This window comes from Agrobacterium sp. LMR679 (assembly GCF_027157905.1).
Classification (GTDB): Bacteria; Pseudomonadota; Alphaproteobacteria; order Rhizobiales; family Rhizobiaceae; genus Agrobacterium; species Agrobacterium leguminum.
Map to the genome: position 1 here is coordinate 2,799,275 of NZ_JAPVOJ010000002.1, position 114,822 is coordinate 2,914,096.

Below are 114,822 nucleotides of genomic sequence, written 5' to 3' on the forward strand. Positions count from 1 at the left end.
GTGCCGCGCGAGGTCTGCACGCCGCGGATTTCCTCGATTTCGGCGCGTGTCACCGGTTGATGATATGCGATAATCGCCAGAACTTCCAGCGCCGCGCGCGACAGCTTCTTCGGCTCCTTTTCCTCGGCGCGGATGACGAAGGAAAGATCGCCGGCGGTGCGGAAGGCCCATTGCCCGCCCACCTGCACGAGATTGACGCCCCGCTCCGCATAAAGAACCTTGAGATGCTGCAGAATGGCGACGACATCCATGCCGCGCGGCAGGCGCTCGGCGATGAAAGCCACGGAAACCGGCTCGGACGAGGCAAAGACCAGGGCCTCGGCGATCCGCTCGGCCTCCCTCAGCTGGCGCTCGGAAAATACCGTGGTTTCGGGCTCTGCCCCTTCGGCCGCGATGGTGGCCTCGGCGGTCTCATCGTCATTCATCATTGTCAGTCCTTTCGGCATTCACCGCACGGTCGTCTCGTCCACCCTTACGCATATAAATGGGCTGGAAAGCGCCCTCCTGCCGGATTTGCAGCGAGCCCTCGCGCACCAGCTCCAGCGAAGCGGCAAAGGCGCTGGCTATCGCCGTCACCCGCATGGCGGGATCTGGCACATATTGCAGCAGATATTGATCGAGCACGGTCCATTCCCCGACATCGCCGAGGAGATGGGTCAGAAGCTCACGCGCCTCGACAAGCGACCAGACCTGCCGTTTTTCAATCGTGACCTGGGTAATCGCCTGCCGCTGCCGCAGATTGGCATAGGCGCTCAGGAGATCGTAGAGATTGGCCTCATAGGCCGAGCGGTTGATATGGGGAATATGCTCCGGCGCGCCACGGGCAAAAACATCGCGGCCGAGCTGGGCGCGGTTGACGAGCCGTTCCGCCGCCTCGCGCATCGCCTCCAGGCGTTTCAGCCGGAACGCCAGCGTCGCGGCCATTTCCTCGCCCGAGGGACCGTCATCCTTCGATTGCTGCGGAATGAGGAGCTTGGATTTGAGGAAGGCGAGCCACGCCGCCATGACGAGATAATCGGCAGCAAGCTCAATGCGCACGCGGCGCGCGCTTTCCACGAATTGCAGATATTGTTCGGCAAGCGCCAGCACCGAAATGCGCGACAGATCGACCTTCTGCGTGCGGGCAAGATGCAGCAGCAGATCGAGCGGGCCTTCGAAACCCGCGACATCGATGACCAGCCCGGCCTCGCCCGTCAGCCGCTCCGGCGTCACATCCTGCCAGAGCTTGTCCATCGGTGTCGAATTGCGAGACTTGTCTGCGGCCATTGTTCCATCCGCCGGGCGTCCGGCCTGTCGTCCCGAGTAACGGGCCGCCGCCCGACTGTCAGGAAACGGCCCACATGGCGTTGAATTCGGCTCTCAGCTCCGCTTCGTCGGAAGGGTCCGCAGCGGGGAAACCCGCTTCCACGGCCCGCACCCGCTCCAGCGAACGGCCGGAAAGAACGGGAACCTCCTTCACGACCTCAAGCATTTCACCCATCACACCGTTGCAATGCAAGACTATATCGCAGCCGCCCGCAACAATATTCGCAGCTCTTTCACCGAGCGTGCCCTTCAGCGCATTCATGGAACTGTCGTCGGACATCAGCAGGCCGTCAAAGCCGATCCGGCCGCGAATGATGTCCTCGATCACCTTCGGCGAGGTCGTCGCCGGCCGTTCGCGGTCGACGGCGTTGAACACCAGATGCGCGCTCATCGCCATCAATTCGCGGTTCAGTGCCCGGAACGGCACGAAATCATGGGCGTCCAGCTCATCGAGCGGTACATCGACGACCGGCAGTTCATGGTGCAGATCCACCATGCCGCGGCCATGGCCTGGCATATGTTTCATGACAGGCAGCATGCCGCCCGCCTTCAGGCCGTCGGCCGCCGCCTGCCCCATCTCGGCCACCATTGTCGGCGTGTAGCCATAAGCGCGATTGCCGATGACATTGCTGGCGCCTTCCACCGGCACATCGAGCACCGGCAGGCAATCGACATTGATGCCGAATTTCATGAGGTCGAAAGCATGCAGGCGCGACATCAACCAGGCGGCGCGCAGACCCGCCCCCCGGTCGCGCTCATAGATTTCGCCGAGAATGCGGGCGTTCGGATAGGCCTGCAGGATCGGCGGCTTGATACGCTGCACACGCCCGCCCTCCTGATCGATCAGCACCGGCGCATCTGGCCGCCCGACGGCATCGCGCATGGCGGCGACGAGATCGGTGATCTGCTGCGGCTCGCCAATGTTGCGCCCGAACAGGATGAAGCCCCAGGGTTGCTCATCGCGGTAAAGGGCAATCTCGTCGGCAGTCAGCGAAAGCCCGCTGCATCCGAGGATCATAGCTTTGCAATCGGTCATGGTGTCACGCTCGCAGGAAATGGAATGGGAAATGGCCTTGTACCGAAAGGCGTGGGGAGGAGTGTCAAACTCTCCGCCGTCATGCTCGGGCCTGTCCCGAGCATCTGCAACCGACCGGCTGGCGAAACGTTGCAGATCCTCGGCACAAGGCCGAGGATGACGTCGCGTGTGGGGAAAAACCCTTCCCCACCCAAAGAAGGGTTGCCTTAGACGGCAACCCCAATCTTGCGAGCCGTATTGGCCTCTATCACCGCGCCACGAGGCAGCTACCGCCGGCCGAGCGGAACTTTTCGCACAGCGCCACGGCTTCGTTCTTGTCACCCGCCGGGATGCGGACGCGGTAGAACGTGCCCTTGCCGGCGATTTCGGCGGCCTTGATGTCGACGCCGCGTCCACCGATGACCGAGCCGAACTTGGCCGACATGTTCTGGTAGGACTTCTGGGCTTCCGCCTGGCTCGGCAGCGAGGCGATCTGGATGTAGTAACCACCGGCGGAGGGCGTGCTGGTGGCCGCAGGCGTTGCGGCTGCCGTCTGCTGCTGCGCGGCCTGCGGCTGCGCCGGAGCGGTGGCGGGGCGGACATTGCCCTGGTTGGTCACCGTTGCCACCACATTGGCGGGCTGCGAGGAGGGACGCGCCGCAGGAAGCGGTGCTGCCGACTGCGCTGCCGGCTTGGCAGCGGCGGCAGGCGTATTTGCCTGCGGCTGAGCCTGTTCCGGCGCGACCGGAACCCGCGATGCGGCGATGACGGCGGGAGCGCCCTCACCGGGCTTGGCGGTCTGCGGTGCTGCAAGCTCTTCGACCTTGTCGGCCTTCGGCGGCTGGGCTGCCGGCACCTCGACTTCCTGGGCAACCAGCGTGCCGTCAGGCTTGACGATCATGGTGCGGACCTTGCGCGGCGAAACGCCGGTTGCAGCTGAACCTTCGGTCTGTGCGGCCTTTTCTTCCGGCGAAAGCAGGCGCGGATCCTCGGTCTCGCCAACCGGCGTGCCGGCGGCTTCCACATCCGCGTCGTTTTCGCCTTCCAGCGGCAACTGTTCGGGGATCAGCGTGCGCTGAACCACATCCACCGGCTGCTCGTTGCTGGAAATCAGCGCCGGCTGCTTCGGATCGGCAGCGCTGCCGCCGGCCACGCGGTCATAAACCGCCTTGTCCTGGTTCGGCACAACGCGACCACCCGGATTTTCCGGAACGACCTTCATCGGATCGTTATCGGCGGAGATGATGACCGGCGCGCCATTGGAACCGGTGCTGGACGAACCGCCGGAGACCAGCGCGTAAACGCCGCCACCGATCAGCACCAGACCGATTGCGGCGGCAACCGGCATGATCCAGCGGCGACCGCCGCGTTCATCTTCCTCACGATAGGCCGCCTGATGGTCGACATAGGTGTTTTCGGCATCGCGCGGGGCGCTGCCGCGGGAGGCCGCAGCCTCCTGCATGGAGCGGCGGAAATCCTCTTCCAGCGCCCGTTCGAATTCGTCGGCCTCTTCCGGAGCCTGCGCGGGACGCGCCTGGGCGGCGCCACGGTTTTCCGCGTGCTTATGACGGTCGAGACCGCCGGCAACCGCAGGCGCAAACAGCGTCGCAAGCTCGGTATCGATATCGAGATCTTCCTCGTGACGGCGCGCGGCCGGCTTGGGTTCAAAAACCCCGACCGGCAGTTCCGGCACGTCCATCTCAACGATGTTTTCCGGATGTTCTTCCGTCTCGCCGATCTGCGAAGGATCGAAAGGCAGGCTTTCCAGCGTCTGCGGCGCGGCCGGCTGCGGTGCTGCGGCGGCCGGACGCGGCTGAACCGCAGCAGCGGCCACGGGTGGCGGCAACGGCAACGGCGGCCGGGCGCGGCTGAGGTGCCGGCTGTTCCCTCACCGGCTGCGGCGCAACGGCAGCAGCGGCAACCGGAGCGGCCGGCGGCTGGCGAACGGGCTGCGGTGCGGGCGCAGGCGCAACTTCCGCCTCGGCGATTTCAGACAGGTCCAGATCAAGATCGAGATCGTCGAGCGCAAGCTCGAAATCATCGTCGTTGAAGCCGGCGAAATCCGTGAAATCAAGTTCTTCAACAGGTGCTGCGGGCGCAGCAGCGACAATCGGCGCTGCCTTCACCGGCGCGGCGACAACCACGGGCGGCTCCACCTTCGCAGCCTGCGCAGCGGGAACGTCCTGCACCAGCGGTGTTTCGCCGCGACCGGGAATGGAATATTTCGCGACGTCGTAGATCAACTCGTCCATCGGCGAGAGATGTTTCGCTGCCGGCTTCTCGGCAACCTCGAACGCCAGAGGCTCTGCGGCAGGCGCAAAGGTCTCGGCGACCGGAGGCGTAAAGGACGGCGCGGTCTCTTCCGCCCGCACGACGGCAGGCGCGGGAGCGGGCTCCACCTGCGGCTCGATACGGGCTGCGGCAGGCTGCTGTTCTGAACGCGGCTCGACCCGCTTCGGATCGGCGGCTGAAACATCCCGGCGCGCGCCGAAATTGGCGAGCGGCAGCCGCAGGCTGGAAAATTCCAGCGAGGAACGGCCGCCATGCGACGGCGGACGCACGGAAACCGGTGCGGGCGCTTCCTCGGCGACAGCTATTTCCACCTCATCGGCGAGATCGAAAGCCTGCGGCTCCGGCGCATAGGAATGACCATCGGCGTGAATGTTGCTCGAAACATCGGCCGGAAGTTCCGGCATCGTGTGCCATTCTGGCTCGACGGGTTCTGCGGCCTGCGGTTCTTCCCATGCCACCTGCTGGGCGGCGGGTTGGTAAACCATCGGCTCGGCGGGACGCGACTGGCGCGAATGCACATCGAAAACTTCCGCCACCGCGGAGGCATCGTCGCGGAAATCCGCACGAATATCCTGCGTGGTCGTTTCGACGTAGTTGTGAATATAGGCCTCATCGACTTCCGGAAGCGGCTCTTCCCTCACCTCCGGTGCGGATGCGGCCACGGGCGCGGGTTCGTCCGCCGGCGCAAGCTCAGGCTCGCGGCGGGCGAAAACCGATTCGACACGCTGCATGAAATCGTTGGGGTGGATGCCTGCACGAACATCGTTTGCCGGGTCAAGAACGACCGGATCGGCGTGCGGCGCATCGTAAACCTCGAACTCCCTCAGAAGCTCATCTTCGAGGTTGAATTCCGGTTCGCGGCGGGTCACCGGCGAAGCGGCGCGCGGCGCAGCCTCGGAACCCGCATGCGAAGGACGATCTTCGAAGCCGACGATACGCGCCAGTTCTGCCAGAGGATCGTTGTCAGCGAACCCTTCGGACCGGGCGTCCCGGTTATACGCGACATTTTTTTCGACCATTACGTGTTCCACCATCTACGCATTGCAGCTCTTGCCAGCGTATTGTGAGCAAATAATGGTGATATGTTATCGCATTTCAGCAGGTGCGTCCGCTCCTAAAAGCGTAAGGCCGGACCTCAAAACATTTGCGACAGCATTCACCAGCCCAAGTCTGGCAATGCTCAATTCTCGGTTTTTATCGTTAATAAAACGTAATTCCGGCTGGTCTTTACCCTTGTTCCAGTGTCCATGGAAGGAACTGGCGAGATCGTAGAGGTAAAAAGCAAGCCGGTGCGGCTCGTGCGAAAGGGCCGCAGATTCGATCAGGCGCGGATATTCCGCAAGCTTTGCAACCAGCTGCAACTCATTGATATCGCTGATCAAAGCAACAGAGTCCGCCATCTCCTCAGCCGAAGAAGAAAGCCCCGGAAACGCTTCCTGCGCCTGCCGGAAGATCGACATCGAGCGGGCATGCGCATATTGCACGTAAAAAACCGGATTATCCTTCGATTGTTCGGTCACTTTCGCGAAATCGAAGTCCAGCGGCTCGGAATTCTTCCGATAAAGCATCATGAATCGCACCGGATCGCGACCCACTTCGTCGACAACATCGCGCAGCGTGACGAAGTCGCCGGAGCGCTTCGACATCTTCACCGGCTCGCCGTCACGGAACAGCTTGACGAGCTGGCACAGAAGCACCGTCAGTTTCGACTTGCCTTCGGAGACGGCGCGCGCAACCGCTTCCAGCCGCTTCACGTAACCGCCATGGTCAGCCCCGAGCACATAGATCATCTCGGAAAAACCACGGTCGAACTTGTTCTTGAAATAAGCGACGTCGGCGGCGAAATAGGTGTAGGAACCGTCCGACTTCATCAGCGCGCGGTCCATGTCGTCGCCCACTTCCGTCGAGCGGAACAGCGTCTGTTCGCGGTCTTCCCAGTCTTCCGGCAATTCGCCCTTCGGCGGCGGCAGGGTGCCCTTGTAGACATGGCCCTTGAAAGTCAGATCATTGATGGCCGAGAGGATCGGGCCGCCATTGCCCTCATGCAGCGTGCGCTCCGAGAAGAACACGTCGTGCCGGACGTTGAGCAGCGCCAGATCCTCGCGGATCATCGCCATCATCGCATCGATCGCCTTGTCCTTGACGATCGGCATCCACTTTTCCTCGGGCATGGCGCGCAGCTTGATGCCATATTCATCCGCCAGCGCCTGGCCAACGGGAACGAGATAGTCGCCGGGATAAAGGCCGGACGGAATGGTGCCGATATCTTCGCCGAGCGCCTCGCGGTAACGCAGGAACACCGAACGGGCCAGCACATCGATCTGCGAGCCGGCATCGTTGATGTAATATTCCTTGGTGACGCCATAACCCGCAAAGGCAAGCAGGTTCGCGAGCGTGTCGCCCACAACGGCGCCACGGCAATGACCGACATGCATCGGGCCTGTCGGATTGGCGGAAACATATTCGACGTTAATTTTCTGGCCCGCACCGATGGTGGAGCGGCCGAAATCGACGCCCTGCGCGATCATGTCGGCGAGAAGACGCTGCCAGTAACCGACCGAAACCTTGAGATTGATGAAGCCCGGACCCGCGACATTGACGCTGTCCACATCGCCATCGGCCTGAAGAGCCGGCACGATGAGTTCGGCCAGCGCGCGCGGATTGGTGCCGAGCGGCTTCGCCAGCACCATGGCGGCATTGGTTGCGACATCGCCGTGGCTCAGATCGCGCGGGGATTCGACGGTAATTCGACTGAAATCGACCTTTTCGCGGTTCTCTTTCACGAGATCGAGGGTCTCGAGCGCGTTTTTGATCCTGGTATCGAAATCGGCAAAAATGTTCATCGTTCCAACCTGCGCGAAGGGCTTCTGTTTATATCCGGCCTTTTAACCGGGTCGGCTTCGCGATCGCCCGCTGCCCTATCTCAAATCGGGGGTGTGGTCAAACAGCCGCTGGTGGGCGCGCAGTGCATAACTGTCGGTCATGCCGGCCAGATAGTCGCCTACATGCCGGGCTTTTGCGGCCACGCTCATGCCGGAAATGCTATCCACCCAGTAGTGGCTCTGCATTTCCGCCGGCGTTTCCATATAACGGTGGAAAAGATCGGTGACGATCTGTGTCGCGCCGGCGCGGATGCGCATGATTTCCGGATGCCGGTAGATATGGCCGAACAGCAGTTTCTTGATCTGCCGGTCGGTCTCGGCCATTTCCGGCGAGAAGGTCGCGACAGTGAAATCGGCAGCGCGGATATCCGCCGCACTCTTCGGCTTGAGACGGGCGAGATTCTGCTGCGCAACGCCGATCACATCTTCCACCATATGGGTGATCTGCCGACGCATGATCTCATTGGCGAAACGCTCCTTGTCGAGCACGGGATATTTCGCCCGCACCTCGGCCATCAGGCCGCCGAGGAACGGCACCTCCTCCAGCATCTCGAAGGTGAGATAACCGGCGCGCAACCCGTCATCGATGTCGTGGGTATTATAGGCGATGTCATCGGCAATCGCCGCCACCTGCGCCTCGAGGCTGGCATAGCTGCCGATTTCCAGATCCTGCAGCTCGCAATATTCGAGGATGGGCAGCGGAACCGGTCCCTTGATCCCCTCGCCCTTCGCATTCACCAGCGGGCCATTGTGCTTGACCAGCCCTTCGAGCGTTTCCCAGGTCAGGTTGATGCCGTCATATTCGGCGTAACGGCGCTCAAGCTTGGTGACGATACGCAGCGACTGGGCGTTATGATCAAAGCCGCCATAGGGCAGCAGCACCGCATCCAGCGCATCCTCGCCGGTATGCCCGAAAGGCGTGTGGCCGAAATCATGCACCAGCGCCACGCCTTCAGCCAGATCCTCGTCGAGCTTCAGCGCGCGGGCGAGCGCCCGGGCGATCTGCGCCACCTCGATGGTGTGGGTGAGACGCGTACGATAGTGGTCGCCGTCAGGGCTGATGAACACCTGCGTCTTGTGCTTCAGGCGGCGAAAGGCCGTCGTGTGGACGATGCGGTCACGATCGCGCTGGAATTCCGAGCGCGTCAGACTTCCGGTTTCGGGAAAAAGACGCCCGCGCGTGGTCCATGGATCCGAGGCGAAAACCGCCCTCTCGCCGCTTCCGAAACCCAATGCGCGCTGGTCTATGATCATGCATCCACCTGTTGTCTTCTCCAGCCGGGACTTCCTTTTGGTCTCGGCCATTGACCTTTTCATTCACCCTTCATACCTATCGCAGAGGTCAGCGCAAAGCATCATCGCCGCGCTGACCGCCTTCACACAGGCTATAGACCGTTAATTTGACCGGTTTATAATGGTGACAACGAGATTATTGCTCTCCGGTTCTTGACCCCGGCAGGAGAAACGACATGGAAAACAGCGACATTACCCTTTCTGAAGCTGCGGCGAAGCGAATCGCCCAGATCGTCGCGGCCGAAGCCGGCAAACAGGCGCTGCGCGTCTCGGTGGAAGGCGGCGGCTGCTCGGGCTTCTCCTACAAGTTCGATCTGGCCGAAGACAAAGCCGATGACGACATCGTGATTGCCCGCGGCGACGCGAAAGTGCTGATCGACAGCCTCTCGGTCGTCTATATGGCCGGCTCCGAAATCGACTTCGTCGACAATCTGCTCGGCCAGTCCTTCCAGATCAAGAACCCGAATGCGGTGGCAAGCTGCGGCTGTGGCACCAGCTTCTCGATCTGACATCATCTTTCCACCACATCCACAGGGCCGTTTTCCAAAAACGGTGGCAATCGCTTTTGCATCGGGTAAAAGTACCCTCGCAAAAGGGAAACTCCGATGAAGATTGCCACCTGGAACATCAACGGCGTCAAGGCGCGTATCGAAAACCTCTGCCAGTGGCTGAAGGATTCATCGCCCGATATCGTCTGCCTTCAGGAAATCAAATCGGTTGACGAAGGTTTTCCCCGGCTGGAGCTGGAGGCGCTCGGCTATCATGTCGAGACCCATGGCCAGAAGGGCTTCAACGGTGTCGCCCTGCTCTCGAAGGTCAAGCCCGACGAGGTCAATCGCGGCCTGCCGGGTGACGATGCCGATGAACAGGCGCGTTTCATCGAAGGCGTGTTTTCCGTCGATGGCGGCGCGATCCGCGTCTGCTCGCTTTACCTGCCGAACGGCAATCCGCCGGACGATCCGGTGAAATATCCCTACAAGCTTGCCTGGATGGAACGGCTGCGGCGCTTTGCCGAAGATCGCCTCGCGCTCGAGGAGCCGCTGATCCTTGCGGGCGACTATAACGTCATTCCGGAGCCGTTCGATTGCCACGACCCACGCGTGTGGGAAGGCGACGCATTGTTCCTGCCGAAAACACGTGCGGCCTTCCGCAAGCTGGAGAATCTGGGTTTCACCGATGCCGCGCGTGCGACGACGGATGAAGCAGGACTTTATTCCTTCTGGGATTATCAGGCCGGGGCATGGCCGAAAAACAATGGCATCCGCATCGATCATCTGATGCTGTCAGCGGAAGCGGCCGACAGGCTGCAATCCGTCAGTATCGAAAAACATGTGCGAGCCTGGGAAAAACCGTCCGACCATGTGCCGGTCTGCGGTTATTTCGATTTCAGTCCGATCGGCTGAGCCACTCCTGGCGGGTGGATAAAACCACCCCTATCAGCACCCTCAATCCGGATCGTTGAACTGCATGTTCTGCGCCATGGCGATGGCGGCGCGGCGATCGTTCTCACCGGCGAGCGAAAAAGCCTGCTCCTGCAGGTTCTGTATCCAGGTGCAGTCCGCTGCCGTGCACTTGTCGAGCGCCGCCGTCATGAAGGCCAGCCCCTGCGTCGTCTGGCCTTCCTGGAAGATCAGGTTGCCGAAAATCGACATGGCGCCGGCATGGCCGTGCTTGCGGGCCTGGTTGAGCCACTTTTTGGCCTGCTGCACATCGGCGCGGCCGCCCTCGCCGGCGAGAATCATCTCCGCCAGACGGAACTGCGCCTCAGCGACGCCAAAGGTGGAAGCAACCTGGAAATAAAGCTGGCGGGCCTGCGACAGGTCCATCTTCACCGGGCTGCCGGGAATGCCGTGACGGTAATAATCCGCAAGGGAAAGCAGCGCATTGACGAAAAAGCCGGTATCTTCCGAACCCGGCTCCACGCCCTGATTGGCGATTTCGCTGTAGATCTTGAAAGCTTCGAAGTCGTTCTTGGCGACGCCATCGCCATAGGCATACATATTGGCAAGCGCCCAGCGCGAGCCGGTATGGCCCTTTTCAGCCGCGTAGCGATAGGCCTCGACGGCTTCGCCCTTGTTGCCGTTCTTGTAGGCCTTGAAGCCGAACTTGAACAGGTCGAAGGGGCCGGATTCCTTGGTCACGCCCGCATTAATGTCAAAAGCCGCAGCAGGCATTGCGAGCGACGCAAGCAACATGCCCATGAGGAGCGGCTTTAAAACGTTGGCTTCACATTTCAGCATTTCAGCGAACTTCTCTCACTCTTCCCGGCATATAGCCAATACTTGCGGAATACTGCAAAGCCGAACCCCGCCGGGTCGCGATTTTTCGAACACACTGCGTCTTTCCGGCAGCACTTTCCAGCGCACCACCGGTGGTCTCATGCGGCAATTGCCCTAATTTTCCAGTGAGACAGATATAGGCATAATTTCCGGCAACATAACGGCATTCCGTCATCCACCGGTCAGCGCCAGACAAGAAAGCCGGGCGAAATTCCCGTATTACTTGCTTAAACGCTGAATCCAAACCCGTTTTCACTTTTCTGCAACTCCGCAGGCCCACATCAAACGCCTGCATGTTCTTTCATTCCCGCGCCCTTAAACATAAGCCAAGCACCCTGTTTGTGGCGGGAAATGGACAGATATGCTCACATTCCAACGCGCCCACACGCTTGCAGAAAAGTGTTGCCAAATCGTCACAAAACTTTCGGGCTAGAAAATTTTATCGAGCAGGAATCATAGTCGCGCATGAAAAAAGGCCCGGTTGGTAAACCGGACCTTTATTTTAGCATCTACGGAAGGATGATGTCAGAACTTGACCTTCACACCGGTCGAGATGGCTGCGACGAGGTCGTTGCCGAAGTCGTAGCCCGCCTCGTTGCCGCAGGTGAAGCCTGCACCGCACGGTCCGCCATTGATGGACGAGCTACCGGAGGTCAGGAGGCCGAGAGCGCCGGCAATCTTGAACTCGATGTTCTTGTTCGGGGAGTAGACGATCTGCGTGCCCAGTGTCCAGGTGTCGGTCTGGGTGCCGATGACAGTCGACGTACCGCGATCCCAGGTCAGGCTCACAGCACCGCTCCACTGTTCGTTGAACTTGTGACCGACGCCACCCGAAATCGTCCAGCCGTCGCGATAAAACAGGTCGAGCGTGTTGAGCGTGTCAGCTCCGCTCGGAACGCACGGCGACGTGCCGACCGCGCAGAAAGGAATAACCTGAATCTGGCTCCAGTCCGTCCACTTCACCGAACCGAAAGCAAGCCAGTCCGGCGCGATACCGGATTGCACCTTGAGTTCGATACTATCAGGCATGGAAACAGAGCCATAGATCGGCACGAGCTTGCCACCATATTTCGCAAGCGTCGGAGAAATGGACGGCGGCGTCTGCGGGATCGCCCTGACGTCGGCGAAACCGGTCAGGTCGTGATCGACGGCGCTGTTGTAAACGAGGCTCGCACGGAAGGCGATCTCGGGAATCTCATAGGCCATGCCGGCGCGCCAGCCCCAGCCGTCACCTTCCATCTCAAGTTTGCCAACGCCGCTGAAGCTGGACCAGGCCGGATTGAGGCCCAGAACGGCCGGCCCGAGAACCTGACGGTATTTATAACCGCTGAGTTCCTGATAGAAACCACCGCCTATAATCGAGAAGTCGCCTTTGCCAAGATCGAACTTCACCCGGCAGGTAGTGGCGTAATTGTGGGACTTGACCTTGGTTTCGATATTGTAGCTCGATCCCTGCCAGATGCCGGGATTGAGATGCGCGCCCCAGGGCTGCGAATAGTCGAACATGCAGTCGCCGAAGTCACCGATTGCCGCTTTGGCGCCGATCCGGGTCGACCAGAAGTTTTCAGAGTCATCTGCGCTCCTTGACCAGGCCGCAGGCAGCGGGCCGCTCTTCAGCGGATTGTCCCGGGCATTTTCCACCTTGCGCTGCGGCGCGACGAAGGTTGCAGAACTGTCGAGAACATAATCGGACGGATCGAACAGCAGGTCGATATTGTAACCGCCGCGCTCAAGGCCGCCAGCCAATGAGGGCGTTACCGCCGCGATGCTGACTGCGAAACATACCGCGCCGCGAAAAATTGCAGTTTTTGCCATCTCTCTCCCCAATCAAGGCAATGTGATCATCAAAAGAGTGAAGCGCTTCGCAGCAAATGACAATCTGCCGCACTCTGGCACAGTTCTGCGACACTTCTCCATTTTTTACGTAAGAATTTCATGTCGATCCCCTTGCATAATCATTTTAGGTTATTTTTCTAATCCCATTGAAGCAATCAGACATAAAATGAAACAAATTCCCACTTGAGGCAGGAATTGTCGCCAAATAACCACACTCACGGGTTTCCCGAGGAAACGCGCTTATCAGGCCGTTTTTGTTGGATTTTTTGGCTGTTTCAGAGGTTTTTGGCCGGGCAAGGCGTGAAATAATCGCTCTTTCGGGTGCCCATGATTCGCCGTTGCAGTGCAGCAATCAATGGATACGAATTGTTACATAGAAACAAAAACGCCCCGTTCCGAACGGGGCGTTTTGTTTTCATGAAAAAGCCAGAGGCAGCTATTACCCCGCTTCGCTGACCCGCGTGAGCGCCGTTCTCAGGCTTGCAAGCTGCACTTCCAGCTCCGCCTTGCGCTCGCGCTCGGCGGCGACCACTTCCGGATCGGCATTGGCCACGAATTTTTCATTCGACAGCTTCTTGTCGATGCGTTCCATTTCCGCATCCACCTTGCCGATCGCCTTTTCGAGACGGGCTTCCTCGGCGGCCAGATCGATGAGCTTGCCGAGCGGCAGGCAGACCGTGGCCTCACCGACGATGATCTGCGCGGAGCCCTTCGGTGCGACATCGGCGGCGCGGATTTCATCCGCCCGCGCCAGGCGCCGGATGGCGGCGGCGTGGCGGTCGAGCCGCGCTTCGGTAGAGGTATTGGCGCCGACAACCACCAGCGAGGCGGTAGCGCCCGGCGGCACGTTCATCTCGGCGCGCGCGGAGCGAATGCCGGAGACGAGATCGATCAGCCAGTTGATTTCGGCCGCCGCGGCATCGTCGCGGAATTCCGGCACCGGCCAGTCGGTCAGGCAAAGCAGATTATCCCGCTCCTCGCCCTCGCCCGCCGTATGCGCCCACAGCTCTTCCGTCATGAAGGGCATGAAGGGATGCAGGAGCTTGTAGATCTCGTCCAGAACATAGGCCGCGCAGGCCTGCGATTCCCTCTTGGCCTTTTCGTCTTCGCCGCTGAAGACAGGCTTCAGCAGTTCCAGATACCAGTCGCAGAACTGGTTCCAGACGAAACGGTAAAGAATGCCGGAGGCGTCGTTGAAACGGAAGTTCTCAAGCGCCGCCGTCACGTCGCGCGCCGTATTGGCAAGCTCGGTCAGAATCCAGCGGTTGATGGTCAGCGACGCGGTTTCGGCAAGGAAATGCGGGTCGCGCTTCACGCCGTTCATCTCTGCAAAACGCGTCGCATTCCAGAGCTTCGTGCCGAAGTTGCGATAACCGGCAATACGCGCCGGATCGAGCTTCACGTCGCGCCCCTGCGCCGCCATGATGGCAAGCGTGAAACGCAGCGCATCCGCACCATATTCGTCGATCAGTTCCAGCGGATCGATGACATTGCCCTTGGACTTCGACATCTTCTGGCCGTTCTTGTCGCGAACCAGCGCGTGGATATAGACCGTGCTGAAAGGCTCGACCGGGTTGCCGGCATCGTCCTTCATGAAATGCAGGCCCATCTGCATCATCCGCACCACCCAGAACGGGATGATGTCGAAACCGGTCACCAGCACGTTGGTCGGATAATAGCGCGCCAGTTCCGGTGTCTGCTCGGGCCAGCCGAGCGTGGAGAACGGCCAAAGCGCCGACGAGAACCAGGTGTCGAGCACGTCTTCGTCGCGGGTCAGGATTTCACCCGGCTTGAAGTTCTCAAGCTTCTCCTCGACCCAGGCCTTCCACGGACCTTCATGGGCGATGTAGTGCTGGATGGCCGCCTGAAGCGCCTCTTCTTCGGTCTTCTCAACGAAGACCTGTCCGTCCGGGCCATACCATGCGGGAATCTGGTGTCCCCACCACAATTGCCGCGAGATACACCAGGGCTGGATGTTCTCCATCCACTGGAAGTAGGTGTTTTCCCAGTTCTTCGGCACGAAATTGGTGCGGCCTTCGCGAACGGAAGCAATCGCCGGCTGGGCGAGCGTCTTGTTGTCTACCCACCACTGGTCGGTCAGTCGCGGCTCAATCGGCACACCGCCACGGTCGCCATGCGGCACCACGTGCTTGTGCGGCTCGATCTTGTCGAGCAGGCCGGCTTCCTCGAAGATTTCGACGATGATCTTGCGGGCGGTAAAGCGGTCCTGCCCTTCCAGACGATCCCATGCGCCATGCAGCGCCGCGGGATGGCTGAGACCCTCGAGGAAATCCTCGTTTTCCTTGATGGAGATCGTGCCGTCGATATTCATGATGTTGATGGCGCGCAGGCCGCAGCGCTTGCCGACTTCGAAATCGTTGAAGTCATGCGCAGGCGTGATCTTAACCGCGCCCGTGCCGGCTGTCGGGTCAGCATAGTCATCGGCGACGATCGGGATTTTGCGGCCGACGATCGGCAGGATGACATGCTTGCCGATGATGCCCTTGTACCGTTCATCCTTCGGGTTCACCGCAACGCCGGTATCGCCGAGCATGGTTTCGGGCCGCGTCGTGGCGACGACGATATAGTCGCGCGTTTCGAACTCGGTGGGCTTGCCCTCCTCGTCGAAAGCGACCGGGTATTGATAGGTGACACCCTTTTCCAGCGGATAACGGAAGTGCCAAAGGTTGCCCTTCACCTCGATCTGTTCGACTTCCATGTCGGAAATCGCAGTCTGCAGCTTCGGGTCCCAGTTGACGAGGCGCTTGTCCTTGTAAATCAGGTTCTGCTTGTAAAGGGTGACGAAGACCTCGAGAACGGCCTCGGAAAGACCCTCATCCATGGTGAAGCGCTCACGCGACCAGTCGCAGGAGGCGCCGAGACGTTTCAGCTGGTTGAAGATCAGGCCGCCGGATTCGGCCTTCCATTCCCAGACCTTCTCCACGAAGGCCTCGCGGCCCATCTCGCGACGGCCCGGAAGCTGCTGCTCCATCAGCTTGCGCTCGACGACCATCTGCGTGGCGATGCCGGCATGGTCCATGCCCGGCTGCCACAGCACGTCCTTGCCGCGCATGCGCTCGAAGCGGACCAGAATATCCTGCAGCGTGTTGTTGAGCGCGTGGCCCATATGCAGGGAGCCGGTCACATTCGGCGGCGGGATGACGATGGTGAAGGTTTCCGCGCCCGGCTTGGCGTTGGCGCCGGCACGAAAAGCGTTAGCCTCGTCCCAGGCTTTGGCGATCTTCGGTTCGACGGATGCGGAATCGTAGGTCTTTTCGAGCATTTCCTGACCTGAATTTTAGAGTTCTTGTGTGGATTTTTTTAAATAAGGATGGACGGGAGAGAGTCAACAGAAACCCGCCCGCGAGCCAACCATTGAGCGGACCCGTAGGTGACTATGCCCCCATAACATCTTCATCTTCAACAAAAAAGCCGCCCCGATGCCGGAGCGGCCCCTGTTTCGTCGCATCCGCCGCAATCGCACATGCGGCCGGAGCAGACCTTAGCGGCGCGAACCGCGCGCCACGCGCTCGATTTCCTCGCGCACCAGACGCTCGACGAGCGTCGGCAGATTGTCTTCCAGCCAGTCCTGCAGCATCGGGCGCAGCATTTCTGCGGCCATATCCTCGATCGAGCGCCGCTCGACGCCGTCGAAAACCTCTGCAAGCTCGCTGAACGAACGGGCGATCTGCGCACCGGCAGCGGCGGAAAGAAGATTGAGCGACAGACCGCCCTCACCATCCACCTCGTCTTTTGCCTGTGGCTCGGCCAGATCGAATGCCGGTTTCTCAACGGCAGGTTCCAGCACCGCTATGTCGAAACGCTCGACTGTCAGCGGCGTTTCGAGGGCGCCGCGCAGCGAAAGCTGATCGAAGCGGTTTTCGGCCGAAGGCGCGCTTTCGATGGCGGCAGCAGCGGCGCGATCCTCAGCGGCAAAAGATACCGGCTGCTCGCTCACGCTGGACGCCGGCTGCTCGCTCACGCTCGCGGCGGCCGCAGCCGCCATCAGCGGCCGAACATCTGTCGGGCGCTGCGGTGCGGCGCGTTCGGAAGACGGCGCGGACGAAGGCTGCGATACAGTCGGCGCAGCAGCCTGCGGCGCGGTCTCGGCCGCGCCACGCTGGGCCTGCGCGGCGAAAGCCTGCGGCCCCATGGCTGCGTTACGGTCTGCGGCGGCACGCACACGGGCGGCAACATCGGCAAGGGACATGGTCTTCTCGGCGAAGCTTTCCTGCCGTTCGGCCACCGACCCCTCAGAAACCGGCGAAAAATCCGGTGCAGGCCGTGCGCCAAAAGCCTGGTTTGCGGCGGGGGGAACGCGCGCCGGCGGGCTGATCGGCTCCGCCACGAAGGCCGCTTCGCTCGCAGCCTCGTCTTCATCGTCATAGACCGGCGGCAACTGCCCGGAAAACGCACCGGCAGGTCCGGTCTCGTTGCTTTCGATGATCCGGCGGATCGACGCCAGAATCTCTTCCATGGACGGTTCACGCGCTACGCTTGGCTGAGCCATATCAATCCCCGGTTTCCACTCTTCGAGCGCCCTTGCCGCATCCCTCGGACACCGGATGAGCGCTCCTTGACCTGTTCAATTTTCACATCGCGTTTTCGACAACCGAAATCGATCGTCACACCGATGCTCTGAAACATGGCCGGCCAAGCGCCTGAGCATTTCGCCGTCCCTGTCGCAGGATCATGCGGGGCAGAAATACGCACACCCCGAATCACCCTTAGTTTAGGTCAGCATAGCGAGGAACTAAATCACTGATTCGACAAGTTTCGTGATGATGCACAGCTTTGTGAGAACGGCCCGAAAGGACGCACTCCGCCGGCAAACCGAACATAAAAACGCCGGGGCGGAAACTCCACCCCGGCGTCAAAAAGAAGATGATCGTTTGCCGATCAGAAAACGAATTCGGCCGCCTTGGCAAAGCCCGGCAGCGGCTTGACCGAAGCATTGAAGAAAGTGGCGGCCGATGTGCTGTTGCCATCGCGGCGATAGACGGTGGCCTTCGCGGCGCCGCCATATCCGACGACGACAACCAGACGGCCGCCGTCACGCAGCTGGTCGGTCAGTGCCGCCGGCACTTCCTCCACCGAGCCGTTGATGAAAACGAGGTCATAGGGTGCTTCGCCCGCATAGCCCTTTTCGAGATCGCCGGTCACGACCGCGACATTGTCATATCCGAGCGAGGCGAGCGTCTCGGTCGCCTGTGCGGCCAGCGCCTCATCGCTTTCAAGCGAAACCACCGAACCGGCAAGCTGCGAAAGGATGGCGGCAGCATAACCTGCGCCGCCGCCGACTTCCAGCACCACGTCCTCCTTCGACACGGCCGAAAGCTGCAGCAGCTTCGCCAGCGGCGAGGTCTTCATGACATAACGGGCCGGACGGCCATCGCGGGCGGGACAGATCTGCAGGTCCTCGTCCACATAGGCAATCTGCCGCACGCTCGCCGGCACGAATGCCTCGCGCGGCACGCTCAAAAACGCCTTCAGCACGGAATGCGACGTCACGTCGGTCGTGCGCAACTGGCTGTCGACCATATTGGCGCGTGCGGTTTCGAAATCCATCATATCGTATCGCCTCAATTTCACGGATGCCGGTCGGGAAGCCTCGGCTCCAAAAGCTCAAAACGGCAGGGTCTCACCCTCGCCTTTGGATAATCTCATAATTGCCCAAGCGCACGCTTTCAAGCGCGCTAAGCCGGATGTGTGGGAAAAAGCGAAACAGCGGAGATTTCCGGAACAGCAAATGACCGCGAAGCGGGGTCAAATATCGAAAAAACATTGCGTTCGTGGAAGTTTTTGGAGGCCTCGCCCGGAATTGAACCGGGGTACAAGGATTTGCAGTCCTCTGCGTCACCACTCCGCCACGAGGCCTCACACGCTCATCAATCAAGCGATGGCGGGCATTTAGAACGAATCCATTATGGGCGCAAGAGGGTTCGTTCCGAATGTGGTGTTTTTTCGGATCGGACCGGCATGCCGTTAAGGCCAGCCTCCTAAGCGCTTAAGATTCCGAAGCTTTTTGTATCTTCCTTATATTCCAGAAAAAACAAAGCCCGCATCCGGCGCGTTTGCGCCGTTGCGGGCAATGCTGCATTTCCTCTGCCGGCCGGTCAGAGCCGCCCCAGCAGAACCAGGATCAGGACGATCACCAGAACCAGTCCGAGACCGCCTGACGGGCCATAACCATAATTATGGTAACCCCAGCTTGGCAGTGCGCCGATCAGGAAAAGAATGAGCAGGATGACGAGGATGGTGCCGAGCATGTGTAACCCTCCACTATTGGCATATGTCCTGCCTGTTTGAATGATGAAACGCGCAAAAAGTTCCCTTTCCTGTATAGCCGGCAGCATAATGGTGAAAAGGCATCCTCTTCCGTTTCAACGGGTTACACCGGAAATTCGGGAATGCGGCCTTGTCTGCTCCGTCGCGGGAAGTAATTCTCTGGCTAATTATATCGCGACAAAAGCCCTGAAGGGCTGCAGCGGACCGGCATTCATCGGCCTTCACCAAAGCAGCGATTTATTCGAGGTAATTTCTCGGCCTATGTCTATCGGCAGTTGTCCGTCATATTAGCGCCAGTCCCCCGTACCCTGAAACTGGCGGGAGACGGAGAGATCTGGCATCACTGGCAGTGCGCCAGATCTCTCCCGCCCCTCCCCACGCTCCTCGAATTCTCCTTTGCAGGCACACGGATATTTTACCGGCTGTGTTCGGGTTTCCCTTGCCTTGCCGGTTTCACTCCGGCTAGACCCCGGACCGGGAGGGAGAAACGAGAATCATATGTCCGGTTTTGCGAACCTCATCCCGCTTTTCATCTTCGGCCTCCTCGTCTACTTTTTCTTTCGCTGGGTCGCGCGCGACATTCAGAATCCGAAGAGCAAATAGTCGGGGAAATCGTCTCCGGCCCCCTGCCCGCCGGGAACCGCCGCGCCTCGACATCGTTTTCACGGACGCACTTCGGAGGACAGGATGAAAACGCTCGTATCTTCGGCCGTTATCGCGCTTACACTGGCGCTTGCCGGATGCACCACGGCCGGACCGGCCGCCTATGTCGGCCCCGCGCCCTATGTCGAACCCATCCCCGGCAGCATCATCTACAGGGGCCAGCCGCGAACCAAACTGACGAAATCGCCGATCGGCAGCACCTTCACCCATGAATTCCGCATCGACGGCAGCACGCGGGCGGTGGAAACCTATCGCATCGCGCCGGACCGCTCGCTGGAACTCATCGACCGCCGCATCATTCGCGACTGGCTGTTCGGGCGCGACGACTGACCGCACCGCAACCGGCAGAAACGCCCCCGCAACGGGATTGCGCATCCCGGCCGCTTGGTTTAGAGCCGGGCGCGACAACCACTATGGATAGGCGATGAATACGCGCTGGCAAAAACCCGTCCTCATCGCGTTCGAAACGCCGGGCGACTATACAAGCATCGACACCACGCAGGCGGCCTCCTGGGCGCTGATCGAGGATTGGCCGATCGAAGACGGGGATGCGCTGGACAAGGCGCTGCTGATCTGCGCCGCCGTCGATGCCGGCAGGAAAAAGCCCGAGGACGCGCGCAGGGCCTTCATCGCAGCCGCAATCGAAGCGGGCCTCGATATCAAGGCCTGACGGCGGAGCGACTGCCGGCCGTCGACTAAAAACGCCGCCTGCGGCGTCAGCTTTTCAGGATAAGACGTTGGATGGATCGCAACAGATGGAAGCTTCCGGAAACATGAAAAAAGCCCTGTTCATTTTTCTTCTCTCCTGCCTGGCGATCGGCCTTCTCGGCCACCTCGTGGTGGCCTTCGTCGTCACCGGCTGAAGCGCGAAAATCCTCTCCGCCGGAAGACGGCGCGACTGGACGTTAGAATTTCCTGAATTTCATTCTTTCGTTATGGAACCGCGATAAACTCTGGCCGTTCTCTTTTCATCCAACAGGAGGAGGATTGGAATGCGTGACGGATTGAACGGTTTTCTCGAAATCTCGATGCTCGGCTTCGTGGTCGCAAGCTGCCTTTTCATGGTCAACCTACCGATCTGACCCACGGCAAAAATTCTTCTCCGACAGCACCGGCGACGTGACGTTCCGGGAGTAAAAAATGCGGCCTTGTGGGCCGCATTTCTTTCAACGCATCACCCAATCAGGCGGAAAGCTTGGCGGCGAGTTTCGCCACATGCGCGCCCTGGAAACGGGCGGCCTCCAGTTCGATTGCGGAGGGCTGGCGCGAGCCGTCGCCATCGGTGATGGTGGAGGCGCCATAGGGCGAGCCGCCCTTGATTTCATCGACGCCCATCTGGCCCTGGAAAGCATAGGGCAGACCGACGACCGCCATGCCATGGTGCAGGAAGGTGGGGATGAAGCCGAGGATGGTCGATTCCTGCCCGCCATGCTGCGTGGCGGAAGAGGTGAAGGCCGAACCGACCTTGCCGACCAGCTTGCCGCCGAACCACAGGCCGCCGGTCTGGTCCCAGAAATTACGCATCTGCGAGGCGACCGTGCCGAAACGCGTGCCGGCGCCGACGATGATGGCGTCATATTCGGCAAGCTCGTCCACCGTTGCGATCGGCGCTGCCTGATCGAGCTTGAAATGCGAGGACTTGGCGACTTCTTCCGGCACCAGCTCCGGAACACGCTTCACGACGACATCGGCGCCCGTCGATTTTGCGCCTTCGGCGACAGCGTAAGCCATCGTTTCGATATGACCGTAAGAAGAATAATAGAGTACAAGAACTTTCGTCATTCTCTTCGTTTCCTTTGTTGTAACTGTTTCCGGCGTACCGGCGATAAGCTTCTTCAAAAATTCAATGATCATCGGCGTTGACCCGTCAAATGTATGTGAAGAAAACCTAGCCGAGAGGCCCTTATCCCGCCAGCCGGGGATTGGCATACGCACTGTTCACCATGAGTGAACGGAAAACCGAAACGTCAACCATTTACAAAAAGACATTTTTTCAAAACCGCTTTGCATTCCCCGGGAGCGGGGCTAACGTCGGGTGAAACAGATGACGAGTGCAACCATGTCCAGTCCCTCCTCCGCCCAATCCGTCGTGACCGCCGCCATGCTTGCCATTGGCGACGAACTGCTTTCGGGCCGCACCAAGGACAAGAATATCGGCCACCTCGCGGATGTCCTCACCATGTCCGGCATCGACCTGAAGGAAGTGCGCATCGTCGCCGACGAGGAGGAGGCGATCGTGGAAGCGCTGAACGCGCTGCGCGGCCGTTATGACTATGTCTTCACGTCAGGCGGCATCGGCCCGACCCATGACGACATCACCGCTGATGCGGTCTCTGCGGCGTTCGGCCTGCCCTGCGAGCACGATGCCGAGGCGCTGCGCCTGCTGGGTGACATGTATCGCGTCCGCGAGATGGAGTTCACCGAGGCGCGCAAGCGCATGGCGCGCATGCCGAGAGGAGCCGCCCACATCGCCAATCCCGTTTCCGTCGCCCCCGGCTTCGTCATCGGCAATGTTTACGTCATGGCCGGCGTGCCGCAGGTGTTTCAGGCCATGCTGGACAATGTCATGCCGACGCTGCGTACCGGCGCGAAGGTCATGTCGCAGGCGGTGCGGTCGCCCTATGGCGAAGGCGATATCGGCACGCCGCTGACGGCCATCCAGAAAGCCCATCCCGAAACCAGCATCGGCTCCTATCCCAAATATGACGGACAGCGCTTTTCGACGGAGATCGTCGTGCGCGCCCGCGACGCCGGCGTCCTGAAGGCGGCAGCAGACGCGGTTGCCGCCATGATCGAGACCATCGGCCATGAAAAAAGACTGGCAGCCAGCAAGGGCGATGCAACCGCCTGAAACAGAAGAGGCTTGAGACAGAAAAGGCTTGAAACCGGGAAGTTTTGACCAAAATCAAGGTGGCGGTCTTTAAAGGCGGCCACTCTCCCCCTGAGCATTTACAGGAAAAGCGGAACAGCTTTTCCGTCCGGACAATGCGTAAAACAGAGACTTGGATCGTCCTGGCAATTCGAAGAAAAGCCAGAACGATCTGAAAACGACATGTCACCGAGGAGAGAGAAATGGGTTACAAGACGATATTGGCAGTGGTCGACAATGTTTCGAACACGCAGAAGCTTGGCGAATTCGTGGTAAGCCTTGCCGATCAGTTTTCCTCGCATGTGATCGGCCTGCATATGGAAACGCTGGCCGCCGTTCCCCTCGTCGCGCCGATGGAAATTCCCGACCCCGCCACCGTGCAGGCGCTGCAGGACGTGGCGCATAAGGAAACCACCGACGTCGGCACTATCTTCGAGCGTACGCTGTCCGCCAACGGCATCTCGCATGAATGGCGCAGCTTCGTCACATCGGTGGGTTACGCCTCCGCATCGGCAATCGACAGCGCCCGTTGCGCCGATCTCATCGTCGCCCGCCAGAGCAGCTCCTCCGCACTTTCCGACAGCCGCTCGGACATTGACGGTTTCTTCTATGAAAGCGGCCGCCCCGTTCTCCTCGTGCCGCATGTGCTGACCGTTGCGAAACCGATCAAGCGCGTCCTGATCGCCTGGAACGGCTCGCGCGAGGCGACCCGCGCCACCTTCGACGCCCTGCCCTTCCTCAAGGCAGCCGATAGCGTCGAGATCTTCTCCGTCGATCAGGCCGAGAGCGAAACGCAGTCTTCCGGCCTCGCCGGTGCGGAACTGGCCGCCACGCTCGCCCGCCACGGCGTCAACGTCACCGTGACCTCGCAGGAAAAGATCGCCGGCGTCTCGCCGCAGGCGGCCATCGAAAACCGGCTGTCCGATAACAGCATCGACCTTCTTGTCATGGGCGCTTATGGCCATTCCCGCTGGTGGGAACTGCTGTTCGGCGGTGTCACCCGCACCCTGCTCGATTCCATGACGGCGCTGACGCTGCTGTCGCGTTAAAACCGGTGGAAGTGGATTGAGCCATAAGACCGTGCGGAAAGCTTGCCTTTTTGCCGGTCTTGCGGCTATTAGCCAAAGCCATCGACAATTTTGACCAGATGGTAGACGACATGTCCCTTCCCGATAAAGCCTTTCCCGTCTCCTGGGACCAGTTCCACCGCGATGCCCGTGCGCTTGCCTGGCGTCTTGCCGGCCTTGAGCGGGAGTTCCGCGCGATCGTCTGTATTACCCGCGGCGGCCTCGTGCCGGCGGCGATCATTTCCCGCGAGCTGAATATCCGCCTGATCGACACGGTCTGCATCGCCACCCGCCATGATTACGTCAACCAGGGCGAAACGGTTCTGCTGAAGGGTGTCGCCCCGGAACTTTCGGCTGATGGCGGCGAAGGCGTGCTGGTGCTGGACGACCTGACCGATACCGGCAAGACGGCGCTCGAAGTGCGCGAAATGCTGCCCAAGGCGCATTTCGCCTGTGTTTACGCCAAGCCGAAGGGCGTGCCGACCATCGACACCTTCGTCACCGAAGTCAGCCAGGACACCTGGATTTATTTCCCCTGGGACATGGGCTTCACCTATCAGGAGCCGATTGCCAAGGGATCGCGCGGCTGACCAGCCCCGAAGAGAAAAATCAGGCTTTGAAACCGCCCTATCGGGGCGGTTTTTTTATCTGGAAACGGCTTTATGGCGACAGCTAAAAAACACGGAAAAACCGCAGTGTCGCCTTTATGCCTCACCCCGAAAATGCGGGGTTTTGCCTTTCCCTTGCGGAAACCAGCCTCGCGCAAGCTTCAAACTTTCCCGCCAAGTCACTGATTTTTCTAAGAGCTTTTCCTATCCCCGTTTTCCACAGGCACTCCACACAATATCTTGTGGTTAAAAATGGGTTTCAATCTATGGCTTGACGAATCTGTGCCGCGAGAGGAAAGTGACAATTATGTTGCGGCGGCAACGGACCGGAAAGTAACGAGGCCGGTTCCTCTCCATCTTCAGCGCGCATGTCCAAAGCGGCGTCCCGGCCATGAGGGGGCGGTTCGCCGCAGGCTTTTGCGCGCCTTTCGGAACCGCCAAAAACATGACGCGGGGACTGGCGGCAGGAAGCTGTTGATACTATATTTAGTATTCCATGACATGCTTGCAGCCGAATAAGCCACGAGATACAGGGATGACATCCAAGGATGAACATCCCTTTCAGATCGGCAACAACCGGCTGCGCGAAGGCATCGCACGGCTGGACCGGATTTTTGCGCCCTTCACCGGGCGCCCAATGGACGAGGACAGAAACCATGCGCATTGAACGCCGCTTCACGAAGCCCGGCCAATCGCCTTATGCGGAGATCGACTTCCGCAAGGCCGTCAGTGAAATCAAGAACCCGGATGGATCGATCGTGTTCCGTCTGGCGGATATCGACGTTCCCGCGCAGTTCAGCCAGGTCGCCACCGACGTTCTGGCCCAGAAATATTTCCGCAAGGCCGGCGTGCCGAAGTTCCTTAAGAAGGTTGAGGAAAACGACGTTCCTTCCTTCCTGTGGCGCTCGGTGCCCGATGAAAAGGCGCTGAAGGATGTGCCGGAAGCCGAGCGTTTCGGCTCCGAGACCGATGCGCGTCAGGTTTTCGACCGTCTGGCCGGCACCTGGGCCTATTGGGGCTGGAAGGGCAAATATTTCTCGTCCGAAGAAGATGCGCTGGCTTTCCGCGACGAGCTTGCCTACATGCTCGCCACCCAGCGCGTTGCGCCGAATTCCCCGCAATGGTTCAACACCGGCCTGCACTGGGCCTATGGCATCGATGGCCCCGGCCAGGGCCACTTCTATGTCGATCCCTTCACCGGCAAGCTGACCAAGTCCAAGTCCGCTTACGAACATCCGCAGCCGCATGCCTGCTTCATCCAGTCCGTTGAGGACGACCTCGTCAACGAAGGCGGCATCATGGATCTGTGGGTGCGTGAAGCGCGCCTGTTCAAATACGGCTCCGGCACCGGCTCCAACTTCTCCTATCTGCGCGGCGAAGGCGAAAAGCTTTCCGGCGGCGGCCGTTCCTCCGGCCTGATGAGCTTCCTCAAGATCGGCGACCGCGCAGCCGGCGCCATCAAGTCCGGCGGCACGACCCGTCGCGCAGCGAAGATGGTCGTCGTTGATGCCGATCACCCCGATATCGAAGCCTATATCGACTGGAAGGTGAACGAGGAGCAGAAGGTTGCCGCTCTCGTCACCGGCTCCAAGATCGTCGCCAAGCACCTGAAGGCAATCATGAAGGCCTGCGTCAACTGCGAGGCCGACAATGGTGACTGCTTCGACCCGGCCAAGAACCCTGCCCTCAAGCGCGAAATCCGCGCCGCCAAGAAGGACATGGTGCCGGAAAACTACGTCAAGCGCGTCATCCAGTTCGCCGAGCAGGGTTACAAGGACATCCAGTTCAAGACCTATGACACGGATTGGGATTCGGAAGCCTACCTCACGGTATCCGGCCAGAACTCCAACAACTCCGTCTCGCTGAAGGATGACTTCCTGCGCGCTGTCGAAAATGACGGCGACTGGAACCTCACCGCCCGCAAGGACGGCAAGGTCATGAAGACGCTGAAGGCCCGCGACCTCTGGGAAAAGATTTCCCATGCCGCCTGGGCGTCCGCCGATCCGGGCCTGCACTTCAACACCACCATGAACGACTGGCACACCTCGCCGGCCGCCGGCCCCATCCGCGCCTCCAATCCGTGCTCGGAATATATGTTCCTTGACGACACGGCCTGCAACCTCGCCTCGCTGAACCTTCTGCAGTTCAAGGATCAGGCGACGAAGCGCATCGATATCGCTGACTACGAACACGCCGTTCGCCTGTGGACCGTCGTGCTAGAAGTGTCCGTCATGATGGCGCAGTTCCCCTCGCGCCAGATCGCCGAACTCTCCTATGAGTACCGCACGCTGGGCCTCGGCTACGCCAATATCGGCGGCCTCCTGATGTCCTCGGGCATTCCCTATGACAGCGCCGAAGGCCGCGCCATTGCAGGTAGCCTCACCGCGATCATGACTGGTGTGTCCTACGCCACCTCGGCCGAAATGGCCGGCGAGCTTGGCCCCTTCCCGGGCTTTGCGCCGAACCGCGAAAACATGCTGCGCGTCATCCGCAACCACCGCCGCGCCGCCCTTGGCCAGTCGGAAGGTTATGAGGGCCTGTCGGTCAACCCGGTCGCACTCATCCATGGCGACTGCCCGGATCAGGACCTGATCGCCCACGCAACAGCCGCCTGGGACAAGGCGCTGGAACTTGGCGAAAAGCACGGCTACCGCAACGCCCAGACGACCGTTATCGCGCCGACAGGCACGATCGGCCTCGTGATGGATTGCGACACGACCGGTATCGAGCCCGACTTCGCGCTGGTGAAGTTCAAGAAGCTTGCCGGTGGCGGTTACTTCAAGATCATCAACCGCGCCGTTCCGGATGCGCTGCGTTCGCTCGGTTATTCCGAAAGCCAGATCGCCGAGATCGAAGCCTATGCCGTCGGCCATGGCAATCTCAACCAGGCGCCCGGCATCAATCCCTCGACGCTGAAGGCCAAGGGCTTCACCGATGAGAAGATCGAAGCCGTCAACGGCGCGCTGAAGAGCGCCTTCGACATCAAGTTCGTCTTCAACCAGTGGACGCTCGGCGCCGACTTCCTCAAGGAAACGCTGAAAGTTTCCGACGAGGAGCTCTCCGACATGAGCTTCAACCTGCTCGAGCACCTCGGCTTCGGCAAGAAGGACATCGAAGCGGCGAACGTTCACGTCTGCGGCGCGATGACGCTGGAAGGCGCACCGTTCCTGAAGGCCGAGCATCTGCCGGTCTTCGATTGCGCCAACCCCTGCGGCAAGATCGGCAAGCGTTACCTCTCGGTCGAATCGCATATCCGCATGATGGCGGCGGCACAGCCCTTCATCTCCGGTGCGATCTCCAAGACGATCAACATGCCGAACGATGCCACCGTCGAGGATTGCGGCGCGGCCTACATGCTCTCCTGGAAGCTGGCGCTGAAGGCCAACGCCCTTTATCGCGATGGTTCCAAGCTTTCCCAGCCGCTCAACGCCTCGCTGGTGGAAGACGAGGACGAAGAAGACCTGATCGAAGAGCTGATCCAGCAGCCCGCCGCACAGCAGGCCGTGACGATCACCGAAAAGATCGTCGAACGCGTCATCGAGCGCGTCTCGCGCGAGCGGGAAAAGCTGCCGAACCGCCGTCAGGGTTACACCCAGAAGGCAACTGTGGGCGGTCACAAGGTCTATCTGCGCACCGGCGAATTCGGTGACGGCCGCATCGGCGAAATCTTCATCGACATGCACAAGGAAGGTGCGGCCTTCCGTGCGATGATGAACAACTTCGCCATCGCCATCTCGCTCGGCCTGCAATATGGCGTGCCGCTGGAAGAATATGTGGAGGCCTTCACCTTCACCAAGTTCGAACCGGCCGGCATGGTGCAGGGCAACGACGCGATCAAGAACGCCACGTCGATCCTCGACTACGTGTTCCGCGAACTCGCCGTCTCCTATCTCGGCCGCCATGATCTCGCCCATGTCGATACGTCCGACTTCTCCAATACCGCACTCGGCAAGGGTATTCAGGAAGGCAAGACCAACCTCGTTTCCACCGGCTGGACCCGCGGTTACAAGCCGACGCTGGTTTCCAGCAATGGCGGCGAACGTTCGTCTTCCGAACCGAAGGGCTCGGCAACGGCAGCCCCTGCCCGCGCCTCGGCCAACGTGACCTCCTTTGCCGGCTCCGCCGCCCGCAAGCTGGAACCGACCGTCTCCGTCGCGACCTCCGAAATCGTCTCCTTCAAGCGGGACTATGAAGAGCGCGCCCGGGAACTGGCCGAAGAAATCGCCGAGGAAGTCATCGACGACGTCGCCCAGGAATCCCAGCAGACGGCAACCGCCCTCTTCTCCGACAAGGCCGCCGCCGACGCTGCATCGGCCAAGACGGAAGCCAAGAAGGTGGAAAACGAACGCCGCATGCGCTCGATTGCACAAGGCTATACCGGCAACATGTGCTCGGAATGCCAGAACTTCACGATGGTGCGGAATGGCACTTGCGAGAAGTGCGATACTTGCGGTGCGACGAGTGGGTGCAGCTGATATCGTGCACGTGAAGCGAAGTTCCTCGGCCCGCACAAAGTTCGGGCCGAGTGAAAAGAAGACAGTCAAAGGATTGGGCAATGTCAGAGTTTAATTGGGCTTGCCCTTTTGTGGTCGACACCAAACTGTTTCAGATCAAAAGCTCCATGTACGGGATTTTGGCATTTATGTTGGTGAAAATGCCGATGGGGACATCGGTTGTCGCGTGATAGCAATTGGTTGTTCCAACAGTGAATGCAAAAAAGTCGAAGTTCGTTTTATTTATGGAAATACGCAAGAGGACATGAGTGGAGAAATCGTCGAGATAGACGAGATCAAGCATGTTAGAGTCACGCCAGAAAGTTCGGCTAAAATTCTACCTGAATATATTCCGGCAGCAATAACACAGGACTATTATGAGGCCTGTCGGATAGTCAATTTGAGCCCAAAAGCATCAGCAACATTGGCACGTCGATGCTTGCAGGGAATGATAAGAGATTTTTGTCGTATATCGAAAGCCAGACTTGTCGATGAGATCGCGGAAATCAAAAAGAAATTTGATGAAGGTAACGGCATCAGAGGCGTTTCAGAAGAAAGCTTTGAAGCTATTGATGCTATACGAAAAATTGGAAATATTGGTGCACATATGGAAAAAGACATAAACATTATTGTTGATGTCGATCCTGAAGAAGCATCCATTCTTATTAGCCTCTTAGAAAGTCTTTTTGATGAGTGGTATGTAGCTCGATACAAACGAGAAGAACGCTTCGCGCGAGTGACAAAAATTGCGATAAAAAAGGAAGAGCAAAAAAGATCGGTGACAGCTGCATCTCAAGACTGATCTAAATCAAAAACTACGCATTTCTGAATAAATATCAAATCAGACAAAACGGCGCGTGTCCAATATCTAACCATAATGGCTGGTAAAACCGATCAAACCGACTGGGTCCGTCTTCACGCCATGACCGACGAGGAAGCGCAGGCCAATGCGCTGGCCGACCCTGATAATCTACCGCTTTCCGCCGAACAGCTCGCCGCAGCTCCCAGAATGCCGAGGATCAAGATCATCCGCCGGGCTCTGAAGCTGACGCAGGAAGAGTTTTCCGCGCGTTATCATATTCCGCTCGGCACCTTACGTGATTGGGAACAGGGTCGCAGCGAGCCGGATCAACCGGCCCGCGCCTATCTAAAGGTCATCGCCGTCGATCCGGAGGGAACGGCCGCCGCACTCCGTAAAGGTGCGGCCTGACCCACCTCACCCCACAAAATCCACCAGCAACTTCACATTCAACGCCGCAATCACCACCGCGATCAGCCAGGCAAAGGCCGAGAGCCAGAGCGGTGAGCGCAGCTCGCCCATCTTGGCCTTATCGGCGGTGAACATCACGAGCGGGAAGACGGCGAAGGAGAGTTGCAGGCTCAGCACCACCTGCGTCAGGATCAGTAGTTCCGCCGTGCCGCTGTCGCCATAGAAGATGGTGACGCCGGCGGCTGGGACGATGGCGATGGCGCGGGTAATGAGGCGGCGCAGCCAGGGGGCGAGCCGCATCTTGAGGAAACCTTCCATCACGATCTGCCCGGCAAGCGTTGCCGTGACGGTGGAGTTGATGCCGCAGCAGAGGAGCGCCACGCCGAACAGCGTCGGCGCGATGGCAAGGCCGAGCAGCGGTGCCAGCAGATTATGGGCTTCGCCGAGTTCGGCAACGGTCGTCTGCCCCGCCTTGTTGAAGGTCGCCGCCGCCAGAATGAGGATCGAGGCGTTGATGGTGAGGGCGAACATCAGCGCAATGGTGGAATCGAGCGTCGCGAATTTCAGCGCCTCGCGCTTTTCGGCAATCGTCTCGCCGATTTCGCGGGTCTGCACGATGCCCGAATGCAGATAGAGATTATGCGGCATGACGGTGGCGCCGAGAATGCCGAGCGCCAGATACAGCATGTCCGGATTGGTGACGATCTCCGTCGTCGGCGCGAAACCGAGGATCACCTGCCCCCAGTCGGGGTCAGCGAGCGCCACCTGAATGGCGAAACACACGGCGATGACGCCAAGCAGGGTGATGACCAGCGCCTCCACCCAGCGGAAACCGAGCTTCTGCAGATAAAGGATCAGGAATACATCGAGCGCGGTGATGAGGACGCCGAGTTCGAGCGGAATGCCGAAAATGAGGTTGAGGCCGATGGCCGTGCCGATGACCTCGGCGATATCGGTGGCGATGATGGCGATTTCGGCCAGCAGCCACAGCACCATCGCCACCGGTTTCGGATAGGCATCGCGGCAGGCCTGGGCGAGATCGCGGCCGGAGGCGATCGCAAGACGGGCGCAGAGCGATTGCAGCACGATCGCCATGATGTTCGAGACCAGCGCGACGGTGAGCAGCGTGTAGCCGAATCTGGAGCCGCCGGCGAGCGACGTCGCCCAGTTTCCGGGATCCATGTAACCGACCGCAACGAGATAGCCGGGCCCGAAAAAGGCCATCGCCCGGCGAAAAGTGCCGGCATTCGGTTTGATCCGGATCGAGCTGTGAACGTCGGACAACGAGAGATCGTCGCCGTTCCGTCGCCATCCAAAGACTGGCTTGTCCATTTTCTGCGCTTTCGAAATGGGAGATTGAATTGATGCAATTGCAAATCATTCGCATAAGCGGCGCCGACTGGCAAGGGGCGTTTTGCGGCCAGGGTACGATGACGCAGCGTGTCCGGTTCGGGCGCGAACTGGCAGACGATCACGCTCTTGTGGCTAGCCCTCCTCTCCTCCCCTCCGTGCGTCGGCTGGATTCCGTCCAAGACAGGGATGATGGAAGTCGGGGAAAAGGGCGGCAGCAAATGCGGAGAGGCTGCCCTACCGGAGGCCTCACGGCCTTGTCATCGCCCTGCTCCGCCGATTTCGGAACCGCCTCGCACCCGCCTGCGTTGATCTTTCAGGAAGCAACCTATTGCGGGAAAGTTCATGCGACAGGGCCACAAATTCAGCCTGGTGAACCATCCGAGCCGATGGCCGAAATATATCATGGCGCACAGAAAGCCGCGCGACTGGCTGATGACGATCAGCGGCATCGTGCTGCTGTTCATCGTCGCCGCCGCGGTCGCCATGGGGTATCTCGTCACCAGCCATCCCGGCAAGCCGGAGCCCAACCCCGGCATCGTGGAGGAACAGGCAGCGGAAAACGGCGGATAGATTGCGGCGCAGGCACGCCGCTTATCAGCTCAGGCCCGCAAGGTGTCCGCTGAACTGCGCCTCGTGCAGACGGCTGTAATGGCCCTTGGCGGCCAGCAGTTCGGCGTGGGCGCCGGTTTCGGCAATGCCGGTCTGGTCCACCACCACGATGCGCGAGGCATCGCGGATCGTCGCCAGCCGGTGAGCGATGACGAGTGTGGTGCGGCCTTTGGCAAGCTCCGTCAGCGATTGCTGGATGGCGCGTTCGGTTTCCGTGTCGAGCGCCGAGGTCGCCTCATCGAGTATGAGGATCGGCGGGTTCTTCAGGAACATGCGGGCAATGGCAAGACGCTGTTTCTGGCCGCCGGAAAGCTTGACGCCGCGCTCGCCAATGACGGTATCGAGCCCGAGCGGCATGGCCTCGATGACGCCATCGAGACGGGCGCGCCGCACCGCATCCATGATGTCCGCATCCGAAGCGCCGAGCCGGCCATATTCGATATTCTCGCGGATCGTGCCGCCGAACAGGAAGACATCCTGCTGCACGATGCCGATCTGGTTGCGCAGCGAAGCAAGCTTCATCTTGCGGATATCGATGCCGTCAATGGTGATCGCGCCGCTGGTGACATCGTAAAAACGCGGCAAAAGCGAGCAGAGCGTCGTCTTGCCCGCACCCGAAGGGCCGACAAAGGCCACCGTCTCGCCGGCGCTGATCTTCAGGTCGATATTGGTAAGAACCGTCTTGCCCTCGGCATAACCGAAACCGACATGGCGATATTCAATATTGCCGCGCAGCAGCGGCGCTTCCACCGCATCCGGCGCATCGACGATATCGGGCGCGGTGTCCAGCAGCTCGGTGAAGCGGCGGAAACCGGCAATGCCCTTGGGATAGGTCTCGATGACCGAATTGATCTTTTCCACCGGGCGGAAAAATACGCCGACCAGCAGCAGGAAGCCGACGAAACCGCCTTCCGTCAGGCTGCCCGTCAGCACGAACCAGGCGCCGCAGATCATCACGATCATCTGCGTCAGGCGCATGCTCATATAGCTGAGCGAGGTGCTGGCGGCCATGATCTTGTAAGCGTCGAGCTTCGTGCGACGGTATTTCTGATTGTCCTTCTCGAACAGCGCCCGCTCGTGATCCTCATTGGCGAAGGCCTGCACCACCCGCATGCCGCCGACATTTTCCTCGATACGGGCGTTGAAATCCCCCACCCGGCCGTAAAGCGCGCGAAAATTCTGCGTCATGCGGCCGCCGTAACGGCTGGTTACCCAGGCGGTAACGGGCACGACGGCGGCGGTGATGAGCGCCAGCGGCACATTGACCGAGAGCATCAAGAGGAACGCGCCGATGAAGGTCATGATGGCGATGAACAGATCCTCGGGGCCGTGGTGGGCCACCTCGCCGATCTCTTCCAGATCCTTGGTCAGCCGCCCGACCAGATGACCGGTCTTCTGGTTGTCGAAATAACGGAAGGAGAGCTTCTGCAGATGGTCGAAAGCCAGACGCCGCATGTCGGTCTCGATATTGATGCCGAGCATGTGTCCCCAATAGGTGACTGTCGCCATCAGCCCGGTATTCAGCACATAGATGACCAGCAGCCCCACGGAGGCGGCAAGGATGATGGCCCATTCACCGCCCGGCAGCAGCACATCCACAAAGGCCTTCACCGCCATCGGAAAACCGAGTTCGAGCACGCCCGACAAAACCGCGCAGGAAAAATCGAGAATGAACAGACCGCGATAGGGGCGATAATAGGCGAAGAAACGGCGGAGCATGGCATGACCTGGAGATCGGGCGCGGCAACCTTACGCCGCAAGAAAAACGGAGTTTAATTGTCATATTTCAATGCGCGCGCCAAGACCGATGTTCTATTTTTACCAAAATCGTTCAATAGCTTCCGCAATAAACACACAACGGTAATGTGATCGGATTATATTGCACTTATATGTATCGGTGTGACAGAGTGAATGCACCCTTCGGGGAGAATGCGAGAAAGAGCCTGCCGTGAGTAACATTGACAGCCGTAAGCCCAGTGGCGAACCGAGATGGCTTGGTCCCGCCAGCCCGACGCGGATCGCCCTGATCCCGCCCATCTCGGCTGCGCGCTGGCTTCTCGTTCTCGTCGCCCTTGCCGGCATTTATTTCTTCCACGGCTTTCTCGTCCCCGTTCTCGCCGCTCTCGTCATCGGTTTCGCCAGCTGGCCGGTTTATACCCGGCTTCTGCGGCAGGTGGGCGGCAACACCACGCTCGGCGCCACCATCGCCATCATCCTCATCCTCGCCTTCCTCGTGGTGCCGATCTTCATCGCCGCCTCCTATACGGCAAGCGAAATCCGCGAATGGTTCGGCTGGGCGGTGCATGTCAACAAGACCGGCGCCCCCGTGCCGGACTGGATCGCGGCGCTGCCCGCCGTCGGCCCCTGGCTCGGCGAACAATGGGTGAAATATATCGGCACCCCGGGCGCCATCGGCGAACTCATCCAGCTCGTCAGCGGCGCCAATATCGGCAATATCTACCGGGCGATCCTCGCCGCCGGCAACGGCGCGTTCCACCTGGTGCTGACCCTGCTGTTCATGCTGATCGCGCTGTTCTTTGTCTACCGCAACGGCGCGGGCTTCACCCGGCAGGTCGATCTGGTCGGCGAACGCATCCTGCCGACGCGGTGGGAACGCATTTCCCGCGTCGTGCCCGCCACCATCAGCTCCACGGTCACAGGCATGACGCTGATCGCCATCGGCGAAGGCATCATCCTCGGCATCGCCTACTGGATCGCCGGCGTGCCCTCGCCCGTCACGCTCGGCGTGCTCACCGGCGTCATGGCGCTCATTCCAGGCGGTGCGCCGCTCTCCTTTACGCTGGTGTCGATCTATCTGGTCGCCAGCGGCTCGCCCGCCCACGGGCTGGCGCTGTTCGTCTGGGGTTCGGTGGAACTCTTCATCGTCGACAAGACCATTCGCCCGAAACTCGTCGGCGGGCCGATCAAGCTGCCCTTCCTGCCCACCTTTTTCGGCCTCGTCGGCGGCGTCAAGACCATGGGCTTCCTTGGCCTCTTCATCGGCCCGGTGCTGATGGCGCTCCTGGTCGCGATCTGGCGCGAATGGGTGCGTGAGGTGGAAATCTCCGCCGCCGCCAGCGCCGAGGCTCCGCCCCCACCGCCCTCGCAGGAAGACGCCATTGATGAGGTTGCCGCGCTCGAAGACAATAGCGAGGAAACGACGGCGTTTCGGAAAGCGGCGTTTTGATCGTTGAAGCCTGCGGGCGGACGCCTCGACGCTGGCGCCTATAGATAGTCCTTAAACTGCGCATCCGTCATGCTCGGGCCTGTCCCGGGCATCTGCTACCGATTGATTCTACGATACGTGATTAGCTTCCCGGCACGCGGCCGGGAATGGCGTATAGGATGCGGCAAGGTCGCCGCAAACCCGCGCCCTAGGCTTAAAGCACCTTCTCCATGAACAGGCTGAGCGGATCCGGCCTGTAGGGCGCAAAGGCCTCGATCTCCACAAACCCCGCCTTGCGGTAAAGACCGATCGCCTCCGGCTGGCTGATGCCGGTTTCGAGACGGATGGCGGAAAGGCCAAGCTCGGCGCCGCGCGCGACAAGCGTATCCATGATCAGCTTGCCGATCCGCAATCCCCGCGCCTCGGGATCGACGAACATGCGCTTGATCTCCGCCGTGCCGTCACCCGCCTCCACCAGCGCGCCGCAGCCAACGACGCGGCCATCGTGCCGCGCCACGAAAAACGAGACATTGTCCTGCTCAAGCGCGCCGATATCGACCAGATGATTACTCTCTGCGGGATAAAGCGAGGCCATATAGGCGTTGGAAAGGTCGATGAGGCGCAGAACCGCATCCTGCCGGGGTGTTTCAAGCTTGATTTCGGTGGCCAATGCGATGCCTGCCTTCTCTATAAAATGCGTATTTCGTCGTAATGTCACTGCAATCGGGATAGATGAGTTTCTAGAGCATAAATCCCGACAGAGGCAACACACACCATGAAAACAGCCCTCGTTCTCATGACCTTCCTTGGCTGCGACGACAGCGCCACCGATTGCCATTACCTCGCGACCTCGCAGCAGCGCTGGACGAGCATCGAACTGTGCGACGCCGTGTCGGAAAAGGAGCTGGAGCGTTACGCCAACGCACCTTACCCAGTAGTAGTAGCCGTGTGCCAGACACCGGGCGAACAGCCCCCGCAGACGGCCGGCGCGCAGCCTCCCGCCTCGGCACCGGCCACGGCACCGCAGGCAACGGCGACTGTTACGCCGAAGGAGGAGGAAAGCCTCACCAAACAGGCAATCAGCCGCGTCAGCCGTATCCTGCCTTCCACCGAAGGCATAAAGCACCTTTGGGGACACCGGTGAGGATGGTTGAAAACAGCTATTCATGGATCGCCAAGCGGTTCGATAAGTGAGGCAATTGGGGAAAAGCGGGACGGCTTTCTTTGCCGATACTAGGTAGAGATTTCCTCTGACAGCAAAGCCCCCACTTCCCTCATTCCTGTGCTTGTCACAGGAATTACGGTGAGAGGATGCACCCGCGGAATACACGGACGTTACGCTGCCTCAACCGTCAGCGCTTCCGCATAATACCGCGCCTTCTGCCGCTCTTCGGCGATGGAGAGCTTGCGCACGGCATGCAGCAGTTCGAACAGCGTTTCGGAACCGTTGACGTCGCGGAAATGCGCCAGCAGTTCCGCCGAGACGGAGGCCGCCACATCAGAGAGCTGCGAGCGGGCGGCACGGCGCCACATCAGCGTCGCCTCGATGAAGACGTCGACAACATCGCCGAAAAGACCGACCGACTGGAACAGCGCCTTTAAGGCATGCGGCCGCCCCGTCGCCAGAATGGCGCGCACCTTGCGGTCATCGAGACCGGAGAGATTGACCATGGCCGCCGTGAAGAATTCCAGCCGGCCCGAACAGACGGCATGGATGAGCAGCGCCGGCGTCAGCTCCAGCCGCTGGCGCAGATGCTCCACCAGCGCCGGCAACTCCGGTGAGGAAACGCTGGCGGCGATAAGGATAGTGGCGGAATCTTCCGCCTCGCGGAAAAGACTGTCGGCTCGGTTGCGCGCGATCATTGCGTGAACCAGCGCGGAGCCTGCGAGAGCTTCGCTGATGCGGCCCATCAACAGGTGACGCGCATCGGCGGGCAGCGCCTCGCGGCGAAGCAGGAGGTCGCGAATATCGGCGTCCGAACCATGACGCTCGGCAATGCGCCTGAGCGACAACGGCGTGATGAAGGCATCGTCGTTTTCGAGCAGGATGATGGTTTCCGGCAGGTCGCCCACTTCGGCAAGCGCTGCGCAGACACCGCGCGGCAGGCCCGGCCTTGCGGCGATGAGGGAGCGCGTCAGGCTTTCTCCACGCCCGGTGAGATCGACCAGATCGGCCTCGCCGAGAACCGGCGAACGGGCAATGACGGTGCAGGCAATTTCGGGCTGGTCTTCGGCGAGTGAAACGAGAATGGCGCGCGGTGCGTCATGGGCATCCGCCAGCGCTTCGGCAAGCGCCAGTCGCACACGCGGCGAAGGATCGTCGAGCAGGTAGGTCATCGCCATATAGGCGGCATCGCGGTTCTCGCGCGCCATGTCGGACTGAAGATAGGCACGGCCGAGAGCATTGGCGGCCTTCGCCCGCTCGGTCGAGCCAGCCTTTTCAGACCAGCGAAGAAATGCCTGTACGATCACCTGAGCCTCGAAAACATTCGCAACAATGCATGGCGGCATCATCGCCGCCACCATGTATAAAACTCTAGGCGCAAATGGTTTACGTTTGGTTCACCATAAAAATTAACCGTAGCCGAAGAAGGATTATATTTACGGCGCAGTAGAGGGGCGCTGCAGCTGGAATACATCGCTGCCGCCATCGCAGTAATCCATATAGCCCATGCGCGCCACGGGTCGCGACAGCCCCATATCGATGCGCCCGTCGCGAATGATCGTTTCATCGATATGAATCGCAATGACCTGTCCGATCACCATCCACGAATCCGCCGGCTGGCCGTCGACGTCCTTAAGCTGCTGTATCTGGGTCACGCGGCACTCCAGAACCGCCAGCGCCTCGCCCACGAAAGGCGCATCCACCACCCGCCCATCGACGGCGGTGAGACCGGCAAGCTGGAACTCGTCGACATCATAGCCAACGGGTGCAGAAGACGCATTCATCCGGTCCACCAGATGGCGGCTGACGAGATTGGCGGTGAAGACGCCGGTTTCCTCGACATTGCGCAGGCTGTCCTTCCTGCCGCTGGAGGAGAACATCACAAGCTTTGGCCGGTCTGAAATCGCATTGAAGAAGGAATAGGGCGAGAGGTTGAGGGAACCGTCCCTGCCCTTCGAGCCGATCCAGCCGATCGGGCGCGGTGCGACGATGGCCTTGAACGGATCATGCGGCAGGCCGTGCTGGTTGGTGTCCGTGGTGTAGAACATCAAACGTCCCCGACCCAGGTGACGACATCGGCAAGCTCCGGCCGCGGCCGCTCCACCGGTGGGAATGTCGTCGAGCCGATATGAATGAACCCGGCCACCTTCTCTTCCGCGCCGACCTCGATTTCCGCGAGAAATGCGGAATCGAAAGCAAACCATTCGGTCAGCCAGTTCGCTGCAAAACCGCTGGCATTGGCGGCGAAGATGAGGTTGAGGCACACAGCACCGGCGGACATGACCTGTTCCCATTCCGGAATCTTGAAATGCGGCTTTGCGGTGCTGATGACGGCGATAACGACGGGCGCGCGGGTGAAACGCGTGCGTTCCGCTTCCTGCTGCTGCAGGTCCAGTTCCGGGTTCTTTTCAAGCGCGATCCTCAGCGCCGTCTCACCGAGACGCACGCGCTCCTCGCCGCGATAGACGACGAAGCGCCAGGGGGCGAGCTTGCCATGGTCAGGCACGCGCACGGCAAGGCGCAGGATGTCCTCGATTTGCCCCTTCGAAGGCCCCGGCTCGGCAAGTTGCAGGGCCGGCGTGGAACGGCGAACCTTGAGATAATCGAGGAGCTTGATATCATTTGTCATGATCAAAAATCTTCCATTCTGCTGTCATCGCAAAAACATGGGCCTTGAAATAGCCACGGCATTGGTTTTGAAGTGATCCGGGAAAATCAAGAAGTCAATCGGTATCGAAAATGTCGGCAATCAAAATCGCGGCACGTCTGACCATTGCATGTGCCGTGCTTGGCCTTTTATCGCAAGCCGCTTTTTCGCAGGATGCCTTCAAAGACTTCAAGCAGCTCGGCGGCACGCCGAAAATGCCGAAGCTTAACGCTTTCACCGCCCCTTCCGCACCCAACGCCCCGGAAAGCACCGCCCGCGATATCAACATGGAAGCCAAGCTGACCAGCGAAGGCGAAGCGGTGAAGGAAGGCCTGTCCTGGCGCGTCTTCAGCCCCATTCCCGGCGCTGACGGCAAGTTGCCGATGCTGGCAAGCTCGGAAGGCGGCTCGGCGGAATTCCATCTGGTGCCGGGCGAATATTTCGTCAACGTGGCGTTCGGCCGTGCGGGCGTCACCAAGAAACTCAATGTCCCAACCTCCGGCAATGTGCAGAAACAGGTGCTGATTCTCGATGCCGGCGGCTTCGTGCTGAATGCGGTTGCGGGTTCCGACAAGCAGATTTCCGGCAACCAGCTCAAATTTTCCGTCTATTCGTCAGATGCCCGCCCCGATGGCGAGCGCGGCCTCGTCATGGCCGATATCAAGCCCAACACCATCGTGCGCCTGAATGCCGGCACCTATCACGTGGTTTCCGAATATGGCAACGTCAACGCGGTGGTGCGCGCCGACATCCAGGTGGAAGCCGGCAAGCTGACGGAAGCGACGCTCCAGCATCAGGCGGCGCAGATCACCCTCAAACTCGTTTCCGAAGAGGGCGGCGAAGCCATTGCCGATACGGCCTGGTCCGTGCTGAACGGCGGCGGCGACGTGGTGAACGAAAGCGTCAGCGCTTTTTCGACCATGGTGCTGGCGGAAGGCGAATATACCGCCATCGCCCGCAACAAGGACAAGGTCTTCCAGCGCAACTTCAAAGTAACCTCCGGCCGGGATTCGGACGTGGAAGTGCTGATGAAGGATCAGGCGCCGGAAGATATGACCGGGGATTTCGAGTAGGCGTCACAACAGCCACGGCGCCTTTTGGGTCTTTTCCCTGCCTTATGTACGGCGTCATCCTTGGGCTTGTCCCAAGGATCTAATCACGTCCAATTCAATCGAGACGTTGCAGATGCTCGGGACAGGCCCGAGCATGACGGAAGAGAGCTTTCAGGACTTCGCTCGCAAACAAAAACGGCCCCCGAAGGGGCCGTAACTGTTATCACGCAACCTGCTTCTTCGCCGCGAGCTTGCGCTTCACATCCGGCGGCGTCGCCTCGTCCACGAGGCTCGTAATCGCATCTTCCAGCGACATCGGCGTCTGGTTCTGCGAACCGAGACGGCGGATGTTGACGGTGCGCTCTTCCGCCTCTTTCCGTCCGCAGACGATGATGACCGGAACCTTGGTCACCGAATGCTCGCGGATCTTGTAGTTGATCTTCTCGTTGCGGAAATCGGTCTCGACCGCCATGCCCGCCTCGCGCAGCGCTTCGGCAACCTCACGGCCGTAATCATCGGCATCAGAGGTGATCGTCGCGACCACGACCTGAAGCGGCGCAAACCACAGCGGCATATGGCCGGCGAAGTTCTCGATGAGAATGCCGAGGAAGCGCTCCATCGAGCCGCAGATGGCGCGGTGGATCATCACCGGCTGCGTCTTTTCGGAGTTCTGGTCGATATAGAAGGCGCCGAAGCGTTCCGGCAGATTGAAGTCCACCTGCGTCGTGCCGCACTGCCATTCACGGCCGATGGCGTCCTTCAGCGTATATTCGAACTTCGGCCCGTAGAACGCGCCCTCGCCCGGCAGAATGCCGGTCTTGATGCGGCCTTCGGACTGCTCCTCGATGGTCTTCAGAACATCCATCATCACGCTTTCGGCGCGATCCCAGAGATCGTCGGAACCGACGCGCTTTTCCGGGCGCGTGGAGAGCTTGACGACGACTTCGCTGAAACCGAAATCCTCGTAGACGGAGAGGATCAGGTCGTTGATGCGCAGGCATTCCGCAGCCATCTGCTCTTCCGTGCAGAAGACATGCGCATCGTCCTGCGTAAAGCCGCGAACGCGCATCAGGCCGTGCAGAGCGCCGGAAGCCTCATAACGATGCACGGTACCGAATTCCGCAAGGCGGACGGGCATTTCGCGGTAAGACTTCAAGCCATGCTTGAAGATCTGTACGTGACCCGGGCAGTTCATCGGCTTCAAGGCGAAAACGCGCTGATCGGCTTCCTCGTCATCGGGATGGGTGAAGGCATGGGCGGATTTCACCGCGAACATGTTTTCCTGATACCAGCCCCAGTGACCGGAGGTTTCCCACAGCGACTTGTCCAGCACCTGCGGCGCATTGACTTCCTGATAGGTATTGGCGAGCCGGCGGCGCATATAGGCCGTCAGCGTCTGGAACATGCGCCAGCCCTTGCCGTGCCAGAACACGACGCCCGGGCCTTCTTCCTGGAAATGGAACAGGTCCATTTCGCGGCCGAGACGGCGGTGATCGCGCTTTTCGGCTTCCGCCAGCACGTGGAGGTAATTGTCCAGCTCTTCCTGCGTCGCCCAGGCGGTGCCATAGATGCGCGACAGCATCGCATTGTTGCTGTCACCGCGCCAATAGGCCCCGGCCACCTTCATCAGCTTGAAGGCCATGCCGATCTGCCCCGTGGAGGCCATATGCGGACCACGGCAGAGATCGAACCAGTCGCCCTGATAATAGATCTTCAGGTCCTGACCTTCCGGAATGGCGTCGACAAGCTCGACCTTGTAGTTCTCGCCCTTGGCGGCGAAAACTTGCCTGGCCTTCTCGCGCGACCAGACCTCACGGGTAAACGGCTTGTTGCGCAGAATGATTTCCTTCATGCGCTTTTCGATCTTCGGCAGATCTTCCGGCGTGAAGGGTTCGTTCTTGGCGAAGTCGTAATAGAAGCCGTTTTCGATGACGGGGCCGATCGTCACCTGCGTGCCGGGCCAAAGCTCCTGCACGGCTTCAGCCATGACGTGAGCGGCATCGTGGCGGATGAGTTCCAGCGCACGCCCGTCTTCACGCGTGACGATCTCGATTTTGCCATCGGTGATGGTCTCGGACAAATCGCGCACGGTGCCATCAAGCGCAATAGCGACAGCCTTCTTGGCAAGCGATTTGGAAATGGATTCGGCGACCTCGCGGCCGGTCGTACCGGCGGGGTAGCTGCGCACGGATCCATCGGGAAATGTAAGGGAAACAGCTTCAGACATTGTCTAATCTCCTGTCCAGTCCCGCCAACGAATGCGGGTGGTGTTGGAATAATGATTTGCCCGCGACAAGCGGACAGGCAGGCTGATAAAGGCTTTTGCCATTGCAGTCAAAGGCGAAGGACAGCTCAGCGAAGCATTTGCGCGAGACCATTGACCGTATTGGCGTTGCGGGTCGTGCCGATACCGAGCCTTTTGGTGGTCAGCACGGACAGCAGCCTGCTCTCGCTCGGCTTGCCGCCAAAATCGATCCATAGATCGCCGCCGGCAAGCGCGATCTTTTCCCTCTCGCGGTATTTCTCCAGCAATTCGAGGACGCCGTTGTCCAGCGGCGCCCGCATCACCCGAACGCAGACATCCGGCGGATTGCCCTGGACGAAAGGATTGTCCGCCGCCAGTTTCAGCCAGTCGCTCCCCGAACGAACGAGAATATCGACATGCTTGCCGAAGCGGTCTTCGAAGGCGCGCTCCAGCCTGTCCTCAATCTCACGAACAGGTGCCGCCCCGGCGCGAAAAACCAGATTTCCAGTCGCGACCAGCGTTCTGCATTCGGCAAATCCCAGTTCTTCCGCCATTGCCCGCAGATCGGCCATGACGAGCCGCTTGCCCGCGCCGAGCACGATGCTGTGCAGCAGGGCCACATAGTCATTCATCGATGCAGGCTCCAGTAACGCCACGGCATCCACCAGCGCCTGCCGCCATCGAGCACTTCCGGCACCGGGTCCAGCCCGCTGGTGCCGCCCGGCCCGCAGCGCGCGACGCGAAACAGCGTCATCCATCCGCCGGCCCAAAGCCCGTGTCGGGCAATGGCTTCGTAGCCATATTCGGAACAGGTGGGGATATGGCGGCAGGAATTTCCGATGAAGCCGGAAAGCGTCAGCTGATAAAGCCGGATGAAACCGACGCCCAGAAGCCGCCCCGGAGTTTTGGCGAAGCTGCCCGTCCAGTTACGGGATCGGCCGGCTTTTTCCGCCGTCTGCTGGTGCCGGCAGCCCGGTTCGCCGCACATCGCCTAACCTGCGGCGTTGAGAGCCGGCCGCCCCTCGATCTGGTCGAGCGCATCGACCACCGCTTCGAAGGTCAGCATGGTGGAAGCGTGGCGGGCCTTGAAATCGCGGACGGGCTGAAGCACCCGCATATCCTCGAAACGGCCCGTCGGCCCCTCGCCGTCCTGTTTCAGCATGGCGAGCATGTCTTCCCGCGCCTGCCGGATTTCGCCGCTGGAAGCCCCGAGGATGTGGTGCGCCATGATGGAGGCGGAGGCCTGGCCGAGCGCGCAGGCGCGAACCTCATGCGAAAACGCGGTCACGATGCCGCCTTCGACCTTCAGATAGACCTTGAGCTTGGAGCCGCACAGCCGGGAGTGTTTCTCGGCGCTGGCGTCGGCATCCTCAAGAACGCCGATGAGCGGAATATTCCCGGCAAAGTCCAGAATGCGATTATTGTAGATATCGTCCATCGTCGGTGCCCGGCGCGCTCAAGATTGCCCAAAAACAGGACAGGTCAAATTTTTCAAACACAGCGTTTGTCGCAGTGAAGCTTTCCTGCCCTTCATTCTCATTATATGCTAACGAGCTTTCTGGACATCAAGCCGTGATGAAATTAACGGCTCCGATACCGAAATAACAGCATCGGTCTTGCCAAAATGCTGTAAAACAACCAGATAGCAGCAACTGCGAACAAGAGTTCGCGATGAAAAACGAATTCAGGTGCGGCCTTTACCCGCATCGGGAGAGACGGAATGGATGCGATCGTGAAGAATTTCCCCGGCGCTGGCGCAAAACCCGACGTGGCAGAAGCTCGCCCAAGCCAGGCCGAAGCGGAAGAAGCAGTGCGCGTTCTTCTGCGCTGGGCAGGAGAAAATCCCGCCCGCGAAGGACTTCTGGATACGCCGAAGCGCGTCGCCAAGGCCTATCGCGAGCTTTTTGCCGGTTATGAGCTGAACGTTCAGGACGTGCTCGGCACGACCTTCGAGGAAGTCGGCGGTTATGACGATGTTGTGCTGGTGCGCGACATCCCCTTCTTCTCCCATTGCGAACACCATATGGTGCCGATCGTCGGCAAGGCGCATGTCGCCTATCTTCCGGCCGGCCGCGTGCTCGGCCTGTCGAAGATCGCCCGCGTCGTCGAAATCTTCGGCCGCCGCCTGCAGACGCAGGAAAACATGACCGCGCAGATCGCCAGATCGATCGAGGAAACCCTGAAACCGCGCGGCGTGGCCGTCATGATCGACGCTGAACATATGTGCATGTCCATGCGCGGCGTAAACAAGCAGGGGTCGACGACACTGACCACCAGCTTCACCGGCACGTTTAAGAACGATCCGGCCGAACAGGTGCGCTTCATGACCATGGTGCGGAACCGCTAGGCGCCGGACCGAAGGCCGTAACGCGGTTTTCGGAAAATCCGATGCGCAAGAAAATCCCGAGTGGCGGAAACGATTCCGTTTATCCGCCGCTCCAATCGTTCCGCCAGTTGATTTTCCGGGGTTACCATGTCCATTCCCTTTCCATCCGCCCCTGCGGATAAGGAAGTGCTCGAAAACGCAGGTCTTTTTTCGCCGAAATTCGATGCTCACGGCCTCGTCACCGCCGTTGTCACCGATGCCCGTGACGGCGAGTTGCTGATGGTCGCCCATATGAATGCGCAAGCCCTGTCGCTGACGCTGGAGACCGGCATCGCCCACTATTACAGCCGTTCGCGCGACAAGATCTGGAAGAAGGGCGAAACGTCGGGCAATCTGCAGACGGTGAAGGAATTCCGCACCGATTGCGATCAGGACGCCGTATGGCTGAAGGTCTCCGTCGCCGGCCATGACGCGACCTGCCACACCGGTCGCCGCTCCTGTTTTTATCGCACGGTCGAACTCTCCGAGGGCCAGGCGGTGACGAAGATCACCGACGATACCCGCCATTTCGATCCGGCGACCACCTATTCCGCAACTTGAACGGCCACCTTCCATCGGCCGCACCAATTTGCTACCAATATAGCGGGTTCCGGGGATAGGACGGAGCCTGACGGAACTGGCAGGGAGTGCGGTCATGTTGGGATGGGGAAATCGTCACAATCATCTTGCGGCAGGAAATCCCGAAGCCACCGGCAATGAGCCGCCCGTCACCCAGATCGTCGACAAACACCGGATAGCGCTCGCCCTGGGCGGCGGTGCGGCCCGCGGCTGGGCCCATATCGGCGTTCTGCGGGCGCTGGATGAGGCCGGCGTGAAGATCGGCATGATCGCCGGCACCTCGATCGGCGCACTGGTGGGCGGTTGTTATCTCGCCGGCAAGCTCGATGAGCTGGAGGAATTCGCCCGTTCGCTGACGATGCGCCGCATTGCCGGTCTGCTCGATCTGACAATCGGCGGCGGCGGCTTTTGGCGGCATGCGGCTGACAAAGCGCATGCAGGAGCATCTCGAAGGTCTGCGCGTCGAAGATCTCGACCATCCCTTCATTGCCGTCGCCACGGAGCTGCGCACCGGCCACGAAGTGTGGATTCATCAGGGCGACCTCGTCACCGCGCTCCGTTCATCCTATGCCCTGCCCGGCATTTTCGAACCCGTGCAGTGCAACGGCCGCACGCTGATTGACGGCGCGCTCGTCAATCCCGTGCCGGTTTCCGTCTGCCGCGCCTATGAGCAGGCGCTGGTCGTCGCGGTCAATCTGAATTACGACCTCTTCGGCCGCTCCGCCGTGGTCAAGCACGCCGCCTCGCCATCGCATGGCGGCGTAGCACCGGCTGTGGAAAGCCCGCCGCGTCCCGGCCTGCCGGGCGTCATGGTGCAGGCCTTCAACATCATCCAGGACCGGATTTCACGCTCGCGCCTAGCGGGCGATCCTCCCGACCTGATGATGCACCCACGCATCAACGATATCGGCCTCTCGGAATTCCATCGCGCCAGCGAAGCCATCGACCGGGGATATGAGGAAACACGTTCCCGCATTCCGGAACTTGAGCGCATGCAGCAGGCGTTCCGGCGCTAGCGCCCTGCTTTAAGCACGAAACGGATAGATGAAACGCCCAGCCGTGGTGAGACCATGTATTGGTATATCTCAATCCTGCCCCCGACCGACGAAAACACACTGTGCGACACGAATCGATTGATCGGGTTTCTGGAAGAACAACCTGAACTCAAACGGACAAACGATGTCACCTTTGCGTCGGCGGAGGGGCAGCCGTGGATCGACATCACCATCGTGAAAGGAACGGCCGATGGCAACTGGTCAAGCAGCGGCGAATTGATTTCACAGTTCAATCGGGTTGAAATCGTCTGCGCCGATCATCCACAGCGAGACTTCTACGTGGAAATATCCACCAAAATAGCCGACTTTCTTCAATGGCGATACGTGACGGAAGGCGATGTATGAGTCCCGGCCCGAGACTGAAGCTTTTCCAGCCATTGCACGCCGGGACGCAGGATCATCCGGCAATATAGGCCTTGATGTGCTCCGCTTCGGCTTCGATCTCGCCAATCCGCGCCTTTACCACGTCACCGATGGAAATGATGCCGGCAAGGCGGCCGTTCTCTTCAACCGGCACATGCCTGAAGCGCCCGCCCGTCATGATTTCCATCAACTCATCGGTGGTGGAATTGTGATGACAGCGAATGACATTCTTGGTCATGGCCACCGACACGGATTGCTGGAGGGAAGCGGCACCCTGGCCCGCCACGGCCTTTACGAGATCGCGCTCCGTGAAAATGCCGAGAACGACGCCATCGCCATCGGTCACGACAACGGAACCGATCTTATGCGCGTGCAGCGTTCCCGCCGCCTCGCCGATGCTGACCTCCGGACCGACAGTCACGACGTCACGGCCCTTGCGGTCGAGAAGATCCTTTACGAATGTTGGCATGCCTTCCTCCTCTTTTCAGCGATACGCAGCGCCGCAGTCTCCCCCGGCGGTTGCAAATCAGGGGATATGGTGCGCTGAGGTCGGCATGAATGCAATCCCGGATGGGACGCGCGAAAGCAAATTTGCGCCACGGCCGACAAGGAGCGTGATCGGCTCAGACCAGTCGTCGATCGAAAAGCCCGAAGAACAGGAAACCGAGCAGAAAGCCGAAGACGTGCGCATCCCAGGCAATTTCACCGCCGACATCGCCGAATAGCGGCACGCCGACCGCGATCAGCACATTGCCGAACAGCCACATCAGCGTGAAGATCAGCACGGTGCGGTTGGAAAGCGCCCCAAGAATGCTCTGCCGCGGCATCATATGGCCGAAGGAGGCGCTATATCCGCCACGTGCCGGGAAAGCGAAGCGGCAGGCCGCCCCCATCAGCGCCGAAACGACACCCGACGCCCCGATCAGCACCGTCACATCGCCCCAGTTCAGAGCCGCATGGCCGAAGGCGGAAACGGCGGCGGAAATGCACCATAACAGCACGAAGCGCACTGTTCCGATCCGGCGCAGAACCGGCGCGCCGAAGGCCATCAGCCACAACCCGTTAAAGAGAATGTGCTCGATGCCGCCATGCAGGAAAGAATAGGTCACCGGCGTCCAGAGCCATTCCAGCCCCTGCTGGGAAAACGGCACCGCATAACGCAGCGGAATGAAGCCGAAGGTGAAGATGAACCAGCCATTGCCTTCCTCTGACAGAAGATAGGCGGGAACCACATAAGCGACGATCAGCGCAGCCAGAATGCCGACAAGCAGCGACGGCAGGTTGAAGACGGGATTGTTCGTGTCGTCTTTCGGCTCCGGCGTTTCCGAAACCGGCGGCTGTTCGCCGTCCCCGTAGGACATGATCCCATCCCTGTCTTGGTCGAATTTTGCGTTCCCCGAGCAATATAGGAAGCCCGAACGAAAAAAAGCCGTCCCGCCTTTGAAGCGCGCGACGCCCAAACCGCAATCGGTCAGGACGCCGGGTCGCGGGCGGTCCGGCTTGCAGGCCCGCAGTAAATGAACAGGCGACGCCATCGAATTGTGCTGACGGAGCTTTCCCCGACATGGCCGCTCCGATGCCACGACCGCCGCCGTCAGGCAATATCAACCCTTTGTTACCCTTAACAAATCCACTTGGCACGAAAATCGCTACACCTCCAGATACAGACGTTCGGATGGACATGATGTCCCAAAAACGAACATGGAGAGATGCTATGAAGAGCATGGCCGGACTGGACATATATGCCTATTGGGATGAACTGCGCGGCAAGCGATCGGCCCCGCGACGCGAGGACATCGATCCCGCAAAGCTGAAACATCACCTTGGCGATCTTTTTATCCTCACGGACAAGGGAGAGAACACCCCGTTCTTCCGCCTTGCCGGTACTCGTCTTTGCGATCTGTTCGGCCGGGAATTGCGGGATCGCCCGTTTTCGGAATTGTGGCAGCCGGCAAATGCCGTCTTCCCCTGCCGCGTCGCGCGCGGCATCCTGCACCACCAGTTGCCCGTGGTCTTCGATGTCGAGGCGGAGGACGGCTATGGCGCGGCACCGCTGGCGTTCGAAATGCTGCTCCTGCCGCTGCGCACCGATCCCGACGCCGCCCCAAGGTTGCTCGGGGCGCTGCTTGCGGAGCGGCCAAGACACGAATTCGCCGCGCCCATCCAGTGCCTGTCCATGAAAAGCAGCCGCCTGCTGCGCCTGGACATCGCGCCGGAAGGGTATCCGCTGAACAAGGGGGCCGAGGATACACCGCGCGCCGAAAGCTGCTGACGGACCTGTTCCAGCGCTCTCCGCCCCTCCGGGAGAGGTCCGGCAGCACCGGAATCTCAAAAAAATACGTCAGAACTGTAACGATATTGCCGATCAGAAAAATTGTAGAGATTAAACAATACAGTCTGTTAACTCGCGCAGGGTAGAAACTTACCGTCATCATTCATTACAATTGCGCTGCCCATGTTTTCGTCCCGTTCGGTCAACACCGCCCAAATCCTGCGTCCGGTTGAGGAAGCTCATCTCGACGACGCCGTCCGTGTGTCCTTCACCGGCCGCCTGATGTTGCCCGACCATGAAGAATACGATTGCACCGCGACCGAGATGACCGCCGAAAGAGCGCAGTTCACCTGCTCGGGCATTGCCCGCCACGGTGACCGCGTCATCGCGTATCTCCAGCATATCGGCCGCATCGAAGGCACGGTGACATCGCTCACCGCATCGGGCTTCCTCATCGCCATCAACGCGCCGGAGCGCAAGCGGGAAAAACTCGCCGCGCAGCTCGCCTGGATCGCCAAGCGTCAATTGCTCGGCCTGCCGGAAGACCGCCGCCACGACCGCCTGACGCCGCGCAATGCGAGAGCTCAGCTCGTTCTGGAAGACGGCGTGCTCGTCGCCTGCCGGCTGATCGACCTTTCTCTGTCGGGCGCGGCAATCGAGATCGAAAACCGGCCGCCGCTCGGAAGCCGGGTCCAGCTCGGCAAGAACATGAGCGGCAAGATCGTGCGCCACTTCATGGAAGGCGTCGCCGTCGAATTCGACCGCGTCCAATCGCCCGACGCACTGATCGAATTTCTCTAAGCAGTTCCACCCGGACACGGCAGGCTTTGCGCCTGCAAGAATGCCTGCGGCATTTTTGGCGCGTCTTGCGCTCGCCCCAATCGCATCATTGCGAAAATTCCCGGATGGAGCCTTGGCAGGCGGTGCCCTGTCTTCGACCATATCGGGTTCACCAGCCGCTCCTGGCGTCAGGTGCTTTATTCTCACTTCTCGCTACCGAACTTCCATTTTCATGCCCTGACGCCTACGGCATGCGGCGGGCTGTCCCGGATCCACCATAGTCGGTAAAGAGGATGGGCGCAGCGGAACATGTTGCACCCTTGGCCAGATCATCAACGGCACGAAAATCGCTCCGCAAAACTTTTTTCCAGAAAAAATGCAGTTTTTTTGAAGTTTTTTTGTCGCTTTTTCCGGCCTGTCCCAGCCTGAAACAGCCATCCCAAAACGGGAAATCCACCTCTTCGTCACGCGCCACAAGCCAGCCGCGCGCAACCACGGACACCGCAGGAGGGGGAAAACCGCTGTCAATACAGCGGTCTAGATGGCTACCAAAAGCCTAAAGCCAGGATGCGTAAAATTGTAATAAAATTTGCTTCAAACACGCATAAAAACTAGTTCGAATACAGTTCAAAACAACGGCTAATTTGCTGAAATTTAAGCTCAAATTGCGCTTCGCAAATTTCCGCCGGGTCAAAATATACCTGCGAATGTCTCCTCACCACGGGGAGACAAGCAATGAACAAGAACAACCGTTTCGTTTTCACTCTGATCGCATTCATCGTCAGCGCCTTCGCGCATCAGGCTAGCGCCTCGCCGGCCGCCGTCATGCGCGTCATCGGCAAGGCCAACCCGCCGATCGGCCACTATGAATTCTGCCAGACCTATCAGAGCGAATGCCAGCCGACCTCGCTGGACAACGGCCCGATGAAGCTGACCGAAGAGCGCTGGAAGACGATGCTCGACGTCAACTACACCGTCAACACCACCATCACGCCGATGACCGACATGGAAATCTATGGCGTCGAAGAACGCTGGGCCTATCCCACCACGGTCGGCGATTGCGAAGACTTCGTGCTCCTGAAGCGCAAGATGCTGATGAACAAAGGCTTCTCCGCTTCGAACCTCTTGATCACCGTGGTTCTGCAGCCGAATGGCGAAGGCCATGCCGTTCTGACCGTCCGCACCGATCGTGGCGATTTCGTTCTCGACAACATGCGCAACAAGGTCATGAACTGGTCGGAAACCGAATATACCTACCTGAAGCGCCAGGACACCGCCAATCCCGGCCGCTGGGTCAAAATTCAGGATGGCCGCGCCACCAATGCGGTCGGCGGCATCAACTAACCGCACGACCGACCCGTCTCCCCCCAAATGAAAAAGCCGGCTCCGCAAGGATGCCGGCTTTTTCATATTCAAATCCGTTAAGCGTCAGAGCAGCCCAAGCTCCGCCAGTTCCCGCCTGAGATCGGAAGGCATGTCCTCGCCGCCCGTGCCGCCGCCGAGATCGCGGGGCGCCTCGTCGTCCTTCAGGTAACGCCAGCCCTGAAACGGGCGCTTCGGCGCAGGTGAGGTTTCGATGACCTCCGGGCCGAGAATGAGATCGCATCGGGAGATACCGTCTTCGCCCTTGAAGGAGCGGATATCGAGAAGTTTCTGCCGCGCCTGAACCTGCCCCTTGATGACCCAGTAGAGCGAACCGCCCTCGAGCAATTCCTCGACACGTTTCGGGATCATGCGGGTGGTGTGGACGCTATGCGGCTCGAGGCCCGCGGCAATTGCAGTCAGAGCACGATGCGCGACCCAGTCTCTCAAGTCCTGGATTGAATCCGCGCCAACGCAAAGTTTGATGAGATGTAAAGGCATGGTTCTATCAATGCCTTTTTGCGGCGGGCGTCAAGCATGGCAACCATGCCTGACGCCCTGCCCGTTCAGCACTCCACAACGTTCACGGCAAGGCCGCCGGTGGAGGTTTCCTTGTATTTCTCGCTCATGTCGTTGCCGGTCTGGCGCATGGTCTCGATACAGGCATCGAGCGGCACGAAATGCTGGCCGTCGCCCTTCAGCGCCAGCGAGGCCGCCGTCACCGCTTTCACCGCGCCCATGGCATTACGTTCGATGCACGGCACCTGCACAAGCCCGGCAATCGGATCGCAGGTCATGCCGAGATGATGCTCGAGCGCGATCTCGGCGGCATTTTCCACCTGTTCCGGCGATCCGCCCATGACCGCGGCAAGGCCTGCCGCCGCCATGGCGGAAGCCGAGCCCACTTCGCCCTGACAGCCCACTTCCGCGCCTGAAATCGAAGCATTGTGCTTGATGATGCCGCCGATGGCGGCCGCCGTCAGCAAAAAGTCGCGCACGTCATCGACGCTCGCATCCTCATGGAAATGCCGGAAATATCTGACGGTGGCCGGAACGACGCCTGCCGCACCGTTGGTCGGCGCAGTCACCACGCGGCCGCCGGCGGCATTTTCCTCGTTCACGGCCATGGCGTAGACGCTCAGCCAGTCATTGGCCATGACCGGGTTCAGCCGGTTGCTGCGCCATTCCGCATTCAGCTTCTCGTAAATGGAGCGGGCGCGGCGGCGCACCTTCAGGCCGCCAGGCATGATGCCGTCCACTTTCAGACCGCGCTCGATGCAGCCGTTCATCGCTTCCCAGATTTGGTCGAGACGCTCGTTCAGCTCCTCGCGGGAAACCACCGTCTCCTCGTTGGCCCGCTTCATCTGGGCGATGGTGCGGCCGGAACGGGCCGCCATATCCAGCATTTCCCGCGCGGTGGCGAAGGGATAAGGCACGCGCGGACCGTTATCGATGGTCTTGCCGCGCTGCTTGATCGCCTCCAGCTCCGTATCGGTCACGACGAAACCGCCGCCGACGGAATAATAGATCCGCTTGATGAGCAGCCTGCCCTGATTGTCGAAGGCGGAAAAGGTCATGCCGTTGGCGTGGCCGGGCAGCGGGTTCTTCTTGTCGAAGACCAGATCTTCGGCCGGGCGGAACACATAGGACGGATGGCCGGGCGGCGTCACGGCGCCGGCCTTTTCCACCGTCTCGATGATGGCGTCCATCGCATCGGGGTCGACGATATCCGGCCGTTCGCCGGTGAGACCGAGGATCACGGCACGCCCGGTACCGTGGCCGATGCCGGTAAAGGCGAGCGAGCCATGCAGACTGACCTTCAGTTGCGCAACGGCCGCGCCTGCCGGCCGCGGCCACTCATCGCTGAGGATCAGCGCCAGAAAGCGGTTGGCTGCCGTCATCGGCCCCATCGTATGGGAGCTCGAAGGACCGATACCGATCTTGAAGACGTCAAAGACCGAAAGAAACATGAAGTTCGCCTTGAATAAGAATGGATTCCACCACCATCATATCCAAAGCCGAAACGGATCGCCACAAAAGAGCGTCAGCGGTTTGCGCAGCTGCGACATAATTGCCTTCAAACGAAAACAGCACGGTTTCCAAAGGAAAACCGCGCCGTTTCAAAACCCGTCATTCAGGAGAGATGCTTATGGGCTGCCAAAAATGTACGTCAATGCGAGAAAAGCGGCAAAGCCTGCAAGTGCGCGCAAGGTGACGCCCCAGCAGGATTTCTGAGCGGTTTCTTCCATGATTACTCCAGCTATTCACTCTCCGGGGGATCTTCAAGACCCGGCCCGTTGAGGCAAGCATTTATTAAAATCCGGCGGCGAAGGCAAATGCAAAAAGCGGCTAAATGAAGGCGTTTTCGACAGGCTGCCATTCGCCCCGTGCATAGGTATGTGAAAAAACAAGGTGTTAGCGTGAGGCCCGCATAAGCGCCATTTTAGGCTTCGCCGCAATTTAGGCTAAAGTGTAACCGTTATTTAAAGCTTTCCTACAAACACCTGTTGAAAACCCCGCCAGCCAAACACCTTGCGGTCGAATTTCTTGCGCTAAAGCGCCGCGCCTTGAAAGGCTGCCAGTGCTGCTTTATCCACGATGACAACGGCAACGATGCGAGTCACCCCATGCAGCAGGCATCCTCCTTTCCTGATCGCGAAACGGTCGCGTCGAAACTCACTTCGCTTGCAAGCGAGGATAAAGCCTGGGTGCTGCTGTTGATGGAAAACGCCCTGCAGGACGAGAACCTGCTGGCTGGCCTCAATCTTTATCTCGACCAGCAGACCAATGCCCGCTTCCTCAACAGCCTGAAGCTGGAAACGACCGGCGAATGGCTTGGCGGCAATGCCCCTGCCCGGCTGCAGATCCGCATCACGGAAACCGCAAGGGCGAGCCAGCACCCCGCTTTTCTCGCCTTCCGCAAGGGGCTGACGGCATCGGCCGGTCTCGAAAAAGCCTATCCCAAGGCGTCGATCTGATCGTTCAGGTTAATCCGGCACCCTGTCGACAACGGCGATGATCGGCCCCATCGGAAACAGCGAGTCCCGCCTTTTCATTGCGGGAATATCGACGCTGGATATGGTGCCGTCGAGATAGAGCGCATTCGGCGCGTCCAGCACATCCCTGAACAGCGTGGCGAAATCGTAAAAGCGCACGGTATTTTCCGAAATGGCGAAATGCACCATGCCATCGCGGGAAACGCCGACGCCGTTGCGCCGCTTCAGGCTGTCGCTATCGGGCAGAAAACGCGGATGCAGCTTGCCATCGATGACAAGCATCGGCCCGGATTGCGTGGCGAAATCCGGTTTTACGCCGGCCGCCAGATAGGCCTGCGTTTCCAGCACGCCGGCCGCAGTCCCCTTCAGATAAAACACGCCATTGGGCAGAAGATGAAAATTGCCCCAGCCGCCGCCAGTGCTGATCGGCGAGCGTTCGATGCCATTTTCGATAAAGAGCCCGACGGGGGAATAGTCCGAATGGTACATGCCGCCATTCATGGCGAAGACGCTGAACATGTGCTGCCGCCACAGCGCCGAGGAGAGAGCGGCAAAGGAGCCATATCCCTGGCCGGAGACATGATCGCGGTCGTAAATACGGATGGTGCTTTTTGCCGGATCGAAACTGCAGACGGTATAACGACCGCCCGCATGGTCCACGATCCTGCAGAAATCCGCCTGCCCGCCGGCCTGAGCCGAAAACGGCAACAGCAATGGCAACAGTAGCTTGGCCAGTCTTTTCATCGATCCGTTCATGCCCGCCCCGTGATTCTCGTTCGGGCACATTCGCAGGAAAATTCGGACAAAGAAAAGGCGTCACCCGTGTTTCAGGATGACGCCGGACCTTTAAGGGGAGATGTCGTCAGCGACGGGCGGCGCGGTCCACATTGCGGCCGGCATCTTGCGTCGCGTCGACGGCGTTCGCCGTGTCCCGACCCATGCCGCGAATGGTGTTACCGCAGGAGCTCAGGGTGACAACGGTCAACAAAGCCACGAAAACGGTCGAAAGAATGCGTGTGATCATGTGAAACTACTCCCCTATGACTTGCCGTCCTAAGGCAAGTACCGATGTGATATGCGTCACAATAACGTGAGTCCCAAAAATCCGTTCCAGCGGCATTTCAAAAAATCCTGTCGATGAAAATTAACATGGTTTTGAAGTTCACGCGTGAAACTCGGCGTCTGGATCATGGCTTAGGAAAATCCCGTGGGTGATATGACTGACATCAACAATCGGCTTCTGGTGATGACGGCGGGCGGGGTGAACCCCAATGTCATGATCAATGCGCTGGCGGCCCGATTTCCCGACATCCATGTTTTCATGGAGCAGCCGGAAAGCAAGTCGGTCATTCTCAGGCGGCGCGCGCGAAGGCTCGGCTGGATTGTCGCTGCGGGCCAGATAGCGACGATGATCGCCTCGCGGCTCGGCAAACGCTTCACGGTTCGCAGAAGCGAGGCGATCATCGCCGAACACGGCCTTTCTCCCGATCTCCATCACAGCCTCCCCGTCACCCAATTCGCCTCGCTCAACGATGAGGAATGCCGCAAGGCCGCCAGTCTGCTGAAACCGGCGGCGATCTTCACCATTTCCTGCCGCCTGCTGACGCCGACCACGCTTCAGGCCCTGCAATGCCCGGTCATCAATTTCCACGCCGGCATCAACCCCGCCTATCGTGGGCAGATGGGCGGATACTGGGCGCTGGTGGAAAAAGACCGCGGCAATTTCGGCGCGACCGTGCATCTGGTCGACAAGGGCGTGGATACCGGCGCCACGCTCTACGAGAAGCGGCTGAAACCATCCCCTTCCGACACGATCGCCACCTATCCGCTGCTTTTGACCGCCGCTTCGGTGGATATCGCCGTCAGCGCCATCGAGGACGCCCTTTCCGGCAGCCTCGCGCCGCAGCCGCCCTCACCCGGCAAATCGGTACTGCGCTTCCCGCCGACCATCTGGACATGGCTTTGGAACGGCCTGACGAAACGGATCTGGTGAAACCGTGCGTCAGGGATTGGGGACGAGCTTCGTCGCAGATGCAAGCCTGTCTTGCCGCAACAGGCGCAGACTTCGCGATAAAATAGGTGCATGATAATAAAAAGGATCACGCACAAATTGCCCGATATTTCCGCCGCTTCCATCATTCCCGCCTCCATCGAAGCCTCGCCCGCGCAGGTGCTTGGCGCGACCGACCTTGCCGGTCTCTTTCCGCAGGGTGTGCGCGTCTATCTCACCGACACCGGAGCGGCCTCGCAGGAAAGGCTCGTTGAAGCCGCAGGACATTTGCGCGATCTCGGTTACGAGCCGGTGCCGCATCTTGCAGCGCGGCGCATCCCCTCCCGCGCAGCGTTTGAGGAACAGGTAAAACGGCTTGCCGGAGAAGCGGGCGTAACCGATGTTCTGGTTGTCGGCGGAGGCGTCGACCGGCCGGCCGGTCCCTTCGCATCCAGCATGGACGTGCTGTCCACCGGCATTTTCGACCGTTGCGGCATAAGACAGATCGCCATCGCCGGGCCACCCGGAAGGCAGCCCCGACTTCAACGACGACACGGCGATGGCCGCACTCAGGCTGAAACGCGATTTTGCTGAAAGAAGCGATGCCGCAATGCGCATCGTCACCCAGTTCGGTTTCGATCCCGCGCGTTTCATTGCCTGGGCGGAAGGGTTAGCGGCGTCAGGCATCGAGCTTCCGGTGCATATCGGCGTTTCCGGCCCGGCCAAGATCACGACGCTTCTGAAATATGCCGCGCTCTGCGGCGTCGGCAATTCCATCGCCTATCTCAAGAAGAACGCGCTTTCGCTGACGACGCTCGCCAAGGGGCACTCACCGGAAAGCATCGTCGGGCCGATCGAGCGGCACTGGCAGGCCAATCCGCAAGGGCCGATACGGCAAATTCACGTCTTCCCCTTCGGCGGATTGCAGAATTCGGCCGACTGGCTGGTCAAACGCGGAAGCTGGCAAGCCGGCGCGGTGGACCGTTCGGCATCGCCGGATTCGATGGCGGGCTAGAGCATTTCCAGGAAAAGTGGAACCCGGTTTTCCGTCCGGAAATGCGCCAAAACAAAGAGTCAGAGTGTTTTCGCGATTCGAAGAAAAGCGAAAAAACTCTGAAAACCGCCGTTCTGGCGGCGCGACGGGCCACGGCCGCCGCGCGCTGCCAAGTTCTCAGGCCGCCTTGGCGACTTCGACAAAAGCGTTTCGAATGCTTTCAGCCACGGCAAGAACAGGACGGGACGCCTTGTCACCCATGATCAGGCGGATATCGAAACAGCCGAGTTCCGGCAGGCCTTCCTTGTCGCCCAGAATGACCATGTCGTTCTGCACATAGGATCGCGGCAGCGGCGCGATGGCGAGATCGGCGGCAATCGCCGCGCGCTGCGCCATGGTATGGCCGCTGAGATAGGCCACGCGGAAATTGCGGCCGCGCTTTTCCAGCGAATGAATCGCTTCCGAGCGCCAGATGCAGCCCTCTTCCCAGATGGAGATCGGCAGCGGATCGCGCAGATAGGCGGTACCGCATTTGGCGCCCGCCCAGACCAGGCGCTCACGCATCAGCACCTCGCCCGTATCCCGAAGGGGATGGGAGGCGCAGTTGACGAGGGCAAGATCGAGCCTCTGCTCATCCATGCGCTTATAGAGATTGGAGCTGGAATCGATGGTGACATCGATCATAATGCCGGGGAAAGCTTCGGCAAAACGCTTGAGAATGCCCGGCAGCAGGCCACGCTCGCCAATATCCTCCGGCGCGCCGAGACGGACGACGCCGGAAAGTTCCGGCATGACGAAACGCGATACGGCCTCGTTGGAGAGCGCGATCATGCGCCGCGCATAGGTCAGAAGCGTCTCCCCATGCGCCGTCAATGTCACCGAGCGGGCATCGCGCAGGAAAAGCGTCGTTTTCAACTGCTCTTCAAGCTTCTTGATCTGCATGGAAACGGCAGAGGGCGTTCGGAACACCACTTCCGCGGCGGTGGAGAAATTTCCCGTTTCCGCGATGGCGACGAAGGTTCTCAATATGTCGTTATCCAGCAACGGCAGCGGTTGGCGGAAAGTCACGGTCATGGCACGCACCTTCAAATATTTTGATTTATAGATGGATATCATTTCGTTTGATTGAATGTCAACAAGCGCGCACCATCCGGGACATCGATTGACGGGGCGGATTTGGCCTCGTCGGCAAGCGCATACCGAAGTCGCAAACAGGATCGTGGTTCAGGAAAGGATCAAGACATGACCATGATACATTATCTCCCCGTGGCGAACCGTTCCTCGCACCGTCCGTCATCCAGCGGCTGGCTTCATCGCCTGTCCGACCATGTTGCCGCCCGTTACGCCGCATGGCGTCGCGCAAAAATGCTTCGCGCACTGGAGGCATTGCCGCCTGAAACATTGAAGGATATCGGATGGCCGACGACGGACAACAGCCGCATAAGCGTCATCCGCAGATGACATTCAACCGGTGGCTCGCAACGTTTAGAGACGTGCGAGCCATCCCTGCCCGCCCTTCGAATGGAAAGACAAGGGCGCAAAATAGCCTGCCTGTTTTACATGCGACACACCGCCTTTTTTAAAGGCTTGTCGCAAAATTTGCATATTTCAAAAGCGATTTTTTGACAGCCCCGATTCCACGGCGTATTTTTCGTTAAAGATGTCGTAGACAGGACATCCAGAAGACCAATTCCAAGGGAGGAATTGCGTATTCGCAACGGAGCACGGGCAAATGAGCAGAAACTCCCAGAAGAAGCGCTCAATCGTCTTTTTTCTCATTCCGCAATTTACCATGCTGCCATTCGCCGCAGCGGTTGAAACGCTTCGCATCGCCAACCGAATGTTGGGCTATCAGGCCTATGAGTGGCGCCTCTCCTCGCTCGATGGCCAGAAGGTCATGTCGTCAAGCGGCATCTGTCTTGAGCCCGACACCTGTCTTGCCGATGAGCGGCGCTACGTCAACGGCGAAAACCGCCCGGAAATGGCGATCATCTGTTCGGGCATCGATGTGGATCAACACATCAACAAATCCGTCAATGCCTGGCTGCGCGAAGCCTATAATCGCGGCATCGCCATCGGCAGCCTCTGTACCGCCGCCCATATTCTCGCACAGGCGGGCCTTTTGAACGGCAAGCGTTGCGCGATCCACTGGGAAAACCTGCCCGGTTTTTCCGAAGCCTTCCCGCAGGTGGAGGTCTATGCCGACCTCTTCGAAGTCGACAGCAACATCTATACCTGCGCCGGCGGCACGGCCTCGCTTGACATGATGCTGAGCCTGATCGGCCAGGATTTCGGCGAGAACCTCGTCAACCGCGTCTGCGAACAGCAATTGACCGACCGGGTGCGCAGCCCCAACGACCGCCAGCGCCTGCCGCTGCGCGCCCGTCTCGGCGTGCAGAACAGCAAAGTCCTGTCGATCATCGAATTGATGGAAGGCAATCTTGCCGAACCGCTGTCGCTGCTCGACATAGCCGATGCCGCCGATCTGTCGCGCCGGCAGGTGGAGCGCCTCTTCCGCCAGGAAATGGGCCGCTCGCCCGCACGATACTACCTCGAAATCCGCCTCGACCGCGCCCGCCACCTGCTGGTGCAATCGGCCATGCCGGTGGTCGAAGTCGCCGTCGCCTGCGGTTTCGTCTCCGCCTCGCATTTTTCCAAGTGTTATCGCGAAATCTACAATCGCACGCCGCAGCAGGAGCGCGCCGAACGCAAGCTGCTGATCAGCGCCTCGCGAATGGCGATGGCGAGCCAGGCAGGCAAGGCCGCGCATTAAATGCGTGAAATGCGTGGTAAAGGCTACAAACACGACGGAGCTTGTTTCAGGATAAAAAACCTCTCCTCCGTCATGCCGGACTTGATCCGGCATCCAATCACGCGCGTCTGCGCCGTGAGAAGAGTCTTTCGCGATCAAGGACTCGATCGCGCTGGACCCCGGATCAAGTCCGGGGTGACGGAGTGGGTATGATGGAACTTTGCTAAACCACCGAATCTGTCAGCGGCTAGCAAACACAATCAGACCAATTCACCCAAACGGCCGGACCGCATGGGCAAGGTCCTCCGCCGTCAAGCCATCCCCCGCCCGGCGGCCCGCCTCGCCATGCAGCCAGACCCCGGCCGCAGCCGCTTCGAAAGCGGGAGCTCCCTGCGCCAGCAGCGCGCCGATGATACCGGCCAGCACATCCCCTGATCCGGCCGTCGCAAGGCTCGCGGGAGCATTGGCGTTGACCAGCGCCCGCCCATCCGGCGCGGCAATCACCGTGTCCGCGCCCTTGTAGACCAGCACGGCGCCGCTGCGCGCCGAGGCGGCCTGCGCCTTCTCGATCTTGCTCAGCATCCTGTCGGCGGCAAGATCGGGAAAAAGTCGCGCAAACTCGCCCTCATGCGGCGTCAGCACGAATTTGCCCGTGCCTGACGTGACAAGCGCAAACAGGGCCTCCTTATGATCCCTGAAAGCCGTGATCGCATCGGCATCCAGCACCGCGGCCCTGTCTCCAAGCAGGGACACGAAGCGCCGCGCCTTTTCGAGGTCGCCGAAACCCGGGCCGAGAACGAAGGTGCCATGACGCCCATCCTCCAGCCACGACTGCAGATCGTCGGCATCGTCCACCGGCGCGTTCATCACCGCCGTCAGCGTGACGGACAGCACGTCGAGCGCTTGCCTCGGCGCGGCGACGGTGACGATGCCCGCCCCCGCCTTCAGTGCCGAAAGCGCGGTCATGCGGCTTGCGCCCGTCGCATGGGCCGGGCCGGAAAAGACGGTCAGATGCCCGCGACGGAATTTATGGGTTTCCATATCGGCATGAGGCAAGGCATCGCGCCAGATCAGAGGGCTATTTTCCGCCACCGATCCCGCATGGGCATCAAGGATGCGGGACGGAATGCCGATATCGAACACCTCGAGCTTTCCACAAAGCTCCCGCCCCGGCATCAGCAGGTGACCCGGCTTGCGCGCCATGAAGGTCACCGTCCGCTCGGCCCTGAACGATGCGCCGAGAGGCGCGCCCCGCCTGCCGCAGAGGCCCGAGGGCAGGTCGACGGCGAGAACCGGCACCTTCGCCCGCGTGACCGCCTCGATCACTCGAATAAGCTCCTGCGGAACGTCGCGGGACAATCCGGCCCCGAACACCGCATCGATCACCACGTCGCCGGCAAGAGGCGCATAGCCGTCAAGCGGCAGCGGCGTCACGCCGCTCCGCTCGAACGCCGTCCGCGCATCGCCCCTGAGTGCGCCGACATCGCCGAGATGATGAACCGCAACGACCGCTCCGCTCTGCAAAAGCGCCCGCGCCGCCACATAACCATCGCCGCCATTGTTGCCGCCACCACAGAGCACGACGAAACGCTGCGCCCGCGGATAGTGACGCAGCACCGAGGCCGCAACCGCCTGCCCCGCCCGCTCCATCAGGTCATAAAGAGGAATGCCGGATTGCCCGGCCGCCGCATCGATGCGGGCCATGACAACAGGGTCGATCAGGAAGAGGCGCGGAAGGGATTTCATATCCCGATCATCCCTTCAAAACGCCGGAAAGGCAATCGATACAAAAATAAGCAAATAGCCATGTCTAAATAATAGACAAATGCATAAAATATAAACAAACAGCCATTGCTCCGCTCGCGCTTTTCCAAATATTCAAAAAAACTAAAATAATACAAATTCACAGAAATGCTGATGGATTTTTCGGGTTTCCGCGAGAAATTGGCTGGAAAAGCGCAAAAAGCGAATGCATTTTGTGTCGGAAAGCCGGGGGATCGAAGTTTTTTCTTCAAGCCCGCTTCCGATCTGGCACAATACGTGCATTCTTGTGGCAGAGCGGGAGTTACCTGCTTTAACGGGAGAAGCGGAGAGATATTTTCTCATGAAAAAGATCGAAGCGATCATTAAGCCTTTCAAGCTCGATGAAGTGAAGGAAGCCCTTCAGGAAGTCGGACTTCAGGGAATCACGGTCACGGAAGCAAAAGGCTTTGGTCGTCAGAAGGGCCACACGGAACTCTACCGCGGAGCGGAGTACGTCGTGGACTTTTTGCCGAAAGTGAAAGTCGAAGTCGTATTGGCGGATGAGAATGCGGAAGCCGTCATCGAGGCGATCCGCAATGCGGCGCAGACAGGACGTATCGGCGACGGAAAGATTTTCGTTTCCAATGTCGAGGAAGTCATCCGCATCCGTACCGGTGAAACAGGCGTGGACGCCATATAATCAAGAACGTCCCGAGCCGGGGAGGCTTGGGTTTTCACCTCGTCATCATCACACTCAAGGAAAACGTTTAAATGACGACCGCAAACGATATCTTGAAGCAGATCAAGGATAACGACATCAAGTTCGTGGACCTGCGCTTTACCGACCCCAAGGGCAAGCTGCAGCACGTCACCATGGATGTTGTCTGTGTGGACGAAGACATGTTCGCCGATGGCGTCATGTTCGACGGCTCCTCGATCGCCGGCTGGAAGGCCATCAACGAGTCCGACATGGTGCTGATGCCCGATCCGGCTACCGCCCACATCGACCCGTTCTTCGCCCAGTCCACCCTGGTCGTCCTTTGCGACATTCTCGACCCGGTCTCGGGCGAAGCCTATAACCGCGACCCGCGCGGCACCGCCAAGAAGGCCGAAGCCTATCTCAAGGCATCCGGTATCGGCGACACCGTTTTCGTCGGCCCCGAGCCGGAATTCTTCGTCTTCGACGACGTGAAGTACAAGGCCGATCCCTACAACACCGGCTTCAAGCTGGATTCGTCTGAACTGCCGTCCAACGACGACACGGATTACGAAACCGGCAACCTCGGCCACCGTCCGCGCGTCAAGGGCGGTTATTTCCCGGTTCCGCCGATCGACAGCCTGCAGGACATGCGCTCTGAAATGCTGACGGTTCTGGCCGAAATGGGCGTGGTCGTCGAAAAGCACCACCACGAAGTGGCTGCCGCACAGCACGAGCTGGGCGTGAAGTTCGACACGCTGGTCTCCAGCGCCGACAAGATGCAGATCTACAAGTACGTCGTGCACCAGGTCGCCAATGCCTATGGCAAGACGGCAACCTTCATGCCGAAGCCGATCTTCGGCGACAACGGCTCGGGCATGCACGTTCACCAGTCGATCTGGAAGGGCGGCAAGCCGACCTTCGCTGGCGACGAATATGCCGGCCTCTCCGAGACCTGCCTCTATTACATCGGCGGCATCATCAAGCACGCCAAGGCGATCAACGCCTTCACCAACCCCACCACCAACTCCTACAAGCGTCTGGTGCCGGGTTATGAAGCGCCGGTTCTGCTCGCCTACTCCGCGCGCAACCGTTCCGCCTCCTGCCGTATTCCCTTCGGCTCCAACCCGAAGGCAAAGCGCGTCGAAGTCCGCTTCCCGGATCCGACCCAGAACCCCTATCTCGGTTTTGCGGCCATGCTGATGGCCGGCCTTGACGGCATCAAGAACAAGATCCACCCCGGCAAGCCGATGGACAAGGACCTTTACGACCTTCCCGCCAAGGAACTGAAGAAGATCCCGACCGTCTGCGGTTCGCTGCGCGAAGCGCTGGAAAGCCTCGACAAGGATCGCAAGTTCCTGACCGCCGGCGGCGTATTCGACGACGACCAGATCGACTCGTTCATCGAGCTGAAGATGCAGGAAGTCATGCGTTTCGAAATGACCCCGCATCCGGTCGAATTCGACATGTACTACTCGGCCTAAGTCGTAATCCGGACGCTCTGCAGGGTGTCCACTCCAGTCTGGCGGCCTCTCCGGAGGCCGCCGTTTTCTTTGAAGCCCAGCCATATCGCGAAAAATGTCGAACAAGCCAGCCTCTCAGCAAACCCGCCTTACGGACTGGCTCATCTTTCTGGCTGTGCCGTTCTTTTTCTCCAGCAACGTCATTTTCGGCCGCGGCGTCGTCGGCGAAGTCTCGCCTTTCATCGCCGCCTTCATCCGCTGGATCGGCTCGACCCTCATCATCGCACCCTTCATGATCGCCGACTGGCGCAACTGCCTGGCGTTCCTGCGCCACAAAACGCTGCTGTGGCTCGTTCTCGGCATTCTCGGCATGGGCATCTGTGGCGGCGTGGTCTATTGGGGGCTGACCATGACGACGGCCGCCAACGGCACGCTGATCTACACGACATCGTCGCTGTTCATCATCCTGTTCCAGCGCGTCTTCCAGGGCCGCCGCATCAGAAAGCTCGAAGTCGCGGGCATGGTCATCGCCTTTGCCGGCGTGGCGGCCATCGTGCTCAAGGGCGATATGTCCGCTCTCTGGCACATGAATTTCAACATCGGCGATTTCGCCATATTGACGGCAGCCATCGCCTTTGCGGTCTATTCGCTGCTGCTGCGCGACCCGGCAGCCCGGCAGATGGCCTCCTTCAGCCTCTTCGGCCTGATTGCGCTGTCAGGCGCGCTGGTGCTGCTGCCGCCGGCGGCGCTCGAACTGGCGCAGGGCGGAATGTTGCCGGCCACGCCGATGGCCTGGGCGAAGATCGGTGGCATCATCCTCTTCGCCTCGCTGCTGGCCTTTTATTGCTTCACCCATACAGTGCGCGTTTTCGGCCCGGCCACAGCCGGCATCACGCTTTATATGATGCCGCCGGTCTCGATCATCATGGCAACGTTTTTCCTTGGGGAGAGCTTCGAGACCTATCACGCCATCGGCATCGTGCTGGTCACCGGCGGTGTGGTCATCGCCACCGCGCCAATCGGCCGAAGGACCTGAGCGAAGAACGGCAATTGGGCGGGATACCCCTAGCCCTTGATATTTCGCATTCCGCCCCCAACTATTAGTGGGAAAGGAAGTACATGCCATGAAACAAAGAAACGCAAAATTCACGCTTGGCGAAATCGTCCGCCACAAGGTGTTTCCGTTCCGCGGTGTGGTGATCGACGTGGACCCGGAATATGCCAATACCGAGGAATGGTGGAACGCCATCCCTGCGGAAATCAGGCCGGATCGCGACCAGCCCTTCTATCATCTTCTGGCCGAAAACGAGGAGACGGAATATGTCGCCTATGTTTCTGAACAGAACCTCGTCCACGACGAAAACGAGACGCCGCTCCGAAATCCCAATATCGGCCGCATCTTCGACAAGGCGCCGAACGGCGAATGGCGCCCGAAAATGTCAACGGCGCATTGACGCCCGCCAAATTTCTTCCCTCCCTCCCAGGGGCATAAAAAAACCGGTCTGTCGCCAGACCGGTTTTCGTGTTTTTGGAGCTTGCGCTGTAATCAGGGCTTCGGCGCGCCCTTGGCAGCGTCCTGTGCGGCTTCCAGCTTCTTGCGGGCCTCTTCAGCCTTCTTCTGCATGCCTTCCTGCAGGCTGCGCTGGCTTTCGGCAAGCTGCGACTGGGTGATCGCCGGGCCGTCATAAGCGCCGGTGAAGCCGGAGAGCGCGATCTTGATGGGGTTCGGCGCGCGGCGGAAGTTGATGGAGGTGAAGACCACCTCGCTACCCTTCTTCAGGGAAGCGATCATGGCGTCCGTCAGCGGCACTTCGGCCGTGCACTTGTCGGGAAGGCAAACGGCGTAATCGAGCTTCTGGCCCTTGCCACCGTCGATCTGCATCATCACGCCCGGAGGAACGAGACGCGCGGTCGGAACGGAGACCTGCAGCAGCTTGCGGTTGACCTTGCCTTCAACGGTGATGAGGCCGACAGCGGTGATCATCTGGCCGTTCTGGGCAAGAACCACGTTCTGCACGACGCAGACATCGTTGTCTTCCTGCTTGGAGCAGGTCTTGAACCAGCCGAGCGGCGGAGCGCCGGCGCCCTGAGCGGCGGGCGCAGCATCCTGCGCCTGCGAGATGGCCGGAGCGGACATTGCGCCGAGAGAAAGGACCAGAGCGGACAGAGCCGTCCGGGTGAATGTGTTTGCCTTGTGCATCATAAGAGTTCCGTCTCCTGAATGTCTGCCAGAACAGAACCGCAAGATCCTGTTCGCCGATGGCGGTATCCTTCTGCCCGTTCAACTGTCGTTTAAATGAGGCAAATGCGTGACCCGTCTCTTCCGGTCCCCCTGTTACATGCCGATCGCGGCGATATCCAGCACTTCTTTAACTTTTTCTTGAGCTGACCCAAGATTTCCCGCCGTTGCATGGGTCATGCAATGTCCGTGTGCTACATATCTGCCAGAATCATGACGATAAACCGGTCAGGTCCACATATCGGACTGACCGTTGAGACAGGATAGTGACATGCGCAACCTTGCGGCCCTCATCCCCGCATTGTTCCTTCTGGGATCATCCCTGCTTCCCGCCGGAACCGCCCTGGCACAGCCGCTTCACGGCATTTCCATGCATGGCACCCCCGCCCTGCCGGCAGATTTCCGCCACCTCCCTTACGTCAATCCCGACGTGAAGAAAGGCGGCCGCATCTCCTATGGCGTCGTCGGCACCTTCGACAGCCTCAATCCCTTCGTTCTCAAGGGAATGCGCACCACCGCACGCGGTGTCTGGGACCCGGAATTCGGCAATCTTCTCTACGAACCGCTGATGCTGCGCTCCAGCGACGAGCCTTTCAGCCTTTACGGCCTGCTGGCCGAAACCGCGGAGTGGGATGAGGAACGCAGCTTCGTCCAGTTCAACCTCAACCCGAAGGCAAAATGGTCCGACGGCGAGCCGGTGACCGCAGATGACGTCATCTTCACCTTCAACCTCCTGAAGGAAAAAGGCCGCCCGCCCTTCAACACCCGTCTGGACGGCGTGGCGAAGCTGGAAAAGATCGGCGATCGCAGCGTGCGTTTCACCTTCAATGACAAGGCGAACCGCGAAACGCCGCTCATTCTCGCCTCCTCCACCCCGATCCTCCCGAAACATGCGATCGATCCGGAAAAATTCGAGCAGGCGGGCCTCGGCCCGGTCGTCGGCTCGGGTCCATACCGAATCAAAACCCTGCGGCCGGGCGAACGAATCATCTGGGAGCGGAACCCGGATTATTGGGGCAAGGATACTCCGGGCAAGGTCGGCTTCGACAATTACGACGAGATCAGCGTCACCTATTTCCTTCAGGTCACCACCATGTTCGAGGCCTTCAAGAAGGGCGATATCGACATTTATCCTGAAGGCGACGCCATCAACGGCACCTCCGATACCTCCCACTGGGGACAGGCTTACAATTTCCCGGCCGTCCATCGCGGCGATATCGTCAAGGACGTCTTCCAGCCGCGCCTGCCCACCGGCATGTTCGGCCTCGTTTTCAACACCCGCCGCGCCGTCTTCGCCGACGAAAAGGTGCGTGAGGGCCTGTCCTATGCGCTCGATTTCGAATGGATGAACAAGAACATCCTCGGCGGCTCCTTCAAGCGCACGCAGAGTTATTGGCAGAACTCCCCGCTCGGCGCCTATGGCAATGCCGCAGACGAGCGCGAGCTTGCCCTGCTTGGCGACGCGGCGAAAACCATGCCGCCGGAACTGCTCGCGGGAACCTATGCCATGCCGACCACCGATAGCACCGGCGCGGACCGCAAGGTTCTGAAAATGGCCGTCGACAAGCTGAAAGAGGCTGGCTACAGCATCAAGAACGGCAGAATGTCCGACGCCAACGGCCGTCAGCTTGCCTTCGAAATCATGACCCAGAACCCGGCGCAGGAGCGCATCGCGCTTGCCTATCAGCGTTCGCTCAACCTGATCGGCGTCGCCATGGGCATCCGCTCGGTCGATGACGGACAATATCAGGCCCGCTCTAACAGCTTCGACTATGATATGATCATCCGCTCCCTGCCCTCCTCGCTCTCACCGGGGATGGAACAGCTCAACCGCTGGAGTTCGCTCTCGCGGGATGCGCAGGGCAGCTTCAACTATGCGGGCGCTGCAAATCCCGATATAGACCGCATGATCGAGGCCTTGCTGCAGGCAAGGTCGACGGAGGATTTTCAGGCGGCGGTGCGCGGTTACGACCGCCTTCTCGTTGCCGGCCACTATGTCATTCCGCTCTATTACATCGGCGCGCAGTGGGTGGCCCGCTGGAAATATATCGACCGCCCGGATATGACGCCGATATCCGGCAATCAGAAACAGACCTGGTGGGATGCGCGGGCGCAATAAACCGCACCGCACCCATCCCCGGCAGAGAAAAGGGAAGATAAAACCATGGAACGCATCGTTATCGACGTCGTATCGGATATGGTCTGCCCGTGGTGTTATCTCGGCAAGGCAAGGCTCGATCTCGCCATTGCCGAGGTGCAGGACGAAATCAGCGTCGACGTGAACTGGCGTCCTTACCGCCTCAATCCCGATTATCCGCCTGAAGGCGTCGACCAGAAAGCCGCCCTTGAGGAAAAGCTCGGCAAGGAACGCCTGGAACAGGCGCATGCCACGCTGGTGCAGCTCGGCAGGGAAGTGGGCATCAATTACGATTTCGATGCAATCAAGATCGGCCCGAACACGCTCGACGCTCATCGACTGTCTCTCTGGGCGCATTCCGAAGGCCGCGACATTCAGGAAAAGGTTGTCACCGCACTGTTCAAGGCCAATTTCGAGGAAGGGCGCAACATCGGCGATCACGCGGTGCTGACCGATGTGGCCGAAAAATCCGGCATGGACGCCAAGGTCGTGGCGCGGCTTCTGGCCTCGGACGCCGACAAGGATACGGTCGTTGCCGAAATTGATGCGGCGCAGCAAATGGGCGTCGCCGGCGTGCCCTTCTTCATCATCGACCAGAAATACGCCATAAGCGGTGCACAAACGCCGGATGTATTGATTGCTGCATTGCGGGATATTGCAAAAATCAAGGCGGACGAGCATAGATCGATGAACTGACGGTCAAACCGCCGGCGGTTTTCATCAACTCGACTTTTCGCCGGTGTTTCCGTGTCCGACCAGACCCTGAAAGGCATTCTGCTCGCCTTTGCCGCCTTCGCTGCCTACGCCTGGAGCGATGCAAGCGTTAAACTCATAGAAGGCCAGATTTCACCGATCGAATCGGCCTTCTTCGGCGCCCTTTTCGGCTTTGCCGCCCTGCCCTTCATCCGCAAACGCAACGACCGCTGGGTAGATATCGTCAGAACGACGAACCGCCCTTTGTGGATCATCCGCTTTTTTGCAGCCGGCACCGGCGCAGTCGGCAGCGTGACCGCCTTCACCCATCTTTCCATGGCGGAAGCCTTCGCGCTGATCTTCCTGCTCCCTTCCTTCGTCACCATCATGTCGGTGGTGTTCCTGAAGGAACAGGTTGGCATCAAGCGCTGGTCGGCCGTCATCATCGGTTTCCTCGGCGTGCTGGTCATCCTGCGGCCGGGATTCCGCGAACTGGGCGTCGGCCATCTCGGCGCCATCATCGGCGGCTTCAGCGGTGCGCTCAGCATCGTCATCTTCCGCGCCATGGGACCGTCGGAAAAGAACGTCTCGCTTTATGGGGCCGGTGTGCTCGGCTGTCTCACCATAAGCGGCATCGCCATGGTGCCGACTTTTGTCATGCCGGCCGGCGAGCAATGGCTGCTGCTGGCGGGATACGGCCTGCTCGGCGCGCTTGGCAACGTACTGGTCATGTACGCCGCCCAATATGCGCCCGCCGCCATGATCGGACCGACGCAATATAGCCAGATGCTCTGGGCCATCCTGTTCGGTTACCTGATTTTCGGCGACCGTATCGACGGATGGATGCTGGTCGGTATCGCCCTCATCGTCGGCTCCGGCCTGTTGACGCTGATCCGCGAGAAACAGAGAAAAGTGCCGCTGCCCGCTTCGATCGCCGCCACCGATCAGAACGTGGCCGTCGGCATCACGCCGGAAGACGGGCGCTGAAGCCTGACGAATGCGAAGAACCGGCAACGCGTATTCGCGTCGCCGGCATGGCATTCGATCAATCACAAACCCTGACCCGATACATATCGCCCCAGGCGTTCTGCCTCCACGCCACGTGGCAGCGCGGATAGACCGGCTGGTAAACAACCGGCGGGCCGTAGGCCGGTGCAGCATAAACGGGTGGACCGTAGGCGGGCGCGTAATATGCGGGGCCATAAGCGTAGCCGGGATGTCTTGCACCCGCAATCAGCGCTCCGCCTATGATCGTGCCGGCAATGCCGGCGGCAAGGCCGCGGCCGAAATTATTGCGCGCTTCCGCCTGACTGGTGGTGGCAATTGTGGTGCCCGCAATTGTCAAGGCAACCAGACCAGCGGTGGCAAACCTGTTGATATTGGTCCACATCGTCCTGCTCCTTCATCACCCGGCGGCATCTACCGATCCGCCGCACCGGGTATGGAGCTGAGACTACGCCGGTGAAGACTACCGGCGCATGTCCGTTTCGTTACATCGTGGTAATTTTTCACGGAGGCTTACGGGTTGGGTTTTTCGAGGGTTGGCCATTTGTTAGCAGGCCGAGGGTGGGTGGGGCTTTACCCCCTCTGCCCTGCCGGGCATCTCCCCTCAAGGGGGAGATCGACAGGACGATCTCTCGCCGCTTCATCCTCGACCGTTGAGATAGTCGAAACCTCGCCGCATATCGATCTCCCCCTTGAGGGGGAGATGCCCGGCAGGGCAGAGGGGGGTAAAGTCCCACCCACCTTCGGCCCACGTCCAAATGGACAACCCCGAAAGCTCAAATCTACGACCGCGCCAGTTCCGCCAGCTGCGTCATGATCATCGCCGCACCCGCCAGCCGCTTTTCCGGCGTCGGCAGATCGCGGTTGAGGAACAGGCTGTGATCGGGGCGGATTTTCGCCATGGAACCCTGCTTGCCGATATATCCCACAAGCGCCGCCGGGTTGGGGAATTCCTTGTTGCGGAACTGCACGACCACGCCCTTCGGCCCGGCATCCACCTTCTCGACATTGGCGGTGCGGCAGAGCGACTTGATGTAGACGATCTTGAGGAGATGCTGCACCTCTTTCGGCAGCGGGCCGAAACGGTCGATCATTTCCGCACCGAAACCATCGATCTCGCTGATATCCGCAAGCTCGCCGAGACGGCGGTAAAGACCCATGCGCAGATGCAGATCGGGAACATAATCCTCCGGGATCATGACAGACGTGCCGACAGAGATTTGCGGCGACCAGCCGCTATCCTGCACCTGCTCGTCGCCCTTCACTTCGGCAACCGCCTCTTCCAGCATCTGCTGGTAAAGCTCGAAGCCGACTTCCTTGATATGGCCGGACTGTTCCTCGCCGAGCAGATTGCCCGCGCCGCGAATATCGAGGTCGTGGCTCGCAAGCTGGAAGCCGGCACCCAGCGTGTCGAGCGATTGCAGCACTTTCAGCCGCCGCTCCGCCATCGTCGTCAGCACCTTGTTGACCGGCAGGGTGAAAAGCGCGAAGGCGCGCACCTTGGAGCGTCCGACACGGCCGCGCAGCTGGTAAAGCTGCGCGAGGCCGAACATGTCGGCGCGGTGCACGATCAGCGTATTGGCGGTCGGCACGTCGAGACCAGATTCGACGATGGTGGTCGACAGCAGCACATCATATTTGCCGTCATAAAAGGCGTTCATGATGTCTTCGAGTTCGCCCGCCGGCATCTGGCCGTGCGCCACCGCAACCTTCAACTCCGGTACATCCGATTGGAGGAAGGCGTGAATATCGGCGAGATCGGCAAGGCGCGGGCAGACATAGAAGCTCTGGCCGCCACGATAATGTTCGCGCATCAGCGTTTCGCGGATCACCAGCGGATCGAACGGCGAGATGAAGGTGCGCACCGCCATGCGATCGACAGGCGGCGTGGTGATGAGCGATAGTTCGCGCACGCCTGTCATGGCAAGCTGCAAGGTGCGCGGAATGGGCGTCGCAGAGAGCGTCAGCACATGCACGTCGCTCTTCAGCTCCTTCAGGCGCTCCTTGTGCTTCACCCCGAAATGCTGCTCTTCATCGATGATCAGCAGGCCGAGATTGGCGAAGCTGATGCCCGCGCCGAGCAGCGCATGGGTACCAACGACGATATCCGTCTTGCCGTCCGCCACTTCCTTTTTCGTAAGCGTCAGTTCCTTGGAGCCCACGAGGCGCGAAGCCTGCTGCACCCGGATCGGCAACCCACGGAAACGTTCCGAGAAGGTGCGGAAATGCTGGCGGGAAAGCAGCGTGGTCGGAACCACCACCGCCACCTGCACGCCGTTCATGGCGGCAAGGAACGCGGCGCGCAACGCCACCTCGGTCTTGCCGAAACCGACATCGCCGCAGATGAGCCGATCCATCGGCCGGCCGGCGCCGAGATCCTCGCGGATGAACTCAATCGCGTTCAGCTGATCTTCCGTCTCATCATAGGGGAAACGGGCGGCGAATTCGTCGTAAAGCCCATCCGGCGCAGTCAGCACCGGCGCATGGCGCACCAGACGCGCGGCTGCAATGCGGATAAGCTCGTCGGCCATATCCAGCAGGCGCTTCTTGAGCTTGGCCTTGCGCATCTGCCATGCGCCGCCGCCAAGCTTGTCCAGCTGCGCTTCCGCCGCATCCGAACCGTAACGGGACAGAAGATCGATGTTTTCAACCGGCAGGAACAGCTTGGCGTCATCGGCATAATGCAGTTCGAGACAGGCGCGCGGCGCACCCGCCGCCTCGATGGTCCGGAGGCCGACGAAGCGGCCGATGCCATGTTCGGCATGGACGACCAGCGAGCCCTCATCCAGCCCCGCCACTTCCGAGATGAAATCCGCGCCGCGCTTGCGGCGCTTGGAGCGGCGCACCATGCGGTCGCCGAGAATATCCTGCTCGCCGATAACGGCCAGCATTCCGGTTTCGAAACCCGCCTCAAGGCTGAGAACCGCCGAGGCCGCCTCGCCCTTGCCGAGCTTCTCCACCTCTTTCAGCGAGGTAACCGGCTTGATCTTCTCAAGCCCGTGCTCGTTCAGCACCTGCAACAGCCGGTCGAGCGAACCTTCCGACCAGCCGGTGATCAGCACCTTCCAGCCCCTGGCGCGGCGCTCGGCAATGTGCTTCACCGCCAGATCGAAAACATTGACCCGTTCTTCGCTCTCACCCTCGGTTGGCGGGCGCGCCCAGCGCGGCCCGACATGGGCGTCAAGCGTGGCGACCGGGCGGCCTTCGCTGTCCTGCTCGTTGAAAGGCGTCAGACGCACCGCATTGACGGCAGCGAGCGCGGCATCGAAGCTCTTTCCATCGAGATAGAGCTGGCCGGGCGAAACCGGCTTGTAGGGCGCTCCCTGCGTCGAGCCCTTGGTTTCGCCGGAACTGCGGCGCGCATCGTAATAATCGAGCACCAGCTTGGAGCGCTCTTTCGCCGCCTCCCGCGCCGTGTGATCGGTGACGATGCGGAAATCCTTCAGATAATCGAAGGCGGTCTCCAGCTGCTCGTAAAACAGCGGCAGCCAGTGTTCCATGCCGGCATAACGGCGACCTTCGGAGACGGCCTGATAAAGTGCATCGTCACGCGTCGCCGCGCCGAACAGCGACAGGTAATTCTTGCGGAAACGGCTGATCGTATCCGGCGTCAGCGTCACTTCGCTCATCGGGTTCAGATCGAGCGAGCGTGCCTGGCCGATGGTGCGCTGGCTGGCCGGATCGAAGGTGCGGATGCTTTCCAGCGTATCGCCGAAGAAATCGAGCCGCACCGGCTCTTCCGTGCCCGGCACGAAGACATCGAGAATACCGCCGCGCACGGCGAATTCACCCACTTCGCGCACCGTCGCCACCCGGTCGAAACCGTTGCGCTCCAGCCGCGCGGCAATCTCTTCCATGCGGATCTGGTTGCCGGGGCGGGCCGAAAAGCCGAGGCTTTCGATAATGTCGCGCGGCGCCATCTTCTGCAGCATGGCGTTGACGGTGACCAGCACGATGGCCGGATGCGGTTTCTTCGCATGGGCGATGAGACCGGAGAGCGCCGCCAGCCGGCGCGCCGAAGTGTCAGCGCTCGGTGACACGCGGTCATAGGGCAGGCAGTCCCAGGCGGGCAGCGTCATCACCGGAATATCAGGTGCGACGAAACCGAGAATCTGTTCGAGATCGGCGACCCTCTGGCCATCCGACATCACATAGGCGACCGACGTGCCGGCCCGCGCCATATCGGCAAGCAAAAGAGCTTCCATGCCGGAAGGCACGTTTCCGATGGTCAGCGGCGTATCGGCCGACGACACCAGCTTTGCATCGAATCCGGCTATCATATTCTCACGCTTTCAGGGTGTCAGTGGTGACGAGATCGAAATCGGGACGGTAGGAGGCGATCTTCTCAAACAGCGGGGTCTGGAATTTTTCCGGTATGGCAAGGGCGCCGGTCACCATCTTGACCAGGTCGTTATCCTCTTCCGCCATGATGACTTCCAGCTCGTCGAGCTGATCATCGGAAAGCCCGGCAATATTGTCTTCCGCGAATTGCCCGAGCACCAGATCCATCTCGCGAATGCCCCGGTGCCAGCAGCGGTAAAGAATCCGCCGGCGTCTCGGATCGAGGTCGGCACTCGTGCGCACCAGTCCAGTCATCGCATTCACCTTTCGGTTGGCTATTCAACAGGATGTTGACTGCGACCTCCTATAGAACAGGAGGCGAACGCTTGGGAACCGGTTTTTATCGAAATAATGCCACGGCAGTGAAAATCTGCCGGTGATAACCCGCCTTTGTGACCAGCGAAGTCTTGCATAAGCCGCCCCCTTCCCTGATTTTGTTGACCCATGCGCCCGGCCATTCTCGATCCGCTGTTTGCCTCCGTCTCCACCCTTGCCGGTGTGGGGCCGAAGCTCGCCGATCTTCTGGCCAAGCTTTTGAGCCGGGAAAGCGCCGACGACACCCGCGTGATCGATCTCCTCTTCCACGCGCCGTCCAACGTCATCGACCGCCGCAACCGTCCCGGCATTGCGCTGGCCAGCCCCGGCGCCATTGTCACCATTCAGGGACGCGTCGACCGCCACCAGCCGCCGCCACCGGGAAACCGCAACGCGCCCTATCGTGTCTTCCTGCATGACGAGACCGGCGAACTGGCGCTGACCTTCTTCCGCGCCAAGGGCGACTGGCTGTCCAAGGCCCTGCCCGTCGATGAAGAGGTTCTCGTCAGCGGCAAGGTGGACTGGTTCAACGGCCGTGCCTCCATGGTGCATCCGGATTTCATGGTGAAGCTTTCCGAGGCGGAAAACCTGCCTTTGGTGGAAGCGGTCTATCCCATGACCGCCGGACTATCGCCCAAGGTGCTGCGCCGCGCCATCGAAGGCGGGCTGTCGAAACTGCCGGTCTTTCCGGAATGGATCGATGAGACGCTGAAGACGAGGCATGGCTTCGGCGATGTCGCCTCAAGCTTCCGCGAGCTGCATGACCCGCGCGACAGCGCCGATATCGAGCCGCAGGCCCCGGCGCGCAGGCGGCTCGCCTATGACGAATTCCTCGCCGGGCAATTATCACTGGCGCTGGTGCGCCAGCGGCTGCGCAAGGTGGCGGGCCAGCCGATCCGCGCCAAGGGTGATGTCGCCGCCAAAATCCTGTCGCAGCTGCCCTTCTCGCTGACGGCAAGCCAGAGCGCCGCCGTGAAGGATATCCTGACCGACATGGCCGGCGAAGACCGCATGTTGCGGTTGCTGCAGGGCGATGTCGGCGCGGGCAAGACGCTGGTGGCGCTGATGGCCATGGCAACGGCAGTGGAGGCCGGCGGACAGGCGGTGCTGATGGCCCCGACCGAAATTCTTGCCCGCCAGCACTACGCCACCATATCCAAACTCGCTCAGGCAGCGGGAATCACCGTTGAAGTGCTGACCGGCCGCACCAAGGGCAAGGAGCGCCGCGAGATCGAGGAACGCGTGGCCTCCGGCGAAGCGCGGATCGTCATCGGCACCCATGCGCTTTTTCAGGACAGCGTCAGCTATAAAAACCTCGTGCTTGCGGTGGTCGACGAACAGCACCGTTTCGGGGTGCACCAGCGCCTGCGCCTCACCGCCAAGGGCATCACGCCGCATATGCTGGTCATGACCGCCACACCCATTCCGCGCACGCTGGTTCTGGCCGCCTTCGGCGACATGGATGTCTCCAAGCTCACCGAAAAGCCGGCCGGCCGCAAACCTATCCAGACGGTCACGATCCCCACCGAACGGATCGGCGATATTGTCGAGCGGCTGCGCGCAGCACTGAAGGAAGGCAAGAAGGCTTACTGGATCTGCCCGCTGGTGGAGGAAACGGAAGAATCCGACCTGATGTCGGCGGAGGAGCGGCATGCGGTTCTCTCGCAGATGCTCGGCGTCAATATCGGCCTGATCCACGGGCGTATGAGCGGCCCGGAGAAGGACGCCGCCATGCTCGCCTTCAAGAACGGCGAAACCCGGCTGCTGGTGGCAACGACCGTGGTGGAAGTCGGCGTCGACGTACCGGATGCAACGATCATGGTCATCGAACATGCCGAGCGTTTCGGCCTCGCCCAGCTTCACCAGCTGCGCGGCCGTGTGGGGCGCGGCGACGAGGCTTCCACCTGCATCCTGCTCTATAAAGGCCCGCTCAGCGAAAACGGCCGCGCCCGGCTCTCCATCCTGCGCGACAGCGAGGATGGCTTCCTGATCGCCGAGGAGGATTTGAAGCTGCGCGGTGAAGGCGAGCTGCTCGGCACCCGCCAGTCCGGCACACCGGGCTTCCGCATCGCCAGCCTCGAGGCCCACGCCGATCTTCTGGAAATCGCCCGCAAGGACGCGGCTTACGTCATTGAGCGCGACCCTGAACTGACAGGCCCGCGCGGCAATGCGCTGCGCACCCTGCTCTACCTGCACCGCCGAGACGAAGCGATCCGCTTCCTGCACGCCGGCTGAAAGTGAACGCCCATGAACATGATCGACCCGCGCCGCCCGCCACCCGCCTTCCGCAAAGGTTATGCACTGTGCTCGCCGCAGAATATCCTGCAACCCGATACATTTGCGAAAAGCGAAAAAAGGCGATCGGCAAGGCGTTCAAGAAGCCCGGACGCAAGAAGGCGTGGAGCCAGGCGCTGGAAGAAGGCTGGAGCGTGCGGCTGGTCTATATGCGGCTTTTCGTTCCCGTTTTCCACGCGACAACCACCGGCACGGAAGTGGATGATCTGGATGACGAGGATTGACTATGAAATCCGGAGACTGTTGGCTAAAGCGCCGAAGGCCACCGCTGCGATGTGTGGATGATCGTCAAAATTTCGATATCCCCACCCACGCGATAGGCAATGATGTAGGAAATGTCGGGAAACACAGCTTCCCGTGTTCCTCTGATGCGTCCGACCCGCCCCATGGCTGGCTGCTCCACCAACATATCAACGGCCGAGACAATGCGGGAAATCACCCGTGCCGCAGCCGCTGGATTATCCTTTTCGATATGCACACCAATTTCATCGAGCCGTCGCAGCGCCCGTAAGGTCCAACGAATTCGCCGGTCACTCATGACGGCCGGGCGGACTTGACGTATTTTCCGACAATGTTTGCGAGATCTTCGGGTGTACCAAACTCGCCGCGATCCGCTTCCGCCAAACCGGCCTCGATCTCGGCTAGCTGCCACTCCTCACGGGCGACAAAGTCCTCAATCGCCCGCGCCGCCATGTAGGACCGCGAGCGTTCAAGCTTCTCAGCAAGCTGATCGAGCTTGTCAGTAACCTCGTCCGGCAAACGCACCGTGAATGCAGTCATGATCGCAACCTCCTTGGTTCACATTATTGGTGAACCACATTGGTTCGTCAACCGTATTGCTTTACATCCCTCCGTGAGAATGGAGGAAGGAATCTAGCGCCTTGCGAATGCGTTCAAACCGGCGCAATCATCTTCGGCGGCTTGAAATCCGGGGCCACCAGACCGCCGGATATCAGCAGTTTCGCCGCATCTTCCGGCGTCATGTCCAGCATCACGATCTTGTCTTTCGGCACGAACAGCAGGAAACCGGCCGTCGGCACCGGAGTTGGCGGCAGGAAGACGGCGACCATCTGCTGGCCCATTTCGTTGAAGCGATGGGCAAGCTCGCCCTTGGCCTCGGAGGCGACGAAGACCATCGCCCAAGTGCCGGATGACGGAAACTCGATCAGGCCGACCTTCTTGAAGGAGTTCGAATGCTCTTTCAGAACGGATTCGAACAGCTGCTTGATGCTCTTGTAGATCGGCCGCACCAGCGGCATGCGGTTGAGGATGGATTCGCCGACGCCGAAAATCCATTTGCCGATGAGGTTATTGCCGAGAAAACCGATGAGGGTGATGCCGATGACGGCGATCAGCAGGCCGAAACCGGGAATAGCCACATCGAAATATTGCTCGGGATCGTAACGGGCCGGAATATAGGGCTTCACCCAGCTATCGGCCCATTGCAGGAAACTCCACACCAGCCACATGGTGATGGTGACGGGCGCGAGGATCAGAACGCCCGTGAGGAAACTATTGCGCAGGCGGGCTGCGAATGAAATTTTGACAGGAATATCGGTCATTTACCGTTCGGAATTAAGCGTTGTCGCCATCGAAACCCGGATGAAAACCGACAATGCCGGATGGAGTTCCACCATGCAAGCGCAAGGCCAACAAATATTTGTCAGGAATGCCATTACTGTGCAGGCCATCGAAACGCTCGAATCCGAGCCGGCCGTAATAGGCAGGACTGCCGGCCAGAACGCAGCCGGCAGCCCCAAGCCGTTCCAGCATTGCAAGTCCCTCATGCACCAGCTGCGACCCGATGCCCTGACTTTGCCTTTCGGGAGAAACCGAAATCGGCCCGAGCGCGAACCAGCGGCCTTCCGTGCCGGAAATCGTGGCCGGCGAAAAGGCGACATGGCCAACGATGTCCCCGGCCTCCTCCGCCACCAGAGAAATGGTGAGCGCACCTGCCTTGCGCAGCCTGTCGACGATCAGATGTTCCGTCTGGTCACTGAAGGGCATGTCCCGGAACGCCGCTTCCGTCAGCGCTCCGATCGCCTCTTCATCGCCCTGCCGCTCAGGCCGGATGATCATTCCACCGTTACCGATTTCGCCAGATTGCGCGGCTGGTCCACATCCGTGCCCATGAAGACGGCGGTGTGATAAGCGAGCAGCTGGATCGGCAGCGAGAAGACCATCGGCGCAATCAGCTCATCGACATTCGGCAGCGTGATCGTCGCCATGGTGTCGAGTTTGGAAGCGGCGGCCCCCTTCTCATCGGTGATGAAGATGATGCGGCCGCCGCGCGCGGCGACCTCCTGCATGTTCGAAACGGTCTTTTCAAAGAAACGATCATGCGGCGCGATGACGATGACCGGCATGTTCTCGTCGATCAGTGCGATAGGCCCATGCTTCAGCTCACCGGCGGCATAACCTTCGGCGTGGATATAGGAGATTTCCTTGAGCTTCAGCGCGCCTTCCAGCGCCAGCGGGAAGCTGGTGCCGCGGCCGAGATAAAGCACGTCCTTGAAACGCGACAGATCGCGCGACAGCGCTTCGATCTGCGGCTGGATGCTGTTGAGAACCTTGCTCATGATGCGCGGCATCTCGGTGAGATGGCGAACCAGTTCGGTTTCCTGCTGGGGCGTGATCGTACCGCGCGCTTTTCCGGCGGCAACGGCAAGCGAAGCGAGCACGGCAAGCTGGCAGGTGAAGGCCTTGGTGGAGGCGACGCCGATTTCCGGACCGGCAAGGATCGGGAAGATCGCATCGGATTCGCGCGCCATGGTGGATCTGCGCGTATTGACCACCGCGCCGATCTTCAGCCCCTCCTGCTGGCAATAACGCAGGGCCGCCAGCGTATCGGCGGTTTCGCCGGATTGCGAGATGAACAGCGCAGCCTGCGTGGGAACGAGCGGGATTTCGCGGTAACGGAATTCCGAGGCGACATCGATTTCCACCGGCAGACGGGCATAACGCTCGAACCAGTATTTGCCGATCAGGCCGGAGAGATAAGCTGTGCCGCAGGCGGAAATGGCAAGGCCGGAAAGCTTGGCGAAGTCGATTGCCGTGTCGGCCTGCTTCACGGTCTTGGAAGCGAAATCCACGTAATGGCTGAGCGCATGGGAAATGACTTCCGGCTGCTCGTAGATTTCCTTTTCCATGAAGTGGCGGTGGTTGCCCTTGTCGACCACATAGGCCGTCGCCTGCGAGATTTGACGCTCGCGCTTCACCGGTTTGCCGGAGAAATCGATGATTTCCGCACCCTGCCGGGTCACGATGGCGCAATCGCCATCCACCAGATAGGTGATCTCGTTGGTGAAGGGCGACAGCGCGATGGCGTCGGACCCGAGGAACATTTCGCCCCGGCCGTAACCGACGGCAAGCGGCGGGCCGGAACGGGCCGAAAGCAGCGTGCCGGGATCGTCCTTGAACATGACGACCAGCGCATAGGCGCCCGTCACGCGGTTCAGCATCTTCAGCATCGCCTCGCGATGGCCGAGACCCTCGCGGGTATATTTCGCCAGAAGCTGCGCCACCACTTCGGTATCGGTCTGGGTGGTGAAGCTCGCGCCCCCGGCGGTCAGCTCCTCGCGCAGTTCTGCGAAGTTTTCGATGATGCCATTATGGACGACGGCGACGCCGTCGACGAAATGCGGATGGGCATTGGTTTCGTTCGGGACGCCATGGGTCGCCCAGCGGGTGTGAGCGATGCCGACCACGCCCGGCAGCGGCTCTTCCGAAAGTCTCTTCTCCAGGTTGAAGAGCTTTCCTTCCGCCCGGCGACGGTCCATCGCGCCATTGTCGATGGTGGCGACACCCGCCGAATCGTAACCGCGATATTCGAGACGCTTCAGCGCATCGACAAGCCGTTCAGCAACGGGCTGGGTTCCGACAATTCCGACAATTCCGCACATATATTTCTCCAGACGGCGATCTCTTCGCCGCAACTTTCAGAGCATTTTCGCATTTCCCTGAAATGCAAAAATACTCCACCTTTTTGTTCTGACGCATTTCCGGACGTAAAACCGCTGAACACTTTTACTGGAAATGCTTTAATCGTTTCCCTGAAATCGGCAATTACGCCGCCGGTCACTTTCGGTATCGCTCGGTAACGTCCCTCAAGAGGACTTTTTCTTTGCTTCCTTCAGTGCTTTTGCCCGCTCGCGCACCACAGTTGCCCGGCCCGGCTTCACTTCCTGACGAGCACGTCCAAAAGCCAGCGCATCATCAGGCACATCGTCGGTAATCACGCTGCCGGAGGCGATATAGGCCCCCTCTCCAATGGTGACAGGAGCGACCAGCGACGAGTTCGAGCCAATAAAACTGTTCGCACCGATCCGCGTTTCGGCCTTGTTGTAGCCGTCGTAATTGCAGGTGATGGTGCCTGCACCGATATTGGTGCCCGCGCCGATGAATGCATCGCCGATATAGGTCAGATGGTTGACCTTGGCGCCCTCGCCAATCTCCGCCTTCTTGACCTCGCAGAAATTGCCCACCTTGGCGTTGGCGTGCAGGTTCGCGCCCGGACGCAGCCGCGCATAGGGGCCGACAGTCGCACCTTCGGCGACATGCGCCCCTTCCAAATGCGAAAACGCATGGATGACGGCGCCCGGCTCGATGGTGACGCCGGGACCGATGACGACATTCGGTTCGATCAAAACGTCCTGGCCGATCTTGGTGTCATAGGAGAGAAAGACGGTTTCGGGCGCAATCATCGAAACGCCGTCCACCATCAATTCGTGGCGGCGACGTTCCTGCCAGAGCTTCTCGATAAAGGCCAGTTCGGCGCGGTTATTGCAGCCGACCAGTTCCGTTTCGGGCGCATCGATGGCGACGGCGCGGCGGCCGAGGGAACGGGCGATCTCGACCACATCGGTCAGATAATATTCGCCCTTCACATTGCTGTTGCCGATCCGGTCGAGCAGGTCCAGCGCGTTGCGGCCGTTGATGGCCATCAATCCGCTATTGCACCACGTGACCTTACGCTCCGCATCGGTCGCGTCCTTCTCCTCGCGGATAGCGACAAGCTCGCCATCCTTGACCAGAAGCCGGCCATAGCCGGTCGGGCGGTCGGTATGGAAACCGATGACGGCGACATCGGCGCCGGCGGCAATCGCCTCACGCGCCCGGTCGAGCGTTGCGGAAGTGATGAGCGGTACATCGCCATAGGCAACGATGAGATCGTCAAAACCGCGTTCGATGGCCGCGCGTGCGGCAAGAACCGCATGGCCGGTGCCCTTGCGTTCCGTCTGCAGGAAAGCTTCGACCTGAAGGCCCTTCATGCCTGCGGCAGCAGCGACATTGTCGGCATCGCGCCCGACCACCAGCGCCACCGTGCCGACGCCGGATCCAGCCACCGCCTCAACCACATGGCTGATCATCGGACGCCCGGCGACCGGATGCAGCACTTTGGATTTCGACGATTTCATGCGCGTGCTGTCGCCCGCTGCGAGAATAACGGCTAGAGAGCTGCGCTCCATAAGACCTCCAACACCCGGTCACCGGCCGCAGGGCGGCCAGGACGGCGGTATATGTTTGACTTCACGCCGTCCGGCAAAACGAACGGGCGCATCGGTAATTTCATTCCGGAATTGCTATAACGGCGGCCCACTTAAGAAACCATGCAAATCTGCACCAAATTTCCGCACCGATTTTCATCAAACGTGATTGGAACGGGATCGCATCCCGCTCCCGCGGTGTGATTTATCGCCGGGGGTTGCGGGCAGTGAATTCCAGCACCTGCTGGCGGCCGTTTTCGATCAGCCTTTCCATCTCGCGGCGCGCTGCAGCCTCATCGCGCAGGCGAAACGCCTCCACGAGCCGCAGGTGGGACGCGGACACGTCGGAAATCTCATTGGGATCGGTTTCCGGGTTGCTCATCCGGAAAATGCCCACCAGAGCCGCCTTTATCAGCGAACCGACGGTGCGCATGAACGGATTTCCGGACATTTCGGTGATGAGGACATGGAAATTCATATCCGCAAGCGCGCGCTTTTCCTTGGAATAGGCGGTATTGCCCATCTCGTTGGCGTAAGCGGCAAGCTTGGCGATATCGGCGTCCTTTGCCCTGATGGCGGCAAGCCCCGCGCCATAGGGCTCGAAAGCCTGACGGATATCGTAAAGATGCAGCAGAAACTCGTCGCTGACCCCCGCCTCGAAATGCCAGAGCAGCACTTCGCTGTCGAACATGTTCCAGCTTTCGCGCTCCGTCACCCGGGTGCCGATACGCGCCTTGGGGGAAATCATGCCCTTGGCGGTCAGCGTCTTCATCGCTTCGCGCAGCACTGTGCGCGATACTTTCAGCCGGTCCATCAGCTCGGCATCGCCGGGTAAGATATCACCCGTCTTGAAGGTGCCGGACACAATATCGAGACCGAGCTTGTGAACGACCTGTGCATGATTTGTCCGCAGCTTTCGAAAACCGATAGCCGCATCGAGCATTCCGCGCTGCAAGTGCCATGTCCTTCCGTTCGGTTGGCGATCTTAAAAATCGCGCCAGACGTGTATATCTCAAGTCAGAATATAGTGAAAAACATCAAGTCGCCTGAAAAGCAAAGGCAAACTTCGTCCACGGCGTAAAACATATGAAAATAACAAAGGCCGCACATGAATTTCATGTGCGGCCTGTTATCGGCGGGAATAAAAAGCCCCGTTATTGCGGCAGCTTGTCGTCCACACCGGCGACATAGAAGTTGAGACCGAGCAGAACGCCGTCCTCGGCCTTTTCACCCGCCTTCAGCCATTCCGAACCGTCCTGCTTCTTCACCGGGCCGGTGAAGGGGTGCAGCTCGCCCGACTTGATCTTGGCTTCGGTATCCTCGGCCATCTTCTTCACGTCATCGGGCATGTTGGTGTAGGGCGCCATGGTCAGGATGCCGTCCTTCAGGCCGTCCCAGACGGATTCGGACTTCCAGGTGCCATCGAGAAGAGCCTGCGTGCGCTTGATGTAATAGGCGCCCCAGGTGTCCTTGATGGCGGTAAGCTGCGTCTTCGGACCGGCCGCGATCATGTCGGAAGCCTGACCGAAGGCCTTGATGCCGCGTTCTGCGGCAACCTGCATCGGCGCGGTGGTGTCGGTGTGCTGGGTCAGAATGTCGACGCCCTGGTCGATCAGCGCCTTGGCGGCATCGGCTTCCTTGCCGGGGTCGAACCAGGTGTTGGCCCAGACGACCTTCACCTTGAAGTCGGGATTGACGGACTGCGCGCCGAGCACGAAGGCGTCGATGCCCATCACCACTTCCGGGATGGGGAAGGAGGCGATGTAACCGGCGAGACCCTTCTGCGACATCTTCGCGGCGATCTGGCCCTGAATGTAGCGGCCTTCATAGAAGCGCGAATTGTAGGTGGCGACGTTTTCGGCGGTCTTGAAGCCGGTGGCGTGTTCGAACTTCACCTTGGGGAACTTCTGGGCCACCTTCACGGTCGCATCCATGAAGCCGAAGGAAGTGGTGAATACCAGTTCGCAACCCGAACGGGCCATGCGCTCGATGGCGCGTTCGGCATCCGGGCCTTCCGGAACGCTTTCGAGGAAAGGCGTTTCAATCTTGTCGCCGAAATGCGCCTGCAGTTCCTGACGGCCGATATCGTGCGCCTGCGTCCAGCCGCCGTCGGTCTTTGAACCGACATAGATGAAGCAGACCTTCTTGGCGTCGGCGGCTTCCGCCGAGGAAACGACGCCGCCGAGAGCCGCAACCGAAGCGGCGAGTGCGATGACCAGTTTTTTCATTTTTACCCCTGTTGGTTTGGAGACGTGAGAATGCTTCACCTGTCCGGCACGAAGGATTTGCCAAGCGAGGCCGGCGTGTTGATCAAGGTCGTGCGGCGATTATGCGAGATGATGACCAGCACGACAATAGTTGCAAGGTAAGGTAGTGCCGAAAGCAGTTGCGACGGCACCCCGATGCCGAAGGCCTGCGCGTGCAATTGGCCGATGGTGACGGCGCCGAACAGATAGCCGCCCGCCAGCACCCGCCATGGGCGCCACGAAGCGAAGACGACGAGCGCCAGCGCGATCCACCCGCGCCCGGCCGACATGTTTTCCACCCATTGCGGCGTATAGACCAGCGACAGCTGCGCGCCGGCAAGCCCCGCGCAGGCGCCGCCGAACATGACGGCGAGATAACGGGTGCGGATGACATTGATGCCGAGCGCATGGGCCGAGGCGTGACTGTCGCCGATGGCGCGGATTTTGAGGCCCGTGCGGCTCTTGAACAGAAACCAGCCAATGCCAGCGACAAGCGCGATGGAGAGGTAGAAGATCAAATCCTGCCGGAACAGCAGCGGACCGAAGAAGGGAATGTCCGACAGCAGCGGAAAGACGATGGGCTGCAGTTTCACACCCGGCAGGCCGACGAAACTTTCACCCAGCATGCCCGAGACGCCGAGGCCGAGAATGGTGAGCGCAAGGCCCGTCGCCACCTGATTGGTAACGAGCGTCAGCGTCAGGAAACCGAACAGCAGCGAGAAAACCGCACCCGAGACAATGCCGGCCAGAATGCCGAGATAGGGAGACCCGGTCATATGCGCGGCCGCGAAAGCGCAGACCGCACCCATGATCATCATGCCCTCGACACCGAGATTGAGGACGCCTGAGCGCTCCGTCACCAGCTCGCCGGAAGCGGCGATGACGAGCGGCGTGGCGGCGGTGATGACGGTGAGAAGAATGGCCTGAAGCATGTCCATCATGCCGCTCCTTCTTTACGATGCGCCTTGCCGGAAAAGACCACCCTGATGCGATAGAAGATCAGCGTGTCGCAGGACAGCACGAAGAACAGCATCAGCCCCTGAAACACGCGCGTGACCTTGTCCGAAACGCCAATCGAAAGCTGCGCCGCCTCGCCGCCGAGATAGGTCAGCGCCAGCACCAGCCCGGAAAGGATGATGCCGAGCGGATTGAGGCGGCCGAGAAAGGCGACGATGATGGCGGTAAAGCCGTAACCCGGCGAAATGCTGGGCTGGAGATGGCCGATGGAACCGGAAGCCTCCGATATGCCCGCAAGCCCCGCCAGCGCGCCGGAAAGCAGCAGCGAAAACCACACCATGCGACTGGAGGAAAAACCGGCGAAGCGCCCTGCCCGCGCCGATTGGCCGAGCACGGTGACCTCGAAGCCCTTCAGCATGTAGCGCATCATGAACCACAGCGCGATGGCCGCGACGATGGCGAAAACGAAACCCCAATGCGCCCGGCCCGAGGCCAGCATTTCCGGCAGAACGGCGCTGTCGTTGAACGGCTTGGTCTGCGGGAAGTTGTAGCCGCCCGGATCGCGCCAGATGCCGCGCGTCAGCCAGTCGAGGAAAAGCTGCGCGACATAGACCAGCATCAGGCTGACGAGGATTTCGTTGGTGTTGAACTTCGTCTTCAAAAGTGCGGGAATACCCGCATAAAGCGCGCCGCCCACGGCGCCCATCACCAGCATCAAAGGCAAAAGCAGCGGCGAATGCCAGTCGGGATAAAGCACCGGCAGAATGGAGCCTGTGATCGCGCCGATGGTGAACTGCCCCTCCGCGCCGATGTTCCAGTTATTGGAGCGATAACAGATCGACAGGCCGACCCCGATCAGGATCAGCGGTGCGGCCTTGATCGCCAGCTCGTGCAGCGACCAGACTTCCAGCAACGGCTCTACGAAAAAGGCGTAAAGCGCGTCCAGCGGGTTCTTGCCGAGCATGGCGAACATGATGGCGCCGACGAGCAGCGTCAGCGTGAGCGCCAGAAGCGGCGAGAGAAGAGTGAAAAGCCTCGAGACCCCTGCCCGTTTTTCAAGCTCAATGCGCATGCTGGGCGGCTCCCGAATGTGGTGTGGATGCCGCCCATCAAGAGGCCGATCTTTTCAAGCGTCATGTCTTCCACGGGATGGGTCTCTGACAGCTTGCCGTCGGAAATGACAGCGATATTGGTGGCGACTTCGAAGATCTCATCGAGATCCTGGCTGATGACGATGACGGCCGAGCCCGCCTTGGCAAGATCGACAAGCGCCTGGCGAATGCGGCTCGCCGCACCCGCATCCACGCCCCAGGTCGGCTGGTTGACCACCAGCACGGCAGGCTGGCGGTCAAGCTCGCGCCCGACGATGAATTTCTGCAGGTTGCCGCCCGACAGCGACCCGGCCAGCGGATCAGCCCCGCTTTTGCGCACATCCATCGTTTCCGAAATACGCCGCGCCGCCGCCTTGATGACTGAGCCACGCACGATGCGCAGGAAACCGCCGGTCAGAAACGCCTTGCGGTCGGAGCGCGCCCGCGCCAGCAGCAGATTGTCGGAAAGGCTCATGCCGGGAACGGCGGCGTGGCCATGCCGCTCTTCGGGCACGAAACCCGCGCCCATCAGCCGGCGGCCATTGATGCCGATACGGCCGACCGGCTTGCCGCGCAGATGGATCGCATCGTTATTATAGACCGGATATTCGCCCGAAAGCGCATCGAACAGCTCGCCCTGCCCGTTTCCGGCAACGCCGGCAATCGCCAGCACCTCGCCGGCGCGCACGGTCATGGAAATCGATTTCAACGCCACGGCAAAGGGCGTGCGCGGCGCGACCGAAAGCCCCATGACCTCGATCTGCGGCGCACCCAGCGCCTCGCCCGTTGCGCGTGAAACGCCTGCGACATCGCTGCCGACCATCATGCGCGCCAGCGATGCCGGCGTTTCCCTGCGCGGATCGCAGGCGCCCGTCACCTTGCCGTGACGCAGAACGGTGGCGCGGTCGCAGATGCGCTGCACCTCTTCGAGGCGATGGCTGATATAAAGCACGGAACGGCCTTCGGCCTTCAGCTTCTCCAGCGTCTCGAACAGCTTGTCAGCCTCCTGCGGCGTCAGCACCGAGGTCGGCTCGTCGAGAATGATGAGGCGCGGATTCTGTAGCAAAGCGCGGACGATTTCGATGCGCTGGCGCTCGCCGACCGAAAGATCAGCCACATGCGCATTGGGATCGAGCGGCAGACCATAGGCGCGCGACAGCGTTTCCGCTTGCCCGGCGATTTCCTTCAATGAAATTTTCGGATCGAGCGACAGGGCGATGTTCTCAGCAACCGTCAGCGCCTCGAACAGCGAAAAATGCTGGAAGACCATGCCGATGCCGAGCCTGCGGGCCTCGCTTGGCGAGCCTACGGAAACCGGCTGGCCCTGCCAGATAATATCGCCCTCGGTCGGCGCGAGAACGCCGAACAGCATCTTGACGAGCGTGGATTTGCCCGCGCCGTTTTCACCCAGAAGCGCGTGGATTTCGCCCGGCGCAATATCGAGATCGATGCCGTTGCAGGCGGCGAAATTGCCGAACAGCTTGGTCAGCTTGCGAACGGACAGGAGAGGCACGGCCTCCGGCGCCAAAGTTCCAGTCACGAGTTCCCTCTCTCACCAACCGTCATGCCTTCTTCGAGGCCTTTCAAACGGTTGCGGTCATTGTTCCCAATCCCGCACCAAAAAGTATGCAATGATACGCGATCAGAACTTATTGATAACGGTTTTGCTGCTGCGCACAACTGAAAAAGAAGCCGCTTAAATGCAATTTGCACAAGCAATAAACGGCTTTACCCTTTTCTTATTTCGCGCCGAGCGAGGGGAAAAACTGCAATATTCCACCGATGCAATAAAGATAGATGCCGCTCGCCACAAAGCCGATCACGGCCCAGGTCGGGGTTTCGAAATGCATCAGCAGCGCATAACCGCCAAGCGCGCACCAGATGAAGACCACGGCGAGATTGAGCGGCCGCAATCGCTTCACCCGCACCGGATGCAGGAAGTTGATCGGCAGGAATGTCAAGAACACCGAAACGGTAACGACGATCATCGCCGTGGTGGCGCTGGCGTCCATGACGAAGAGGGTGAACACCACCATGTTCCACACCACCGGAAAGCCGGAGAAGAAATATTCGTCCGTCTTCATGCCCATGTCGGCGTAATAAATGGCGCTCGACACCACGATCATGCCCGCGGCCACGAAGGATAGCGGCTCGCCGATCATGCCCTTCTGATAAAGCGCAAAGGCGGGCAGCAGCACATAGGTAACATAGTCGATGATATTATCGAGCGTATCGCCGGACCAGTTGGGCAGCACTTCCTTCACCCTGACCTTGCGGGCGATGGGACCGTCGATGCCATCCACCAGAAGCGCAAGCCCCAGCCACCAGAACATGTCGACGAAACGGTGTTCGGCTGCGGCGACCACACCGAGAAAAGCCAGGAACGAGCCGGAGGCCGTGAGCATATGGACCGAAAAGGCGCGGATTTCCGCGTAGGGAACACGCTTATAGTTGAAAATTTTCATAGTCAGCGTCTGTGCCCCGTTTTTTCATCCGCCTGTTCATTCCGGTATGCGGCCATTCACCACGCTTTGCAACCGGCTCAATCCGCTTATCCTAGGACTAATATCGCGGCACAACCAACGAATCTTCGCAACCGGATGTTCCGGGAGCGAAGTGGATTTACCCGACCAAAGCCTTTATGATGCTTTGGAAATAACAACGGATCAGGACCATGAGACACTTCGATATCGCCATCACCGGTGCGGGACTTGCGGGCCAGATCGCGGCCATCGCGCTGGCGCGGGCTGGCCGCCACGTGGCGCTCATCGCACCGTCCAGCGACAGGAAGGACCAGCGCACCACGGCGCTGATGGACCAGTCCATCCGCTTCGTGGATCGTCTCGGCCTGTGGTCGCGCATCGCGCCTTCGGCCGCACGCCTTTCCACCATGCAGATCATCGACGGCACCGACCGCCTGCTGCGTGCACCCACCGTGCAGTTCCGTTCCTCCGAAATCGGGCTGGACGCCTTTGGCTGGAACATCCCCAATGAGGCGCTGCTCGGCGTTCTGAGCGAAGCGGTCGGGCAGGAACACAATATTACCCGCCTCGATGCCACCGCCGAGACAATCGACATTGGCAACGACCGTGTATCGGTGACGCTTGGCGACGGCGAAACGCTTTCCGCCGATTTCCTCATCGGTGCGGATGGCCGTAAATCCATGGTGCGGGATGCCGCAGGCGTCGGCGTCAAATCCTGGTCCTATCCGCAGACGGCCATTGTTTTGAACTTCGGCCATAGCCGGTCGCATGGCAATGTCTCGACGGAATTCCATACCCCCACCGGCCCTTTCACCCAGGTTCCCCTGCCCGGCAACCGCTCCAGCCTCGTCTGGGTCGTCACCCCGCAACAGGCGGAGGAATTGACGGCGCTGCCGCTGGAGACGCTTAGCCTGCGGGTCGAGGAGCGCATGCAATCCATGCTGGGAGCTGTCACCGTCGAGGACAGTGTGCAGGCATGGCCGCTCTCTTCCATGACGGCACATCGCTTCGGCAAGGGCCGCGTCGCCCTGATCGGCGAGGCCGCACATGGTTTTCCGCCCATCGGCGCGCAGGGGCTGAACCTCAGCCTGCGCGACATCATCGCGCTGACGGAATTGCTGAGCGCCGTCTCCGACCGGCCGATTGCGGCCGATGCCGGCAGCAGCTTCGACCGCAGGCGGCGGGCGGATGTCTATAGCCGCACGCTGAGCGTCGATCTTCTGAACCGCTCTCTGCTTTCCGATCTCCTGCCGGTGCAGATGGCGCGCGCGGCGGGCCTGCACGTGCTTTCCGGCATCGGCACTCTTAGAAGCATGGTCATGCGCGAGGGCATCGAACCGGGCCGTGGGCTGAAGGCCCTGCCCTCGCTGCTGTTCGGCAGCTTCAAAAAGGCTGGATGAAATACACCACGCCGGTCAGCGTAAGGACCGACAGCACCGTCGAGATCAGGATCGTTGCCGACGCCCGCTCCTGCCAGACGTGATATTGCTGGCCGATGACGAAAACATTCGTCGCGGTCGGCAGCGCGGCCAGCAGCACGGCGGAATAGATCCAGACCGGCTCGAAACGCCCGAGCGACGAGAGCACGAGATAAGCGGCAAGCGGATGCAGGATCAGCTTGGCCGGCACGATATAGCTGATTTCCACAGGCACCCGTTTCATCGGCCGAAGCGCCAGCGTCACGCCCATGGCAAACAGCGCGCAGGGCGCCGCCGATTGCGCCAGATAATCCACCAGCCGCTGCACCGCCTCCGGCGGCTGCCAAGACAGCGAAGCGGCAAGAAAGCCGGCGATGACGGAGACGATGAAGGGATGGGTGATGACCTTGCGCGCCACATCCAGCGTAAGTCTTGCCGGAGAGCGCTTGTCACCGCCCGCAACCGCCATCATCGCCGGGGCGACGATGAAATGGGCGGCGTTTTCCAGACAGACGATCAGCGCCACCGGCACCGCCGCCTTTTCGCCAAGCGCCAGAAGCGCAAGCCCCGGCCCCATATAGCCGATATTGCCGTAGCTTGCCGCGAAACTCTGGATCGTGGTTTCGGCAAGGCTGTTTTTCCGCACGAACCGGCCGATCAGGAACACAGCCAAGAAAATGCCATAGGTGCAGGCGAGACTGGCCGCGACGAAATCCATCCGCGCCAGTTCTTCCACCGGCGTTTTCGACACCAGCTTGAAAAACAGCGCCGGAAGCGCCGCATAGATGATGAAGGTGTTCAGCCAGCCCATCGCCTCGACCGGCTGCTTCGTGATGCGCGCCGCCCCGTAGCCGATGAAGATCAGGCCGAAAAACGGTAACAGCAATCCGACGATATCCGTCACTATGTTTCCCCCGCAAGCAACTCCAGCGGGAGGCTTAGCCGATTTGCATCAGGATCGGAAAGGTCTCCTGGAACCAGATCGCCACATTGGTGATAAAACCGGACATGAAAGCGAGACCGGTCAGCACCAGCAATACGCCGAGCAGCTTTTCCACGAGGCCGAGATGGCGGCGGAAGCGGACGAGGAAACGCATGAAGGAGCCGGAAAACGCCGCCGCGATCCAGAACGGCACCGCAAGGCCAAGAGAATAGACCGCAAGCAGCGCCGCACCGTCGCCAACCGTATCGCGCGCGGCGGCGACGCCGAGAATAGCCCCCAGAACCGGGCCAATGCAGGGCGTCCAGCCGAAGGCGAAGGCAAGACCCATGACATAGGCCCCCGACAGCGTGGCAGGCTTGCCCGCCCCCTGAAACCGCGCTTCGCGCGAAAACAGGCCGATGCGGAACACGCCAAGGAAATTCAGGCCCATCAGAATGATGATGAAACCGCCGATCTTGGCGAGAATGTCGAGATTCTGGCGCAGAAGCGTGCCGATCGTCGAGGCGCCTGCCCCCAGCGCCACGAAGACCGTGGCGAAACCGAGCGTGAAGAAGAAAGCCGAAAACAGCACGGCCCTGCGAATCTCCGGCCGCGGCGCGGTATCTTCCGTCCTGAACTGCTCGACCGAAACACCTGCCATATAACAGAGATAAGGCGGCACCAGCGGCAGAACGCAGGGCGACAGAAACGAAAGAGCGCCGGCCAGAAGCGCGCTGAACAGGGAAATATCGGCAATCGACAAGAAAGAACTCCGCATTCCGCAAAGCCGCCGCGATTCTCGAGTTTCGCTGGCACTTCACGCTTCATTTTCGTGCATGTCATTGCTGCAAAAGGATTTCACCCGTCCGGCCGACATGTCTGAAGCCGGTTTTATCCCCAGCCGCCCCCTCTCTCCAATCACCTTTTCGGGGGTGCGACAAAAAAAACCGGATTGATTGTCGAAACCGCTTTTTTTGGGTTGACCGAACGGATCGCTCTACATATGTTCCGCGCACTTCCGAAGGGCAGCCAAGCCCCGACACGGGAGAGCGTAGCTCAGCCGGTAGAGCAACTGACTTTTAATCAGTAGGTCCAGGGTTCGAATCCCTGCGCTCTCACCAAAAACCCCATAAAAATCAATATGTTACCGGCGATTTCAATATGTCGTGCGACCTGTTTACGACATTTTGCGACTAATAAAAGTCGCACATGTCGCACGCCGAATTTTGCCTCTCTAGACAGGCTTTCCACCGGCCCACCGCGTCAGCCTCGATATAATCAAATCAGAAATCCACATCGCGCTTGTGCCTGTCAGGAACGCGGCCGCGTTCATGGTCGCGATTGGATCCTCCGGCAAGGGCCAGTTGATGCTGTAGAGGTAGTGCAGCAGGGGCGTTGTGAGATAAGCGGCCGCCAAAGCGCCACAGACCGGCGAGACAATCATTTCCTTCCAGGTTACATTCGGACGAGACAACGCCCGCAGAACACCCCCGAAAAACCCGGCAAACAACACGCCCAGCTTGATACCAAGTGCATCGAGAAAATCAAAGAAGGACATGACGCCAGGCTTTCGGATCAGGAAATGATGAGAGCATTTTGGCATCATGCCTATGCAGTCAAATGAGGGCCGCGTCACGCAGCCGGTCGCACGAGGCCAAGACGCGGAACAAGCCCCTCGATGATAACGCACCGCTGTAACCAGTTGACGTCGGCCGTCGGGGCAGCAACCGCTCCGAACGCGGGAGCGAACCTGTAAGCAGAATTCGCATCGTCATTGCTGGGGTCACATGCAATGCCGCCGTAAACGATGGGCATCCACCCGCCCAGGCCGGAAGCACCGGCACTAGGCGACCACATCAATCCACCTCCGGTGTACGTTCTCAGGCCGTTATTCGCACGCGTGATGAAGCTGGTGACGGGTGTTCGTTGAAGCGGGTTCGCCTTCGCAAGCATGATCGCAGTGACCGTCTTTCCCGCCATCGAGGCGCGCTCGGCCGCATCGAACGGGTTTGACAGGCTGGAAAAATGCCCGTTGGCATCTGCCGGCTTCACCCTGGCGGAATAGGCAGCGCCGGAGCCGGGGAAAATGTTTGCCGTGTCCGTATCCTTCGTGACACTGTTTCCCGCCACATTCTGGAAATTCACCGGAACCGAACCCGTCCAGTTCGAAAGGTCACCATTGCCGAACAGCTGGGTGCCGATCGGCAACTCCATCCAGCTTACCGTGGAAAATGCGCCTGCCTTAGAACTCCGAAACCGCGCCATCAGCGCATCCGCAACAATCTGGGCACCCTTCGAATTAGCCTCAGTGTCAGACAGATGCACACCTGGCGACGGCTCGCCCAGCCGGTACAGCGAGGCATCCTTGCCAGCCTCGAGTATGCGGGCGTGGCTATCGACAAGCGTAAGGCTGGGGAAAGCAGATGCGACGCCACGAATTGCGTTGTTGACGTTGTCATAGCCGGCAGTGTCACGCCATGGATTTTGTGTCGTCATCACCTGCGCAACGCCCTGCCATTGCCAACTGATCAGTCCGATGATCGACCAGAAGAGCCCGCGACCGATTGCAAGGGCACTACCCGGCGTTTCGAAACTCGACATGTTATGGCCGTGATGAGTAATCGCCACGTCCGGTTTTGGAATGGCATCGATCGCATTCGGCTTGCGCGACGCCTCAAACATGCAACCAGCGACCTGTCCGGGCAAGGCCGCCAGATACACAGCCATTGAACCGCGCGTGCCAGTGCGTAGCGTAACCGGCGCGGCGTATTCTTTTGGGCCGTTGGCGGAGGAACCGCCCCACTCCGCCCAGCGATACATCACGATTGTGTAATCGTAGAGATCCCCGAGCGCGACGACAAATTTGTAATAGGGGCCAAACTCCGAATAGCCCGTACTGTCTGAATTGATGAAGAGGACGACGTTCTGCCCGGCCTCCAACTTTGTCTTTAGAGGGCCGAAGGCATTAACTTCCCGAACAGGCCCGCCGTTCAATCCGCGCCAGGGCGAGAGGGCGGACAAACCGCGCCCCTTATTTCCGCGAGCAAGCGAGGTGGAAGCCAGAAGCCGCAGTGATGTTGTCATTGCACCGAAACCTTGCAGTTCGGAGTAGTGGCACCCGTCAGGGAGACGTAGACATTGCCGGCGCTGACGAACACTATCTGCCGGATCGGATCACCGTTCCCATCCACATTTGCAGCGGAAAGCTTGCTATCCGGAACGGGCACCTGGTCAGCGCCATCGGCGCACTGGGTAAAGCTGCAGCGTTCCACCGCCCAGCGATCCGGAATAGGAGAGAACGCGGTAACCCGCATCGCTCTTCGCCTCGATACCCATATTCTCGGTGCCATTCTGCGTGAGTGTTTTCGTCGGCATGTTTTAGCTCCAGCATCCTTGCCGCTGTCCGTTGCGGTCGTTTCCGATGACCCTTTCCGCGCCCGACCTATCGGCGGCAATCAGCGCCACCAGGCCGGAAGGAGAAAGATTATTTTTCGTCCACCCCGCGCAGCTGGTCGCAGGCATCGACTGGCATGCCGTTGCTGCGAAGGCCAAGAACGCAAAGCTCAAAATCTGTTTTGGTCTGCAGGCTCGCATCGTCACCCTTCCTTTGCATCTCGGCCCTGGCGGCCGCCACGGCCATTTCTGCGATCGCGGCCGACTTGCCCTCCCGCTTCGCCGCCGGCACCATCACGAGCGAGGCGACGGCACAGGCAACGGCAATACCGGCCACCGCCCCGCCGATCGCAACCACTGCGGTTTTGATACGGTCAAGCATTGAACTCGGCCTTGATCTCTCGATACACCTTGGCGATGTCCGCACGACGCTTGATGGCGTAGACGCCGGAGAGGCCGATCGCCACAACGATCAGGATCTGCACACGCCAGTCGAGGCCACCGAATGCAGCAGCTGCAGCGCCCAGAAATGTCAGGATCCATTGCCAGACCGTTTTCGATTTCAGGAGCGGTTTATCCAGCTTTTCCGGATCCACCTTCTCCGCAGGCACTGGCGCTGCGGTATTCCCGTCGACGTGAGGCTCCGGCCGTGCAGGTGCGGGAGAAATCGTCGCCGGCGTATCGCCGACTGTCACGAGCCTGACAAGGTCGAGCACATGGCGCAGGCGCGCCTCTACGCGCTCCGGCTTGACCAGGGATTTGTTGAGGCCGTCGCCGGCGTAATAGCTCTGGCCGCGCAGCACCTGCCGGTGAGCGCCTTTCGTATCGGAGAGCACCGGAAAGCTTGCCCACTCCTTGGCGAGGTTCAGGCCGAACTGAACGAGATTGAGTTTTCCCGAAATGAAATCGGCATAGCCCCGGCGCAGGAGCAGGTAATAACCGAGCCTGTTCTGCAGGCCGCCGGAAAAGATCGTCCTGCCATCGATGGAGGGAACCTCCTTCGCGATGCCCTGCAGGGTGGCGCGCATAAACTGGTAACGGCCCGCCGCGCTGGACGCCGTGTCATAGCCCCAGTTTTTTTTCACCCACGTCTTGTTCCCCCATTTTGCCTGCGCATCGACGATATCGCCGTAGGTCATCTGAGTGAGGGGAACAGCCAGCTTTCCCTGGCGGTTTCCAAAAATGGTGTCGAAACCTTTCGGAGCTTCGATATCGCCGATGAAATCGAGTAAGTTTTGCGCATGCAAGGGCACAGCGTCAGGCAGCTTGGCGGTCATGAAAATGGCTCCGGTTTTTTCAACTGGAGCCATGGTATGCGTCCGGAGGTACGGTCAAATGCGCAGTCAGGAGACCTTTACGACGATCTCGGCCCGCCCATCATCCAGAATGCGACGAACCTTTCCGATTGCCGACTTGTATTGCGCTAACGAAATGGTGGCGTCGCGGACGATACTGCCAGAGATCTGTCCCTGATCTCCTCGAACTGGCACGATCCAGTCACCAGGAGCCGCGCCGTAGACGTTCACCGGGACCTTGCCGCAATAGGCGATGCGATCCATCTTGACGCGTTCGCTTTCAAGCAGCTCCTCAAACTCGGAAACTGCCTGGCGATAATCGGCATATTCGGACGCCTCCCATGCACGTCGATGATCTGCACACTTCTGATCGTATTCCTCGATCTGGCGATCAAATTCCGCCTGCGCTTGTGCCGCCTCCTCAGTCGCCATCCGGCTGAAGACAGGAAGTCTCGGCCGCTCGATTTCCAGGGGGACATATTCGGGCTCAGAAGGCCGTTCACCAATTTGCGTGTCCCAGTCATCACCGCCGACAAGGTTGGGATTTGTGGATTTAACACCGAACGATATCGCCTCATCGAAGAGGTCCGTCAGGAGCCCCAGTTCATCGAAGCCAATTATCTGCCCTTTGATGATTTCGCCGCAGTCTTCGGATTTCCGCTCATACTCGGCATAGTCAGCACCGCTCGCATTGATCGTGCCGCCCGCATTGATCGAGCGCCCGGTGGCGCTCTGGCCGTTGACACGCATTGCCGCGTTCGCGCCGTTCGGCGGGGAGCCACGCGCAATCTGGACTTCCAGGGCAGTAACGGAGGCGTTATCGCGCAGGCTCAGCATGGCCTGGCCTTCGGTCGTGGATGATCTGGTTGCGATGATCGCCCCCGCACCGCCGATCGTGAGATTGTTGCCTGTATCGCAACCGATAGACGCGGGCGAGCCGCCAGCGCTGCCGAACCGAACGCGATGCTGGTTTCCAAGAACGATCGCATCAAGCGTGAACGACGAAGCAGCGCCGGAGTTCAGAAGGCTGGTCATGATGCTGCCGGATCCGGCGGCGAGCCCTGCGCCTGCAATACCGTCCAGTATGATGCCGTTGTTGAAATTTCCGCCACCAACATACCCGACCTGCATAGCCGGACCGGGGATGGCAACATTGAAGGCATTGATGTAAAGACCCGCCGAACCAGCCGCCGGCGACGCGCCGGCAGAAGGCTCAACGTCGATCTCAACGCCTACAAGTTTTGCGCCATTCACGCCGGGTGCAGAACCGGCGATGATGTTTGCCCCAAACGACGTGGTGCTGTTCTGCCAGGAAAAAGCAACCGACATGGAGGCCACGACATCCGCAGTGCTGCCCGTGTTCGCAGCATAGGCGAACATCGCATTTGCCGGGGAATGCGTGCCGGAAACATAGCCGGGGCCAAACTCGCGGGAAACACCGAAAAACGTTCCAACCTGACCCGGCCAGATGCCCGCAATATCTTCAAGCTTGTGGCTATCTGCCTGCTCGAAAAGCTTTTCGATTTTCATTTTCGAACCGGCGACGGGGGCGGATCGATAATAATCGAAAACACGAAGGCCACCTGTCGGCTGCGTTCCCGAGAAGGATGCGCCCTGCTCAAAGACGAGCCTATCGGTTGCGGCGAAGGCAAGAGCGGACCCGATTTCATAAGTCCCAGCGGGAAAGACGATTGGCCGGCCGCCGGCAAATGCCTTGGCTCGCAATATGGCGGCCCTGTCGTCAGCGACACCGTCGCCAACAGCCCCGAACATCAGGGGATTTGGAAAGGTCTCCGCAATTTCCCACCACGCGCCATCCGCCGTCTGAAACTTGCCATCGTGCGCGGGCTCGCCACCTGCCTTGACGTAGAGCGCGCCGCCGCCATCACCAGCAACATAAAAGCCATTCACCCGGATCGCATTGATCCCTGCGGGGATCTCGAGCGCCGGCATGCCAACGACCGCTGCATAGATCGGCACATTACCCTGACTGACAATGTCACTCGCCCAGCCTTCGACGAGGTCTTTCATCGCCTCGACTTCGTCACCGATCGCGCCGAGATCCGGACCGGCAACGAGGCGGTTCCCCTGCTTCATCAGGGTGCGCCCGTCATCCATGTCAGCATCAAGCGTGAAGCTCGGCGCGCCGAAATCCGTCACGATCGCGCGGCCAATATCGCGACGCAGTTCCTGCTGTTGCGTCGCAATCTTCGAAAACTCTTTCTCCAGCGCATCCGGATTGATTTTCGTACCGGAAATAACGCCGGCATCACGCGCGGCCACGCGGGCGGAAAGGACCACGAACCGGGTGGTTTCCGGCACGAGGTACGGAAACTTGATGGTGAAGGCGTCAAAGGGATTGAGCACCGTGTTGCCGTTCACCTTGGTAACGACAACGTCGGGAACTTCTTCGAAGCGCAGGGCACCGGCCGGCCGAACACAGACAACAGCATCTTGTGTATCGAATATCTCGAAGTCGAACGGCCCGTATGTGTCGCCGCCATCGCCGACGAGGATATCGCTCAGCCGAAGCTGACGTGGAATGGGATAGGGATTTTCAGCCATAGTCGCCCCGCCTGATTTTTTGGATCAGGCAAAGCGTAAGGGCGGGCCACAGAGGTTAAGTGCGGGATACTCGAACCAACGAGCGGCTAACCAGACGTATCAAAAGGCCTATGCACGACATACCGAGAAATCGAGCACAAACCGATAGAGGCAAGGTTGACCAAGGATCAATTCCCGCCTGCACATACCGACCGTACGCGCCGGTAGCGATAACGATGGAAGCGATAAGAGGAGGCAACAAGATCACCCACCACTTAGCGCGGCCAATAGCAAGCGCGATGGTAACGAGCAGAATAACCATCTGAAAAGGGTCTCGAATTGCCCCCATCATCACGCCGGCGACAACAGCGCTAAAGACGCTTAGTCCGTCCAGAATATCTAGAAAAGCTCCCACAATAGCATCCTGATCAAACGATTCGACCGGAATATAGCTTAAGCCTTCACACCAAAAGGAGAAGTCAAAACGAGGCCCGAGTATCTTCATTCCTGCCCGAGCGCTGCATCTGGATTAGGAAGCCGGCGAAACGTCATTTCACCAGGCTCCCACCAGTGAGAGGCTTTCGCCTTTTGAGACTTGAAGCTTTTGTCTGCGTCCGGATCGAGCAGCCACTGCAGCTGGTCAACGAAGGCACGGCGATACCAGTTGCGGGTTGCCGGGTGCGACGACAAAATCGGCGTGTATCGACCCACATACTTCGCCGCGGCGCGCCCAACTTTTTGATCCTCCGGGTAAATGATCGCCTGGATGCTCTTCAAGGTGAGATCGGCGGTATCGGCTATGAATGCGCCACCTATGCCGCCCAAAGTAGCAACAAGGCTTTGCCCATAACGGTTTTCCGATTTGTCGACGAAATCAGCAAAGAGGCCGCCGCCACCGCCTTTCACGAAAGCCTTAACCCAGAAGGCATTTTCGGTCATATCCTCCGGATCCTTGCCGTTCAGAACGTTGAGGATCTGGATGTAGAACGCCGCGCCCATTGTCAGCGGAACGGCCATAGCGGCGAAATAACCGGATCCACGCGCAACACGGCCGGCCGCGCTTTTCGAAAGCATCGAATAGACATACATCGCCTCGAGCTGGCGCGCTGTGAAACTCATACCGAACGACATGAACTGGGAGCCAAATTCGGCTATTTCGCCCAGGATCGTGCCGCGCTCCACCTTTCCTGTCAGCACGCTCTTGATGCGCGGATCTCCGGCCGGAACCGATCGTTCCTGCCATTGCTGGATCAGCTCGGCATATTTTTCAGCAAGCACGCGATCGCGGGTCTTTTCGAAAACGCCGCCCGGATCCAGAAAGCCCATATTGTCGACGCCGGCCCGCATTTTGTGCCAGTCATCAGGGGTAATGCCGAAACCTTCCATCGCCCGCTGCAGAAGCGGATTAAGGTCGATCCAGTCAGTATCCTTTTCAGCCAGGCCGCCGAGCGTCTCATGCCAGGCCGTTGCCTCGAGACGCTTGCGGGCATCCGTCAGAGGAGAAAGCGCATTCCACGTCAGCGACCGATCGACAAGATAACGGCTCCATTCATGGCCAAACATCTGGTCGACGAAGCGCGCGCTTTCATTCATCGTGTGCAGATAATCGTCCCAGATCATCGCCCGGCGGGCCATCGCCTTACGATCGCCGTCATTGGCGAACCGTTTCAGAATGCCGCCGAAACCGCGCACCACCGGCAGGCCGGCCAGCCGACGCGAAGCTGCAGCTACGAACGGATCTGTTGCGGCCGCCAGAATACCGGTAGAGCCAAGTGCGGCCGACGTCGCGAGGTTACGAATATCGCCAGCCCATTGAGCCGGCGCATCGAGGACAGTTTCCCGCCCGCGCAGGGCACGCCAGAGGCTGTCAATGCGATATTCGGCCATCTTGATGGCTGACATGCCCGGCACCTTCACACCTTCAATATTGAGCGCTCCGGACTGCCGCTTGCCGATATCGACCTGCACGGCCTGTTTCAGCCACTCGATAGTCGCATCCGGGTTCGGTCCAAAGCGCTCCATAGCGGCGATATCGCGTGCCACACCGTTGATGTGGTTGAAAATGGAGCCGATCGCGTCGGAGCTGCCGAATTTCTCATTGTAGGCAAGCCAGCTCCGGGCATCTCTGAAAATCAGAAAGCGGCTGTCCTGGTACTTGCTGGCCACCTTGCCTTTGCCGAACCTTCGCCCTTCCGGCCGGCGGTGCGCCCAGCCATCGGAAGTGATGGTCTCGAAGACATAATCAAGCGAGCTATCGAGCCCGTTGGCGCCAATGACCTCGCCAGTGTTCGGATTGGTCATCTGCTCCGGATCGAGCAAAGGCCGGATGAAATCTTTCCAGCGCTGGCGCGCCTCCTCCGGCGTCCCGCCTAGTTTGCGGATCGCCCGGCGGTTATGGCTGTGCACGATGCCCCAGTCCTGCCGCTTCGGAATATTCCCGCCGGCATCGTTGAAGCGCAGACGCAGATCCTCGAGGACGCCGGAAAGAGCGCCGGCAAGCGCTTTGGCGGTCGGATTGCTAACGTGCTCGCCATGCATGGCCGTGATGAGATCGGGAATATCGACCTTGTTCAAACGACGGCCGAGACCCTTCGAGCGCCGGAAATGATACATCACGTCCGAAAGCTGGCGGTGCGCCAGGGCAATAATCGCATTGGCCTTGCCGGACATGCTCTGGGTGCCCTTGTAACCGTTGTGGATCATCAGCGATAAAACGGCATCGAGCTTATCCGGACGCCCTTTCTTGTCACGGTAGTTTTCGATGAAGCCCGCCAGATCCTTCCGCGCCGCCTCTGTCAGATTGACCTGCCGACGCATCTCTTTGGCATCGGCACGCAACGCGGCCGCCACCTCATCGCGTGCAGCGGCCATCGCCTCGCGTTCCGACATAGCGGCACGCTTGGTGTTGAAGCGGGCATCGTAATAACGGTGCAGTTCATCCGCCTGGCGCGAATTGATCGCCCCCTGTGCTACGGCGGAAGCCAGACAATCGCGCAGGCTCATAGTTTGCATGCCTCCAAAAGATCGGCGAGGAATTCAGGTTCGGCGGCCATCTCGAGCGCTTCCCGGGCGGAAACAACGCTCACCTTGCCGTCGCCATCTTCGATCGCCATAAAGTCGAAATAGTTTTCAGGATTGCCGTTGCGATCGCGCGCGGGTTCGGCGAGCTCGCCGGCGCGGATCTCCGCATTGCGCATGCTGACGTCATCGAGCGGTTCGGCTATGACGCGCGGGCGAATTGATTGCTCCTGCAGGGCGCGCTCGGCAGACGCCGCCGCTGGAGGCTCATTGAGCTGACGCGCCGCCGACTGTGGTGAGACGGCACGATCGGAGACCGCATCGCCCGCCGTCTCGACACGAGCAGCGGCATCATCGATACGCCGTGCAGCGTCAGCAACATCCGAAGCGAAAAAGGTTTCCGCGATATCATCGATGGCATTCGCGTCACCACCATAGATCCGCTCGTAATCATCCGGCCGCATCGTCAGCATCCTGCCGGCTTCCTGCTCGGCTAAGATGCGTTCAACGATCTCGGGGGTGGAAAATTGTCCGGATCCGCCGCATATCTCTCTGCGGCCTGCATGACCTCGATCTGCCCTGGCGAGGCATCCGATGAAACCATGTAATCGTCCAGAACGCGATCTTCGAAGCTCCGATTGATGAGATCGAGCTTTTCGGGCGCGAGCTCGACATTCATGGCTTTCGCCATTGCCTCGATATCACCAGGCTGAGGATTGCCATCGAGGACGCGCGCGGCGATATCCTCGCCACCTTTGCCCATGCGGTAAACGCGGGCGAGCTCCGCCCCGCCCTGGATCGATCCACCGAACAGTGCGCCGAACACAGCGGCAACGCCGGCGTTCTGCAGCATGTCACCCATACCGTGCTCGAGGCCGGCCGCACGCTTGCGCTCCTGGCTTAAGCCCTGCAGCACGAGTTCCTGCCCGCCGTTCAAGAGCGCTTCCGTCAGCATCGTCTTGCCGATCCGGCCAGCAACAGTCGACGACGTCGCGCCACCCGCTCCGAACATCGCCATGCCCCATTGTGTCGGATCGCGGGCAGCGCCTCGCAGGCCACCGACGAGTTGCGCGCCGAGACGTCCGGCCGCTCCGAGCTCCGGCGAATTCAGCGCCTCCTGTGATGCCTTTTCAGCATCTCGCATTACCTGGTTGTGCGCTTCCTCGACACTCGTAGACAGAACCTGCTCAAGCTCCTGACGATACTTGCCGGAGAGCGAAAGCGCCTTGGCGTTGAACTCTTCCTCACGCGAGGCCCTACCTTCCTCATCGACGGAGGAAAACGCCGTGCCGCCACCCCCAGTGACATCGCCATCACATCGGCGCGATCCGGATCCAGATCGACGGCCGCCGCTTCCCGCATGGGATTTGGCAGCGTCTGGCCGGTTATGTCGGCGATCAGCTTGATGCGCTCATCATAAGCCTTTTCCAGACCGTAATAATCGGCATTGGTATTTTCGATCAACCGCATCGTTTCATCGGTCGCGCCGGCAGCCTTCGACCAGGCCTCACCCCAGCTCTCAGGTCCGGCCGAGCGGCTTGCGGGCAGATCCGTGACGTTCGGCAGCTGGATCATCGGTAAGCCCCGGAACACGCGCACCGAGCCTGCCCTGCATGCCGGCGAGATCCAACACGACGGGATTGCCATCCTTGTCGGCTATGAACTGGGGGACGAGCTAGACAAATCCCCGAGCGCAAAAGCATAACCGCCGGTGACCGCAATCGGCGTCGCTTTCTGGAAATCACGCGCCGTCCAGGTGCGGCCGTTCTTTGCGACCACCTGCCCCACATCGTTATCCTCGAGCGCATCGATGAGATCGCCGAACTTGTCAGCACGGATCGATGGTGGCACGAGGATCTGACGTGACCGAGAGAACATCCCGCCGCTGAATTTCGTGAACCCGCCGAACTGGACCCCATTCGAGAATGTTGCGCCGGCCGCCTCCTGGTAGGCCTTTTCGTAGAACGGTCGCGCGTCTTCTTTCTTCGGATCGATGCCGGCATCATAAAGGCGCTTGCGCGCGATCGCGGCGGCCGCCTCGTCAAGTCGGTTCACCTCCGCAGGCGAAAACTGCAGGGCATCGCCGGCGATCGTCTGGGCAACCGGAATACGCTTCGTGTTCGGGATATCGGTATAGGCCTTGCCTTCCGGGCTTTTCCCATAACCGGAAATGAGATCGAGCGCCGCCTGCCTGTTACCGCCAGCAGCGACCAGGCCGCCGGAAAGAGCAACCGCCGGTGCAGTCTCGCCCAGTTCACGCAGTACCCGATTGGCATCACGGCCGGCCGCGTCCACGAGACCGGCAGCAATCGCCAGCCCCTTTGCCGGATCCGCCTTTACAGCCGCCTCAATCTGCTCGGCCTCGCCCGGGCGGAAATAGCGCGGCGAAACGCCAAAATGCTGTCCGGCGGCATTGGCAGCATTGATCCGCTCCGAAAAAGCGCCAGCAACCATGGCAGGATCCACGTCACCATCCAGTGGCAAGCCTTCCGAAACCGGCAGAACACCGAAGCGCTCGGCAACACCAAGCGGATCCACCTGCAGATCCTTTCGATGATCTGCAATAGCCTTGCGGGCAAAATCAACATCGTCAGACGTCGCATTCTCCCCCAGGATCGTCTTGACGGATTTTTCCACCTCCCCAATCGGCTGGGTTCGAATGGCGTCCGAAACCTTCATCCGCGTCAGCGTCGACGAAACGATTTCCTTACCGCGAGGGGCGGTTCCGGCATCGAGCTGGAACCTCGCAAGCTCATCAGCACCGACCGGTAGGCCACGGGCGATGCGCTTCGCCATGTCTTCGCCGCGCTTTTCGAGATCTGCATTCGATTTGGCATCCTGCGTCCGGCGAGCGCTTTCCGCCCCCGTCAAACCCTTGTCGATCGCATCCCAGTCATCGGCCGTCACGCCATCGAGGTTCCCGGCGGCATAGTCGCGCTGCATGTCCGCGCGCATCGTTTTGATCTGATCGGCGTTCATCGTCGCCGCCTGCCTGGTGTAATAACCCACCGTCAGATCGGAACGGCTCTTGCGCTTCGCCTTCTCCGCCTCTCCAGCGGTCAGGACACCGCGAGCCACGGCGCTGTCATAGTGGGCGTCGATCGTCGACTGCGTATCGGCAAGCGCCACACCAGCCGCGTCGTCATCCATTTTCAGGCCGGCGAGCTGCTGGCTTTTGCGGTTCTCGAGTTCGTCAACGCGACCGAGAAAATCGACACGGTTTGCGGCATCTGCCCGCTCTTTCTGATCGGCCCGCGCCTTGCTCAACAACGCCATCGAGCGTTTGTTGTATGCGGCAGTATACTCCGGCGCGATTTCCTCAAAAACATTGTCGCGCAGATCTGCGGTCAGATTTTCCTGCAGCGCCTTTTCGAGCATGGCGGGATCATCTTTGTAGGCCTCATAAACCGCCTGCTGATTTTGAACCATGGCAGCGTCGGCCATCTCGAGATAGGTGCGCGTGCCAGCCACATCATAGGCGCGACCGGCAGCTGTATTTCGTCGGGAGGGGCGCCATGTTCCCGGCTTTCCGCGCTCAATCACCACAGGCTCGCGAACAGGAGTAACTGACACCGGCCCTACGGAGGAAGAAGACGGCAGTTTGTCATAGGTTCCGCCACTAGGCGCGACTTTCGAGGTCCAACGCGAGGCAAACTGCCCTGCGGTCATATCGGATGTACCGCCGTTCAGGCGCACCGCATCGTGACCAACAACGTCGACGGCTAAGGCGTTGGGATTTGCCAGCAACTTGGAAGCCCCGCCAGCACCCTGCTGATGAGCAAGGTACAATTCGCCAGCGTTAGGCTCACGGCCGAGAGTTTTCCGCAGATGATCGCGATTGTCTCGCATGAGGCGCGCAGCTGCATCAGATGCCTGGGCCGGATCGAAGCGGTCACGAAGGCCATATTGCTTTGCCGTGCCGTCGACGAACTGAAAAAGGCCACCCGCCGACGAGTTTTTATTCCGGGCATATGGGTTAAAAGAGCTTTCGATACCCGCGACTTCCGTCAAGGCGTGGGGATCGACACCGTTCCGAACGGCAGCATCCGCGATCATCGTTCGCAGTTCTGCAGGCGGCACCTTCACGCGAACGCCATTTGACGTCTCACTCTCCTTATACCCACCACCCGAGATCTTAATGAGGCCAGGTGCATTCTCTAAGGCTTCTTTCCGAGACAGAGACGCTTCTCTTTTTTCGGCCTCTTGTAATGCCTGAGCACCGAAGTCATCCGCCATACGGGCAAGGCCCGCAGCCACCTTGCGTTCGAGATCTCCGCCCTCGCGCGAAACCGAAAGCAGCCCCTCACTCAAAAGGGGCTGCGCGCGGAATGGCTTGTAAGATACAGGATCCAGCCTTCTGTTTGTCATATTAGTACCCGTCTGCGATGGAAGTTGCACCCTTGAAACCGATCATTGCCGCATCGAACATGGCCGATCGCTTCGCACGCGACGCCCTCTTTCGATATTCGGCCTCACGCTCCTGCAGGCGACCAATCCGCGTCTGCTCCGTTCCGACATCAGACGTGATACCGAGATCCAGTTGCCGGAACGCGTCTTTTCGAGCCTGCATCGGCGTTCCGAAGGAAAGATCAACGCCGGACGCAGCATAGGCAACGTCCTGCTGCGCTATGCTGTCCATCGCCTCTTTCTTGAGAGCCGTGCGCCTCGTGATACCCTGCAGGGTTTCAAGCGGCACCTCGCGCGCAGCATCATCGGCGGCCGCATTCAATGCTTCCGCGTCGGCATTGCCGGCATTGATGGACTGGACCATCCCAAGAACAGTCGCCGTTCCCTGCAACAGCGATGACAGCGAAAAACCTGTCGCAGCAGGAGCCGCCACCCCTGTTGTCACTGCGCCGGTGGCGGCCCCTGCCGCTGCAGCACCGCCACCCCCAAAGATAGACGTCACAAAACTCGCCGCCAGCTCCATTACAGTTTCACCCCCGCGATATAATCCCGCACACGCAGCCGCCCGGGGCGAACCTGCGTAATTGTCAGTGTCGGATCCATGCAGACGCCGATGAGGCCGGAAACCGCGATATGACCCGTGAAATTCTTCTTTGCGGCAACCAGGTCATCGCTCATCAGCTGCAGCGGCACATTGCGCGCCGTTCGACCATTTGCGCCGATAGCTATGCTAGCGGTGTCCTCGAGATAAAGCCGAACAGACACCACCTTGCCGGGCCGTCGCACAACATCGTCATTCGGGAGAACACGCACGAAAGGCATGCATTCATGCAACGGCGCGGACCATATACCGACGAGCGCAGCCTTTCCTGCAATCTCGGTTTGCACCGAGCCCGCAGACACGACAAAAGGCCCGTGGAAATCGTTTTCGATTTCAACCCAAACGGCGCGACCATTGAAGCTGGAAAGGCCGGAGATCTGCCCCGTCAGGTCAGTGACCGCAGACACAGTCAACTGCAGAACACTTTCTTCATCTTCAACAAGGATTTCCCGGGTGTACGCCCCGTTGCGCTCTACTGTCAGCCAGACACGGTCGAGACCATCAACGGAAATGTCATGAACTAAACCACCTTCGGCAACCGGCCACTCACTGGCCGCAAGCCTGATGTCCTGACTGACGTTCACGCCGCCGGAAATAAGCCGCCCATCTTCACGTAGGATCCAGAGGCGGTCAGCGGACATTCCGCCCCGTTTACGCTGCACCACCAGTTTCCGCACGTTGGAGACGATATCGTTGTTGAGATCGTTCACGGGATCGGGCTTGAAAGCCTCAGAGACGGCGTCATAGTCGGCAGAATAAAGAATGCCCCCGTCACGCGAGACGAAATAAATCATTCCACCCAGCAGAACAGGCTTGCAACCCTTCTTTGTGCCGATCTCTGACGCCTTCACCCAATTGAGGGGCTTTCCCCGCTCTATCGTCCGGTTAGACGCGAAATATTCCGCCCGGTTCGTAAAAACCACAAGGTACGTGGCATCGATCGCATACAGGACGGTTTCGGAAACTTCAGTTCGAAGCGCCTCCAGCCGGGCAGCGTTATCAGACTGGCTTTCAATGTTGAGATCGAAATACTCACCGATGCGTGACATGGCGATGGCGGCTGGCTTCGATCGAGGCGCGATGTAGACTGATCGATCCTGAAAATTCGTCATCGCTGCAAATCCGCCCCTGGTGACGGAAATCAAGGGTTCACCTGCCGTCTTGCCGATCGACGCGTGGGTGACGAGTGCCGATGCTTCCGATGTGTTGACTATCCGGGCATCGAAATCATATTCCTGCCCCTGCAGAGGGCCGCCGAAACGCACAACCAGCCGCCAGAACCGACCGCCGCCGCCGGCATTGGAAACCGTCACACCCGACGAGAAGCCGGGCAGAGCAGCAATCTTGCTCTGGATGTTGAGGCAGAACGCATCCCAGCCGCCGAGATCCGGAGCGCCGCCAAGGTTTGCCGCTTCCGTTGTATTTCCTTCGACGGTCATGGACACGGCGAGCTCCGGCACGCCTTCACCCCAACGAAAGTAAATGTCCCATACATCGTCCGTCTTTGCGTAATCACCGCCAAGATCAACGTCAGGAACAAATTCAAACGGCCAGGCACCCACAGTCCATAGCGCGTCATTCGAGGAATTCCGCAAAATTCTCAAACCCGAAAAAAGCGACGGATGAAAGATACCAACCGTGTTCGCTTCGCCATAGAATTCGAGATCCGGCAGCATTTCGGATGTGATTTGCGGAACGGCGACAGTCGCAACTTTAACCAGATCTTGCCGCCATATCTCGACCTGCCCCGCCATGAAATAAAGCGTATAGGAAAGCGCCGAGCTCACGGTGAGAGTGGTTTGAACGACTGGAGCCGCCGGAGCCGAGCCGACCAGGCGAGATCCGGGCAACAGCGTAAAACCGCTTTGCGGCACTGGCTCTACGCCAAGCATCCGCTTCGCACCGGAATAGTACTGTTTCAGGTTAACCTTGCCGAATAGGCTCTGCGCCAACTGGCCGGCATTCGCTGAGCTCTTGAGCTGTCCCGCAACGCGCGCCATCAGAATTCTCCATGCCAGGGAAGATAGGCGCGTCCACCGGTGTTATGCACAGCGGTCAGAGGGTCATTCGCAAGAAGCGGCTCGCCGATCGGTGCACTCGCCTTGTCCTGGGCCATCAACCGGCCGAACAATCCGCCAGTGCCCTCACGCGAAGGAGTGCCGAAAGCCTCAACAAGCTTTGCCTCTCGCAGATCCTGATCGGCCCAGACCGGAATGGCCAGATATCCGGAAAGTGCGATGACGAAGGCAGCACGGAAGGAAGGATCCCAGTAATCAGGATCGACCAGGACTTTGCAAAGAGACCAGGTGTCCGTCACATTCGCGAACAGCATCCCTTCCTCGATGGCAAAACACCGCAGTGGTGACGGCGATTGTCCGGCTCGATCCATGATCTTGAGAGGATTTCCGATGCGGTTGCCCGGCAGAGCGAAAGCATGCGACCAGCCATTGTCCGGCCTGTCGGCTAGGCGCGTGTTTTTGAAGGTCTTACGGGCGAAGGTCCAATCATGCATGCCGAAGACCTGGTCGACAACGCGTCTCCAGGTTGCCTCGATCTGCTCGGAGAGCTCCGAACCGTCGTCGATCGAAAACATGGGGCCAGCACCGATATCCGTCAGCGCCTCGTTGATGATCGTCGCCCTGTCAATTGTCATGACCACCGCCCGAAAAAAGAAAACCGTGGCCAGAGAATACCGGCCACGGTCCATCGTTGAGTGCGACGCGAATTAAGACGCGGCCAGACCACCATCTACGGCGACGGTGACGTTGCCGGTCGGCGGCACGGCCGTGGTTCGAAGCACCACGCGCGCCGTCGTACCGTTGATATCCGCTACGCAATCGATGATGCTGCCGACCGTCAGATTGTCACGGCTGTCATTGAAGAAACCGGCGGCCTGCACCTCAGCCAGCGTGTGGACGGTGGCATAGTCGAAAAACATGATCTGACGCTGGCCGGGAATGCTGATCGTGGTCCGGCGGCGCAGATCGCGGGGGCGATGAGCCATAGTCGTATCCTTTTCAGTTGAGACAGGAGGGCGAGCCGCCCGCGCGAAACGGGCGGCATGTCACATCAGGTCGGGCGAACCGTATCGTTGATTGCGAGGTAACGCAGACGCTTGACACCTTCCGGGAGGAGGCCGATGGCCGCGCCGGAAAGAGCCGTGTCGCAGAGAAGCGGCTTGCCGGCCTTGCCGATCCATTCGTTGATGTCCATCTGCTCTTTCGACCAGAAGGTTTCACAGCCAACGGCGGATTTCGTCCACATGAACGTATCGAGGTAGCCGGCAGCCCATTCGTCCTGACCTTCCACCCATTTGGCCGTGCCGTAGTTGAAATGCTCATCAGGCAGCGCCATGATATGGATGCCCTTCCAGGTCTTTTTGTCGACGATACCCGACTGAGCGAAGGGAAGATCCTTATCGCCCTGGTAGTCCTTGGAGGAGAATTCCTTGTACCAGCAAAGCTGCTCGAACCACATAAACGGGATGGGGTAGTAAATCTCCTCATCCGAGCCGACGCCACGAACCTGGGCGGCAGCACGATTGACGAAGGGAAGATCGATGCGCGCACTGCCGTCGCCGATCGTCTTCGGAACGGTCGGGCCGCCGCCCGGAATGTTGGCATTGCCGACGTTGCAGAACGCGTCGAGCGCATCGAATTTCAGGTTGTCGCGTTTCATTCGCACCGATTTGGCCATCGCGTCGGAAACTTCCGCCTGGTAAGACGGAGCCTGGCGCAGCGTGTCCTGGTTGCGAATGGTCGCTTCCGCCGTATAGTCGGAGGCCTGCAGGGAAACGACGTCGATGTCGAGCCCCTGCGGACGGACTTCCTCGATTGCGCCGGAAAGCTTGTACATTTTGATGCGGCCGCCCGCGATCGGGAACTTGACCGTACCGGCGACGTTTTCGCCGGTTTTCATGGTGCCGTCGAGAAATCCACCCTTGGACTTCAAACGGGTTGCGACGTCGTCGCGGATTTTTTCTTTGAACCAGGCTTCAACAGGCATGTGTGACCCTCAATTGGTGTGATGGACGAAATCACCGTGAGGGCCGATTAGCCGGGCGCTACTGGGTCCGGTGAAGGATAGCCAGCATGTTCCCCAGGTCGCTCCCGTCCGGTAGCAGGCAAATCATGCCAGCGGGCGGGAGCCGTTAAGTGCGTCAGCCGGGATAAACGCGTTTATAGTCGGCCTGCAGCTGGTCATAGGACGCGCGGTCGAAATCCTTGTGACCGACAGTGTTCTGCGGCAGAGCCCCGCGCTTGGCCAATTCAGCCTTTGGATCAAGACCACCGGAGCCACCAAACTGCATGGCAGGGCCGCCACCCTGGCCACCGCCGACAACGCCACGCATCCACTCAAACACGCGATGCCCTTTCGCGCTGTCCCCGAGCATCGCCTTGGCAAATTCGACGTCATCTTTCGCAAGGCCGCCGTTTTCGGCGCCCTTGGCGGCAACGCTATCGAGGAACGCGTAATTTTCGTTCATGCGCTTTTCGACGGCCTGGCGCTGCTCGGCCTCCGGCAAGTGCTTGGCAACATCCGGAACGAGGGCGGCCCGCTCGGCCTTCTCGTCGACAACCGGCTCCATCAGGCCCATTTCAGACGAGACGGAGAGGAACTGCTGAACCATGCCCTGGTAAACAGGCAAAGGAACCTTGTTATCGAAAGCGTACTGCTGCATGCGCGCCGTCAAAGGATCGCCTTTCAGCGTTTCCAGATGCGGCTTAATCGCTTCCGGAATGTCGCCGGAAAACTCCGCATAAGCCTCAGCCGTCGCCCCAACCTTGTTTGCCGCGTCGCGGTCTCGATAACCGTCGAGCGCCTTTTTCATGTTGTCGATCGTCTCGGTGTTGCTCTTGCCAACAAGATGATCCGCGATGCCTTCCGGCTTGTAGATATCTCCGGCGGGCGGAGACGGTGCGCCCGCCGGAGGAGCGACAGCCGATGGAGGCGGCTGCGCGCCCGCGTCGGCGGGAGGAGGAGCCGACGCGGAAGAACCTGCCGGCGGCGCAGCTGCTGCAGCATCACCGCCACCGCCGCCACTGCCGCCCGCGTCCGAGTTGAACAGCATCAGGTCAAAAAAATTGATGCCGCCTAAAAATCTGCCTTTCATGATCCAGCTCCATTCTGGTTTTGAGATTTCGATAAGAGTTTTTCGCCATGACCAATGGCCGCGAGGATCGCCTCGCCGACGCCATTAATGCCCTGCCGTGTTGCCGTGTTGAGTGCTGTTTGCTCGAAGGTCTGGCCGGTCGAGCGCAATGGCATGCGAAGGGTGATATCCATCATCCATTCGAACATGGCCCGGCCTTCAGGCGTGTGGTAAAGCCCATACATAAATTTGGCGACACCTTCCCGCGGCTGCAGTGGCGCATCCTGCAGCTGCGGCCTAAACAGGGCCTCGAGCCCTTCCCAGCCGTCGCCGTCATCCGTAAGCCGCTCGAGCAGATCCATAGGCTGAGCGGCGCGCTCCGGAAGAAATGGACCTGACATCAAGCAGCCCTCCGCATATCCGCCACAGCGAGATCCTTGATCGCGCCCGGAGCCTGCTTTGCCATTTCGGCCGCCATCATCGCCTGCATCTGCTGGCGACGTGCATCCTCGATCTTGAGGAGCACCTTTTCCTTTTCCGCGTCGTCAGGGATCAGATCCTTGTCGATCTGCAAGCCGTCGGCGATCCGCTCCATGACCTTGTCCTGGTTCAGATAGAGCTCGCGCTGCTCGGGACCGGCAAAGGCCATCACCATATCGTGGTAATTGGCGATCGAGGCGATGCGGTCCGCATTGAGCGCAGCCTGCATCGGCGAGCGGACGTTCACCGAAACCAAAGGTCATCCACCTGCTGGATCCCGGGCAGCATGCCGAATTCCATCAGGATCTCTGCAGCTCGCGGCACAACAACCGGCATGATCTCGCGGACCAGGCGGCCGAATGCGCCGATGTGAATGTTTGCACGCTGCTGCAGACGGGCCGTCATTTCGGAGGCGGAACGCGGCGTGCCCTCATATTCCGGCAGGCGCGTATCGAACATGGCCTGCTTGATCTGGCCCTGCAGATCGCCGATGAGCATCTGGGCAACGTTCATGCTTCCCGACGCCGGATCGAGGCGCTGCACGTCCGGACCGAGAACGCCGCCCGTCGATTGCATCGCCCAGAACTGACCCGGGGCCATCTGCACGGTGTTCGGGTTGAATGTGCCGCCGGCGCGGTAACCCCAGATACCCAGCATGTTGATCGCGGCGCTTTTCAGAGCAAGCTCTTGCGCCTTGTTCAGCGTCTTGATCGTCGGCAACGCAGTCAGGATTACGCCACGGCCGTAAGCCTCGCCGGGCACGCGGTAATAGCGGGGAATGGCAATCGGCTGGGTCCGGTAACGCTCATGCGTCACGAGACCCAGTGCGTTATCGATGCGCGCGCCGAAGTGCCAGCCACCACCCGGCTGACGATCCGCCCACCAGTCCTGGTAAACCAAAATCTCCTCAGACGGGCGGGTTCTCGCCAGCTCCTTGAAGTTGTCAGGAAACCGGCCCTTCGACCAGGCGTCAACGATCTGGTCGCGCCGAAGCGTCTGCCGCCACGACACCAGGTTGACCCGGCCGAAAGCATCGGTCGATATCGCCAGCTGGTCGAAGGGAATGCAGGCAAACATGATCGGGTTGCTGGGCGTACCTTTGACCGGCAACAGCGCGCCAGTGCCCACGGCCAGATCGATGCACATTTCGTGAATGGCAGTATCCCAGTCACCCGCCAAGAAAAATGGGTGAATGAGGGTCGAGACCCGCGACAGTTCCCGGTTGAACTGCTTTTTTTCGCTGTCCTGCAGCGCCATCGCGGCGAGAGGGCCAGCCTCGAGCTCGAATGTGGACTGGCCGGCCGGGAAGAGATCGCGCTGCAGATTGCCCGCGAAATACATCGCCGACATTGGCGCGGTCATATCGAATAACCGATCCGGCCCGCGCGCCTTGCCATTCGCGCCGCCGCTGGGCCGACGCATCGGCACGGCGAAATCATAGGCCTCCTGGTAGATCGGCGTCCAGTGAGAGCGAGCGCCCCAGGTGTTATCAACGCGGGTTTTCAGAGCCTGGACATCAACGTTGAAATCGCCATCCATCAGGCAAGCACCGCGCTGGATCCGCCGGCGTCAGCGCCACTGTCCTCAAACAGACGGCGGCCACGGGGCGCGCGCCGCGTGGCCGCCACTGCCTGATTGTTCCGGTTCGCTTCCGCAAGCTGCCGATCGTTCGCCACCTGCTGCAGCTGACGGCTCTTTTCCGCCTCCTGCTTTGCGCTCTTGTCCGACCCGCCGAAAAGTCCCTTGACGATCTGGCCCATGCAACTCCCCGTTCAAAATCCAAAGGGTTCCGCCCAGGTGCTGGAAGCCGACGAGGCGCGCCATGCGCACACCGCTGGGGTTGCTTTCCGTCACATGGGTTATGACGGTTCGATTTTGGGCCAGAGCCGTCAGCGTCAAATGCGCGATACGGACGAGTTCGCGCATATACGCGCGGGCGGGCGGGCGAAGCGCCAGACAGAATTCCCATCGCCCCTCACAATCCGGGACGAGATAAGCAATGGCCAACAACTCATCACCGGCATGAAGCGAGACACTTTCGCCGTTCGAACGCTGCCAGATCGCTGCCTTACGCGCGAGCGCGCGCCCGCCCGCGCACGCGAGGCAATCAAGCCAGGCTGCCGGACTGGCGACGGTTACACGTCCCATACGCTGAAATCTCCCGGGCGCTGCGGCTTAGGCTGATTTCGCAAAAGCCGCTGCTCATGCAAGCTGACGACGCCGGACGGCAGCACCGAATTCGCGCCGTGCGCGACAACGTTGGCCAGGCCGATGTACCCGAGCCGCCGGTATTGTTCAGCATCATGCGGATGCGAGTAAGCGTTTTTGACCACGGCAAGCTTATCGGTTCCGCCGATCGTCGCCTGTTTCGTGAGCTTGTAGTGAGCAGCGAAGCCGCCCAGGATCATCTTGCAGCGCGGATCGACGAGGTAACCCGGCACCCGGCCATCAATCATGGTGGTGAGACCCATTCGCACCGCATCCTGTCGTACCCCGGGCTCGTTAGATGGGGCGGGCAAAATGGGAAAGCGCAGCGTTTTCTGGACCGTCATGGCGAAATTCATTTCGTCGGTCTCCTTGTCGCCGCCGTAGAAAATCGCCGGGTCGCCATAAATG

The 114,822-nt window shown here is 60.0% G+C and carries 107 protein-coding genes, 2 tRNA genes and 5 pseudogenes (2 of these 114 only partly in view); 39 read left to right on the forward strand and 75 right to left on the reverse strand.

The features are described 5' to 3' along the window. From scpB to O3W47_RS24345, 6 genes and pseudogenes are all read right to left on the reverse strand, one after another. Positions 1-428, reverse strand: the 5' portion of a protein-coding gene (gene scpB / locus O3W47_RS24320) for an SMC-Scp complex subunit ScpB (protein ID WP_137003629.1). Its footprint begins 307 nt before the window's first position; 428 of the gene's 735 nt are visible here — the first part of the coding sequence; its start codon is at positions 426-428; its stop codon lies off the left edge, out of view. Then, on the reverse strand, positions 418-1,266 hold the full coding sequence (locus O3W47_RS24325; protein WP_003522723.1) for a segregation and condensation protein A: 849 nt from the start codon (positions 1,264-1,266) through the stop codon (positions 418-420). The genes scpB and O3W47_RS24325 overlap by 11 nt, the downstream gene beginning before the upstream one ends. Positions 1,267-1,324: 58 nt before the next feature. Continuing rightward, positions 1,325-2,341: a beta-N-acetylhexosaminidase gene (nagZ, locus tag O3W47_RS24330; protein WP_269314766.1), complete on the reverse strand. Its 1,017-nt coding sequence runs from the start codon at positions 2,339-2,341 to the stop codon at positions 1,325-1,327. 247 nt (positions 2,342-2,588) lie between these two features. Further along, a pseudogene (locus tag O3W47_RS24335) lies at positions 2,589-5,631 on the reverse strand (SPOR domain-containing protein). Between the two features lie 66 nt (positions 5,632-5,697). Next, positions 5,698-7,455, reverse strand: a complete 1,758-nt coding sequence (gene argS / locus O3W47_RS24340; RefSeq protein ID WP_269314767.1) for an arginine--tRNA ligase — start codon at positions 7,453-7,455, stop codon at positions 5,698-5,700. A 75-nt stretch (positions 7,456-7,530) separates the two neighbouring features. Beyond that, a complete protein-coding gene (locus tag O3W47_RS24345; RefSeq protein ID WP_059760463.1) occupies positions 7,531-8,748 on the reverse strand; it encodes a deoxyguanosinetriphosphate triphosphohydrolase in 1,218 nt (405 codons plus the stop codon). 215 nt (positions 8,749-8,963) lie between these two features. Here O3W47_RS24345 and erpA point away from each other — a divergent pair, with 215 nt between their 5' ends. Together erpA and xth are read left to right on the forward strand one after the other, a co-directional pair. Beyond that, positions 8,964-9,296, forward strand: a complete 333-nt coding sequence (erpA, locus tag O3W47_RS24350; protein ID WP_020811519.1) for an iron-sulfur cluster insertion protein ErpA — start codon at positions 8,964-8,966, stop codon at positions 9,294-9,296. 96 nt (positions 9,297-9,392) lie between these two features. Beyond that, a complete protein-coding gene (xth, locus tag O3W47_RS24355) occupies positions 9,393-10,190 on the forward strand; it encodes an exodeoxyribonuclease III (protein WP_269314768.1) in 798 nt (265 codons plus the stop codon). 42 nt (positions 10,191-10,232) lie between these two features. Here the strand turns inward: xth and exoR are convergent, their stop codons facing one another. The 8 genes from exoR to O3W47_RS24395 form a co-directional block, all read right to left on the reverse strand. Then, positions 10,233-11,027 carry an exopolysaccharide production regulator ExoR gene (gene exoR / locus O3W47_RS24360; RefSeq protein ID WP_003509731.1) on the reverse strand — a complete coding sequence of 265 codons (795 nt, stop codon included), beginning with the start codon at positions 11,025-11,027 and terminating at the stop codon, positions 10,233-10,235. Position 11,028: 1 nt separating this feature from the next. Then, complete coding sequence (locus O3W47_RS24365; RefSeq protein ID WP_269314769.1) at positions 11,029-11,361, reverse strand: hypothetical protein; 333 nt, start codon at positions 11,359-11,361, stop codon at positions 11,029-11,031. Between the two features lie 230 nt (positions 11,362-11,591). Then, positions 11,592-12,881, reverse strand: a complete 1,290-nt coding sequence (locus tag O3W47_RS24370; RefSeq protein ID WP_065656003.1) for an outer membrane protein transport protein — start codon at positions 12,879-12,881, stop codon at positions 11,592-11,594. Positions 12,882-13,341: 460 nt separating this feature from the next. Then, positions 13,342-16,185 (reverse strand): valine--tRNA ligase, encoded by a 2,844-nt coding sequence (locus O3W47_RS24375; RefSeq protein WP_269314770.1) that lies wholly within the window; start codon positions 16,183-16,185, stop codon positions 13,342-13,344. A 219-nt stretch (positions 16,186-16,404) separates the two neighbouring features. Beyond that, positions 16,405-17,412, reverse strand: coding sequence for a cell division protein PopZ (gene popZ / locus O3W47_RS24380; RefSeq protein ID WP_269314771.1), 1,008 nt, complete (start codon positions 17,410-17,412; stop codon positions 16,405-16,407). Between the two features lie 389 nt (positions 17,413-17,801). Next, a complete protein-coding gene (locus O3W47_RS24385) occupies positions 17,802-18,473 on the reverse strand; it encodes a protein-L-isoaspartate O-methyltransferase family protein (RefSeq protein WP_269314772.1) in 672 nt (223 codons plus the stop codon). Positions 18,474-18,705: 232 nt separating this feature from the next. Next, positions 18,706-18,779: transfer RNA gene (locus tag O3W47_RS24390), tRNA-Cys, on the reverse strand. A gap of 239 nt (positions 18,780-19,018) precedes the next feature. Continuing rightward, positions 19,019-19,171, reverse strand: coding sequence for a DUF3309 family protein (locus O3W47_RS24395; RefSeq protein ID WP_269314773.1), 153 nt, complete (start codon positions 19,169-19,171; stop codon positions 19,019-19,021). Positions 19,172-19,877: 706 nt separating this feature from the next. Here O3W47_RS24395 and O3W47_RS24400 point away from each other — a divergent pair. Continuing rightward, positions 19,878-20,183 carry a hypothetical protein gene (locus O3W47_RS24400; RefSeq protein WP_080816873.1) on the forward strand — a complete coding sequence of 102 codons (306 nt, stop codon included), beginning with the start codon at positions 19,878-19,880 and terminating at the stop codon, positions 20,181-20,183. Between the two features lie 94 nt (positions 20,184-20,277). Continuing rightward, complete coding sequence (locus O3W47_RS24405) at positions 20,278-20,523, forward strand: DUF982 domain-containing protein (protein ID WP_080816871.1); 246 nt, start codon at positions 20,278-20,280, stop codon at positions 20,521-20,523. Positions 20,524-21,035: 512 nt separating this feature from the next. Here O3W47_RS24405 and wrbA read toward each other — a convergent pair. Then, positions 21,036-21,635: an NAD(P)H:quinone oxidoreductase type IV gene (wrbA, locus tag O3W47_RS24410; protein ID WP_059760465.1), complete on the reverse strand. Its 600-nt coding sequence runs from the start codon at positions 21,633-21,635 to the stop codon at positions 21,036-21,038. Positions 21,636-21,912: 277 nt separating this feature from the next. Here wrbA and O3W47_RS24415 point away from each other — a divergent pair, with 277 nt between their 5' ends. From O3W47_RS24415 to O3W47_RS24445, 7 genes are all read left to right on the forward strand, one after another. After that, positions 21,913-22,704: a competence/damage-inducible protein A gene (locus tag O3W47_RS24415; protein WP_080816869.1), complete on the forward strand. Its 792-nt coding sequence runs from the start codon at positions 21,913-21,915 to the stop codon at positions 22,702-22,704. Positions 22,705-22,925: 221 nt separating this feature from the next. Then, positions 22,926-23,771 carry a universal stress protein gene (locus O3W47_RS24420; RefSeq protein WP_269314774.1) on the forward strand — a complete coding sequence of 282 codons (846 nt, stop codon included), beginning with the start codon at positions 22,926-22,928 and terminating at the stop codon, positions 23,769-23,771. Between the two features lie 110 nt (positions 23,772-23,881). Further along, entirely contained in the window at positions 23,882-24,379 is a 498-nt protein-coding gene (gene gpt / locus O3W47_RS24425; RefSeq protein ID WP_003523375.1) for a xanthine phosphoribosyltransferase, read from the forward strand. A 553-nt stretch (positions 24,380-24,932) separates the two neighbouring features. Further along, positions 24,933-25,064 (forward strand): hypothetical protein, encoded by a 132-nt coding sequence (locus O3W47_RS24430; protein ID WP_256364474.1) that lies wholly within the window; start codon positions 24,933-24,935, stop codon positions 25,062-25,064. After that, the gene (locus tag O3W47_RS24435) at positions 25,054-28,872 is read left to right on the forward strand and encodes a vitamin B12-dependent ribonucleotide reductase (RefSeq protein ID WP_269314775.1); all 3,819 of its coding nucleotides are present in this window, start codon (positions 25,054-25,056) and stop codon (positions 28,870-28,872) included. Before O3W47_RS24430 ends, O3W47_RS24435 begins: the two co-directional genes overlap by 11 nt. Positions 28,873-28,966: 94 nt before the next feature. Continuing rightward, positions 28,967-29,692 (forward strand): DUF4145 domain-containing protein, encoded by a 726-nt coding sequence (locus O3W47_RS24440; RefSeq protein WP_269314776.1) that lies wholly within the window; start codon positions 28,967-28,969, stop codon positions 29,690-29,692. Between the two features lie 75 nt (positions 29,693-29,767). Then, positions 29,768-30,100: a helix-turn-helix domain-containing protein gene (locus O3W47_RS24445; protein WP_162936633.1), complete on the forward strand. Its 333-nt coding sequence runs from the start codon at positions 29,768-29,770 to the stop codon at positions 30,098-30,100. A gap of 6 nt (positions 30,101-30,106) precedes the next feature. Here the strand turns inward: O3W47_RS24445 and O3W47_RS24450 are convergent, their stop codons facing one another. Then, complete coding sequence (locus O3W47_RS24450) at positions 30,107-31,432, reverse strand: Nramp family divalent metal transporter (RefSeq protein ID WP_269314777.1); 1,326 nt, start codon at positions 31,430-31,432, stop codon at positions 30,107-30,109. A gap of 363 nt (positions 31,433-31,795) precedes the next feature. On the opposite strand from O3W47_RS24450, the gene O3W47_RS24455 reads away from it, so the two are divergent. Continuing rightward, entirely contained in the window at positions 31,796-32,023 is a 228-nt protein-coding gene (locus O3W47_RS24455) for a hypothetical protein (protein WP_003523379.1), read from the forward strand. A 24-nt stretch (positions 32,024-32,047) separates the two neighbouring features. Here O3W47_RS24455 and O3W47_RS24460 read toward each other — a convergent pair whose 3' ends face one another. Continuing rightward, positions 32,048-33,781, reverse strand: a complete 1,734-nt coding sequence (locus O3W47_RS24460; RefSeq protein ID WP_269314778.1) for an ABC transporter ATP-binding protein — start codon at positions 33,779-33,781, stop codon at positions 32,048-32,050. Positions 33,782-34,010: 229 nt separating this feature from the next. Here O3W47_RS24460 and O3W47_RS24465 point away from each other — a divergent pair, with 229 nt between their 5' ends. Then, positions 34,011-35,249: an AI-2E family transporter gene (locus O3W47_RS24465; protein WP_137003645.1), complete on the forward strand. Its 1,239-nt coding sequence runs from the start codon at positions 34,011-34,013 to the stop codon at positions 35,247-35,249. Positions 35,250-35,442: 193 nt separating this feature from the next. Here the strand turns inward: O3W47_RS24465 and O3W47_RS24470 are convergent, their stop codons facing one another. After that, positions 35,443-35,898 carry a GNAT family N-acetyltransferase gene (locus O3W47_RS24470; protein WP_127756945.1) on the reverse strand — a complete coding sequence of 152 codons (456 nt, stop codon included), beginning with the start codon at positions 35,896-35,898 and terminating at the stop codon, positions 35,443-35,445. 105 nt (positions 35,899-36,003) lie between these two features. Here O3W47_RS24470 and O3W47_RS24475 point away from each other — a divergent pair. Beyond that, a pseudogene (locus O3W47_RS24475) lies at positions 36,004-36,422 on the forward strand (hypothetical protein). A 141-nt stretch (positions 36,423-36,563) separates the two neighbouring features. On the opposite strand, the gene O3W47_RS24480 reads toward O3W47_RS24475, so the two are convergent. From O3W47_RS24480 to O3W47_RS24490, 3 genes are all read right to left on the reverse strand, one after another. Beyond that, positions 36,564-37,754: a DUF2336 domain-containing protein gene (locus tag O3W47_RS24480; protein WP_269314779.1), complete on the reverse strand. Its 1,191-nt coding sequence runs from the start codon at positions 37,752-37,754 to the stop codon at positions 36,564-36,566. A 75-nt stretch (positions 37,755-37,829) separates the two neighbouring features. Next, positions 37,830-38,441, reverse strand: a complete 612-nt coding sequence (locus O3W47_RS24485; RefSeq protein ID WP_269314780.1) for a flavin reductase family protein — start codon at positions 38,439-38,441, stop codon at positions 37,830-37,832. Next, complete coding sequence (locus tag O3W47_RS24490; RefSeq protein WP_059760236.1) at positions 38,441-39,022, reverse strand: nitroreductase family protein; 582 nt, start codon at positions 39,020-39,022, stop codon at positions 38,441-38,443. The genes O3W47_RS24485 and O3W47_RS24490 overlap by 1 nt, the downstream gene beginning before the upstream one ends. A gap of 110 nt (positions 39,023-39,132) precedes the next feature. Between O3W47_RS24490 and O3W47_RS24495 the strand changes: the two genes are divergently transcribed. Next, positions 39,133-40,113, forward strand: a complete 981-nt coding sequence (locus O3W47_RS24495; RefSeq protein ID WP_080816849.1) for a hypothetical protein — start codon at positions 39,133-39,135, stop codon at positions 40,111-40,113. Between the two features lie 202 nt (positions 40,114-40,315). Here O3W47_RS24495 and thrS read toward each other — a convergent pair whose 3' ends face one another. From thrS to O3W47_RS24515, 4 genes are all read right to left on the reverse strand, one after another. Further along, positions 40,316-42,319 carry a threonine--tRNA ligase gene (gene thrS, locus O3W47_RS24500; protein WP_269314781.1) on the reverse strand — a complete coding sequence of 668 codons (2,004 nt, stop codon included), beginning with the start codon at positions 42,317-42,319 and terminating at the stop codon, positions 40,316-40,318. Between the two features lie 125 nt (positions 42,320-42,444). Further along, positions 42,445-42,969 carry a DUF1697 domain-containing protein gene (locus O3W47_RS24505; RefSeq protein WP_269314782.1) on the reverse strand — a complete coding sequence of 175 codons (525 nt, stop codon included), beginning with the start codon at positions 42,967-42,969 and terminating at the stop codon, positions 42,445-42,447. Then, the gene (gene yidD / locus O3W47_RS24510; protein WP_080816842.1) at positions 42,966-43,325 is read right to left on the reverse strand and encodes a membrane protein insertion efficiency factor YidD; all 360 of its coding nucleotides are present in this window, start codon (positions 43,323-43,325) and stop codon (positions 42,966-42,968) included. The genes O3W47_RS24505 and yidD overlap by 4 nt, the downstream gene beginning before the upstream one ends. Positions 43,326-43,328: 3 nt before the next feature. Further along, the gene (locus tag O3W47_RS24515; RefSeq protein ID WP_269314783.1) at positions 43,329-43,775 is read right to left on the reverse strand and encodes an iron-sulfur cluster assembly scaffold protein; all 447 of its coding nucleotides are present in this window, start codon (positions 43,773-43,775) and stop codon (positions 43,329-43,331) included. 282 nt (positions 43,776-44,057) lie between these two features. Here O3W47_RS24515 and folE point away from each other — a divergent pair, with 282 nt between their 5' ends. The 4 genes and pseudogenes from folE to O3W47_RS24535 all read left to right on the forward strand — a co-directional run bounded on the left by folE (position 44,058) and on the right by O3W47_RS24535 (position 46,681). Beyond that, the gene (gene folE / locus O3W47_RS24520) at positions 44,058-44,684 is read left to right on the forward strand and encodes a GTP cyclohydrolase I FolE (protein WP_003495569.1); all 627 of its coding nucleotides are present in this window, start codon (positions 44,058-44,060) and stop codon (positions 44,682-44,684) included. 126 nt (positions 44,685-44,810) lie between these two features. Continuing rightward, positions 44,811-45,263 (forward strand): phosphoribosyl-AMP cyclohydrolase, encoded by a 453-nt coding sequence (hisI, locus tag O3W47_RS24525; protein WP_269314784.1) that lies wholly within the window; start codon positions 44,811-44,813, stop codon positions 45,261-45,263. A 94-nt stretch (positions 45,264-45,357) separates the two neighbouring features. Then, positions 45,358-46,297, forward strand: a pseudogene (locus tag O3W47_RS24530) (patatin-like phospholipase family protein). Between the two features lie 54 nt (positions 46,298-46,351). After that, positions 46,352-46,681 carry a hypothetical protein gene (locus tag O3W47_RS24535; protein WP_137453103.1) on the forward strand — a complete coding sequence of 110 codons (330 nt, stop codon included), beginning with the start codon at positions 46,352-46,354 and terminating at the stop codon, positions 46,679-46,681. A gap of 52 nt (positions 46,682-46,733) precedes the next feature. Here O3W47_RS24535 and O3W47_RS24540 read toward each other — a convergent pair whose 3' ends face one another. Further along, the gene (locus O3W47_RS24540; RefSeq protein ID WP_080816834.1) at positions 46,734-47,168 is read right to left on the reverse strand and encodes a CBS domain-containing protein; all 435 of its coding nucleotides are present in this window, start codon (positions 47,166-47,168) and stop codon (positions 46,734-46,736) included. 154 nt (positions 47,169-47,322) lie between these two features. Next, positions 47,323-48,060, reverse strand: coding sequence for a rhomboid family intramembrane serine protease (locus O3W47_RS24545; protein WP_269314785.1), 738 nt, complete (start codon positions 48,058-48,060; stop codon positions 47,323-47,325). A gap of 353 nt (positions 48,061-48,413) precedes the next feature. Here O3W47_RS24545 and O3W47_RS24550 point away from each other — a divergent pair, with 353 nt between their 5' ends. Then, on the forward strand, positions 48,414-48,971 hold the full coding sequence (locus O3W47_RS24550; protein ID WP_162936632.1) for a PAS domain-containing protein: 558 nt from the start codon (positions 48,414-48,416) through the stop codon (positions 48,969-48,971). Between the two features lie 183 nt (positions 48,972-49,154). Continuing rightward, positions 49,155-49,772, forward strand: coding sequence for a PilZ domain-containing protein (locus tag O3W47_RS24555; protein WP_003508056.1), 618 nt, complete (start codon positions 49,155-49,157; stop codon positions 49,770-49,772). Between the two features lie 223 nt (positions 49,773-49,995). Here the strand turns inward: O3W47_RS24555 and O3W47_RS24560 are convergent, their stop codons facing one another. Then, positions 49,996-50,226, reverse strand: coding sequence for a hypothetical protein (locus O3W47_RS24560; protein WP_269314786.1), 231 nt, complete (start codon positions 50,224-50,226; stop codon positions 49,996-49,998). A 260-nt stretch (positions 50,227-50,486) separates the two neighbouring features. Between O3W47_RS24560 and O3W47_RS24565 the strand changes: the two genes are divergently transcribed. Next, positions 50,487-51,095, forward strand: coding sequence for a transglutaminase-like cysteine peptidase (locus O3W47_RS24565; protein WP_035260634.1), 609 nt, complete (start codon positions 50,487-50,489; stop codon positions 51,093-51,095). Positions 51,096-51,179: 84 nt separating this feature from the next. Here the strand turns inward: O3W47_RS24565 and O3W47_RS24570 are convergent, their stop codons facing one another. After that, positions 51,180-51,614, reverse strand: a complete 435-nt coding sequence (locus O3W47_RS24570) for a DUF1489 family protein (RefSeq protein ID WP_035260632.1) — start codon at positions 51,612-51,614, stop codon at positions 51,180-51,182. 65 nt (positions 51,615-51,679) lie between these two features. Then, the gene (locus tag O3W47_RS24575) at positions 51,680-53,083 is read right to left on the reverse strand and encodes an L-serine ammonia-lyase (RefSeq protein WP_059760254.1); all 1,404 of its coding nucleotides are present in this window, start codon (positions 53,081-53,083) and stop codon (positions 51,680-51,682) included. Here O3W47_RS24575 and O3W47_RS24580 point away from each other — a divergent pair. Together O3W47_RS24580 and O3W47_RS24585 are read left to right on the forward strand one after the other, a co-directional pair. Next, a complete protein-coding gene (locus tag O3W47_RS24580; RefSeq protein ID WP_162935857.1) occupies positions 53,082-53,348 on the forward strand; it encodes a hypothetical protein in 267 nt (88 codons plus the stop codon). The genes O3W47_RS24575 and O3W47_RS24580 overlap by 2 nt on opposite strands. Positions 53,349-53,740: 392 nt before the next feature. Beyond that, positions 53,741-54,091, forward strand: a complete 351-nt coding sequence (locus tag O3W47_RS24585; protein WP_127756956.1) for a hypothetical protein — start codon at positions 53,741-53,743, stop codon at positions 54,089-54,091. Between the two features lie 9 nt (positions 54,092-54,100). On the opposite strand, the gene O3W47_RS24590 is transcribed toward O3W47_RS24585, so the two are convergent. Further along, on the reverse strand, positions 54,101-54,853 hold the full coding sequence (locus O3W47_RS24590; protein ID WP_442864633.1) for a phosphodiester glycosidase family protein: 753 nt from the start codon (positions 54,851-54,853) through the stop codon (positions 54,101-54,103). A gap of 118 nt (positions 54,854-54,971) precedes the next feature. Beyond that, positions 54,972-55,133: an entericidin A/B family lipoprotein gene (locus O3W47_RS24595; RefSeq protein ID WP_003495552.1), complete on the reverse strand. Its 162-nt coding sequence runs from the start codon at positions 55,131-55,133 to the stop codon at positions 54,972-54,974. A gap of 192 nt (positions 55,134-55,325) precedes the next feature. Between O3W47_RS24595 and O3W47_RS24600 the strand changes: the two genes are divergently transcribed. Both O3W47_RS24600 and O3W47_RS24605 read left to right on the forward strand, forming a co-directional pair. Continuing rightward, the gene (locus tag O3W47_RS24600; RefSeq protein ID WP_269314885.1) at positions 55,326-56,102 is read left to right on the forward strand and encodes a formyl transferase; all 777 of its coding nucleotides are present in this window, start codon (positions 55,326-55,328) and stop codon (positions 56,100-56,102) included. Positions 56,103-56,192: 90 nt separating this feature from the next. Then, positions 56,193-57,114: pseudogene (locus O3W47_RS24605) on the forward strand (methylenetetrahydrofolate reductase). Between the two features lie 156 nt (positions 57,115-57,270). Here O3W47_RS24605 and O3W47_RS24610 read toward each other — a convergent pair. Further along, positions 57,271-58,209, reverse strand: a complete 939-nt coding sequence (locus tag O3W47_RS24610) for a LysR family transcriptional regulator (protein ID WP_020810641.1) — start codon at positions 58,207-58,209, stop codon at positions 57,271-57,273. 126 nt (positions 58,210-58,335) lie between these two features. Here O3W47_RS24610 and O3W47_RS24615 point away from each other — a divergent pair, with 126 nt between their 5' ends. After that, positions 58,336-58,554: a hypothetical protein gene (locus O3W47_RS24615; RefSeq protein WP_080816823.1), complete on the forward strand. Its 219-nt coding sequence runs from the start codon at positions 58,336-58,338 to the stop codon at positions 58,552-58,554. Positions 58,555-58,825: 271 nt separating this feature from the next. After that, positions 58,826-59,866, forward strand: coding sequence for a GlxA family transcriptional regulator (locus tag O3W47_RS24620; RefSeq protein WP_065655157.1), 1,041 nt, complete (start codon positions 58,826-58,828; stop codon positions 59,864-59,866). 249 nt (positions 59,867-60,115) lie between these two features. Here the strand turns inward: O3W47_RS24620 and O3W47_RS24625 are convergent, their stop codons facing one another. Continuing rightward, positions 60,116-61,591 (reverse strand): NAD(P)H-hydrate dehydratase, encoded by a 1,476-nt coding sequence (locus O3W47_RS24625; RefSeq protein WP_269314788.1) that lies wholly within the window; start codon positions 61,589-61,591, stop codon positions 60,116-60,118. A gap of 358 nt (positions 61,592-61,949) precedes the next feature. On the opposite strand from O3W47_RS24625, the gene O3W47_RS24630 reads away from it, so the two are divergent. From O3W47_RS24630 to hspQ, 4 genes are all read left to right on the forward strand, one after another. After that, positions 61,950-62,288 (forward strand): P-II family nitrogen regulator, encoded by a 339-nt coding sequence (locus tag O3W47_RS24630; protein ID WP_003515720.1) that lies wholly within the window; start codon positions 61,950-61,952, stop codon positions 62,286-62,288. Between the two features lie 71 nt (positions 62,289-62,359). Continuing rightward, positions 62,360-63,769 carry a type I glutamate--ammonia ligase gene (gene glnA, locus O3W47_RS24635; RefSeq protein ID WP_003523416.1) on the forward strand — a complete coding sequence of 470 codons (1,410 nt, stop codon included), beginning with the start codon at positions 62,360-62,362 and terminating at the stop codon, positions 63,767-63,769. Positions 63,770-63,863: 94 nt separating this feature from the next. Further along, complete coding sequence (locus tag O3W47_RS24640) at positions 63,864-64,784, forward strand: DMT family transporter (RefSeq protein WP_269314789.1); 921 nt, start codon at positions 63,864-63,866, stop codon at positions 64,782-64,784. An 88-nt stretch (positions 64,785-64,872) separates the two neighbouring features. Beyond that, positions 64,873-65,202 carry a heat shock protein HspQ gene (hspQ, locus tag O3W47_RS24645; RefSeq protein WP_003523419.1) on the forward strand — a complete coding sequence of 110 codons (330 nt, stop codon included), beginning with the start codon at positions 64,873-64,875 and terminating at the stop codon, positions 65,200-65,202. Positions 65,203-65,294: 92 nt separating this feature from the next. Here hspQ and O3W47_RS24650 read toward each other — a convergent pair whose 3' ends face one another. Further along, positions 65,295-65,951, reverse strand: a complete 657-nt coding sequence (locus O3W47_RS24650) for an invasion associated locus B family protein (RefSeq protein ID WP_003523420.1) — start codon at positions 65,949-65,951, stop codon at positions 65,295-65,297. A gap of 307 nt (positions 65,952-66,258) precedes the next feature. Here O3W47_RS24650 and O3W47_RS24655 point away from each other — a divergent pair, with 307 nt between their 5' ends. The 3 genes from O3W47_RS24655 to O3W47_RS24665 are packed head-to-tail and all read left to right on the forward strand — an operon-like array spanning position 66,259 to position 69,804. Further along, a complete protein-coding gene (locus O3W47_RS24655) occupies positions 66,259-68,106 on the forward strand; it encodes an extracellular solute-binding protein (protein WP_269314790.1) in 1,848 nt (615 codons plus the stop codon). 45 nt (positions 68,107-68,151) lie between these two features. Further along, the gene (locus O3W47_RS24660; protein WP_269314791.1) at positions 68,152-68,820 is read left to right on the forward strand and encodes a DsbA family oxidoreductase; all 669 of its coding nucleotides are present in this window, start codon (positions 68,152-68,154) and stop codon (positions 68,818-68,820) included. Between the two features lie 51 nt (positions 68,821-68,871). Further along, positions 68,872-69,804, forward strand: coding sequence for a DMT family transporter (locus O3W47_RS24665; RefSeq protein WP_125146559.1), 933 nt, complete (start codon positions 68,872-68,874; stop codon positions 69,802-69,804). 58 nt (positions 69,805-69,862) lie between these two features. On the opposite strand, the gene O3W47_RS24670 is transcribed toward O3W47_RS24665, so the two are convergent. The 3 genes from O3W47_RS24670 to O3W47_RS24680 all read right to left on the reverse strand — a co-directional run bounded on the left by O3W47_RS24670 (position 69,863) and on the right by O3W47_RS24680 (position 74,418). Next, positions 69,863-70,207, reverse strand: a complete 345-nt coding sequence (locus O3W47_RS24670; RefSeq protein ID WP_013636325.1) for a hypothetical protein — start codon at positions 70,205-70,207, stop codon at positions 69,863-69,865. 397 nt (positions 70,208-70,604) lie between these two features. Continuing rightward, positions 70,605-74,102 carry a transcription-repair coupling factor gene (gene mfd, locus O3W47_RS24675; protein ID WP_269314792.1) on the reverse strand — a complete coding sequence of 1,166 codons (3,498 nt, stop codon included), beginning with the start codon at positions 74,100-74,102 and terminating at the stop codon, positions 70,605-70,607. 4 nt (positions 74,103-74,106) lie between these two features. Continuing rightward, positions 74,107-74,418 carry an FAD assembly factor SdhE gene (locus O3W47_RS24680; protein ID WP_065655165.1) on the reverse strand — a complete coding sequence of 104 codons (312 nt, stop codon included), beginning with the start codon at positions 74,416-74,418 and terminating at the stop codon, positions 74,107-74,109. Between the two features lie 189 nt (positions 74,419-74,607). Between O3W47_RS24680 and recG the strand changes: the two genes are divergently transcribed. After that, positions 74,608-76,713, forward strand: a complete 2,106-nt coding sequence (gene recG, locus O3W47_RS24685) for an ATP-dependent DNA helicase RecG (RefSeq protein WP_269314793.1) — start codon at positions 74,608-74,610, stop codon at positions 76,711-76,713. 12 nt (positions 76,714-76,725) lie between these two features. Continuing rightward, a pseudogene (locus tag O3W47_RS24690) lies at positions 76,726-76,997 on the forward strand (hypothetical protein). A gap of 23 nt (positions 76,998-77,020) precedes the next feature. On the opposite strand, the gene O3W47_RS24695 reads toward O3W47_RS24690, so the two are convergent. The 12 genes from O3W47_RS24695 to pcsA all read right to left on the reverse strand — a co-directional run bounded on the left by O3W47_RS24695 (position 77,021) and on the right by pcsA (position 89,018). Then, a complete protein-coding gene (locus tag O3W47_RS24695; RefSeq protein ID WP_269314795.1) occupies positions 77,021-77,311 on the reverse strand; it encodes a type II toxin-antitoxin system RelE/ParE family toxin in 291 nt (96 codons plus the stop codon). After that, complete coding sequence (locus tag O3W47_RS24700) at positions 77,308-77,553, reverse strand: CopG family ribbon-helix-helix protein (RefSeq protein WP_137003666.1); 246 nt, start codon at positions 77,551-77,553, stop codon at positions 77,308-77,310. Before O3W47_RS24700 ends, O3W47_RS24695 begins: the two co-directional genes overlap by 4 nt. A gap of 113 nt (positions 77,554-77,666) precedes the next feature. Beyond that, positions 77,667-78,335: a DUF502 domain-containing protein gene (locus O3W47_RS24705; protein ID WP_059760288.1), complete on the reverse strand. Its 669-nt coding sequence runs from the start codon at positions 78,333-78,335 to the stop codon at positions 77,667-77,669. A gap of 13 nt (positions 78,336-78,348) precedes the next feature. After that, on the reverse strand, positions 78,349-78,852 hold the full coding sequence (locus O3W47_RS24710) for a GNAT family N-acetyltransferase (RefSeq protein WP_269314796.1): 504 nt from the start codon (positions 78,850-78,852) through the stop codon (positions 78,349-78,351). Beyond that, the gene (glmS, locus tag O3W47_RS24715) at positions 78,849-80,675 is read right to left on the reverse strand and encodes a glutamine--fructose-6-phosphate transaminase (isomerizing) (protein ID WP_269314797.1); all 1,827 of its coding nucleotides are present in this window, start codon (positions 80,673-80,675) and stop codon (positions 78,849-78,851) included. Before glmS ends, O3W47_RS24710 begins: the two co-directional genes overlap by 4 nt. Positions 80,676-80,879: 204 nt before the next feature. Continuing rightward, complete coding sequence (gene glmU / locus O3W47_RS24720; RefSeq protein ID WP_269314798.1) at positions 80,880-82,241, reverse strand: bifunctional UDP-N-acetylglucosamine diphosphorylase/glucosamine-1-phosphate N-acetyltransferase GlmU; 1,362 nt, start codon at positions 82,239-82,241, stop codon at positions 80,880-80,882. Positions 82,242-82,464: 223 nt separating this feature from the next. Further along, on the reverse strand, positions 82,465-83,202 hold the full coding sequence (locus O3W47_RS24725; RefSeq protein WP_003523438.1) for a FadR/GntR family transcriptional regulator: 738 nt from the start codon (positions 83,200-83,202) through the stop codon (positions 82,465-82,467). Positions 83,203-83,413: 211 nt separating this feature from the next. After that, complete coding sequence (locus O3W47_RS24730; protein WP_003523439.1) at positions 83,414-84,487, reverse strand: BMP family ABC transporter substrate-binding protein; 1,074 nt, start codon at positions 84,485-84,487, stop codon at positions 83,414-83,416. Positions 84,488-84,522: 35 nt separating this feature from the next. Beyond that, positions 84,523-85,443 carry an ABC transporter permease gene (locus tag O3W47_RS24735; protein WP_269314886.1) on the reverse strand — a complete coding sequence of 307 codons (921 nt, stop codon included), beginning with the start codon at positions 85,441-85,443 and terminating at the stop codon, positions 84,523-84,525. Beyond that, positions 85,443-86,534 carry an ABC transporter permease gene (locus tag O3W47_RS24740; RefSeq protein WP_137453092.1) on the reverse strand — a complete coding sequence of 364 codons (1,092 nt, stop codon included), beginning with the start codon at positions 86,532-86,534 and terminating at the stop codon, positions 85,443-85,445. Before O3W47_RS24740 ends, O3W47_RS24735 begins: the two co-directional genes overlap by 1 nt. Then, entirely contained in the window at positions 86,456-88,093 is a 1,638-nt protein-coding gene (locus O3W47_RS24745; protein ID WP_269314799.1) for an ABC transporter ATP-binding protein, read from the reverse strand. Before O3W47_RS24745 ends, O3W47_RS24740 begins: the two co-directional genes overlap by 79 nt. Positions 88,094-88,292: 199 nt before the next feature. Next, positions 88,293-89,018 carry a phosphatidylcholine synthase gene (pcsA, locus tag O3W47_RS24750; RefSeq protein ID WP_003523443.1) on the reverse strand — a complete coding sequence of 242 codons (726 nt, stop codon included), beginning with the start codon at positions 89,016-89,018 and terminating at the stop codon, positions 88,293-88,295. Between the two features lie 209 nt (positions 89,019-89,227). Between pcsA and O3W47_RS24755 the strand changes: the two genes are divergently transcribed. Then, positions 89,228-90,436, forward strand: a complete 1,209-nt coding sequence (locus O3W47_RS24755) for a UbiH/UbiF family hydroxylase (protein ID WP_269314800.1) — start codon at positions 89,228-89,230, stop codon at positions 90,434-90,436. On the opposite strand, the gene O3W47_RS24760 is transcribed toward O3W47_RS24755, so the two are convergent. Together O3W47_RS24760 and O3W47_RS24765 are read right to left on the reverse strand one after the other, a co-directional pair. After that, positions 90,420-91,358, reverse strand: coding sequence for an AEC family transporter (locus O3W47_RS24760; protein ID WP_269314801.1), 939 nt, complete (start codon positions 91,356-91,358; stop codon positions 90,420-90,422). The two genes, O3W47_RS24755 and O3W47_RS24760, sit on opposite strands and share 17 nt — an antisense overlap. 34 nt (positions 91,359-91,392) lie before the next feature. Beyond that, positions 91,393-92,139, reverse strand: coding sequence for a cytochrome c biogenesis CcdA family protein (locus O3W47_RS24765; protein ID WP_003523449.1), 747 nt, complete (start codon positions 92,137-92,139; stop codon positions 91,393-91,395). A gap of 282 nt (positions 92,140-92,421) precedes the next feature. On the opposite strand from O3W47_RS24765, the gene O3W47_RS24770 reads away from it, so the two are divergent. Further along, positions 92,422-92,497: transfer RNA gene (locus tag O3W47_RS24770), tRNA-Lys, on the forward strand. A gap of 113 nt (positions 92,498-92,610) precedes the next feature. On the opposite strand, the gene O3W47_RS24775 is transcribed toward O3W47_RS24770, so the two are convergent. From O3W47_RS24775 to O3W47_RS24885, 23 genes are all read right to left on the reverse strand, one after another. After that, positions 92,611-92,934, reverse strand: a complete 324-nt coding sequence (locus tag O3W47_RS24775) for a hypothetical protein (RefSeq protein WP_269314802.1) — start codon at positions 92,932-92,934, stop codon at positions 92,611-92,613. A gap of 74 nt (positions 92,935-93,008) precedes the next feature. Further along, on the reverse strand, positions 93,009-94,460 hold the full coding sequence (locus tag O3W47_RS24780) for an SGNH/GDSL hydrolase family protein (RefSeq protein ID WP_269314803.1): 1,452 nt from the start codon (positions 94,458-94,460) through the stop codon (positions 93,009-93,011). Between the two features lie 147 nt (positions 94,461-94,607). Further along, on the reverse strand, positions 94,608-94,751 hold the full coding sequence (locus O3W47_RS24785; RefSeq protein ID WP_269314804.1) for a hypothetical protein: 144 nt from the start codon (positions 94,749-94,751) through the stop codon (positions 94,608-94,610). 109 nt (positions 94,752-94,860) lie between these two features. Continuing rightward, positions 94,861-95,151 carry a hypothetical protein gene (locus O3W47_RS24790; RefSeq protein ID WP_269314805.1) on the reverse strand — a complete coding sequence of 97 codons (291 nt, stop codon included), beginning with the start codon at positions 95,149-95,151 and terminating at the stop codon, positions 94,861-94,863. After that, positions 95,144-96,046 (reverse strand): hypothetical protein, encoded by a 903-nt coding sequence (locus O3W47_RS24795; protein ID WP_269314806.1) that lies wholly within the window; start codon positions 96,044-96,046, stop codon positions 95,144-95,146. Before O3W47_RS24795 ends, O3W47_RS24790 begins: the two co-directional genes overlap by 8 nt. A 66-nt stretch (positions 96,047-96,112) precedes the next feature. Continuing rightward, positions 96,113-98,629, reverse strand: coding sequence for a hypothetical protein (locus O3W47_RS24800; RefSeq protein WP_269314807.1), 2,517 nt, complete (start codon positions 98,627-98,629; stop codon positions 96,113-96,115). A gap of 55 nt (positions 98,630-98,684) precedes the next feature. Next, the gene (locus O3W47_RS24805; RefSeq protein ID WP_269313737.1) at positions 98,685-99,113 is read right to left on the reverse strand and encodes a hypothetical protein; all 429 of its coding nucleotides are present in this window, start codon (positions 99,111-99,113) and stop codon (positions 98,685-98,687) included. After that, positions 99,110-101,611: a hypothetical protein gene (locus O3W47_RS24810; protein ID WP_269314808.1), complete on the reverse strand. Its 2,502-nt coding sequence runs from the start codon at positions 101,609-101,611 to the stop codon at positions 99,110-99,112. The genes O3W47_RS24805 and O3W47_RS24810 overlap by 4 nt, the downstream gene beginning before the upstream one ends. Then, a complete protein-coding gene (locus tag O3W47_RS24815; RefSeq protein WP_269313739.1) occupies positions 101,608-102,090 on the reverse strand; it encodes a hypothetical protein in 483 nt (160 codons plus the stop codon). The genes O3W47_RS24810 and O3W47_RS24815 overlap by 4 nt, the downstream gene beginning before the upstream one ends. Positions 102,091-102,119: 29 nt before the next feature. Beyond that, positions 102,120-102,770: a hypothetical protein gene (locus O3W47_RS24820; RefSeq protein ID WP_269314809.1), complete on the reverse strand. Its 651-nt coding sequence runs from the start codon at positions 102,768-102,770 to the stop codon at positions 102,120-102,122. Then, positions 102,770-103,201, reverse strand: a complete 432-nt coding sequence (locus O3W47_RS24825; protein ID WP_269314810.1) for a hypothetical protein — start codon at positions 103,199-103,201, stop codon at positions 102,770-102,772. Before O3W47_RS24825 ends, O3W47_RS24820 begins: the two co-directional genes overlap by 1 nt. An 81-nt stretch (positions 103,202-103,282) precedes the next feature. Beyond that, positions 103,283-105,994, reverse strand: coding sequence for a transglycosylase SLT domain-containing protein (locus O3W47_RS25405; protein ID WP_442864619.1), 2,712 nt, complete (start codon positions 105,992-105,994; stop codon positions 103,283-103,285). A gap of 1 nt (position 105,995) precedes the next feature. Next, the gene (locus O3W47_RS24835) at positions 105,996-106,556 is read right to left on the reverse strand and encodes a hypothetical protein (protein ID WP_269313741.1); all 561 of its coding nucleotides are present in this window, start codon (positions 106,554-106,556) and stop codon (positions 105,996-105,998) included. Beyond that, positions 106,556-108,634, reverse strand: a complete 2,079-nt coding sequence (locus tag O3W47_RS24840) for a hypothetical protein (RefSeq protein WP_269314811.1) — start codon at positions 108,632-108,634, stop codon at positions 106,556-106,558. Before O3W47_RS24840 ends, O3W47_RS24835 begins: the two co-directional genes overlap by 1 nt. Then, positions 108,634-109,287 carry a hypothetical protein gene (locus tag O3W47_RS24845; RefSeq protein WP_269313744.1) on the reverse strand — a complete coding sequence of 218 codons (654 nt, stop codon included), beginning with the start codon at positions 109,285-109,287 and terminating at the stop codon, positions 108,634-108,636. The genes O3W47_RS24840 and O3W47_RS24845 overlap by 1 nt, the downstream gene beginning before the upstream one ends. 72 nt (positions 109,288-109,359) lie before the next feature. Then, the gene (locus O3W47_RS24850) at positions 109,360-109,638 is read right to left on the reverse strand and encodes a hypothetical protein (RefSeq protein ID WP_269313745.1); all 279 of its coding nucleotides are present in this window, start codon (positions 109,636-109,638) and stop codon (positions 109,360-109,362) included. 65 nt (positions 109,639-109,703) lie between these two features. After that, positions 109,704-110,639, reverse strand: a complete 936-nt coding sequence (locus O3W47_RS24855; RefSeq protein ID WP_269313746.1) for a phage capsid protein — start codon at positions 110,637-110,639, stop codon at positions 109,704-109,706. Positions 110,640-110,793: 154 nt separating this feature from the next. Further along, on the reverse strand, positions 110,794-111,747 hold the full coding sequence (locus O3W47_RS24860) for a hypothetical protein (protein ID WP_269313747.1): 954 nt from the start codon (positions 111,745-111,747) through the stop codon (positions 110,794-110,796). Next, entirely contained in the window at positions 111,744-112,088 is a 345-nt protein-coding gene (locus tag O3W47_RS24865) for a hypothetical protein (RefSeq protein ID WP_269313748.1), read from the reverse strand. Before O3W47_RS24865 ends, O3W47_RS24860 begins: the two co-directional genes overlap by 4 nt. A gap of 38 nt (positions 112,089-112,126) precedes the next feature. Continuing rightward, complete coding sequence (locus O3W47_RS24870; RefSeq protein ID WP_269314812.1) at positions 112,127-112,462, reverse strand: hypothetical protein; 336 nt, start codon at positions 112,460-112,462, stop codon at positions 112,127-112,129. Then, the gene (locus O3W47_RS24875) at positions 112,450-113,745 is read right to left on the reverse strand and encodes a portal protein (RefSeq protein ID WP_269314813.1); all 1,296 of its coding nucleotides are present in this window, start codon (positions 113,743-113,745) and stop codon (positions 112,450-112,452) included. Before O3W47_RS24875 ends, O3W47_RS24870 begins: the two co-directional genes overlap by 13 nt. Continuing rightward, a complete protein-coding gene (locus tag O3W47_RS24880) occupies positions 113,745-113,966 on the reverse strand; it encodes a hypothetical protein (RefSeq protein WP_269313749.1) in 222 nt (73 codons plus the stop codon). The genes O3W47_RS24875 and O3W47_RS24880 overlap by 1 nt, the downstream gene beginning before the upstream one ends. A gap of 375 nt (positions 113,967-114,341) precedes the next feature. Next, positions 114,342-114,822, reverse strand: partial view of a hypothetical protein gene (locus O3W47_RS24885; RefSeq protein WP_269313750.1) — the final stretch only. Its footprint extends 1,133 nt past the window's final position; only the last 481 of its 1,614 coding nucleotides appear in the window; its start codon lies off the right edge, out of view; it ends in the stop codon at positions 114,342-114,344.

Coding starts and splice junctions, on each gene's coding strand:
- O3W47_RS24865 (WP_269313748.1), bottom strand. CDS start 112,088: ATGGATCTGCTCGAGCGGCTTACGGATGACGGCGACGGCTGGGAAGGG.
- O3W47_RS24845 (WP_269313744.1), bottom strand. CDS start 109,287: ATGACAATTGACAGGGCGACGATCATCAACGAGGCGCTGACGGATATC.
- O3W47_RS24700 (WP_137003666.1), bottom strand. CDS start 77,553: ATGACTGCATTCACGGTGCGTTTGCCGGACGAGGTTACTGACAAGCTC.
- O3W47_RS24590 (WP_442864633.1), bottom strand. CDS start 54,853: ATGAAAAGACTGGCCAAGCTACTGTTGCCATTGCTGTTGCCGTTTTCG.
- O3W47_RS24570 (WP_035260632.1), bottom strand. CDS start 51,614: ATGCCTTTACATCTCATCAAACTTTGCGTTGGCGCGGATTCAATCCAG.
- O3W47_RS24790 (WP_269314805.1), bottom strand. CDS start 95,151: ATGCTTGACCGTATCAAAACCGCAGTGGTTGCGATCGGCGGGGCGGTG.
- O3W47_RS24420 (WP_269314774.1), top strand. CDS start 22,926: ATGGGTTACAAGACGATATTGGCAGTGGTCGACAATGTTTCGAACACG.
- O3W47_RS24485 (WP_269314780.1), bottom strand. CDS start 38,441: ATGTTCTACACCACGGACACCAACCAGCACGGCCTGCCGCATGATCCG.
- O3W47_RS24855 (WP_269313746.1), bottom strand. CDS start 110,639: ATGCCTGTTGAAGCCTGGTTCAAAGAAAAAATCCGCGACGACGTCGCA.
- O3W47_RS24370 (WP_065656003.1), bottom strand. CDS start 12,881: ATGGCAAAAACTGCAATTTTTCGCGGCGCGGTATGTTTCGCAGTCAGC.
- O3W47_RS24455 (WP_003523379.1), top strand. CDS start 31,796: ATGCGACAGGGCCACAAATTCAGCCTGGTGAACCATCCGAGCCGATGG.
- O3W47_RS25405 (WP_442864619.1), bottom strand. CDS start 105,994: ATGACAAACAGAAGGCTGGATCCTGTATCTTACAAGCCATTCCGCGCG.
- O3W47_RS24325 (WP_003522723.1), bottom strand. CDS start 1,266: ATGGCCGCAGACAAGTCTCGCAATTCGACACCGATGGACAAGCTCTGG.
- O3W47_RS24660 (WP_269314791.1), top strand. CDS start 68,152: ATGGAACGCATCGTTATCGACGTCGTATCGGATATGGTCTGCCCGTGG.
- O3W47_RS24535 (WP_137453103.1), top strand. CDS start 46,352: ATGTATTGGTATATCTCAATCCTGCCCCCGACCGACGAAAACACACTG.
- O3W47_RS24435 (WP_269314775.1), top strand. CDS start 25,054: ATGCGCATTGAACGCCGCTTCACGAAGCCCGGCCAATCGCCTTATGCG.
- O3W47_RS24810 (WP_269314808.1), bottom strand. CDS start 101,611: ATGAGCCTGCGCGATTGTCTGGCTTCCGCCGTAGCACAGGGGGCGATC.
- O3W47_RS24460 (WP_269314778.1), bottom strand. CDS start 33,781: ATGCTCCGCCGTTTCTTCGCCTATTATCGCCCCTATCGCGGTCTGTTC.
- O3W47_RS24490 (WP_059760236.1), bottom strand. CDS start 39,022: ATGACAAATGATATCAAGCTCCTCGATTATCTCAAGGTTCGCCGTTCC.
- O3W47_RS24375 (WP_269314770.1), bottom strand. CDS start 16,185: ATGCTCGAAAAGACCTACGATTCCGCATCCGTCGAACCGAAGATCGCC.
- O3W47_RS24365 (WP_269314769.1), bottom strand. CDS start 11,361: ATGCAGGCGTTTGATGTGGGCCTGCGGAGTTGCAGAAAAGTGAAAACG.
- O3W47_RS24630 (WP_003515720.1), top strand. CDS start 61,950: ATGAAAAAGATCGAAGCGATCATTAAGCCTTTCAAGCTCGATGAAGTG.
- O3W47_RS24600 (WP_269314885.1), top strand. CDS start 55,326: ATGACTGACATCAACAATCGGCTTCTGGTGATGACGGCGGGCGGGGTG.
- O3W47_RS24775 (WP_269314802.1), bottom strand. CDS start 92,934: ATGTCCTTCTTTGATTTTCTCGATGCACTTGGTATCAAGCTGGGCGTG.
- wrbA (WP_059760465.1), bottom strand. CDS start 21,635: ATGACGAAAGTTCTTGTACTCTATTATTCTTCTTACGGTCATATCGAA.
- glmU (WP_269314798.1), bottom strand. CDS start 82,241: ATGGAGCGCAGCTCTCTAGCCGTTATTCTCGCAGCGGGCGACAGCACG.
- O3W47_RS24880 (WP_269313749.1), bottom strand. CDS start 113,966: ATGGGCCAGATCGTCAAGGGACTTTTCGGCGGGTCGGACAAGAGCGCA.
- O3W47_RS24625 (WP_269314788.1), bottom strand. CDS start 61,591: ATGAAATCCCTTCCGCGCCTCTTCCTGATCGACCCTGTTGTCATGGCC.
- hisI (WP_269314784.1), top strand. CDS start 44,811: ATGTCCATTCCCTTTCCATCCGCCCCTGCGGATAAGGAAGTGCTCGAA.
- O3W47_RS24650 (WP_003523420.1), bottom strand. CDS start 65,951: ATGATGCACAAGGCAAACACATTCACCCGGACGGCTCTGTCCGCTCTG.
- O3W47_RS24850 (WP_269313745.1), bottom strand. CDS start 109,638: ATGGCTCATCGCCCCCGCGATCTGCGCCGCCGGACCACGATCAGCATT.
- O3W47_RS24540 (WP_080816834.1), bottom strand. CDS start 47,168: ATGCCAACATTCGTAAAGGATCTTCTCGACCGCAAGGGCCGTGACGTC.
- O3W47_RS24620 (WP_065655157.1), top strand. CDS start 58,826: ATGAGCAGAAACTCCCAGAAGAAGCGCTCAATCGTCTTTTTTCTCATT.
- O3W47_RS24725 (WP_003523438.1), bottom strand. CDS start 83,202: ATGCTCGATGCGGCTATCGGTTTTCGAAAGCTGCGGACAAATCATGCA.
- erpA (WP_020811519.1), top strand. CDS start 8,964: ATGGAAAACAGCGACATTACCCTTTCTGAAGCTGCGGCGAAGCGAATC.
- O3W47_RS24835 (WP_269313741.1), bottom strand. CDS start 106,556: ATGGAGCTGGCGGCGAGTTTTGTGACGTCTATCTTTGGGGGTGGCGGT.
- glnA (WP_003523416.1), top strand. CDS start 62,360: ATGACGACCGCAAACGATATCTTGAAGCAGATCAAGGATAACGACATC.
- O3W47_RS24730 (WP_003523439.1), bottom strand. CDS start 84,487: ATGAAAAAACTGGTCATCGCACTCGCCGCTTCGGTTGCGGCTCTCGGC.
- O3W47_RS24780 (WP_269314803.1), bottom strand. CDS start 94,460: ATGACAACATCACTGCGGCTTCTGGCTTCCACCTCGCTTGCTCGCGGA.
- O3W47_RS24345 (WP_059760463.1), bottom strand. CDS start 8,748: ATGATCATAGACCAGCGCGCATTGGGTTTCGGAAGCGGCGAGAGGGCG.
- O3W47_RS24415 (WP_080816869.1), top strand. CDS start 21,913: ATGTCCAGTCCCTCCTCCGCCCAATCCGTCGTGACCGCCGCCATGCTT.
- recG (WP_269314793.1), top strand. CDS start 74,608: ATGCGCCCGGCCATTCTCGATCCGCTGTTTGCCTCCGTCTCCACCCTT.
- xth (WP_269314768.1), top strand. CDS start 9,393: ATGAAGATTGCCACCTGGAACATCAACGGCGTCAAGGCGCGTATCGAA.
- folE (WP_003495569.1), top strand. CDS start 44,058: ATGGATGCGATCGTGAAGAATTTCCCCGGCGCTGGCGCAAAACCCGAC.
- O3W47_RS24705 (WP_059760288.1), bottom strand. CDS start 78,335: ATGACCGATATTCCTGTCAAAATTTCATTCGCAGCCCGCCTGCGCAAT.
- O3W47_RS24815 (WP_269313739.1), bottom strand. CDS start 102,090: ATGCGGCCGGATGATTACGAGCGGATCTATGGTGGTGACGCGAATGCC.
- glmS (WP_269314797.1), bottom strand. CDS start 80,675: ATGTGCGGAATTGTCGGAATTGTCGGAACCCAGCCCGTTGCTGAACGG.
- O3W47_RS24450 (WP_269314777.1), bottom strand. CDS start 31,432: ATGGACAAGCCAGTCTTTGGATGGCGACGGAACGGCGACGATCTCTCG.
- O3W47_RS24875 (WP_269314813.1), bottom strand. CDS start 113,745: ATGGATGGCGATTTCAACGTTGATGTCCAGGCTCTGAAAACCCGCGTT.
- O3W47_RS24740 (WP_137453092.1), bottom strand. CDS start 86,534: ATGCGCATTGAGCTTGAAAAACGGGCAGGGGTCTCGAGGCTTTTCACT.
- O3W47_RS24755 (WP_269314800.1), top strand. CDS start 89,228: ATGAGACACTTCGATATCGCCATCACCGGTGCGGGACTTGCGGGCCAG.
- O3W47_RS24480 (WP_269314779.1), bottom strand. CDS start 37,754: ATGGTGGCGGCGATGATGCCGCCATGCATTGTTGCGAATGTTTTCGAG.
- O3W47_RS24595 (WP_003495552.1), bottom strand. CDS start 55,133: ATGATCACACGCATTCTTTCGACCGTTTTCGTGGCTTTGTTGACCGTT.
- thrS (WP_269314781.1), bottom strand. CDS start 42,319: ATGTCTGAAGCTGTTTCCCTTACATTTCCCGATGGATCCGTGCGCAGC.
- pcsA (WP_003523443.1), bottom strand. CDS start 89,018: ATGAAAATTTTCAACTATAAGCGTGTTCCCTACGCGGAAATCCGCGCC.
- argS (WP_269314767.1), bottom strand. CDS start 7,455: ATGAACATTTTTGCCGATTTCGATACCAGGATCAAAAACGCGCTCGAG.
- gpt (WP_003523375.1), top strand. CDS start 23,882: ATGTCCCTTCCCGATAAAGCCTTTCCCGTCTCCTGGGACCAGTTCCAC.
- O3W47_RS24555 (WP_003508056.1), top strand. CDS start 49,155: ATGTTTTCGTCCCGTTCGGTCAACACCGCCCAAATCCTGCGTCCGGTT.
- exoR (WP_003509731.1), bottom strand. CDS start 11,027: ATGCTGAAATGTGAAGCCAACGTTTTAAAGCCGCTCCTCATGGGCATG.
- O3W47_RS24610 (WP_020810641.1), bottom strand. CDS start 58,209: ATGATATCCATCTATAAATCAAAATATTTGAAGGTGCGTGCCATGACC.
- O3W47_RS24785 (WP_269314804.1), bottom strand. CDS start 94,751: ATGCCGACGAAAACACTCACGCAGAATGGCACCGAGAATATGGGTATC.
- mfd (WP_269314792.1), bottom strand. CDS start 74,102: ATGATAGCCGGATTCGATGCAAAGCTGGTGTCGTCGGCCGATACGCCG.
- yidD (WP_080816842.1), bottom strand. CDS start 43,325: ATGTGCGGCGAACCGGGCTGCCGGCACCAGCAGACGGCGGAAAAAGCC.
- O3W47_RS24860 (WP_269313747.1), bottom strand. CDS start 111,747: ATGAAAGGCAGATTTTTAGGCGGCATCAATTTTTTTGACCTGATGCTG.
- O3W47_RS24615 (WP_080816823.1), top strand. CDS start 58,336: ATGACCATGATACATTATCTCCCCGTGGCGAACCGTTCCTCGCACCGT.
- O3W47_RS24805 (WP_269313737.1), bottom strand. CDS start 99,113: ATGAAGATACTCGGGCCTCGTTTTGACTTCTCCTTTTGGTGTGAAGGC.
- O3W47_RS24655 (WP_269314790.1), top strand. CDS start 66,259: ATGCGCAACCTTGCGGCCCTCATCCCCGCATTGTTCCTTCTGGGATCA.
- O3W47_RS24545 (WP_269314785.1), bottom strand. CDS start 48,060: ATGTCCTACGGGGACGGCGAACAGCCGCCGGTTTCGGAAACGCCGGAG.
- O3W47_RS24820 (WP_269314809.1), bottom strand. CDS start 102,770: ATGCGAGATGCTGAAAAGGCATCACAGGAGGCGCTGAATTCGCCGGAG.
- O3W47_RS24430 (WP_256364474.1), top strand. CDS start 24,933: ATGACATCCAAGGATGAACATCCCTTTCAGATCGGCAACAACCGGCTG.
- O3W47_RS24840 (WP_269314811.1), bottom strand. CDS start 108,634: ATGGCGCGCGTTGCGGGACAGCTCAAGAGCTCAGCGAATGCCGGCCAG.
- O3W47_RS24680 (WP_065655165.1), bottom strand. CDS start 74,418: ATGACTGGACTGGTGCGCACGAGTGCCGACCTCGATCCGAGACGCCGG.
- O3W47_RS24825 (WP_269314810.1), bottom strand. CDS start 103,201: ATGATCCAGCTGCCGAACGTCACGGATCTGCCCGCAAGCCGCTCGGCC.
- O3W47_RS24495 (WP_080816849.1), top strand. CDS start 39,133: ATGTCGGCAATCAAAATCGCGGCACGTCTGACCATTGCATGTGCCGTG.
- O3W47_RS24445 (WP_162936633.1), top strand. CDS start 29,768: ATGGCTGGTAAAACCGATCAAACCGACTGGGTCCGTCTTCACGCCATG.
- O3W47_RS24695 (WP_269314795.1), bottom strand. CDS start 77,311: ATGAGTGACCGGCGAATTCGTTGGACCTTACGGGCGCTGCGACGGCTC.
- O3W47_RS24400 (WP_080816873.1), top strand. CDS start 19,878: ATGAAAACGCTCGTATCTTCGGCCGTTATCGCGCTTACACTGGCGCTT.
- O3W47_RS24515 (WP_269314783.1), bottom strand. CDS start 43,775: ATGGACGATATCTACAATAATCGCATTCTGGACTTTGCCGGGAATATT.
- O3W47_RS24550 (WP_162936632.1), top strand. CDS start 48,414: ATGAAGAGCATGGCCGGACTGGACATATATGCCTATTGGGATGAACTG.
- O3W47_RS24385 (WP_269314772.1), bottom strand. CDS start 18,473: ATGATGGATTTCGAAACCGCACGCGCCAATATGGTCGACAGCCAGTTG.
- O3W47_RS24640 (WP_269314789.1), top strand. CDS start 63,864: ATGTCGAACAAGCCAGCCTCTCAGCAAACCCGCCTTACGGACTGGCTC.
- O3W47_RS24395 (WP_269314773.1), bottom strand. CDS start 19,171: ATGCTCGGCACCATCCTCGTCATCCTGCTCATTCTTTTCCTGATCGGC.
- O3W47_RS24565 (WP_035260634.1), top strand. CDS start 50,487: ATGAACAAGAACAACCGTTTCGTTTTCACTCTGATCGCATTCATCGTC.
- nagZ (WP_269314766.1), bottom strand. CDS start 2,341: ATGACCGATTGCAAAGCTATGATCCTCGGATGCAGCGGGCTTTCGCTG.
- O3W47_RS24710 (WP_269314796.1), bottom strand. CDS start 78,852: ATGATCATCCGGCCTGAGCGGCAGGGCGATGAAGAGGCGATCGGAGCG.
- O3W47_RS24670 (WP_013636325.1), bottom strand. CDS start 70,207: ATGTGGACCAATATCAACAGGTTTGCCACCGCTGGTCTGGTTGCCTTG.
- popZ (WP_269314771.1), bottom strand. CDS start 17,412: ATGGCTCAGCCAAGCGTAGCGCGTGAACCGTCCATGGAAGAGATTCTG.
- O3W47_RS24795 (WP_269314806.1), bottom strand. CDS start 96,046: ATGACCGCCAAGCTGCCTGACGCTGTGCCCTTGCATGCGCAAAACTTA.
- O3W47_RS24735 (WP_269314886.1), bottom strand. CDS start 85,443: ATGGACATGCTTCAGGCCATTCTTCTCACCGTCATCACCGCCGCCACG.
- O3W47_RS24580 (WP_162935857.1), top strand. CDS start 53,082: ATGAAGTTCGCCTTGAATAAGAATGGATTCCACCACCATCATATCCAA.
- O3W47_RS24575 (WP_059760254.1), bottom strand. CDS start 53,083: ATGTTTCTTTCGGTCTTTGACGTCTTCAAGATCGGTATCGGTCCTTCG.
- hspQ (WP_003523419.1), top strand. CDS start 64,873: ATGAAACAAAGAAACGCAAAATTCACGCTTGGCGAAATCGTCCGCCAC.
- O3W47_RS24405 (WP_080816871.1), top strand. CDS start 20,278: ATGAATACGCGCTGGCAAAAACCCGTCCTCATCGCGTTCGAAACGCCG.
- O3W47_RS24800 (WP_269314807.1), bottom strand. CDS start 98,629: ATGGCTGAAAATCCCTATCCCATTCCACGTCAGCTTCGGCTGAGCGAT.
- O3W47_RS24585 (WP_127756956.1), top strand. CDS start 53,741: ATGCAGCAGGCATCCTCCTTTCCTGATCGCGAAACGGTCGCGTCGAAA.
- O3W47_RS24505 (WP_269314782.1), bottom strand. CDS start 42,969: ATGAATGACTATGTGGCCCTGCTGCACAGCATCGTGCTCGGCGCGGGC.